Genomic DNA, 115,343 nt, shown 5'->3' on the forward strand with positions numbered 1-115,343 from the left:
AAAATAATAATTGCCGTAGGGGAGTATGATGTTTTCGGGTTGATATGGTTGTAATATTGTATCAAACCAAAATATTGATTATCATGGGTGTATTTTCAAATGTATTTCAAGAAATCGGAGATGTAATTAACGGTTTATCGGTGTCTGCAAAAGAAAAACAACAGATTCAGGCGGATATTATAGCCTTGTTATATCGCCACGAGAGTGAATTGACACGAGGCAGGCTTGAAGTCGTCGACCGGGAGGCGCAAGGAAATTGGTTGCAAAGGTCGTGGCGTCCGATCGTGATGCTTGTGTTTACCTTGGTTATTTTATTAGGAGTCTTTAATCCTTCTCCGCTTTTGTCTGAAACATCCCGTTTTTGGGACTTACTCGAAATCGGGCTGGGAGGATACGTGATCGGAAGGAGCGGGGAGAAGATTACAGGGAATTTATTCAGGAGAAAAATAAAATGATTTGATTCATTTTAGATGTATGATTTACAATTAAATGATTATTTATGTTGAGAATTGTATCGGATGTTTTGTGCGGAGAAGAAGTAAAGTATTTTTCGTGCGGTAAGTGTAAGACCCGGATGAAAGCGGTGGACACGATTGTGTTGCACGGAACCGGGGGAGCAAGTGCGATGTCGTCTGTGGTACATTTGTGTAATCCGGGGACGAAGGTGGCGGCACATACGGTCGTCGGACGGGATGGTGATTATTATCAGATGGTACCTTACGTGATTAAGGCATGGCATGCGGGTGTGAGCATGCATCAGGGAAGAGCGAATGTAAATGACTTTTCTATCGGGGTGGAGATGGATAACGGGGGACAGTTGGAACGGAAAGGAAATCGTTTCTTCTCGTCGTTCGGGCGGGAGTATATGCCTAACGAGGTGTACACGGGAATAGAGAACGGACGGGCAGTGTATTGGCATGCTTACACGGCGGAGCAAGTGGAGGCGGTTATTCGGCTATGTCGATTACTGCGGGTACATTACGGGATCAAGTATCTCGTGCGTCATTCGGATATTACTTCCCGAAAAGTGGATCCGGGACCGGCGTTTCCGTTTGAAGAGGTGAAGAAAAGAGCAGGTTTTGTATATTGAAGGAGGAAGTATGGCAAGTAGAAAGTCTTTATTTGATTGTTTCTCGGGAAAGTTGGGAAACGTGGTGTTGTACACGAGATTCGGGAAAGGATTCGTGCGAATGTGTCCGACTCGGGTGAATAATCCTCGAACGGAGTTACAAATGTTTTACAGGGCACGTTTACGGAGGGTGAACACGTTTTACAGTGCAGTGCGGCAGACTCCTTTGGCTGAAATATGGAGGGCTGCGGCACGAGAGGTGAACACGGGTGCAAACGTGTTGTTCAATAAAATGAATATCCGGGCTTTTAACGGGGAGAAAGGTATTTTCTACGACAGATTGCATTTCACGGCAGGAAGCTTGCCGTTGGCGGAGGAAATGAGAGTAAGGCGTTTGTCGGAACGAGAGGTGTTGTTGACATGGAAGAATATCGTTGTTCTGAATAAAGATCGGAAATGGGATCGGTTGTTGGTAGTAGTAATGATGGAAAACGATTTGTTTGACGTGATTTTGCCGAAGGTGCCGGGGAGTATGCGTTGGGATGAGAAAGTCGTGGTGTGTTTGCCGGAGGGGACGAAAGAGGTAAAGTATCTGTATTGTGCTTTTGTTTCCGGTAATTGGGACAAGTGTTCGGATAATCAGTTTTTAGAGATACCCGATTCGGCAGAGAGTGTCCGATAGGGAGGTTTAATGTTTCATTTAAAAAAGTAGAATTATGGTTTTATTCAGGTCATTGTTTTTTGGAGAAGTGAGGAAGTCGATTGGTAATGTGACGACTTATTCGGGAGCAAAAGGGTATAGCGTGGGCAGAACCCGGCGCATGAAGATACGTAATCCCAAAACCCCGGGACAGTTGCAACAACGGGCAAAAATGAAGGAACTGTTGCGTCTTTCTCTTTATTTTGCTCCCGCCGCGGAACTTGGTTTTCCGGGACGTACAGCCGGAACTTCCTGTTATAACGCGTTTGTGAAAGAGAACATGGGGGCGATCACTGCCACGGAGTCGGAGAGTGGGGAGGTCGTGGCTACGGTGAATTACGATCAAGTGGTTTGTGCGTCCGGTTACCTGACCTCGCTGGCGAATGTGGAGGTAACTGTGGATACGGCTGCTAAAAAAGTAAACGTGACACAGGAAGCTCAAACATATTGGTCGGCAGTGGCGAACCCGAACGATGTTTTGTACGTGGCGATGTATGAAAAAGAGAAACAGGAGATGGTTGTTACGGGCTGCCGCAACCGGAAGGAATCGGGTTCAACCAGTATCGCATTAGGAAAGAATTGGGCGGTAGAGAATCTGGTGATTTATGCTTTCATGTTGTCGAAAGACAAGCGGAAAGCATCCCGAAGTATTGTACTTCAACCGACTTCAAATGAATAAGTATGGAAGGAGTCGGTCATTTTGTCGTCGGATTGTTCTCCACGTACTGTATTAACGTTTCGTTTGTCCGCATGGGGTGTGTTTCGATAACCGATGCAATGCTTTCACATGTGGTGAGTATTGTCGGGGGTGTGTTAAGTGCCGTGGTGGTCGCGTGGTTGAGAGAGCGGTGGGGAAGGAAGAAAAGTTTGTGACGTGATGCCACGGTACTTTAGACTACTGTTATCGTGGTGGCGAGAAGTTAAGAGGGTGTCTCAAAAAAACATGAGATGCCCTCAGCTGAATTACTACTGTCTTCGGGAAACTTCAATTCTAAACTCTAAATTCTAAATTTATTTTTATCTTTGTATGATAAACAACGGAAAAGCAGTTATGGATAATATGTCACGCAAACTTCCCATCGGGATACAGACTTTTGAAAAACTTCGAGAAGGCAACCATGTTTACGTGGATAAAACGGCCTTTATTTGGAAGATCGCTTCCACGGAAACCCCTTATTTCCTAAGTCGTCCTCGCCGTTTCGGCAAAAGCCTGTTATTGTCGACTTTTGAGGCTTATTTCGAGGGGAAGAAGGAGTTGTTCGAGGGACTTGCGATTGCCGGGTTGGAGAAGGAATGGAACGAGTACCCGGTGTTGCATCTGGATTTGAACGCGGAGAAGTATGATTCTCCCCGGAAATTGAATGATATATTGAGCAATAACTTGACGCGATGGGAGGCTGAATACGGCAAGGGAGAGGACGAACCGACTCTTTCGCTTCGTTTCTCGGGCGTGATTCGCCGGGCGAGTGAACGGGCGGGACGTGGCGTGGTGGTACTGGTGGACGAGTACGACAAGCCCCTGCTGCAAACCTTGGGTAACGACGCTTTGCTGGAAGATTACCGCCAGACGTTGAAGGCATTCTACGGGGTACTGAAGAGTTCAGACCGTTATTTGCGTTTCGTGTTCCTGACGGGCGTGACGAAGTTCGCGCAAGTGAGCGTATTCAGTGACTTGAATCAATTGAACGACATCAGTATGAAACCGCAGTACGCCACGATTTGCGGCATCACGCGGCAGGAACTGGAAGCGACGTTTGCGCCGGAGCTGGAGCGGTTGGCGGAGGCGAACAGGTTGACGCGTGAGGATGCCTTGGACAAGATGGAAGCGTTGTATGACGGTTATCATTTTTGCGAGTTCTCGGAAGGGGTGTTCAACCCTTTCAGCGTATTGAACGTGTTCGACGGTTACAAGTTCAGCAATTACTGGTTCCAGACGGGTACGCCGACCTTCCTCGTCGAGTTGCTTAAGAAAAGCGATTACGACCTGCGGGTATTGCTCGACGGTCTTGAAGCACCATCTTCCTCGTTCGCCGAGTACCGGGTGGATGCCAATAACCCGATCCCGCTGATTTACCAGAGCGGGTACTTGACGATAAAGGGTTACGACGCGGAATTCGGGAATTATCTGCTGGAGTTTCCCAATGATGAGGTGCGGTACGGGTTTATGAATTTCCTCGTTCCTTTTTACACCTCGGTTCCCGACGAGGATAAGGGATTCTATATCGGTAAGTTCGTGCAGGAGCTTCGTGTGGGAAAGGTGGATGATTTCATGTCACGTTTGCAAGCCTTCTTCGCGGATTTCCCGTATGAACTCAATACCAAGACGGAGCGACACTACCAAGTAGTGTTCTACCTCGTGTTCAAGTTAATGGGGCAGTTCACGGACGCGGAGGTGAAGAGTGCCGTGGGACGGGCGGATGCCGTGGTGAAGACGCCGAAGTACATTTACGTTTTCGAGTTCAAGTTGAACGGGACAGCCGAGGAGGCTTTACAGCAAATTGACGACAAGAAATACTTGCTCCCTTACCAAGCGGACGGGCGTGAGCTGGTAAAAGTCGGCGTGGAGTTTAGCGCCGCGGAACGGAATATCGGGAAGTGGATTTATTAATTTTAGATTTATGATTTTAGATTGAGGACAACCCCTCCGGCTCCCCCCCTTACACGGTGGAAGAGACGTGATGCAGGAGTTGTTTTTCATTGAAGAAGTACATGGATAAAGAGATGCTTTTGTGGTAATAATCATTGAAGCCAAATAAACTTTAAAATGATATGATATGACGTTAAGTATAGACCAAAGCAGTTGCATAAAATGCGGAAAGTGCGTGAAGGTTTGTCCGGCGGCAATTTTTACACAGGTAAAGGTGGGTGAAGTCGTGGGGATCGAGCACGAGGAGATGTGTATCGGGTGCGGGCATTGTGTTGCGGCGTGTCCGACGGGTGCGGTGAAGCATAGTGATTTCCCAGCGGAGAAAGTGCACCCGATTGATTACACGCTGTTGCCGACCCCTGAGCAGATGATGCTTTTGTGCAAGGTGCGACGTTCGAACCGGACGATGACAAAGCAACCTGTTCCGGCGGAGATGTTGGATATGATTGCGGAGGCGGCACATCGGGCTCCCACGGCGACGAATGCGCAGAGCGTGTCGTTCACGTTGGTTACAGACCCGAAACGGGTGCGTGAAGTAAGCGAGTACACGCTTGGCATTTTTAGCGGGGTGTTGAAGAAATTGAAGAATCCGGTATTGAAACCTCTGTTGAAACCTTTGTTGAAAGGGGTTTACAGGTATGTGCCTGTTTTTGAACGTTTGCTCCGGGAAGATCGAGCCGGGAATGACCCGATACTGCGTCATGCCACGGCATTGCTTTTCATTCATACACCCGAGTCGAATCGTTTCGGGTGTGAAGATTGTAATCTGGCTTATCAGAATGCCTCGTTGATGGCGGAGAGCCTTGGCGTCAGTCAAGTGTACATGGGATTCGTGATGTCTGCCGTCAAGCAGGACAACAAGAGAGAGTTGGCGAAATCGTTGGGGATAGACGGACATATCCATGCTATCATGGCGCTGGGGATGCCTGCTTTCCGTTACCCGAATTACATCGACCGTAAAGATATAAAAGTGACGAAATTGGAATAACTTGTCTTCGCCGGTTGACGTATATCGGGTATGAATTAACGAAAACAATAAAGCTATGGACAAGTTCAACGAATTGATTAATGGTGACAAACTGGTATTGGTAGACTTTTTCGCTACTTGGTGCGGACCTTGCAAGATGATGCACCCGATACTTGAAGAGGTAAAGAAACGGTTGGGGGATAAGGTGGTTATTCTGAAGGTGGATGTGGATGTCCCGGCTAATCGTCAGCCGGTGTACCAATATCATGTTCAGTCGGTACCGACACTCATGTTGTTTAAAGGAGGACGTATGTTGTGGAATAATAGCGGTGTGGTACAGGCCGCACAGTTACAGCAAATTATAGAACAGTATATGTGACATTTAAAATAAATTGTATGAAGTATGTGATAGTCGGTGGTGTGGCGGGAGGAGCCTCTACGGCAGCCCGTTTGCGTAGACTGGATGAAAATGCTGAAATAATCCTTTTCGAGAGAGGTGAGTATATTTCTTACGCGAATTGCGGGTTACCTTATTATATCGGGGATGTGATTTACGAGCGACAAAAATTATTCGTGCAGACGCCGGAGAGTTTTGCCGCTCGTTTTAATATAGAAGCCCGGATACGTTCCGAAGTGGAGGGAATAGAACCGGGGAAAAAGGTGGTAACGGTGCGCGACTTGAATTCGGGAAAACGTTACGAGGAGTCGTATGACAAGTTGATCCTATCGCCGGGTGCGGAGCCAGTGCGTCCCCCGTTACCGGGAATCGATGGCGACGGGATATTCACCTTGCGTAATGTAAGCGATACGGATCGGGTGAAAGAGTACGTGGAAGAGCGTGACGTGAAGCGGGTAGTGATTGTCGGTGCCGGTTTTATCGGTTTGGAGATGGCGGAGAATCTGCACGAGTACGGAATTGATGTGTCGATCGTGGAAATGGCCAATCAGGTGATGACACCCGTGGATTACGAGATGGCGGCGATTGTACACCAGCATCTTAAAGCAAAGGGCGTGGGCCTTTACCTGCAAGAGGCAGTGACAGCCTTTTGGCAGACAGGGGAAGGCATGGAAGTCGTGCTGCGAAGCGGGTTGATGTTGCAAACAGACATGGTACTGCTCTCTATCGGGGTTCGTCCGGATGCCCGTTTGGCAAAAGCTGCCGGGTTGGAGATCGGGGAAACGGGAGGAATCAAGGTGAACGAGTATTTGCAGACTTCCGATCCGGATATTTACGCGGTGGGTGATGCCATAGAGTTTCCCAATCCCGTGAGCGGTCGTCCGGCTCTGGCATTTTTGGCGGGTCCCGCTAACAAACAGGGGCGAATTTGCGCGGATAACGCGGTTTACGGTAACCGGAGAAAATATAAAGGATCGATCAACACGGCTATCGCGAAGGTATTCGACCTGACGGTAGGGGCAGCGGGTTTGTCGGCAAAAATGCTCGAACGGTTGCAGATCCCTTACAGGGAAGCTATTATTCACGGGGCTTCGCATGCGGGGTATTACCCGGGGGCAATCATGATGGATATCAAGATCAATTTTTCCCCGACAGACGGGAAATTGCTGGGAGCGCAAGTGGTCGCTGCGGACGGGGCGGACAAGCGATTGGAAATGATGTCGGCAGTGATACGGGAAGGTGGTTCCGTGTACGATCTGATGGAGTTGGAACAGGCATACGCGCCCCCTTATTCTTCGGCAAAAGATCCGGTGAACATGGCGGGGTTCGTGGCAGATAATATGTTGAGCGGAAAAGTGAAGATGATTAGCTGGCGCGAGTTTCAAGCGATGGATACCGAAAGCACGCTCTTGGTCGATGTCCGTATGCCGGGAGAATTTGCGGAAGGTAGTATAGAAGGTGCCGTGAATATTCCTTTGGACGGATCGCGTGCCGAGTATCGGAATTTACCGAAAGATAAAACGATCGTGGTCTTTTGTGCTATCGGTTTACGGGGATACATTGCCGCGCGGGTATTGATGCAATTGGGATACAACGTGCTGAACTTGAACGGGGGATACCGTACTTATGCTGCGGTTACGGCAGGACAAGGTAATCCGGTTAATCTTTTTAGCGTACCGTGTTTGGGACCTGTAAACAAAAAATAAACGACTCTCCGGGATATTGAAACAATTGAATGTCTTCATTCGCTATAAAAGGAAACTAAACTAACGAATGAAGGCATGAAGCAATTTGCATTATTAATTTTGACGGTCATTATGGGTATGGCAATTAGCTGCTGTAGTGATGACGATGACAAGGAAACGATTATTCCGGCAGGGAATAAAAGTATTGATTTAACCGTTACGAGTAGAGTCGGGACGGTCATCAACGATGATCTTACCAATTACGTGGAATCGTTGAACTTGTTGACTTTTCGGAAAAATCGTCAGGGTACATACGTGTTATATCAGAGTTCCGTGTTGACGAAGGCAGAACTGAAAGTGCTTGAAGCCGGAGACGGAACAGTCACACCCGGATTCACGGCGAAGAAGAATGTGACGATAGGTAAGTTGCCCGTGGGGACTTATCAAGTGGTGGGATTGGCGAATGTTTTGAGTGAAACCGGGGAAGCATTGCCGAACGCCTCGTTGAGCGGTGTGACGATAGGTAATACGATGGAGGAAGTGGTTGCCTCCGTGTCTGACGGAACCGAGGCTCCCCGTTTTTTCTGGGGAATAACAGATCCCGTAACTTTGGGAGAGCAAATGACGGCAACGCCGACATTGACGTTGAATAGAAAAGTATCCATGTTTGTACTTACCTTGAAAGATGTACCTGAAGTCGTGTCAAAAATAACTTTGGAAACACAGAATACTTACGGGGCTTTTGATATGAGCGGACAATTTCAAGCGACTCCCGTGATCGATGTGAGCGAGAGTTCTTCTTACAATTTCTCGAGTGTTCAAGATAGCGTGATCGTGGCTTCCATCTCTCTTCCGACGGCATCTGCGGCGGCACGTTCCACGTTTTCGGTGACGTTCACTTTAGATAACGGGCAAGAGATAACGTCGCCTCTCCCGCAATATACATTGCAAGAGAATACTATTCTTCGGCTGACGGCAACGGTGAACACGGAGAAGCCGGGTGAGCAATGGAAGCTTGATCTGACTTTTGATTTGATGGTAAACGTGGAATGGAATGTGGATCAGGAACCGTCAATTGTGATTTAGTTCATAAAGTTAAAAAGGAATCGTCGGGTGACGAATGGCAATGAAAAGAACAGGGATATACGGGATTGTTATGATATTCGGGTTATTAGGTTGCGAGAGTGAATCGGATTGGGAAGGAGGAACCGGTAACACGGAAGGATTGAAGAGAGTGAGTATACAGATGGCGATAGAGGAGGGAGCGTCTTTTGAAAAGTATATTCATTCTCTTGCCGTATTCGCTTTTCAAGAGACGGGCGATTCTTTTGTTTATTATAAAAAGGTGGCGGATTTGACGGCGGAGGATATCCATAACTTGGAATCGGGAATGGCATCGGTCGCGAATTACAAAATGTTGAAAATGACTCTGCCGGCAGGATTGTATCGATTTTATTATCTGGCTAATGACCTGTTGAACGAGTACGTGGAACCACCCCGGGGTGGAAGCGTGGAGCAGGGATATTTGCCTTTTTCCCCAGTAGGGGTGGAACAGGCTTATTTCATGGGAGAAGTGGAGATGAAGCCGGGTGCTGACGAGAGTATTCCTCTGCTTGTCGTGTTAAGTCGGGTGGTAAGCCGTTTGACCGTGGTAATAACAGGTATTCCCGACCAAGTCGATTCGGTACGCTATCGGGTAGAGGGAATAACTTCCCGCGTGTTGTTGACAGAAGCAACAGCCGGCGACACGACTTCCTACACGGGGATATATTCGAGAGATATTCCCGCGTCTGCCGATACGGTGATTTCTCGTTTACTGTTATTTCCCGGCTCCGGTGCAAAGATCAGGTTTCAGTTTTTTGCCGGAACCGGGGTGGTTAAAGAAAAAACAATACCCGTTTCCGGTCTTGTTCCGAATAATGATGTTTTTATTTCCGGTCGCTGGGAGGAAACGGGAACTACCAGACTTTCCCGGATTTTCTCCACCCCTTTTTATAATAGTTTTCACTCAGGTGACTAACGATGACTCCTTTCGAGGTGCTGGCATGGACAAAATAGCCGTTCTTGAGGAATATACCGACGTGTGTTAATCCTCGCCTTTTCTTTTGGGAGAAGTTGAAGAACACGAGGTCACCGGATTTTACCCTTCGTTTCCCGATGCGTTGACAATCTTTGCTATACATGTTTGCAACCGTACGTTGCAATGATTTATGATAGACATTCTTGTACACCGCTCCCACGAAGCCCGAACAATCAGCTCCCATGCGAGTGGTTCCCCCGTAACGGTAGGGGGCGCCAAGCCAAAGACTTACTTCTTCAAACAGGGGCAGGTTGTCCCGTTTGCTCACGGTGAAGCCCAATTTACGTGATAATTGCTCTGTTTTACTTTTTTGGACGGCGAGTTGCCGCGATGAACTACAAGAGGATAGTGCCAATGCCAAAAAAAGGATGCTCCAATATAGAATCTTTTTCATCTGATTTACAACGTTTATATGCTTATTTGCCCTGCTTATTTGACAAAGATAATTAAATAGTCCGAGGTTTTTGTTATTTTCGCGTGGGTAGAGTTGTTAAAAATAGTCCTATTCATTTGAAACTTGTTATAGGCAATTAACGTTGAATCCGAGTAGTAAGATGAATTATTTGGCACATATATTTCTTTCAGGAGATAACCGGAAGATACAAATTGGAAATTTTGTCGGGGATGCGGTGAAAGGGCATGCCTATAAAAAGTTTTCCCCCGATTTCCGGAAAGGAATATTACTGCACAGGGCGATAGATGATTACACGGATCACCACCCGTTAGTGCGTGAAGCTATCGAACTGTCAAGAGGAGAATTTGGCAGGTACGCCGGGGTGATGACGGATATTTTTTTTGATTATTTCCTTGCAACGGGTTTCAGACGCTATACGGGAAAATCCTTGCGACGGTTTGCTTTCGGGTTTTACGCTTCGTTGATTGTGAATTACCGTTATTTACCGGAGCGTTTCAAAGGATTCCTGTGGCATTTTATTCTCACCAACCGTTTGGTGAAGTATGCTTCGTTAGCGGGAATCCGGCGTTCTCTGGAGATTATGGTCGAGTATAAAAATCTGGGAGTAGACCCAGATAAAGCCATTGGATTTCTCGCGGCGAACCGGGTACAGTTGCAGGGTATATTCGAACGATTTTTTCCCGATGTACAGAAAATGAGTCGAGTGAAGTTGAATGAAAATATGATTATTAACTAGATAAATAAAAAAAGAGTATGGAAGAATTATTTACAAATCCGTCTAATGTTTCTATGGATGCGTTTTTGAGCAGGATGGTAGATTTGGGGATTACCGTCGGCTCTAAAATTTTATTTGCTGTTATTGTTCTGATCGTGGGGCGTTGGCTCGTGCGGCGATTGAACAAGTTGGTGAACAAGATTCTGACCAAACGGGAAGTGGATGCTTCGTTGACTACCTTTGTAAGGAGTTTGGTGAGTATCACGTTGAACTTGTTATTGGTTATCGTGATTATTGGAATACTTGGAATTGAAACCAGTTCGTTTATCGCCCTCTTCGCTTCTGCCGGTGTTGCTGTCGGTATGGCGTTGAGCGGTACACTTCAGAACTTTGCCGGGGGTGTGATGATTTTGTTGTTTAAACCTTTCAAGGTGGGCGATTTTATTGAAGCACAAGGACAAAGCGGTACGGTGAGAGAGATACAGATTTTTAATACGATACTTACCACGGCTGATAATAAGGTGATCATTATCCCGAATGGAGGTTTGTCAACCGGCTTGATGAAGAATTACTCCAAGGAACCGACTCGTCGGGTGGATTGGGAGTTCGGTATCGCTTACGGGGATGATTACACGAAAGCGAGAGAAGTATTAGCTCGTTTATTAGATGCTGATTCCCGAGTGTTGAAAGAGCCGCCTTATTTTATAGCCTTGACTTCATTAGGCGCGAGTTCCGTGAATATCGTGGTTCGTGCTTGGGTAAATTCCGCCGACTACTGGGGTGTTTATTTCGATATGAACGAAAAAGTGTACAAGACATTTGCACAGGAGAATCTGAATATTCCTTTCCCGCAAATGGATATACATTTGCATCAATAGGTTTAATAAGGTTTGTAAAGTTCATAAGGTAAGATTCTGTTTGAAGGATTACCTTATGAACTTTTTTATTATCTTTCGCCCTCGAAATCTTGGAAGTCTTCCGGAACTTTATAAACCTTATAACATTATACACTTTATGAACTCATTAGTTTGGTTGGATTTGAATTCGTCATACGCTCATTCTTCTTTGGCTCTTCCGGTGATTCACGCGCAAGTGAAAGGAGATGAAGGGGATGTCACGTGGAGTAAGGTTTCGGCGACGATTAATTCAAACGTGGGGAGTGTGGTCGCGGAGATCGTGGAGAAGAAACCGGATATATTGGCTGCCACGGCATGGTTGTTTACTCATGAGGTGTTATTGAAGATAACTTCGCGGGTGAAAGCTCTGCTGCCGGAATGTACGATTATATTCGGCGGACCGGAGATGTTGGGTGATAACGGGGAGTATTTACGAAGATACCGTTTCGTGAGTTGCGTGTTCCGCGGGGAAGGGGAGATCGGTTTTCACGAGTGGTTGAGGGTATATGATCGTCCGGAGGATTGGTATTCGGTGACGGGACTTTGCTGGTTGGATGCCGAAGGAGTGTATCATGACGGCGGATTAGCGAGGGTGATGGAGTTTGAGCAGTTACAAGTACCGGAAACCAGTCGGTTCTTTGATTGGTCAAAGCCTTTCGTGCAGTTGGAAACGACACGGGGGTGCTTTAATACTTGCGCGTTTTGCGTGAGTGGTGCGGAGAAACCTGTGCGGGTGCTTTCCGTGGAGCGAATACGGGAGAGATTAACTGTTATCCGGGAGCATGGCATCCGGGATATACGTTTGCTCGACCGCACGTTTAACGGGAGCTCGGAACGGGCTATTCGTTTATTGCAACTGTTCCGGGAGTTTGCCCCCGCGATGCATTTTCATCTGGAGATACACCCCGCTTTGCTTTCCGATGAGGTGAAGGTGTTGTTGCGGGAGTTACCGACGGGTTTATTGCATTTGGAAGCGGGGATACAAAGTCTGCGGGAAGAAGTACTGCAAGCCTGCCGTCGAATCGGTAATTTGCAGGCGGCTTTGGATGGTTTGCGTTATTTGGCGGGATTGCCTAATCTTGTCGTGCATGCCGACTTGATAGCGGGATTGCCTTTGTATACCTTGGAACAGATGGTTGCTGACGTTCGGGTGCTGGCTTCATTCGGCACAGGTGAAATTCAATTGGAGTTGTTGAAATTGTTACCCGGCACGGTGATGCGGGAGGAGGCAGAGAGCTTGGGAATAATATATTCTCCGGATGTACCTTACGAGGTGTTGTGTACCCGGGAGATGAGCGTGGAGGATTTACGGCAAGCCCGGTTATTGTCCCGCTTGATAGACGGATTTTATAACGCCGCGGCATGGCAGGAAGTGGTGCGCCGCTTGATAGTTCATGATGAACATTTCTTGCCGGATTTCTTGTCGTGGTTGGAGAGGTTGGAACTATTGGAACAACCGTTGAGTCTGGAAAAACGGGGAGTCCTGTTATATGAATTTTGTGAAGATCGTTATCCGGCATTTTTAACGGATATTTCCGTGGCGTGGATCGTGGCGGGTATTCCTTTTGCCAAAGAACCGGGCAAACGGTTGAAACCTTGGAATAGTGAAATTCCGGGAGGCATCACGGTTGTAACGGGTGAATACACGGAAGTGATGAGGGTATATTATTTCATGGATGGGGTAAAGGAGTACTGGTTCGGTTTTGACCGGGGAAAGTCAGCATCGAAGCCTCTCTTTGTCGCTTGTCGGGGAATAGATTGAATTACAAGGTGATCCAGTTGCTTATGATTTCCTTTCCATGAGAAGTGATGATGGATTCCGGGTGATATTGGACTCCGTGGAGCGGGAGGCTTTCGTGATAAAAAGACATGATATTGCCCTCTTCGTCAACGGCGCTTATTTTCAAGCATGGAGGAAGCGTTCGCGTGTCAACAATCCAAGAGTGGTAACGTCCTACCTGCACGGGGGTGGCGATTTCATGATAAAGCGTGTCCGCGGAGTCGGTAATAAAAAGAGGACTCGCGTGCCCGTGTTTGGGATGCTCCAATTGTTGTAAGCGTGCCCCGAAACATTCGGCTATTGCCTGATGTCCAAGACATACGCCAAGTATGGAATGTGTATGTTTGCACCGGTCTATGAGAGGGAGCAGGTCGCCTGCTTCTGCCGGGATGCCGGGACCGGGCGAGAGCAGAAGTTTGTCGTAGCGGTTAAGAGCGGAAAAGTCTATGTTATCATTGTAGACAATATCGAATTGGCAATTTTCACATTCCCGTAAAATCTGAACGAGATTGTAGACAAAAGAATCGTGATTGTCAATGACTAGAACGCGTTTCATGAAGGCAATTTGTTTTTTTACTTTGCAAACTTTATAAACTCTTTCGGTTGCAAAAGTAGGAATTCGGAGCTAAATAAACTACCTTTGACCTGACAGTTTTTCGGGAGAAGCGCGTGATTCCCGGGGTTGCAATGAATTTGCAACTTGTAGTCTGTTGGTTATAAGTGTATGTTATGGCAAAAAGAAAAAATTGGTTCTCCCTGTTCTTCACGAATTATTTAGGAGTATTGAATGATAATTTCCTGAAGACATTAGCGTGCTTTATTTGTATCGCTTGGGTGGGTAAAGAGAACGAGTCAATGGTCGTCACGTTGGCATCGGCTGCATTGGTAATTCCCTATTTATTGTTTTCCCCGTTGGCGGGACGTTTGGCGAAGATATACAAGAAACGGAAAATCGTGGTATGGGCAAAGTTCGCGGAGATGTTGATCATGCTCGTGGCCGCGGCAGGGTTTCTGGCGCACTCGACATGGCTCGTGTTGGGCTCTATCCTTCTCATGGGATTGCAAAGTGCTTTATTTTCGCCTTCTAAATACGGGTTAATACGGGATATCGGGGGTGAAGAGGGTATTTCTTTCGGTTCGGGTGCAATGGAAATGTTTGCTTTCGTGGGGATTTTGACCGGAACGCTGATGGCTGCTTTCCTGTCGGAAAGCGCGGGTATTCCGGTGTTGTGTGCGATCCTTTTCGGGGTGGCGTTATTCGGTTGGTTGTCGAGTCTGACGATTCGTGCGAACGAGAGCGAACCGTTGAAAGAGAGTCACGAGACGTTGAATCCCTTGAAGTTCGTGAAAGATATGTTCTTGCGTGCGAAAGCTTTTAAAGGATTGAACCTTATCGTGGTAGGACTTGCCACATTTTGGTTTATCGGTTCCATGATACAGATGGTGCTTATCGTGTATTGCCGTTCCGATTTAGGGATGAGTGATTCGGAAACGGGTATCGTGATGTCGTTGGCGGCTATCGGTATCGGGGCGGGATGTTATCTGGCGGGAGTGTTATCCCGTCATGATGTCGAATTAGGGTTGGTGCCGTGCGGGGGGATTACCACGGGACTGATGTTGTTGGCAATTTTTATTTTTGATGCGGGGGGAGTGTTTTTTGCCATACTGGTATTCTTCGCGGCGTTTTTCAGCGGGATGTTCAAGGTTCCGTTGGATGCTTGGATTCAGGCAAACGTGAAAGGACGGGAGCTGGGGGATATGTTGGCTTATTCTAACTTGATCACATTCCTGTTTATGCTTTTTGCTTCGGGATGTTTCGGGGCGATAAATATGTTTTTTGATTCCAGAATTGTGTTTATTTTTCTTGCGGTACTGACATTCGCGATAACTTTCATCCTGTTTGTCAGAGTGACTGAAGTCCGGGAACGATTCCGTAAGTTGAGGATAGTAAAGTTTTTTTATGGTAGCAAGGTATAAAAGAGTATTGGCGGCTTTTTACCGGGGCGTGTTGAGTTCCCGTTACCGGGTACATTTGAAAGGAGCGGAATTGTTGACGGAGTCGAAGACAACATTGTTTCTGCCGAATCATCAGGCTTCGGTCGATCCGCAGATCGTGTGTTCTCAATTATTGCGTTACACGGATGTATCCCCGTTAGTGACAGAAGGGTATTTTAAGATTCCCGTTGTGGCACAGATACTTCATTTGATGGGAGCCGTGCGGGTTCCAGATCTTGAAAAAAGTCGTCGGGGCGTGGAAGTCGTGGCAGGATTGAACAAGGTCGTGGTGGACGCTTTGGCAGCAGGCAGAAACGTGTTGATTTATCCGGCGGGACAGTTGACCAACGGCGGGCTGGAGCATGTCGGCAACAAACAGGGTGCGTGGCAAGTGTGCCGCCAGTTGCCGGACGGAACGCGAGTGGTCGGTATGCGGATTCAAGGATTGTGGGGGAGTATGTGGTCTAGGGCCAAGACGGGAAAATCTCCTAATTTCTTGTGGACTTATATGAAAGCTGTCTTTTACGTGTTGGCGAATTTCATTTTTTTTGTCCCTCGTCGGGATGTGACAATAACCTTTGAAGATATCACGGGGGACGCCGTACGTTACGCGGAAGAAGGAAGACAGCCTTTTAACCGCTATCTGGAGAGTTTTTATAACGCGGAAGGAGAGGAGAAGCCGCTTTATTTGAAGCACCTCTTTTATAATTGAAAATGGAGAATTGAAAATGAACTCTTTCGTCGGTAAGCGGGGCGGAAATCATAAATCTAAAATCATAAATCTAAAATAGGATGACCGCGAATGAAATAAGAGAGCGAATGAATCTGTCGGGAGGTCGGCGGGAACCATTCTTGTTCGGGGTGGATTTCGAGTTGACAAAAGGCTTTTTTATACCTTCTCCTTTGCAACAGCAGGACATTCTTTTTGAAGTAGGAGGTGTGACCAATGTACCGGAAAGCAAGAATGTTCCGACAGGAGGATTATTCGAGCGACATCCGGTTTCCCGTGAGGAATACGAGAGGAAGTTTAATGTCGTGAGGCAAGGATTGATGAGAGGGGATTCGTTTTTACTAAATTTGACTGTTGCGACCGCTCTTGAAACGGATTGGACTTTGGAGGGGATATTTTATCGGGCACGTTCCCCGTATCGTTTGTTGGTGCCGGGTGAATTTGTCTGCTTCTCTCCCGAGATTTTCGTGCGAATCAAGGACGGGGTGATTTCATCTTTCCCGATGAAAGGAACCATTGATGCCCGTGTGCCGGATGCCGAGCGGGTGATTCTTGAAGATTACAAGGAGCATGCCGAGCATTATACCATCGTGGATTTAATCCGTAATGATTTGAATCGGGTTGCCGAGCGGGTGCGGATTCCTCGTTTCCGTTATATCGATCGTTTAGGTACAAGTAACGGGGAAATACTTCAAGTGAGTTCCGAAGTGGCGGGAGATCTGGCAGGAGATTATTTCTCCCGTTTAGGAGATATCGTGTTCGGGCTATTGCCTGCCGGTTCCATTTCCGGGGCGCCGAAACCCTCGACTCTGAATATTATCGCCCGCGCGGAAAAGGAATCCAGAGGTTATTACACGGGTGTATTCGGTTATTTTGACGGCGAAGGATTCGATTCGGCGGTAATGATCCGGTTTATCGAGCAACGGGACGGAAAGTTCTATTTCCGTAGTGGCGGGGGAATCACGATCAATAGTGACCGGGAAGCGGAATATAAAGAAGTGTTGGAAAAGGTGTATCTGCCGTTTTGTGATAATTAAATATATACGGTATGGAAAGTAGTTTCGTGGAAACAATCAGGGTGAATAACGGGCAATTTTGCCATTTGGCTTATCACGAGTGTAGGGCTAGGGCTACTTCCCTTGCTGTGTTCGGTTGTCCCTTGGAATGGGATGTTGCCGGAATGACTGTACCTGATGAGGCACGCCAAGGGGTGGTGAAGTGTCGTGTCGTGTACGATACGGTAATAAGGGACGTGACTTTCTCTCCCTATACTTTTCGGCGTATCGGTTCTTTACGGTTGATTGAAGATAACGCGATAGACTACCGTTTCAAATCAACCGATCGTGTCGCACTTGAACATGTATTTGCGCGACGGGACGGGTGTGACGATGTACTTGTCGTGCGGCAGGGGATGATAACCGACACATCATTCTCTAATATAGTGCTGGAAGATGCCACGGGGTTGTACACGCCCGATACGTTTTTACTCAATGGTACTCGGCGTCAGCGATTACTTGACGAGGGTGTCGTGCGGGAGCGTGCTGTTCCGGTGAGTGAACTTTGTCGTTATGACCGATTATACTTGATTAATGCCATGATCGGACTTGAAGACAACATATCACTTCCGTTGAGTGCGGTGAGATTCTGATATTATTCTGCCGTTGTCCGGTAATACACCCGTTTGCTGGTTTTGAATATCAATTCCATTTTATCGTAATTGACGAAAGCCTCGCTACGGAAATTCGTGAGCGGGTTGCTGGCAAACTGGATGTAATCTTCTTTTAACAAATACCATGTCCCGTTGGCTTCTCTCGTGGTATTGGCTGTGATATCGAGAATGCTGAATCTATAAGTATAGTCGGGATAAAGCGTGAACGTGAATCTCTCGGACGGTTTGATATTATTGGGAATATAGGTGATATAACTTCCGGTTAAAAGACGTGATGCCTGACATTTTGTTTCCGGGTTAAGACTGATGGCACGCGTGATAACGAGCTGCTGTCCGGGAATTTGTTCTACCTCGTCGTTGGGGGTAATATAACCATAAAATTGAGCGTATACCGGAGTCCCCTCGGGTAGATGTAATGCCTTGTATTCTTTCTCAACCTTGTAGGCCACCTCACCGAAGGTAATCGAAAGCGATTTCCCCGTGGCACAATCTTTTAGTGTTGCTTCTTTGCCTGTAAGCACGTATTCTCCGGCAAAATAGTAATCGGCAGCGGAGGTCGGCATGGCACTTAACACGGTATCCACGGATGTTGCAGGTTGCCGTGCTTCTTTTGTTTTTGCTTTATTTTTGCATCCGCAAAGGACGATGATGATAGATACGAATAATAACGCGTGTGTTTTCATTGCTTTTTTGTTTTAGAAGTAAAACGGGGAAAAAGCTTGAAAGGTTCACGTATTTAGAATTTAGATAGGGTATTTAGACCAATTTCATTTTTTCCAATAATATTGAAGCATTCATATTTTGACTGATACCGGGTTTCAACTTGTAGTCGTACACGATGTCATCATCGGTATGAGTGATCTCGAAACAACGATTGAAATAGTGCTCCGGTTGAGTATCCGCGAGCGCACCGAGTTCCAGATCATGCGTGGCAACGAGTCCGGCAATGGGAAGTGTCAGTAGTTTTTGCAGGAAACGACGGGAACCGTTGAGTTTGTCGCGGGAGTTCGTTCCTTTCAGTATCTCGTCGAGAATGATAAATGTTTTTTCTTCCCGCTCTGCCATGGTAACCAGCTTTTGCAGGCGAAGCAGTTCGGCATGAAAATAAGAGGTGCCCTTGGCAAGATCATCAACCGTGCGCATGCTGGTAAATATCGCCATCGGTTGAAACTCGAACGAGGAGGCACGTACCACCGCACCACAGCAAGCCAGCACTAGATTAACCCCGACAGCACGCAGGAATGTACTTTTACCTGCCATATTAGCCCCCGTGATGATATAGAACTCGTGAAGACGGTCAATCCCGAAATCATTTGTCACGCAACCTTCGGCGGATAGCAGGGGATGCCCGATAGCCGCACCTCGCAGGATCACGTCCGTGTTCAGCGCGGGAGTGACAAAATCCGGGTGGTTGTACTTGTAATTGGCGAGGCTGACAAGAGCGTCAAGTTCTCCCGTGGCGTTTACCCATGCCGGGATGGCTTCGGCGTATTCCCGTTTCCATGCCACGAGCCGTTTAAGTAAATGCAATTCCCTTAATAGTAGCCCGTTCAGTAATATGGCGACCAACACGTTAGTACGCTGGTCAAAACCTTCTTGAATCTTGCGCAGGGAACGGAGTGCCGTGTCCGCATTCGAGGAGGTGGAGAACAATTGCTCTCGAACGGATAGCAGTTGGCTGCTATGGCACGGGAAGTCGGCAAAATGATGGATTAACTCGTGCAAGTTGCTGAACGAACGTGTAAACTCATCCAACCGCAGGTGCGCCCGAAGCGTGCGACTCGCCGGGACATAGCAAAGAATGAGCGAGAGGCAGGAAAGCGTGAACGGGAGATTCCAAGCTATCACGGAAAAGATATTCAATATCCATGCGGAAATGGTGATTACCGGGAGAATATACAGAAACGGCGTGATCCAACGGGGCAATGATTCCCGCTCTTGTTGCCATTTTTCGATTTGTTGTATGGCGAGAGGGGATACCCGTTGACTGTTTCCCGTGGCACGAAAAGCGTGACACCAGTCCGGGTTGCCGCTTAACTCGCTTGCCGCTTGTTGCCGTGCGGTGATTTCTTTTTCTGACTTCAAGGGATTGAGCAACCACTGGCGCATCTTTTCCCTTCCGTGAGGAGTCACCGTCCGATTGACCGCTTGAAAAAGCGAGCTGTCACCGAAAAGATCGAGATCATGCGCGTAAGGATGCGTCTGATCTTTATATTCGTTTCCCGCGGGGAGGTGTTGCAGGTTTCCCGCCAGATATTCCAACTCCACTTCCGAACATTTTTTCAATTCACTCAGGAATGCGATCTTCTTCAATAATTTGGTTTCAAAAATGTTTATAACTATAAACAAGGCAATCGCTACAAAGAAAGCGTAAAGGTAAACGACAGCACTCGTGTTCGCGAACGTGTATATAAAAAAGACGGCCGAGAGGAATAGGATGATTTTTACTAGCGTGATCCTGTTCCGTTTCTGTTTGTGATTCTTCAACAGTGCGGTTACTTCTTCCAATTTGCCGTGATAGTATTGTTCAGGTTGTTGCATGACTCGTGTGCTGTTTTTCGCGAATATACGGCTAAACATGGAATTTTCATTGTTTTTTATGGTGAATCTATAGAGAACCCACTGTAAACCTACCCAAGTAATACCGTAATCCTACCTCATCTTCAGTTATGCTCCGTTTATCCTCTGAACTTCCTGTTATCTCCAATATAGAAATGCTGGAGTTAAAGCAGAGTAGCATCGGCACTATGTACTTATTACCCTAGGTCTTGGGTAGGTTTACAGTGGGTTCTCTATAGGAGTTTGTAGAGTAAAGAAGTGTATTTGGAGTATGTTAAATTTCAATTTTTCACAAGAATAGCGGTTAAGTATCTTTTGTATTTGATTACTCCATGTTTATGTCTGAATTCTAGTTTCTGGTTGACAAATTGGTTGACAAAACGGTCAAAAACACCTAAAAATAACCAAAAAGAAAAAGAGAGTCACTTTTGTAACTCTCTCTGATTCAGTGGTGCCACCAGGAATCGAACCGGGGACACAAGGATTTTCAGTCCTTTGCTCTACCAACTGAGCTATGGCACCATTTTGGAATTGCGAGTGCAAATATAGAGGTTTTATTTGAACTTGCAAGGCGTGGGATGCAAAAAGTGGAAAAATATTATTTCTGTACTTGTCGCAAACGGATGCAGAGGTATATCATCCACACGAAAATGACCATGGAGGCGTAAGGTACTGCCGGAATGAAAAGGAACCAGAGCAGGAAGCCGATGATTAGGACGTAGAGATATACGAAGATGTATTTGTTGATAATCCACGGTAATTTCTCTTTGCCGATAAAAAAGGCGGCGATGAGGTTGAGTGGATTAGCCCAAAGAGCGTTGAAGTTGGGGTACATCGTGGGATGTTTGGTGAAAAAGCAAAGGAAGACGATAAGGCAACCGATGATACCCGTGATGATAAAAAACGGGATGGCAATGGCTTTCAACAAGCGTCTGCTTCTGTATTTTTGCAGGAGCAGGATAAGTGCTAACGTGCAAACGGCAAAGACAAAAAACGGGGAAATGTACCACGGGTTATTGGGAGTCTGGTCTGGGGCTTGGTAAATCACTTTAATCGGTTCAACCAGAGGCTTGCCGTTGAAATAGGCAGAGTCCAGTCGATACATGAGGTAATCGGGCAGGAACATCTGTTCCCGGGTGGTCACGATAGAGGTTGCAGGGGAACCTAGAATGGTATGGATACCCCATTGCGTCCACTGGGAGCGGCAGAGATATTCGTCCAACATGTTCCAGAAACTCTTGGTGGAAGGTTCTGCTATCCACGTGATACTGTTGTCGGTGCTTTTCTCGACAATATCCCTCGCTCTGGTTGTACAGTTGTCGTAAAGGAAGTTATAGAGATAAGTCCGGTTTTGTGGCTGATAATTTTCCACGAGTAGATCCATGAGTCGTTGTTTCTGAATGGAGTCCAGATTCAAGATTTGCGAGTACACGCTACGTTCCTCGTAAACATAAGAGGCCATGAAGCGGTCGAAATCCGAACAGGACAATTGATAGGGAAGTAATCCTCGGGCGAACTTGAAATAGAAACCTTGCGTGTTGAAATCAAACGTGCCATAGTTGAATACGATATCCAAATTATTTGCCTTGTCAGTGACTCGGATGCCCGTGTGCCCGAAAAGAGAGTAGAGTTCATTTCCCGGTGCGCACGTGAGGATGCTGATCGTGGCATCTTTCGTTAGTTTGATTGCCGATGTGTTTCGGGCAAACATACATAGAAAAAGGATGAATAATATGAATATTTTTGTTTTCATGCTTCGGGTGTTAGTTGTGTTTTACATGGCGGATACTCGATATCGCAGAGGAACAGTGCGTTCCCGGGGACTGAAGTGCCCGCGTTGCAGCGGTTTTTGCTTTCGATGATTTGTTGGAATTGTTTCAAGTCGATCCGTTTCTGACCGATGTCTAGCAGGGTTCCCACGATAGCCCGTACCATGTTTCGCAGGAAACGGTCTGCTTTTATCGTGAAGACAAGTTGTTCGTCGGTTTCTTCCCATCCGGCTTGCATAATTCGGCAAATATTGGTTTTCACGTCCGTGTGGAGTTTCGAGAAACTGGTGAAGTCCTCGTAACGTGTAAGTAACTCGCATGCTTGATTCATTAACCGGATATCGGGTAGCGGGTGTGGAGTGTAGGCAAACGGGTAGGTGAACGGGTTCTTTGTTTTATTGATGTAATATTTGTATGTCCGCGAGAGCGCCGAGAACCGGGCATGAGCGTCCGGAAGAACGGGATAGATCTCTTTTATGGAGATGTGTTTCCCTAGGAAACGGTTAAGCTTGTCGGTCAGGGATTTCGTGTCCGCTACGGGGGTGTCGCTGTCGAAATGGGCGACAAAAAAGGATGCATGCACACCCGTGTCGGTACGTCCGGCGCCGGTTACGTTGATGTCTTGCTTTAGCAACAGGGACAAGGCTTTGTTTATCTCTTCCTGCACGGAAGGAGCGTTAGGCTGGATTTGCCAACCGTTATAACCACTTCCGTTGTAAGCTAGTTCTATAAAATACCTGTGCATATTTTTCCTTTTGAAAGTCCAAAATTAACACAATTCGGGGAGACTTGCAACCGTCGGTGTAAAGTCTTAAAATTTTAAGATGTTTATCCCGACATTATGGATTTTACGTTATATTTGTAAGTCCATAGTTTCACGGACATCGATAAACGTTGAAATGAGATGAATAGTATAGCTGAAAATTTGAAACGTATAGCCGATAGTTTGCCGGAAGGGGTAAAGCTGGTGGCTGTGTCAAAAACGAAGCCGGTAGAGGCGATAGAAGAGGCGTATAATGCCGGACAACGGGTGTTCGGGGAGAACCGGGCACAGGAGTTGGCGGAGAAGTACGAGGTGCTCCCGAAAGATATAGAATGGCATCTGATAGGACATTTACAAACCAACAAGGTGAAATACGTGGCTGGATTCGTGGCAATGATTCACGGCGTGGAAAGCTTGAAGTTGCTGGAGACGATAGACAAGGAAGCAAAAAAACACAACCGGGTGATCCCTTGTTTGTTACAATTCCATGTGGCAAAGGAGGAAACGAAGTTCGGGTTGAACATGGAAGAAGCCCGGGAGTTATTGGAAAGCGAGAGTTACGCGAACATGAAGAACGTGCGGATTGAGGGTGTGATGGGAATGGCGACTTTCACGGACGATCTGGTGCAGGTTCGGGAGGAATTTCGGCATTTAAAAAGGATATTCAATGAGTTGAAGCAACAGTATTTTGCGGATAAATCGGAATTTAAAGAGTTATCTATGGGTATGTCCGGGGATTACAAGATTGCTGTTGAAGAAGGAAGCACGATGGTGAGGGTAGGAAGTTCGATATTCGGGGCAAGGCAATACAAAGCAATTGAAAATTGAAAATGCAGAATTGAAAATGAAATGAGAGAATAACAACTTGCAACTTACCGAAGGCAAATGTAACTTGCAACTTGTAACTCGCCGAAGGCGAACAAAAATCATAAATCATAAATCTAAAATTAATTATGGCAGAATTGAAGACGAAGTACATGGGACTGGAATTACGGAGTCCGATTATTGCGGCGAGTTGCGGGTTGACTTCCGATGTTGAGAAGATGGTGGAAATGGAAGAAGCGGGCGTTGGGGCAGTCGTGTTGAAATCTATTTTCGAGGAACAGATAAACCAAGAAACGAGCGGTGTGTTTAATGCCGGGTACGGGATGAGTGATGGTTACCCGGAAGCGGAGGATTACATCAAGGCTTATATCCGTTCCAACACGATACAGAAATATGTAGAATTGGTGCGCAACGCCAAAAGTCGTTTATCGATTCCCGTTATTGCCAGCGTGAATTGTTTCAGTGGTGGTGAATGGGTTAGTTTTGCCCGTCAATTGCAGGATGCCGGGGCTGATGCTTTGGAATTGAATGTTTTTATTTTGCCTGTGAACGAGTTTACAGAGAGTGCGGAGGTGGAGAATGTATACTTTGAGATCATGAAATCGATCAAAGAACAGGTAAAGATACCCGTTGCCATCAAGATAAGTCATTATTTCACGAATTTATCGGCTTTCGTGGATAAGATGAAAGCTTACGGGGCGAATGCCACGACAATATTCAACCGTTTTTACGAACCGGATATTAATATCAATAGCTTGACAATGGGAGCGGCTTCCGTGTTCAGTACGGCGACGGAGTTGAGAACGACGTTGCGGTGGACGGGTATTCTGGCGGGTAAGGACAAGAATCTGGAGATTTCAGCTTCGACGGGAGTGCATAGCGGTGAGGCGGTCGTGAAACTGCTATTGGCGGGAGCTACCACCGTCCAATTGTGCTCCGTGCTTTACGAGAAGGGGATAAGCGTGATCGGTGAGATGAATACTTTTATCAAGACGTGGATGGAGTCCAAAGCTTTCGAGAGTATTGATGACTTCCGGGGCATGCTGTCTTACTCTTCCATCGATAATCCCGATTTATACGAGCGAGCACAGTTTATGAAATACTTTAGTAATAAATCCAATTAAATTCATGAAAAACCTATTTATCTTGTTGTTGTGTTGCGTGTGCGTGGCATGCGCGAAATATCCGGGAGTACCGGAAAAATACCATGCGTTACTGGACAAAGCTTTGGAAAAAGCGGGTGCTAATCAAACCGAGCTCGTGAAAGCTCTGAAGACTGCCGCACCCGAGATGAAAGAAGGGGTTGCTTTCCTTATTGCTTATATGCCGGAGCGTGATTTGACTTCCATGACAGGCGACGATTTGTTGTCGAACGTTCAATTGGCTTACGAGGCTCGAAATCGTTTTGCTTGGGCGAAGAGCGTGCCGGATTCAATTTTCTTGAATGACGTGTTGCCGTACGCTTCCTTGAACGAAACTCGCGAGAATTGGCGTGCCGATTTTTACAGGCGATTCGCCCCGTACGTGGAGAATTGTAAAACGTTGGACGAGGCGATTGCTGCCGTGAACAGGAATATCCGGGATGAGGTAAAGGTGGATTACAACACCGGCCGTGAAAAACCGGACCAGAGTCCGTTCGAGTCCATGCGCCAGAATATGGCTTCTTGTAGCGGGTTGTCTATTTTGTTGACGGATGCTTTCCGTTCTGTCGGGATTCCGTCGCGCATTGCCGGTACTGCCAACTGGCATGACAATCGCGGAAACCATAACTGGTGTGAGGTGTGGTTGGACGGGAAATGGTACTTCACGGAGTATTATCCCAACAAGTTGGATCGTTCATGGTTCCTTGCCGATGCCGGGAAAGCGGACCCGAATGACCGTATGCACGCTATCTGGGCTTCCTCTTTCAAACCGACCGGGGAGAGTTTCCCGCTCGTGTGGGATTTCAACATCAAGTATGTACCCGCGTTAAACGTGACTCAACGCTACCTTGATATTTACAAGCAAGTGTATAACGAGCAACTGGAAGGCGGAAATTACGTGAAGGTGAAAGTGATGATGTACAAAGACAAGCGTAATGCGCGCAAGTCGGACGACCGGGTTGCAGCCAACGTGGACATTTTCTGCGGTAAAGACCAGATCGGTGGCGGACGTACAGCCGGCCCCAGACAGGATATGAATGACGTGTTGGAGTTTGTCGTGGAAAAGAATAAAGAATACACCTTGTATTATTTCGATAAAGACGGGAAGTGGGTCGGAGAGAACGTGAAAGTGAAAGAAAAACCGGTAGAGGTGAAACTGCATCTGTAAAGAATGAAATATTCTAAATAGAAAATCCCGGAAGCGTAAACTTCCGGGATTTTTCTTGAATTATTATTTGTGTTACAATAATTGCCTTTTTTAATAAAATATCCCTATATTTGAGCGATAGGTGGTAAAGCTTTGTGCGTCGATGTTTTATTAAAATTCAAGCTATGAATCTACATGACATTTTACATGTTGCCTTGTACGAGGCGAAGCAACAGCGTAGGCAATGGGAATTTCGTTTATTTGTTTTTATTGCGGTGATTGGTATAACGTTGTACCAGTTCTTTTTGCAAGGGCAGGGCTACTGCTCGAACTGGAAGATGGTGGCTTTGCCTTGTTCCGTACCGCTGGTGAATGCTTACTTGTATAGTGTTGTGCAATCGCTGTTCGTGATTCTGATGGTTACCGATTTTCCTCGCCGGGAAAAGTTGGGCGGGGCGCTTGACCCTATTCATGCCCGCCCGATGGAGAACGGGGAATACACGTGGGGAAGGGTGTTGGGTAATATGATACTTTTCGGTGCGGTGAACCTGCTCGTGATGTTGTGCTGCGTCTTTTTCGTGAACTTGAATAGTATGGCGCCTCTCGGTATCCAATATTATATATTCTATTTCGTCACCTTGAACATCCCGTCGCTGGTCTTCGTGATGGGGTTGAGCTTGTGGTTGTCACGGGTGTTCAGGTGGCGTTACCTGACTATGGTGCTTTTGTTCTTGTGGTGTGTGGTATCTGTTATCTGGTTGCCTTATCGGTTGCACGGGATACTGGATTTCTTGGGTACGGGAGTACCTAACTTGTTCTCGGGCGTGACGGGACACGTGGGATTGTGGTATTACCTGTTGCATCGGCTGGGTTTCCTATTGCTGGGACTGGGACTTTTGGCTTATAGCGTGCGGGGCATGGAACGCCTGCCAAGTACCGTGAAGCAAGTGAGGCGTTACTCGCTCGGGGGCGTGACGCTTGTCGTGTCGGGGCTTCTTTGCGGGGGGGTGATGGCGGTAAGTTATATACCTGCCCGGAGTGCCCGTGAAAGTTACCGGGAGAGTTTCCGGAAACATTGGATCGGCATGCCTTGTCATGTCAGCAGCCACGATATTACGCTGAGGCAGAAAGGTGAGAATCTTGATGTGCGTAGTGATCTGGTGGTATGCAACCTGAATGGCAAGGAGGTGAAACAGCCGCTTCTCTTCCTGAACCCGGGATTGCGTGTGACTGCGTTGGAGGAAAACGGGCGGGCGTTGCCTTTCACTCGGGACGGGCAGGTACTTGTTATCGATCGTTCCTTGGCAAGTGGCGATACCTTGCGTTTGCGGGTGTCATATTCCGGTAGGATCGATGAACGATTTACCGATTTGCATATACCGGATGATAGTTACGAGGATAGTTTCCGGTTTGACAATTTCTTTCCCACGGGACGGCGGAGCGCTTTCGTGTCGGATGATTATCTTCTGGTGACCTCCGCTTGCGGGTGGTATCCGACGGCATTGCCTCCCGTGAACCCGGTATACCCGGTATGCAGCGGCAAGGATATGACCCGTTTTCGCTTGACCGTGGCTCATCCCCGGCAGCGGGAGTTGTTTTCCCAGGGGATCGCTTCCACCGGGGCGGATTCTTCTTATTTCCGTCCTTCCCATGTCCTGTCCGGGATTTCGCTTTGCGGGGGACAATTTGAAACGGTGGAATTGGATATTGACAGTATGAAATTTGTCGTGTCGTCTTTCGGGATTCCGGCTCCCTTGTCGGAGCATTTCGAGGCTCTCGACTTGAATGGAATCAAAGGGTACTTTGAGTACTTTTTTAAACCCGTGATGAAATTCGTCGATTTGAGTTGGTACGAGAAGGAGCAACCTTGTTATCGCTTGATAGAAACCCCACTTCCTTTTCGAACCGAGTTTAACGAGGGGCGATTGATTAGCGGGCAAATGGAGCCGGGTGTGGTATTTTTGCCGGAAAAGGAATTCGATATGAAACTTATGACGGTGTTGAATATGCCCATCGAGGAACCGGAACCGGATCTGGCATTTCTTGGTGAAGGTGTGGCGCTTCCTGAGCGAACGCCTTGGGCGGCTGGACACATGAGTATGTTATTCGGTAGTGCGGATAATCTATTTGACAATCATGAATGTAGCCATCCGATACTGCAGTTGGGTTTTGATCGGGAACGAACCGGGTTCAATCTTTGGAATATACATACGTTGTTCGCATCCCCTCGTTTGTCTGTTTATTCCGAGAAATATCCTTATGTTGGCGTGTTGATCGACAAGTTATATTCCGAGCGCAAATTTATACTCGGGCACGTGGGGATGTACGTTCCGCCGGAAGATGCCCGAAAAATCAATGCGTACGCACGGGAGCACAGTCTGGAAGAAGCCTTCCTCGAGCGGGGATTTCCGCGGGTATTGCTGGCTGGGATGATGCTGTCGAACGTTCGGGATCTCGTGAATTATCTCGGGTTGGAGGTTTCCGTGGATTCCCTTTTCAGAGCTTTGGATGACATTTATCATACCCGTTCCGGGGTGATTCATTTTCACGAATTATCGCGGGTATTGGGCGAGCGGGTTGGAGGTGATCTGGAACGGGTGTTCGAGAAATGGATCGGGGTTCGGCATGACCAATATTTTAAAGTAGCCGATATGAACAGTTATTTTTACCCGGATGATAAAGTGTATGGGCCGGGATGGATAGAGATTGAGGCGAAGGTCATGAATTGCGGAAAAGAAGGAGGCTTCGTGTACATGGATATGAGCGAGAGAGGGGAGAAAAAATATTATAGTTGTTACGTGGAGCCGGGAAAGGCGAAGGCTTTTTATATGGCACGGCGGGTGGAAAGGGCGTATGATTTGTATGGGAATTTCAACTCGGGAATGTCAATCAATCGACCTGTCGACTTTGATTTCGTGCACGGGGAAAGAAGTAAACCCGCGGGGTTGGCGGAAACCCCGGGAAGATGGGTAGATACGGATATTGCGGCATTCCTGCCTGACCCGAATGTGACCGTGGTGGACGACACGGACGAGGGGTTCTCGTTTGACGACCGGGCTAACCAGACGATCTTGCAAAAATGGTTCGGGGTTAGCCGGGAAGAAGTTTTCGGTCTTGTCGGGCGGCAAGAACTGCGCTATTGGACTCCCGTGATCAGGAACAATTACGAGGGGGATTCCCTTCGGCGGGCGTATTTCAAGAGCTTCGGCAAGGGCGATTGTTCTGCAACGTGGACTGCCCGCTTGAAAGAAAAAGGGAAATACCGGGTGATGGTTAAGACCAACTTGGAAAAAATAAGTTATGGAGAAATGGGCTTGGATTACTCCGATTTCACTTTAGCTTACACGATAAAACACGGGGATCAAGAGGAAAAGATCGACTTTAACATGGGTGAAGGGGTAGAAAACAGAACGATTGACGACTGGATGGTTCTCGGGGAATTCGATTTTCCGGCGGGGGAGGTCAGCGTGATTCTTTCGGATAAAGACGAGCGGGGACGAAAAGATATCGTGATTATGGCGGATGCCGTGAAGTGGGTGAGAATGTAGGAAGTTTGTAAAGTATATGAAGTCTATAAGGTCAATAGACCTGCGGTGCTTTGTCCACGGCTGCTCGGGTTGCCGTTAAACTCTGTCCAAAGGACACCCGTGTTTTATGGACTAATAAAAGGGACGAAAGTCCCTTTTATTAATTTTTCGGTGTCGTGGATATTACTTCCAGACTATTGGCGTTTATCGTGACATAAACTTCTTTGTTGCCTTGTTCTACCTCGAAGATGTAGACATTCGTTCCGTCGGCTCTTTCTTCATAATCGATGTCGTCGATGCGATAATTGGCGTATGCCGAGGTTTTCAGAACGTTCATCACGTTGGTGGGGACTTCACTTTGGCGAACTTCCCATGTCGTGACCACCCACTCGTTCTTGTGGTTGAATACCACGTCTTTTTTGAGACGGTTGTCGATGATTTCTATTTTCAACAGTCCTTTTTCCTGATCAATTTCCACGATGTTTGCTTGCGGGTATTTTTGTTTGATGAATTGCAGGACGGTTTGGGGCATCGTTTCCGGGAAATAGCCTTTGTTTTCTTTGTCCATTACCGTTTTCACGAGAGTACCGTTTTCAAGGTAATGTAGGTCTACTTCCTGTTCGCCGAGTTCCACCTCGATGATGTAAAGGGTTTCCATACCGTCTCTCTCGAGTTTATCCACGTCTTCCACTTTCCATTTGGCATATTCCCCGGTTTCAAAACTGTTACGGATAACGGCGGGCAGAGAGCGGAAGGATACGTCGCTTTCCGTCATCACCCATTTGCCGTTGTTGTCGAACCAAGCTTCTGCTTCCGTGAATCCGATGCGGAATTCGGCGACTTGATACGTGTTCTTCACTTCCCATTCCACTTGTTTGGCTTTCGGGTACTTGGCCTTAAATGCGTTCACGATGTTCTTGGCGGGGACGTAGCCGTCGCTTTTGCAACTGCTGAAAGCGAACATGGAGGAGAGCATGATTATTGCAGCGATAAATGTTGTTTTCATAATTTCATGTTAGTTTTTGTTTTACAATATAGCTTTTCACTCCTTTTACGTGTGATTACTTCACGATGTTTCCTTCCATGTCCACGGTTACGTAAATATCTCGGTCATTTTCTTTCTCCAATTCGAATACATACACATCGCCATTAGGTCTTTCCTCGTATTCGATGTCGTCGATTTTGTAGCCTTTATGATTTTGACTAATAGCGTTATTAATAGTGGTCATCACTTCTGTTGGAACTTCCGACTGTCTTACGTCCCATGAGGTGTACAACCATTCGTTTTGGGCGTTGAAGTGTACTTCTTTGGACTTACCCTCGTGGCGGATATCAATTTCAGTGATACCTTTCTCAACGTCTATATCCAATATCACGGCTCCCGAATAGCGGTTGTCGATAGCTGTCTTTAACGCTTCGGGGACAGTTGTCGGGTGGTGTTCATTATTGTTGTCCGTGTCTTCCACGGCCTTGAGGAGCGTGCCGTCTGCCGCGTAGTGCAGGTCAAATTCCTGTTTCCCTTGTTCTACCTCGATCACGTACACGGGTTCCATCTCCACTCGTTCGAGCATATCCACGTCGTCAATTTTCCAATCCTTGTACTCGCTTGCTTGAAATGCTGACTGTACTTCTGCCGGGAGATCGGTGTAGCGGATGTCGCTTTCGGTCATTACCCATTCTCCTTGCGCGTTGATCCAAGCCTCTCTTTCGATACCCTCGAGATAGAAGTCTGCCACGTAATGGTCATATTTCTTTTCCCACTCCACGCGTTGGGCGTTCGGGTACTTGGTGATAAATGCTTCCTGTATCTTCCCGTCTGGGGTGTAGTTGTCGTCGTTATCATCACAGCTCGTGAAAGCGAAACCTGATAATAAAAGTGCGGTAAAAAGAAAATTCTTTGTTCTCATAGCTTTTTATTTTTAATGTTCATGTATTAATTCAATTTCTGAGAACAAAGTAAAGGGGCAATTTGGGAAAGATTTGGGAAAAAAGAGAGGAATTGAAAAATTTTAGATTTTTACCGTGAAATGATGCATCCCGTCGTACGAGTAGGTGATACGGATACCATAAAGATTCGCGATGCTTTGCACGATGGCAAGTCCCAGCCCTGTGGAGTCCGGTTTCTTGTTGTCGGCTTGATAGAAGCGGGTGAAAAGGCGGGAATTATCCAAAGGTTTTCCTTCGCCACTGTTGGAAATGGTGATTTGATAAGGAAGTATGCTGACCATAATTTCGCCGTTTACCGGAGTGTGTATCATGGCATTTTTGAGCAGGTTTGTCACGAGGGTATTGGCTAAAGATTCGTTCGCGCGAATCTTGCAGATGCCCGTTTCCTCGAGGTGTACCCGGAGTTTCTTGTGTTCGTATATTTCTTGAAAATCCTCGATAAGTTCCCGAATGATCGGGTTGAGTTCTACCTCTTTCTCGTTGTGGAATTGCCCGTTTTCAATGCGGGAAAGGAACAACAGGGATTTGTTGAGTTTAATGATGCGTTCCACGTTGCGGTGAATATCGGCAATTTCTTGCAATTGTTCCTCGGTACAGTCCGGTCTTTCGGCGAAGAGTTCGAGTTTGTTGCGGCATATTGCCAACGGGGTTTGCAACTCGTGGGAGGCGTTCCCGATGAATTGCTTCTGTTGGGAATACATTTCTTCGCTCCGTAGAGTCATTTTGCGTATCGTGTCGTTTAACTGTTTGAATTCTTTGATTTTCGTGGGATTGTCCAACGGGGGATTCTTTTCCCCGAGAGTAAATGTATTGAGCCAGCGAAGCAGCTTGTAGAAAGGCGACAGGCTCCGGCGAAACACGAGCTCGGATACGAGTATAATACACACGAGAAGGGTGAAATAGAGAATGATAATCCATTGCAGGATGGCCTCGATCATGTCGTCCTGTTCCAGCGTGGAGATCATGACAGTCAACTCGTAGAATCTCTTGTCCTGTCCCCGGAATGCGGTTTTTAGTACCCGCACGGGGTCGAATTCCAGTTCTGTCTCGTAGAAGCGGGTGGAGTCGAAATAGCGTTCCCGGTAATGGATGGCTTCTTCCTCGGGTATTTCCTTGAGCATGTATTGGCTCATCAGATCGTTATGATTGTCAATGGCGGATGTATCCGTGAGTACCTGACGGATGATAAGGTTTTTATAGTTTTCAAGACTATCGTCCGTTTCATCAAGAATCTCATCGAGTATGTTAAAATAGAAAAGACAAGCCCATGTCGTGAGGATGATGATCAACACGACAGAGAGTTTGCTTATGGTATAGTGGATGAGTTTCATGCTTCCGGGGTGGTTATCAGTTTATAGCCGAAGCCGTAAACGGCTTTGATTTCCGGAATAGCTTCGGCTTGTTTCATTTTCTTGCGTAGATTTTTTACTTGGGAGTAAATAAAATCCAGACTGTCTGCCTGATCGATGTTGTCGCCCCAAACGGATTCCGCGAGAGTGGTTTTATTGATCAGGCGGTCGGGATTAGCGACAAAATAATACAAAAGGTCAAATTCTTTACGGTTCAATTTCAGTTCATTACCATCAATAAAGACGGTGTGATTGTCGGGGTAGACAATTAGATTGCCGATCTCTATTTTGATATCCCCGTCGTTTTGTTTTCTCCGGATGACGGACTTTACTCTGGCGTGGAGTTCTGCCAGATGGAAAGGTTTTGCCAGATAATCGTCTGCGCCGAGGTCTAGCCCTGTCACCTTATCTTCAATGGAGTCTTTCGCGGAAACAATGATAACGCTTTCGCGTTTGCGTAGTTTTTTCAGTTCCTCGAGGATCGACAGTCCGTTGCCACCGGGAAGCATGATGTCCAGCAGGATGCAATCATAGTCGTAATCATTGATTTTCTGCAATGCCGTGGCGTAGTCCGTGGCGGTTTCCACGATAAAACGTTCTTTTTCGAGCGATTGTGTCATCACTTCCCGTAATCCTTTTTCATCTTCGACAATCAGTATCTTCATGGCTTTCCGGTTTTAGTCTACACAAAAATAGAAAAATATTCTGGAAAGAATTAGGAATAAAGCGGTAGAACAAACGCATTTTCACGCGTTTACTCTGTGTGATGGCTTTGTCGTGTGGTTATTTATCTATTATTTGTTATATTTGTGCATGATTGTTAAAATATAGTATATGAAAAATGTATTGTGGTTTGTTTTGATATTTGCCCTGTTCGGGTGTACGGGGAAGAGAGGGAAGTTCGAGGGCGTCTTCGAGGGGGAGCCTCGTGTGAATCCGCCTTACGTGGTGGGGAATTATCCCGGTACGGAGTTTATTTTCGCTATTCCGACTTCGGGTGAGCGTCCCATGACTTGGACGGCGGAAGGGTTACCGGGGGGATTGACCTTGAATGGCGAGACTGGAATTATACGGGGTATCGTGGAGAATGCCGGGGAGTATAAGGTGAAGATTACGGCTACTAATAAGCTGGGAAGCAGGGTGAGCGAGTTGAAAATACAGATTGGCAAGGAGTTGGCGCTGACGCCGGTGATGGGGTGGAATAGTTGGAATACTTTCGGACAAGATTTGACGGAAGCCTTGGTTATCGAAACGGCAGAGGCGATGATCGCGAACGGAATGCGTGATTTAGGATATAATTACATTAATATTGACGATTTGTGGCAGTTGAAAGAGAGAGGGGCGGACGGGCATATTGTCATTGACTCGACGAAGTTTCCAAGAGGAATAAAATATGTTGCCGATTACCTGCACGAGAGAGGATTCCGTTTAGGTATCTATTCGGACGCCTCGAAATATACTTGTGCGGGCGTGTGCGGAAGTTACGGCTTCGAGGAAATAGATGCCCGTGATTTCGCCGAGTGGGGAGTGGATTTGTTGAAATATGATTATTGTGGTGCTCCGGCATCACGGGATACGGCGATTGCACGTTACCGGAAGATGGGGGAGGCTCTGCGGTCTACCGATCGTTCGATTATTTACAGTGTTTGCGAGTGGGGACGTCGTGAACCGTGGGAGTGGGCGAGAGAAGTCGGCGGGCATTATTGGCGTACAACGGAGGATATTCGTGACGCTTGGGATTTGAGAGACTCGGGAACAGGATTATACGGCATACTGGATATTATTGACAAGAACGCTAAATTGGCCGATTACGCTTTCCCGGGGGCATGGAATGACCCAGATATGTTGGTTGTCGGAATTTGCGGGAAGAGTTCGAGTATTAACTCCGGCGACGTGCAATATGGTTGTAATTTAAAAGAGTATCGTACACACATGAGTATGTGGTGTATGATGGCCGCTCCCCTGTTATGCGGGAACGATGTTCGGAATATGCCCGACTCTGTTTTAAGAATATTGACAAATCCGGAGATTATCGCGATTAATCAAGATGTGCTAGGACTGCAAGGGAGAATGATGAAGAAAGAGGGAAATTGCGAGATATGGATGAAACCGCTGGATGGCGGGCGTGTCGCTTTAGCCGTGATGAATCGGGGGGATGAACCGGAAGAGGTCGTGGTACCATTGGATTTATTGGGATTCGGGAAAGCGTTCGTGCGAGATGTCTGGTTACATCAGAACGTGGGAGAATTTGAGCAATTGAAACTCAATTTAGAACCGCACGTGACAGCCGTATTTAAGCTGGAATAGAAATGAGGGCGTGTTTCGACACGCCCTCTCGTCCATAAGGTCTAAAGTCCATAATGTCGTAAGGTCAAATGTATCGTGAGATTTGATTTATAATGATGTATATCATCGTGTTATTGAATCGTGGACTTTATAGACTTTAGGAGCCTCCGGCTCGACTTTATGGACATTATAGACTGGAGGTGTGTTTTGACACCTCCATATTATTTCAACCATTTGTCCAACCAAGCGGCGAAAGTTCGTTGCCATAAAATACCGTTCTGGCATCCGAGTACCCAGTGACATTCCTCCGGGAAATATAAATATTGTGCCGGAATGCCACGCATACGTGCGGCATTGAAAGCTCCCATACCTTGCGATGCGTCGATGCGGAAGTCTTTTTGACCGTGGATCACCAGAATCGGGGTGTCCCATTCTCCGACAAATTTGTGCGGGGAATTTTCGAAAGTACGTTGAGCCACCTTGTTTTTCTTGTCCCAAGGCGCACCGCCCATGTCCCATTGTGCGAACCACATCTCTTCGGTGTTGAAATATTGCATTTCCATGTTGAAGATACCGCAATGGGCGATAAACGCTTTGAAACGTTTGTCGTGATGTCCAGCAAGGTAGAACACGGAGTACCCTCCATAAGAGGCTCCCACGCATCCCAAACGATTCTCGTCAATATAAGGTTCTTGCTTCATCTCGTCGATGGCAGAAAGATAATCCTTGATGTTTTGTCCGGAATAGTCCCCGCTGATCTGTTCGTTCCATTCCTGACCGAATCCCGGTAAACCGCGGCGGTTAGGAGCAACGATGATATAGCCGTTGGCTGCCATCATCTGGAAGTTCCAGCGAAAACTCCAGAACTGGCTGACGGTACTTTGCGGTCCGCCCTCGCAATAAAGGATTGCCGGGTATTTCTTGTTCGGGTCGAAATGGGGAGGATAGATAATCCATGTCAACATCTCTTTGTTGTCGGTAGTTTTTATCCAACGGGATTCCACCTTACCCATGGTCAGTTGATCCAGTATCTTTTTGTTCACGAACGAGAGTTCCGTGTCCTTTCCGGTTTTCGGGTCTACTTTGTAGATTTCTGCTGGCTTGCTCATGGATACTTTGGTAGCGATCAGGTAATCGTTTACCGGGATAACGGAAGTATAGTTGTGTACGCCCTCGGTTAATTTGGTGATAACCCCGTCGTTTAACGTCAACTTGTAAATCTCGTCGGTGGCGTGGTGATCGGAAATAAAATAGAGCGTGTTATTGTCAGCCCAAGTAAGACCACCCACGTTTTGGTCGAAGTCTTTCGTGTACTCCTTTTTCTCGCCTGTTTTCAGATTCATCACGAAAAGGCGGATTTTATCAGCCTCGTATCCATCACGTTCCATACTTTCCCATGCCATGAATTCCCCGTTGGGAGAGATCACTTGGTTTTGGTCGTACCCCATCATACCTTTCGTGAGATTCTCGGTTTTCCCGGATTTCACGTTATAAAGGTATAAGTCCGTGTTTGTAGAGAAAGCGTAATCGATACCCTCTTTTTTGCGTGCCATGTAGATAACGCCTTGACCGTCTTTTGTCCATGTCAGTTGCTCGGTGCCACCCCAAGGACGAACGGGAGATTCCCATTTCTCGCCTTCCATGATGTCTTTACCGGAGGTAATCATTTGTCCCGCGATATAGTCGGCGACAAACGGGTGGGTGTACGCTTCCACCCAATCATTCCAGTGACGATAGAACTGGTCGTTGATCAAGCGGGCATTCGCTTTCGGGAGGTCCGGGTGCAAGTCGTGTACATCTTTTTCCAGTTTCACATCTTTCAAGAAAAGAAGTTTGGATTTGTCCGGGGAGAAAATATATCCCCCGATACCACCTTCCACGTTGGTCAATTGTTTGAGATTACTGCCGTCCGGGTTCATTTCCCATAATTGGACAGAACCCGATTTACTGCACATGAAGGCAATTTTACCGTCGGGAGTCCATGTTGTCCCGAATTCCTTGTAATCCGTGTCGGTTAATTGTTTGGATGTTCCGTCAGCAAGATTCATCAGGTAGACATCACTGTACGAGCGGTCTTCTTCTTTGTTGAAGTAAGTCACCTCGTACACGAGTGATTTCTGGTCGGGGGATACACTTATTCCGCCGAGTCTGCCAAATGACCATAACACTTCGGGAGTCATCACGTCGGATGCTAATTTCATATCCGGTGTTTTATAACTTGTTTTTACTGCCTCTTTCTGGCTATCGCACGACACAACAGATAGCAGGATAAGTGCAGAAAATAAACGATTTTTCATTGTATATTTCAGCTGTTTTATAGGGTTTGTAAAGTTTATAAGGTTTATAAAGTTCTTAAAGTGACGGGTGTCCTTCGGACAGTATTTAACGGTAGCTTTAGCTACCGTGGAAAAGCATCCTGTGGGGAAAAACAATTACTTTATAAACTTTATGAACCTTATGAACTTTATAACTTATTTCGTTGCCGGTTGCACACCACTCTTTATTGCTTCCACGATCTTTTGCGTGAGTTCTTCTGCCAATTCCGGGTTGTCCATGACAAGTTGTTTCACGGTTTCCCGTCCTTGTCCCAGTTTGCTTTCCCCGTAAGAGAACCAACTTCCGCTTTTTTTGATCACGTTGTATTCAACACCCATGTCAACGATTTCACCGGAACGGGAGATACCTTCCCCGTACATGATATCGAATTCCGCTTTTTTGAATGGAGGAGCTACCTTGTTTTTCACTACTTTCACGCGGGTGTGGTTACCGTAAATTTCCTCCCCGTCCTTGATCTGACCGATACGGCGGATATCCAGACGCACGGAAGCGTAGAATTTCAGAGCGTTACCTCCGGTTGTCGTTTCGGGATTACCGAACATAACACCGATTTTATCACGTAATTGGTTGATAAAAATACAACAAGTATTTGTTTTGCTAATTGTTCCCGTTAATTTACGTAGGGCTTGGGACATCAGACGGGCTTGTAATCCCATCACGCTGTCACCCATCTCTCCCTCGATTTCAGCTTTCGGGGTAAGGGCGGCAACAGAGTCAATCACGATGATATCGATAGCAGCCGAACGAATCAATTGTTCCGCTATTTCAAGGGCTTGTTCCCCGTTGTCGGGTTGTGAAATAAATAAATTATCCACGTCAACGCCCAGTTTCTCCGCGTATACCCGGTCGAAAGCGTGCTCTGCGTCGATAATAGCGGCGATACCACCCATTTTCTGTGCTTCAGCGATAGCGTGAATAGCGAGTGTTGTTTTACCTGAAGATTCGGGGCCATAGATTTCTACGACGCGTCCCTTGGGATAACCGCCTACGCCCAGAGCTCTGTCCAGTCCGATAGAACCCGAGGGGATAGCCATAACATCTTCTACGACATTATCCCCAAGTTTCATGACGCTTCCCTTCCCGAAATTCTTCTCGATCTTGTCGAGCGTGAGTTGAAGTGCTTTTAACTTGTCTTGGTTGGTTTCTGCATTTGCCATACTTGATTTATTTATGATTTTAGATTTATGATTTTTGTTCACCTTCGGCGAGTTACAAGTTGTTGTTCTCGCATTTCATTTTCAATTTTCAATTCTCAATTTTCAATTGCTCTTGGATTTGCTTCGCGTGCTCCTTCGTGTTCACTTTCGTGATGATTTTTTGAATAATACCGTTTCCGTCAATGATAAACGTGGTGCGTAATACGCCCATGTAAGTTCTGCCGTACATTTTCTTTTCTGCCCATACGCCGTAAGCTTCTAGTATCTTTTTGTCCGTGTCGGCGATAAGGTTGAACGACAAGTTGTATTTCGCTATAAATTTCTGATGAGAACTTGCCGAATCGGGGCTAACTCCTACAACCTCAAAGCCATTATCCGTGAGGGAGGAATACCCGTCGTTCAAGCTGCAAGCCTCTGCCGTGCATCCTGAAGTGTTATCTTTCGGGTAGAAATAAAGTATTAATTTTTTCCCCTTGAAATCATCCAAGGTAATTTTTTTGCCGTCTTGATTTATGCCCTCGAAATAAGGGGCTTTTTCTCCTTCTTTCAGTGTTATCATAGTTGTTTAGTTTTTTCTCGTACTTCCATACAAAAGTAGGAATATTTTGGAGAAATAAGGTAGTGTTTTGGGAATATTTGTACATTTGCGGGAGTCTAAAAAAACATTTATGGAATTCATTGAATCATATAACTTGACTGGATTAATTATCGGGATTTGTACCTTCCTGATTATCGGGTTATTTCATCCCGTGGTAGTAAAAGCGGAGTATTACTGGGGTACAAAATGTTGGTGGATATTCCTTGTATTGGGAATCGCCGGAACGCTTGCTGCCCTGTGGGTTACCAACGTGTTGTGGTCATCTTTGCTGGGTGTATTTGCCTTCTCGTCTTTCTGGACGATTAAGGAAGTTTTCGAGCAGGAAGAAAGGGTAAAGAAAGGATGGTTTCCCGCGAATCCCAATAAAAAGAGAAATTAATTTACGATAAAAAAGCCTTGGGCTGTGAGTGGAAATCTAAAATCATAAATCTAAAATCAATACATGTTAGAGCTTATAGAACAGATGAACCGGGAACGCCGGGGGACATTGATGGAAAGTTTGGGAATTGAGTTTATCGGGGTGGGAGAGAATTGGTTGGAAGCAAAGATGCCGATTGATGAACGCACGATGCGTCCGGGACAATTGTTGCACGGTGGAGCGATTATGGCATTGGTGGAAACCGTGGGAAGTGGATTAACCTATATCGGGGAAAATCTGGAAGAAAATCACGTGTTCGGAATCGAGATTAATGGCAATCATATCCGTAAAGCCCAAGGGAGTTATGTTATCGGGCGGGCTGAATTTATCCATAAGGGACAACGAACCCACGTGGTTGCCGTGAACGTGACGGATGAATTCGGGAACTTGGCTTCCGTGTGCCGTATCACGAACGTGGTATTGCCGAAGTCGTCAGATCACAAATAAAAAGTTATAATTTTTGCCGAAAAAACAAAAAATCGGAAGCTTGCCGGATGATGAGGAAAAAAATTGACATGGCACGAAAACCAAAAGAGTTTCATTGTTTGGGCTCTTCTGGTTTTCATGTTTACAAAATACCCTATTTATGTAGTTTAAAGTTTCTCTACTTCCAAAATCGATAGCCCTGTACTTTGAGCGATTATTTCAATATTCAAACCTGCTTTTTTCAAGTTTGATGCTATTTCCTTAGCTTTTTGTAACTCACCTTCCGCACGTCCTTCCATACGTCCTTCCGCGCGTCCTTCCGCACGTTCGGTAAAAATATTATCCCGCAAAATAACCACATTATCCAAATGCCGATAATACGCGTCTAACTCTTCTTTAGTCATTCTATCAAGCTTCAGACGTTCACGAACTTCGTTCAAACCGGGTGCTGTAGCAGATTCCGGAATGTTACCCGTGTTCAAATAATAAATCCATTCTTCCAACGGACTTTTCGCTATTTGATTGAAATCATTCACTCTCAAGATGTAATACTCGGGGTAAAGTTGGCTAACTGTATCCACCTTGAATGTTTGTCGCTGAAAAGGTGTTAATTCAAGTACTTCACCGGTGTGAATACCGTGAAATTCCGTTTTACCATGATAAACGATATCTTTCCCGTGTCCCAGGGAGAAATAGACTATATTCACGCTATACACTTTGCGTACCTTGTCATATCCCTCTCCCCGGTTGATATATTCGGTAACTAACTTTGACGTCCCGAACAACATACGTTGGAAGTAAGCGTATTCATTATTATTTTGTACCTCTATCAAGATAAGTTGGCCTTTGGAATCTTCAGCCAACATATCCACCCGATTATATTTATCATATTCGTCTTCCTGATTACTCTCGCTCTCCAACAATTTCTGGATAGTAATACGCTCACCCAACAACACGGTCAACAATCCTTCCAACACGGCAAAATTAGCTTTATTACGCAGCAAGCGCTTCATGGCCCAATCAAAACGGATATATCGGTTTCCTGTTTCCATATGCATTCTTTATTAGTTCTACCAACAAATATAAGTATAATTACTTTACAAACAAAAAATCACGCTTGTGCGGGGATTGCACTTCTATTGTGAATCTTCATATTCTATCAATTTGTATACACTTTATTTAGAAAATATCGGATAGACAAGATTACCATGTGAAAAAATCGATTCTATAATTTCGATGAAGAGAGCAAGAATTTGAACGAGGTGTGTTCTCGTGGTATATTATAGGTAAACCTAGGCAAGTTGGTAACATAACAGCTATATACCAAGCTGTTTGCAGGGTGATACTTCTATCATACTCCTATCATACCCCCATGAAACACCTATTAGGATAAAAAAATGTCGTGGCATAATTGTTTTTTGGTATAAGATTGTGTATATAAAACACCACGGAAATAGATTTGAATATTCCGATAAAGATAGTTCTTCTATAGTTATCAGATATTTAATGGTTGGTTTATTCCGATTTTTATAGAGGATAGTTTATATTATTTTTTAGATATAGAAAAGACCAAGTTGAAAAGTTTATGTGCTGTCAGAAAAGTTATGCTCTCTTCTTGCTTTTATTTTATAAAATTATCTTGGAAAGATAACCTTTTGAGTAAAAGTATTTAAGCGAGATTTGTCGTCAGATTCAGTTACCGAGAATTCCTCGGTAACTGAATTTTCGTCCAGTTCGTTTTCTTTGAATATATTCTTAAGATGCAGCGATATGTTGTCCGTTGAACAATCTTAAAGTTCCAGCCGTTTTATTGTTTCTTCGAGTTTGAACATTTCGTCACGCAGGCGGGCGGCTTCGAGGAAGTCCATTTCTTTGGCGGCTTTTTGCATGGCGGCTTTTGTTTTTTGCAACATCTTTTCCAGTTCGGGTTTGCTCATGTAAGCGGTAACCGGATCGGCGGCCATGTTGATATGCTCTTCTTCCACGTAAGCACGGGAAGTTTCTTTTAGCACGGATTCGGTTGTTTTGTGAATTTGGGTGGGGATGATGCCGTGTTCACGGTTGTATTCCATTTGTTTTTCCCGACGATAATTGGTTTCGTCTATGGTTGCCTGCATGGAACGGGTAATCGTGTCGGCGTACATGATGACTTTCCCGTTCAAGTTACGGGCTGCACGTCCGGAGGTTTGTATGAGTGAGCGCGTGGAGCGTAGGAATCCTTCTTTGTCGGCGTCGAGAATGGCGACAAGAGAAACTTCCGGCATATCCAATCCTTCACGGAGCAGGTTTACCCCGACAATGACATCAATAATTCCCTTGCGCAGGTTCTCGATGATTTGCACTCGTTCCAGCGTGTCCACGTCGGAGTGGATGTACTGGCATTTGATGCGAATACGGTCTAAATATTTACTCAGTTCCTCTGCCATGCGTTTGGTCAACGTGGTAACGAGAACTCTCTCTTTTATTTCTATTCGTTGCTGTATTTCGTTGACAAGATGATCTATCTGGTTTTTGCTGGGTACGACTTCGATTTCCGGATCGAGGATACCCGTGGGGCGGATAATTTGTTCGACCACGACGCCTTCGCATTTCTCGAGTTCGTAATCGGCAGGGGTAGCGCTGACGTATATCGTTTGTCCCGTGTTTGCCTCGAATTCCTCGAAAGTAAGCGGACGGTTGTCAAAAGCGGCGGGAAGCCGGAAGCCGTATTCCACGAGCGATTGTTTGCGGGAGCGGTCGCCCCCGTACATGGCTCTCACCTGTGGTAGCGTCACGTGCGATTCATCGACAACCAACAGGAAATCTTGCGGGAAGTAATCCAGTAAGCAGAATGGACGTACACCTGCGGCACGACCGTCCAGATAACGGGAATAGTTTTCGATTCCGGAACAGTATCCCAGTTCCCGAATCATTTCCAGATCGTAATTTACCCGTTCTTCCAGACGTTTGGCCTCCATGTGTTTCCCGACAGAATTAAGAAAATCGACTTGTATAGTGAGGTCGTGTCCTATGTCGTGGATGGCTTTTGCCAACGTGGCTTTGTCCGTGACGAATAAGTTTGCCGGGTAGATGTTCAATGTTTCCATTTCATCCATGGTCTTTCCGGTCTGTGGGCTGAAAGAAGTGATCCGGTCGATTTCATCATCCCAGAATTCTATCCGGTAAGCCATGCCCTCGAAAGTTTCGATGGAGGGGAATATATCCACGGTTTCACCTTTTGCCCGGAAACTTCCCCGTTTGAACTCGAGTTCGTTGTTCACGTAAAGGGCGTCTACCAGACGTCGTAATAATTGATTGCGGGCGATTTTCAGTCCCCGGCGCAGGAAGATGATATTTGCCCCGAAAGCTGTCGGGTCTGCCATACCGTACAGGCAGGAAACAGATGAAACTACGACCACATCCCGTCGTCCGGAGAGGAGGGAAGCGGTTGCCCGTAGGCGTAGTTTATCGATCTCGTCGTTAATAGCGAGGTCTTTTTCTATATAAGTGTTTGTCGTCGGAAGATAAGCTTCCGGCTGATAATAATCGTAATAGGAAACAAAATATTCGACCGCGTTTTCCGGAAAGAACGCTTTGAACTCCGAGTACAACTGTGCGGCTAATGTTTTGTTATGACTTAAAATAAGGGTAGGGCGTTGTACCTTTTCAATGACGTTCGCGATCGTGAATGTTTTCCCCGAACCCGTGACCCCCAGCAACACTTGTCCCGGGGTACCTTCTTCAAGTCCCTGTGTCAGTTGTTTTATTGCTTCCGGTTGGTCGCCGGTGGGTTGAAATTCTGAGGTAAGCTTAAACATACAATTGAAAATTGAGAATTGAAAATTGAAAATGTGAATTGAAGTGTTTGAAAGATTATTTCATTTTCAATTCTGCATTTTCAATTTTCAATTATTAAAGTTTGCTCATAAATTTCTCCGGGTTGATGATGAAACGGTCGTGGACGGCTGTTCCGATAGGGGCGGTTTCGTCCCACGCTTCGATTTCAAAGCGAATACGGCGACCGTCGACTTCGGTAATGGTGGCTTTACAGCCTACTTTTTTGCCCACGGCGGTAGCTTTCACGTGTTTGGTGTTGATTTCAATACCCACGGTATCGCTGTCAGCGTCGAGCATTCCTTCGAGGCATTTAATTGCCGTGTTTTCCATCAATCCGACCATTGCCGGGGTTGCAAATACTTCCAATTTCCCCGAACCGTAAACAGCCGCGGTATCTTTATGCTGAACTGTTATTTCCTGCGTGAACGAGTGTCCTATTTTTATTTCCATGGTGATGTAAAATTTGATTTACAAAGTTATCAAAATATATCGTATGCTATGCTTTTTTGTCGCCTACTTATTTCAGTAATTTCCTATTCCCGTCATTTTCCAGTATTTGTATTTTTTTATTTTTAGCTAAAATAAAGGCGGATAGCCACGACTACCAGTATCACGAGCAGGAAATAGCGAATGTATTTCGCTCCCCATTTCACGCTGAAGCGTACGCCGAGCCACGCACCGAGCATATTGCCGCAGGCAAGGATAAGACCTACTTTGAAGTTGACCAGATCGTTGTATATGAAGATTGCTAGAGCGATAATCGTGTAAAAGAGAACGATAAACAGTTTTATGGCATTAGCTTTCAACAGGTCGTAACCGCACCCCAGCACCAGTCCGGCAAGCAGAAAGAAACCGATACCGATTTGGATGAAGCCGCCGTAAATACCGATAAAAAAGAAGATCAGGTTTCGCAGCCACGGTTGTTTCATTTTTGCTTTATCCGCGTTGGCTTTTACCCAAGCGTCGGGATTGAGAAGCAGCATGAAGAACATGATAATCAACAGTCCGGCAATGACTTTTTTGAAGATGTCCTCGTTAATATCTACCGCTATCAAAGCCCCCACGATACTTCCGAGGGCAACGGGGAGCAGAAGTTTGTAATCGGTTTTGAAATCAAGTATTTTCTTTTGTTTGAAACTTCCGACGGAAACCACGTTTTGTAACAAAATGGCAATCCGGTTTGTCGCGTTGGCTACATTTGCCGGAAGACCGATAAAGATCAGGAAGGGCACCACCAACATGGAACCACCTCCGCCCACTGTATTGATAAACCCGGCTGCCATGCCGAGCAATATGGTGATGAGTGCTTCTGTTATTGTCATGGTGCGAAATTACATACTAATTTTAGATTTACAATTGTTAGGAGTATTTTCTCGGGTACCGGAAAAATATGGCTAAAAGGGCGGCTATTCCCATGAGGTACGGGTAATAAAGATATTGCATGATAGCGAGTGGGGTAACAGCTGCTAATCCGGCAGCCATGAGTAGTTGTGCCCCGTAGGGAATGATTCCCTGTACAAAACAGGAGAACGTGTCCAATAAACTGGCCGATTTCCGGGGATCTACGCCAAAACTGGCGGCAATATCCTTGGCAATGGGACCTGCCATGATAAGCGCTATCGTGTTGTTTGCCGTGCAGAGGTTAGCGAAGCTCACGAGCGCGGCAATACTCAATTCTGCTCCTTTTTTCGAGTTCACGCGGGTGGTCAGTTTCTGTATGATGTAGGCGATTCCCCCGTTATAGCGGATCATTTCCAGCATCCCCCCGGCAAGCAGCGTGATGATGATGAGTTCACCCATGCCGGATATCCCTGTTCCCATGGCCGCGATCCAATCCCAGAATCGGATACTTCCGGCAAGGATGCCGACTATGCCCGAGCATAAAATGCCAAGTAACAATACCAACATGACGTTCATTCCGGATAAAGCGGTCGCGAGAACCAGAATGTAGGGGATTATTTTCAACCATTCGATTTCATGGATCACGGGATGCGTGGTTATTTCCGTTCCTTGAAACAGGTAGACAAGAGCGACGAGTGCGGCTACGGGAATGACGATCAGACTGTTTACCTTGAATTTGTCTTTCATGTTGCATCCTTGTGTGCGGGTTGCCACGATGGTCGTGTCGGAGATAAAAGAAAGGTTATCCCCGAACATGGCGCCGCCAACCACGATTGCCACCATGTAGGGCAATGCTATGTCTGTTTGTGCGGCAATACCCGCGGCGACGGGAGTGAGGGCGACAATCGTGCCGACAGAGGTTCCCATCGATAGCGAGATAAAGCAGGCTGCAATGAACATTCCCGCGAGCAGCAAGTTATCCGGGAGAACGGCTAAAGCAAGATTTACCGTGGCATCGACGGCTCCAACCGCTTTGGCGGTCTGGGCGAAAGCTCCGGCAAGAATGAAAATCCACACCATAAGCATGATGTTGCTGTTTGCCGCTCCTCTACAAAATAAATCTACTCGTTTGTGTAACTTGCCTCCCGAAGATATTGCCACGGCAACCACGGATGATACGAGAAACGCTACCGTGATGGGCATCTTGTAGAAGTCTCCGATGATAATTGAAGCTACCAAGTAGATTAGTAGAAAGACAATCAGTGGTATCAGTGCGAAAAAGCGTGGTTTCGGTTCTTGGTTCATCTTTTTGATTTTTTCAAAATACTTGTTTCACTATCTCTTGTATGTTTTCCGATTTTCCCATGGTATAATAGTGGACAGCGGGAACGCCATGTGCGATCAGATCCTTGCTTTGTGTCACGCACCACTCGATACCGACTTGGTTGATTTCCTTGTTGTTTTTACAGGAGCGGATTTCTTTCACCAACTCTTGGGGAATATCAATGCTGAATGTACGGGGCAGCATCTCCAAATGTTTGAGCGTGGAGATCGGTTTTAATCCCGGAACAATCGGAACCGTGATTCCTTGCGCCCGGCATTTTTCCACGAACCGGAAGAATTTAGAGTTGTCGAAAAACATTTGAGTCACGATATAATTTGCCCCGGCATCTACTTTTCGTTTCAGGTTTTCGATATCACAGGCTTGGTTCGGCGCCTCGTAATGTTTTTCCGGGTAACCAGCCACGCCGATACAGAAATTCGTGGGAACGGAATCCGTCAAAGTATCATCAAGATATTGCCCGTGATTCATGCGGTATATCTGTTCGACTAACTCGCAACTGTATTTGTGTCCGTCTTCTTCGGGTGAGAAAAAACGCTGTCCCGGTATGGGATCTCCCCGGAGAGCCATTATGTTCTCGATGTCGAGAAAGTTCAGATCAATCAATTCGTTTTCGATTTTGTGGCGGGTAGCCCCACCGCACACGATATGCGGAACCATATCCACGTTGTATCTTCTCATGATGGCGGCTGCCAGAGCTACCGTACCCGGACGCTTCGTGACGGTAACTTTTTTAATTGTTCCGTCTGGTAATTCCCTGTATTCCAATTCATCCCGGTGGAACGTGATATTGATAAACGGGGGAGCGAGAGCGATAAGCGGCTCAATTGCCTCGTATATCTTGTTAATATCTCCCCCTTTCAGCGGTGGCACCAGCTCGAAAGAGAATACCGCTTTATCTGATTTGTTTAAGATGTCAATAACCTTCATGATTTTAGATTTTAAATTTTAGATTTTAGATTTTAGATTCCCTGCGCTTGAACCAACGCTTCAACTACCCCCTCTTTAGCTTTTATCTTATTTCAGCGTTTACACGCTGAAATATTTTGCTTCCGGGTGTGAGATCAGCATTCCGCAGAGGCTGGTTGAGGGATAGATTGAATATCCTTCTGTCAGTTGTACCCCGATTTGGGCGGGTGCATCCAATGCTTCGAAAGCGATCTTTTTTAACGCGTGATCCGGGCAAGAGGGGTAACCGAAAGCGGGACGGATGACACGCGTACCCTCGTTTATCTGCTCCTGCATCCATTCCGCGCAGGCTTCCGTCAGTCGGGCGCACAGGCTTTCCCGTAGAAGGTGCTCGAAATCACGACAGTCGTTACACTTGTGCTTGTCGGATACTTTCAGGCAGAACAAACCGACACTTCCCGTCCCTTTCTCTTTGGGGATCACGAAGTCTGCCAAAGAGATACATTCTTGCAGGTCTGCCTGTTGCCGGGGCATCGGGAAGCGGAATTTGCCGTCCAGCACGATTTCGTCGTTTTCCGAACAGGCATCGAAAAAGCGCACGATGATGGAAGCGTCAAATTCGTTGCCGGCAATGACTTTCCCCAACATATCCAGTGCTGCCTGATAAGTGCGGTCAGCCTCGTCATTCGTGTAAACGATCTCCGGGTATTTTCCTTTGAATCCCCAGAAATGGAAGAACGGGGTCCAGTCAATTCTTTCCACGAGGTCTTCGATATTAAGGTGTTTTACCAGTAAATTGTGTTCCCCGAATGTTGTCGGTTGAACGTTATCCCAATTAAAGCGTGGCGCTCTTCGGCGGGCTTCTTCAAGCGATATGTGTTTTTGTTGACGGTGGTAATAATGCGTCCGGATTTCTTCCTGCTCCCGTTTGAGTTCACGGGTATAATTTTCCCGGTCGTTCAGCAAGCGTTTTATGATTCCCACGGTACGTGAAGCATCCCCCCCGGGTACAACACAATGATCATATTTGGGTGCCAGTTTCACAGCCGTGTGCACGGATGAGGTGGTTGCACCTCCCACGATTAGCGGTACTTGCAGTTGTTCTTTCTGTAACAGTTCGCATAGATTTTCCATTTCACCCAGCGAGGGAGTGATCAATCCGCTAACCCCGACAATATCCGCCTCGTGTTCTTTAATAGCCTCGATAATCCTTTGGTTGTCTACCATGACACCAAGGTCGATCACTTCCAGATTATTACACGTTAATACAATGTTTACAATGTTTTTGCCGATGTCATGCACGTCGCCTTTTACCGTGGCAAGAATTACTCTGGGCAATCGTTTCACGTTTTGTGCCGCCGCGTTATGGCGTTCTATTTCGGGTTGCAGGATATTCACCGCTTCTTTCATCACTTTTGCCGATTTCACCACTTGCGGGAGGAACATTTTGCCGTCCCCGAAAAATTCGCCTACGCGCTCCATGCCTTTCATGAGCAGTCCCTCGATGATTTCTACCGGATTGGAATACCGGGCGAGGGCCTCTTCTATGTCCGCGGGAAGATAGTCCGTGATGCCTTTCACGAGCGCGTGTCCCAAGCGCTCTTCCAGCGGGCGGATGCGCCATTCCTCGTTTTGTACGTTTTTGTTTTCGCCCTTTACTTCTTTATATTTCTCGGCTAGGGCGATTAATGTTTCCGTGGCCTCTGGAGTGCGGTTTAAGACAACATCTTCCACTGCTTTCAGAAGTTCCGGGTTGATTTCGTCATACACTTGCAACATGGCGGGATTGACGATAGCCATATCCAGTCCCGCCCGTATCGCGTGGTACAGGAAAACGGAATGCATGGCTTCCCGCACGGTATTGTTACCGCGGAACGAGAAAGAGAGGTTGGATACTCCGCCCGATGTGCGGCAGCCTTTCAGGTTCTGTTTTATCCAGCGCACGGCTTCGATGAAGTCCACTGCATAATTGTTATGTTCGTCGATACCCGTGCCGATAGCGAGGATATTCACGTCAAAGACAATATTTTCGGGGGTAAATCCGGCGCGGGTAGTCAGTAATCGGTAAGCGCGTTGGCAGATGTCTATTTTCCGTTGGAAAGTGGTTGCTTGTCCTTCCTCGTCAAAAGCCATAACCACGACTGCTGCCCCGAGGCGTTGTATCTCTTTCGCCTTGTGCAGAAATTCTTCTTCCCCTTCTTTCAAGCTGATGGAGTTCACGATACATTTCCCTTGCGAATTTTTCAATCCTGCAAGAATGGTTTCCCATTTCGACGAATCGATCATCAAGGGTGCCTTGGCTATATCCGGTTCGTTGCTGATTATACGAATGAAGCGTTCCATTTCCGCCGTGCTGTCCAGCATGGCATCGTCCATGTTGATGTCTATGATGGACGCTCCCGCCTCGATTTGTTTGCGGGCGATGATAGCGGCTTCCGTGTAATTCTTTTCCCGTATCAGACGGGCGAATTTGGCGGAACCTGCTACGTTGGTGCGTTCCCCGATATTGATAAAATTGCTTTGCTCTTTATCAACAATTACAGTTTCCAGTCCGCTCACTTTCAACCGGTGTTCCGAAACCGGGATTTCACGGGGAGGGATGTTTTTCAACACTTCGGCGATAGCCCGAATGTGTTCGGGTGTCGTTCCGCAACATCCGCCCGCGATGTTGATTAACCCTTCTTTTGCCATATTTTGCAGGCATTGTGCCGTGAATTCGGGAGATTCGTCGTATTCGCCCATTTCGTTGGGAAGCCCGGCATTCGGGTAGATGCTGATCGCGCAAGGTATATGTGGCGCCAGCTCCCGGATGAATTGGTGTAATTCTTTTGCCCCGAACGAGCAGTTTAACCCGAAACTCACGATGGGGTAGTGGGACAAGCTGGTGAACAGTGCATCCAGTGATTGCCCTGTCAGCGTACGACCGCTTTGGTCGTTGATCGTTGCCGAGAGCATCACGGGGAGTTGTGTCCCGCGTTCCTCCTGCACTTTGGCGATAGCATACAAGGCTGCCTTGGCATTCAGGCCGTCATAAATGGTTTCCACGAGCAAGAGATCTACGCCTCCCTCGATTAGTGCGGTAACTTGGGTAGTGTAAGCCGCGACTAATGTGTCGAAGTCCACGATACGGTAGGCGGGCTGTTCCGGATCGGGGGCAAGCGTGAGAGATTTGTCCGTGGGACCGATACTTCCTGCCACGAGTATTTCGCGTTCTCGGCAGGCGGTAGCCGCTTCTTTGGCGATTCGTGCCCCTTCCCGGTTTATTCGGGTAATCCATTCCGTGCACCCGTATTCGGCTTGGGATACGGCATTGGCGTTGAACGTGTTTGTTTCTATAATATCGGCACCCGCTTCAATATAACTTTGATGCACTCGGCGAATCACGTCGGGACGGGTGATATTCAACACGTCGTTGTTGCCTTTCAAAGGGATAGGGTGCCCCGCGAATTCTTCTCCCCGGAAATCGGCTTCTGTTAATCCGAATTTTTGTAAGGCTGTCCCCGTGGCTCCGTCGAGGATGAGGATGCGTTTGTTGTCGCCTGCGGCGAGTTGCAGGTTGCAGGTTGCATTTGCCTTTGGCAAGTTACAGGTTACAGGAACTCCCGTGTCGGTGTTGTTTGGTTGTATGTCTTTGTATGTTTTCATTTCTAAATTTCTTCATTTCCAAATCTTCAAATCAAATATCCCGTGAATACCGATTTTATCGTCTTTGATACAAATAGCTCCTAGGATTTCGTCTTTTTTTCCTATCTCTTCCATGCAGGGGGCAATGTCCTCCACGGTCTGTATCCGGTTGGCGAAGGCAGTGGCGTATGTATCGGCCAAAGCACAGTCTTTGCAGATAATCATTACCGCGTCCGCTTTCCCGAAACTGAGCGATGGACCTACGGTGCCCGATGAGGTGCATATTCCCAGCGGGGCATATCCGGCGTTGATCGTGAAACCGACTTTCTCGGACAGGGGAGATTGCCCGGCGAACACGGCGATATCCATGTCTGTCCGGATGTCGGCGTATATATCTCCGCCGTTTTCCACGATAATCTCTTGTACCCCGAACTTTTCTTTGACTTCTATGCCTATTTCGCGGGCGACAGCTCCGGCAACGGCACTCATGGGACCGATGCCCGAACGGACAGCCACTTCCGCCATCTCACGGAAGATAACCGGTGCTGTCGGTTGTGCCTCGTGTGGTACCAATGCTTTCAAGTAGTCCGGATCTTGGGCTATGTAAGCGTCCATTTTCTCCCGTAACGCCCGTACACGGGTTTCCGTGAAGACGGGAATCTCCGGGTGAAACGAGGCTTTGTCAATCCCTATCCACAAATCGGTTTCCTTGAAAGCGACCGTGAAAGAATACCAGCGCTCTTCCTGTAAATGTTCCCTGTATGTACGATCTTTGTATTCCATTTGAGTTCGTAAAGTTTATAAGGTTTGTAAAGTTTATAAAGTGTCTAGTGTTATTATTTTTGCTTTCATAAGGTCTGCTAACTTTATAAACCTTATGAACTTTATAAACTTTATAAACTAATTCAGCGAATCGCTGAATTCAATCTTGAAAAGTTTCAGCGGGCAGGCTTTCAGACATAGCTTGCAGGCGATACACTTTTCCGGGTTGAATTGCAGTTTCCAGTCCGGAGCCTCAATAGTCAAGGCGTGGGAGAAACAGGCGGACGCACAGTTGCCGCAATTGATGCAACGGGTTTCGTCATACGAGATTTTGCTGGAAACGGGACTCACGGTGACTCCGTTGTCGTTCAGAAATGCGATAGCTTGTTCTATACGCAATTCGTCGGCATCCATTTCAATGAGTAAAGAGCCGGTTCTTCCGGGTTGTATTTCTCCTTTCAGTATATTTATTTTTATATCATAAATACGAATCAATTCGTATGTCAAAGGTCTGTCTGTTGCGTCGACCGGGAAGGTCAATATTACTTTTTTATTCATAACCGGAATAATTTTAGATTTTAAATTTTAGATTTTAGATTGAACTCCCTCCCCCCTTCGGGGTATTGAGCCCGGAAACCGGTCTCGAACTGGCTCTCGTTCGACAGACAACGAGCAAGCTCTCAGTCTGTTCTCTCTTACTCGCCAGTTTCCCTCTATAAACAGAGGGAGAGCTGAATTACTCACCGTCTTTGGCTAGTGTCACCAGCTCCTCCTCTGTTTATAGAGAGGTGGCTGCGAAGCAGACGGAGGAGTTCATTTTCAATTTTCAACTTTCAATTTTCAATTGTTTCAGTGCAGTTCCTGTCGGCATCGGTCGAACGGGTTCCGAGAGCAGGAAATCACCTTTTTGAATCCATGATTTCAGTATATCGGCGATTTGTCGGGCTTTTGCCAGACTGGCCACGGGGGTGGTTCTGATCTTGTGTCCGTTTACTTCTATTTCACCCGATTGGAGGGCGGCATAGTTTGTTTTTCCTAGAATTTTGTTTCCGTCCCCGTAATCCACGACGGTTGTTTCAATCTGTTCGTTACGAATGGATACCCTGCGCGCGAGGTCTTCATCCAGAATAGGGATGGGGATACCGATCCCGACAAACAGGCTTACCCCGTATTTCTCGTAGTACACGCCTCGCAGGAAGTCGGTACTCATGTTCTTCAAATCGCCGATTACCGCTATCGTGCGGGCGTTACTGGTCGGGATGCCGTATTCGTTGACTTCTTTGGTGGAGTGGAATTGTGTCCCGTTCCATGTGACGTACCCTTCCGTGCCGCAGAGGAAAATGCGGGTTCCCAATCCTATCGTGCGACATTCCGGATCATTCAACAGGGGAGAGAGTTCACCTGCCGTGCTGTACGAGGCGTTGCGCAATTTTGGAAGTAGGGTTCCCATGTAAGTGTATTTGATTTTGTCCGTGGAGTTTGTTGCCACGTTGTAGTTCTGGTACGCGTTTCTCGGGTTGTACAGGATTGCCTCGTTGATTGAGTCTTTCGTGATACGGGTTTTAATGTGTTTGCAGGGATAGCAGTCCGTTCCTTTTCCCCAAGCCTCCAAGGCGATTTCTTTTCCTGCCACGAGGTCTTCGATAACGTGCGCACCCCCGTATGCCGGGTTCTCTGGGTTGCAGTCCGTGGCACCCACGTAGGTGTCCACGGCGGCGAGTCCGCCACTGACACGTATCCCATTCAATTCGATTTTTTCCATGCGAATCGGGGGATTGGCATGACCGAAATTCAAGAATGCGCCCGATGAACACATTGCCCCGAAAGTGGCGGTTGTTACCACATCTACTTTTTCGGCGATCTCTTTCGGCGAGAGTGTTTTTGCCAATTCGGAAACTTCTTCGGCGGTCAGAACCACTGCCGTTCCCTTTTTTATCTTGTCGTTTATTTCCGCGTATGTTTTTGCCATGATATTGTCCAATTTCTTGATAAATAAATGTTTGAATAATGATTTTTTCAAGATAATTGCCTTGCAACTATCTGATTATTAGATTGTAGATGTTGTTTGTGTCATAAAAGTCATGACACAACGAGCAATCATAAATCTAAAATCAAAAAATCTAAAATGAATAAGTTCCGGGGTAAAAAAGATATTAGCGCATGCAGCGCATACACATGGACATGGCAATAGAGAGGATGAAAAGATTTCTACAATTGGCGGTGCAATAACTGCTGTTCTGGTTTGTTGTTTCTTTTTTCATTTTTCTTCAGCTTAAATTATAACTCCTGGTTCTCAGGTCAGGTTTTGGCACCTTGCAAATCTTTTGCAGGTTGTCGGAGCTTCAATGAGCCTGTTCTCTCGACTCCTCTTTATAATTCAAACAATCCTCGCAGATTGAATTGATCGGGACAAAGAAAAAAAGAATAAATGAAGAATGCAAATATTTTTCATCTTTTTTGCGATCGGAGATTCTAATTTACTGCTATAACTCTTCATTACACGTGAATAACCCCTGTTCAACCCTTGGCCTCTATCAAAAAGATTGCAATTTCATATCATTAACAGAGCATGAACGCTGGTTTACGTTCATGCTTCGAAGATGCTACGTTCATGCTCCGAACTTGGTAGCGGGAAACCATAGCCTAAGTATAGTCCGGGGGATGCCGGGTGTGAGTGAAGGGATGAAAATGCAGTGTTTCGTTTATCGCAATTTAACATTTTGCGAATTGCGAGAAATGAAACACAAACTGATATTATTACGATAAATGTGATAATTTTAAATATAAGATTTATAACGACAAATTTTCATGTATTTATATTTTGTGTTAATCAAAAATTAATTACTTTTGTGTATCAGTGAATAAAAATTTATTGATATTATTGTAAAATTAGAGAAGTGTCGCGTGTGAAAGGGAGAACAGGAGCGATTCGTGTGAGTTTTTGCGGATAGTTAATATGGATATTTACACTGTCAATGTGTTGCGAGTATGAAGAAATGTGTGTTTGTTTTTTTGATCATGATTTTAGTGGTTTATGGTTATGCACAGACGGTAACATCGACGAAGACGCTTACCGATTCGCTTCGTGTGCAGTTCGAGAAAGATGCCAAGCAAATCACGTCTGATTTTGAGGCGTATAGTAAACAGGCTCGTGAAGAGTACGCGAAATACGAGGCACAAGCAAAAGCGGATTATTTTCGTTATGTCCGTTCTATCAAAAAGGTATGGGGGGAAGATAGTGTTATTGACAACACCCGGACGGAATGGGTGGAATACAGTGATGATTATCATAGCCGTTCCATTGTCGATTTTGACAAAGGGGAGATTTTCGTGGAGATAACGCTTGACGATATCGGCGTTACGGATTCTACCGAGATAAACGCACGTTTGGCGGAGGCCATAGAACGGATGTTGAACAGCAGGGGTTCGACCTGTCCTTACCAATCTTCTGTTGACGCATCGGAAGCCTTGACGCAAAAACCTATCCTTGACGGGCTTGTTGATTTCTCCAAGTATAAATTCGATACGTCGTCAGCCTCAACGGACAGGAAACCGACATCCGCCCGTCCTGTCCCCCCGGTGCCGACCGTGAAGGGGAAAAATCTGACGGTTGATCGGAAGCAGGATTCGCTGGCACGAACTGTTGACACGGGGAAAACGATGGCACAGCGTGCTCTGGAGAAAGACAATAAAAGAAATGGTAATCCTCTCGCTAGTAAACAGGAAGAGGCTCGTGAGCGTGCCGAACAAAAAAAGCAGGAATGGTCTGGCAAAGGGGAAACGGCATCTATCGCGAAAGCTATCGCGGCGCAAAGTAAAAAAACGGTCAAGGTAACGGGAACGAACAAGGAAGCACGCCAAGTGGTGCAGGTGCAAATGAGCCTTGTTGCCGATAATCTCTCGAAAAACGCGGCTCTTTATAAAGACCTTGTAGCGGAATTTTCGCGCGTCTACCAGATTGAGGCGTCACTTATTTATGCCGTGATGGAGCAGGAATCCTGTTTCAATCCCGAGGCAACGAGTTGGGTTCCGGCTTACGGGTTGATGCAGCTTGTCCCGACGTCGGGAGGTTTTGATGCGTTTCGCTACGTGTACAAGCGCGAGTGGATTCCCACGCGGAGTTATCTTTTCAACCCGCGTAATAATATAGAATTGGGTACCGCCTATTTGCGTGTTTTGTCGAACCAGTTCGCGTCGGTTGCCAATTCCGATTGCCGCAAGTTGTGCGTGATTGCCGGGTATAATACCGGGGCGGGAAACGTGAGCAGGGCTTTCACGGGAGCAACGAACCTGAATAAAGCCATCCCGTTGATAAACGAATGCAATTATGAACAATTATACAGTCATCTCACGACTCGTCTGAGCACGAGTGAAGCCCGGAATTATGTTTCGGGGGTGACGAAACGACAGAAAAAGTATCTCAAATAAAAAATGAAATAACGATGTATTGCCCTGAATGCGGAAATAAAATAGAAGACGGGAACGTGCTTTTTTGTTCGGAATGCGGAACAAAATTGGAGAGGGACGTTCACACGATGAACAAGGATTCCATGGGTTCGTCCTCGTCTAAAGAAGCGGGTATTCATGGATTGCTCTTCACGAATCTGAATTTGCTGGCAGAAAAACTGGATGTTGACGAGCAAAGTTTAACAGCCGTGTTTGACAAATTTATCGTGGAGAAAAGGAAGTGTGGCGTTTCATACAAACTTGTCGATGCCGGTAATTATTCTTACGGGAAGAGCGGTTTTTTCGGGAAGACCAGAACGGTTAGTTTAAATGCCGACAGTTCGTTGTGGGATTATATGGACATACTGATGGATGTTCATCAACGGGAAGAAGCGGCGGGAAAGGAAGAATCACAATACCTGTTTATTATAGGAGGAAGCGATATTATTCCCATGCCGTGCGTTCGTCATTATATCCCGGATGATAGTAATGATGACAGTATCGATACGGATATACTTTACGCTTATCCCTACGGCAAGGAGATGCTTGCTTTACTTGAAAGTCAGGAGATATTCAAGTACGAACAGCTTTTTTTCGTGGGACGGTTGCCTTTCGGGGAGGATGCGTCATGTGAAGATTTACTCGATTACCTGAAGCGGGATATAGAAAATTCTCACGGTATTCCGATGATCGCGGCTTACGGGCAATGCGATCCTAACTGGAAGAATGTGTCCGTCCGCGTGGCGGGTGATCTTTTGAGCGGTAATTATTTGCGTAATTTCGACGGTCGTTTGCCGGCTGATTGTTATTATAACCGGCTTATTCTTTCTCCCATGGTTATGGAGGAGAATGTCAGCCAAGTTTTCCACGCGGGAGCTTCTTTGTATTATTATAACCTTCATGGAGGGGAAGGATTGGAGTCACGCGGTTATTTCGGAGCCATGCTTCATAAAAGCGGGGAGGGAGCTTATCCGGTCATCGAGCCGGAACACATGATGACTTGTCTGGCTCCTAATATCGTTATCAGCGAGGCTTGTTACGGGGGACGTTTTATCGGGTTGGATAGGTATCACAGTATGTTATTGGCCTCGCTCTCCGCGAACACGTTGGCTTTCGTGGGGTCGTCGCGGGTGGCTTGGGGTTCCGTGGATTCTTTGAATGCGACTCCTTCCACGGTTGCTTTGTGCGAGGCGGATATCATCGCCAGTTGCTTCATGAATGCCGTTTTGCAAGGATATACCGTGGCGCAGGCATTGTTTATCGCGCGTAGTGCTTTGTTGCAGGGAACCGATCAGGGCAGTTTATACTCGGCTTTGACGATCGTGGAATTTAATCTTTTCGGGGACCCGACTCTCTCGATGAATTTTTACAAGGGGGGAAAGTCAGAGGGCGAAAGGCTTGGGAAGAAGGCTCTGGTTCCCGAAGACGCTAAAATCGGGTGTACTGTCGAGAGAATTAAATCGGGGAATAGGAGCGGTTCCATTCTGGAACAGGTGCGCAGTGCCGTTGATGGTAATATTCTCCAAATTCACACGATGATAAATCAATACCTATACGCGAATTATGGCGTGGTACCGCGTGAGGTTGACGGGATTTTCAAGGTGCGATATAAAGACGGGCGGGAAGAATTACAGTTTAATTATGACATGGAGGCTCAAGAGGGAAAAATACCTGCCCGTTATGTCATAACGACCACTGTCGGCGGGGAAATCAAGCGTGTTTACACGGCAAAATGAAATATTTAAAATAAGATTGTAAAACGAAATATTATGAATTGTCCTAAATGTAATACAGTCCTTCGTGCGGGTGCAAAGTTTTGCACTTCTTGCGGACAGAAAATAGAGGCCTCGATGGAATGTCCTCAATGTAGTGCTCCCTTGAAACCGGAGACCAAGTTTTGTACCAAATGCGGCCATCGAATGGTTCCGGCGGAAAAAGCACCGGCTTCACCGCAACCGGAAGCGTCCGACTTGAATACGGTGAAGGGGCGTATTTATTGGAATATACAACCGGGGCAAGTTGCCCGGGTGATCAGTGAGGCGGAATTTGACTCTTATAATAAGATTCAAGGCATTATCATACCGGAAGGAACAACAGCATATATCCGGGCTAACGGGCGCACTATCGCTTCTATCAGCGGCGGTACTTATGATTTTACGGGTTCATCGGAACAAGCGATTAATAATGCGGGAAGAAATTTGCGGAAAGGATGGGAATTTATTGTCAATTTATTTAAAAGCCGCAAGCGGGAGGAGGGAGATAAGACCGGGGAGGAACTTTACCGGCAGCAGCAGAATGTGATTCAAGAAAACGCGAAGCGGGGAGCGGCTTTTTCAATTATCATTTTGTTGGACAAAGCGTTTCCGCTTCTCATCGGTTCCAAACAGCAGCAGATTGACGGGTACAAGGATTTTACCCCGATGAATATTCAGACCCGGTATCTCGATATGGAATTGGGCGTGAATGCCTATTTCAAGATTTCAGACCCGGAACGGTTTATCATTCACTATTTGACGGAGCGGCAGGTGCTGAACACGGCGTTTATCGTGGACGAGATAACCGATACCGTCCGTACGGTACTCCAAGATGCGTTGTATGACGTGGAACTCTCTTCCAATCGTATCCCGAAGGAACTTCACTCGATGTTAAAAGACAAGATTAACGCGGTTGCCGCCGAGGCGTTCTTCGGTGTGTCGGTCGTGCGTATCGTGGAGATTTCGGCGGCGAACGAGGATTTGGAGCGTTTCAGGGCGTTGAGTCGTGAATTGTATCTTTCAGAGAAAGAGTTGGATTACCTGCGTCGTTCCAATGAATTCAAGAATAGATTGTCCGATACCGTGAACGCGCAACGGTTGCATGAAGCCTCGTCCGATTTGGATTTGGACAAGCAATTGGAAGTGATCAATCATGACCGGTTGTTGCACGAAGATGAAGTGGAAAAATTCAAATATTTCCTGAAAAACGAGCGTATCGTGCGTGAGGCGCAGAATGATGACGAGCGTAACGCGGCTTTAGCGGAATTGGCCAAGACGGGCTTGATCCGTGAAGATGAAGTGTATGCGCTTCAGGATCAGTTGCAAACGAACAGCTACCAGCGGGGGATGGCATTCCAGATGATGCAACTTCGTGACGGTATCGAGTTCGAGCGTGTTCGTCTGGAAGGTGAAGCTGACAAGGCGGCAGTGATTATCAAGAAGGAACTCGAGTTGACCGGTTTACGTGACGATTATGACGACAGCCGTTTCTATAAAGAAGTTGAAAAACAGCGTACGCTTGCCGAAACTAATTTGGATTTGGAACAGCGTAGCCGTGATATGGACTATCAGGATGTCAAGCGTATGCACGATATGGAACGGGAGGATGACGATACCCAATTCCAACAGTTCATGGCGATGCAAAAGGGGGAGGAAGAAGGAAAAGAAAATCAGCGCCGGCATGAGGCGGAACTGGAACAAACGCGTTTGAAGAGTGCCGAGGAGTTGGAACGTCTGAAGTGGGAGAACTCCAAGGAACTTTCTGACGAGAAGGTGTGGGCGTTAAGCGGTGGCGATGCTGCCGTGGCGTATGCCGAGAACAGGTATAGCGCGGATGCCGAGCGGGAAGCGAGCGAACGTCTGGAAGCCCAACGGCGCGAGTTGGATGCGCGTCTGGAAGCGGAACGCGCGTCCCGTGATGCCGAGCACCGGGATAATCAGAGTCAGATGTTCGGGATGATGCGCGACATGATGGCTATGACCGGGGGTATTCAAGCCCAGAAAGCGGAGGAGCGGGATAGCCGGACACGGGAAAAGATGGAGGAAAAAGACCGTCAGTTGCGTGAACGCGATGAGCGTATTCTGCGGCAGGAGGGACGGATGGATACGGCTTACGACCGTGCGTTGGATTATAGCACCCGCGGTAACGCGCCCGCTCACCCGCGGCAGAACGCGGAGTCGGAACAGGTAGCACGGCAAGCGGGAGCGAAAACGGTTGCTTTTGTCGTGTGCCCGGAATGCGGGAAGCAGTTGGAAGCCGGAATCAAGTTTTGCGAGGATTGCGGAGCCGAGGTATAGCAAAAGAATTTCTCATTTCAAAGAGTTAAGGATATGACAATAATTCATGGAATCATAGAGTGTCGTTTGCAGCATGTCGGGTCGAAGTCGGAAGGCGTGAGAGCGGTTCTGAAAGGAGATGACGGCAGGACGTATAAACTCTATCGGGTTGGCATTTTACCTGCCGGGGATCCTTTTTTTATCCCTTATGACGGGATGCGGGTCGGGATTTCCGGAAACGCGGAGGAAGCGACAGGGAGTTTTTGTGTAACATCTATTCTATTGGATGACGGAACGGAAGTTTTTTCGCAACCGGTAGAACCTCCCGTTGCCGACGAGTCTGTTTAGTCCTATGTGCTGTACGAGTTTAAAGAAAAAAAATGAATTAAAAATACGAGATTATGAGCAAAAAGAGATATTGTCCGGAATGTGGTCAGGTAATGGAAACGGATGAACGTTTTTGTCAGGATTGCGGGGCAGAGGTACCGTGTGATCCGGATAAAGACCGTGCCGCGGCGGAGGCGGTTTTGAACGAGGTCAAGCCTTCGGACACGGAGGGATCTATCATCGGCGCGGGGGCGCGGGCAAACGTTACCGGGGGCATCAATAAAACTTCAACTACACATACTAATGTCAATACCTCCCATGTGGATAATTCCGCTACCGTCCATAATAACACGACGATAGTGATGGGAAAGGGGGAGATTGAATATTGTGAGGTATGCGGGAATCCTTTCGGGGAGAAACACGCTCGTTGTCCGAAATGCGGCAAACAGATATGTTTTGACTGTAAGGTGAAGAACAAGAATCGTTGCGTGGAGTGCGAGAAAAAGTCCGTGAACGAATACAGTGTCGCTTTTCAGCAATTGCTCTTGACGACGAACGGGAATATTGGTATTGCCGGACGGCAGATGATGAATCAGAAGGCGAGAGAGTTGGACGTGGAGGACTCGAAAGAGGCTATCGAGGAGGAGATGAATGAATTGTACAAACCGGTGGATAAGGCTGTACAACCCTTGGTTGGGGGTGCTGCAACATTCACGGGACAATCCGTTCAGCAAGCGGAAATAGCCGGAAAAGGCGTGGGAGCTTTAACCGGGGACAAACCTCTTCAGCCTCGTTCGACAAGCAAAGGGAAAAACAAGTGGCTTCCTGCGGTTGTTATCGTGTTTGTCGTGATTGGCGTTTTTTTCGTTTTTGGCAAGAAAGATAATTCTTCCAAAGAAACGGCTTCTGTTCCCCCGACGGAACAAAAACAGACGGTTTCTAAACAAGCGGCTCCGGCTGCGGAACAGAAAGCCGCACCACAGGTCACAACTCCGGCGAAAACGGAAAAAACGGCGGTAAAGGCTGAACAGCCCGTGGTGGCGAAGAAAGATGCTGATTATGATGCGGGAATGGCGGCTTATGATAAGAAGGAGGGGATTGAAGCCATTCGCCTTTTCAAGAAATCCGGCAGTGCGACGTCTTATTATATGCTGGGTAGGATTTATGAAAGCGGCTGCGGTAAAGTGGCTGCCAACGCAATGATGGCACGGCAGAATTTTAAGAAAGCTGCCGATATGGGAAATGAAGACGCGAAAGCGAAATTGAAATGAAAATAAAAAAACATATTAATAGAATTTACTAATGACTAAAATTGGCGCTATGTTAAAAATTGTTTTGAGTGTTGCCTTGTTCTGTGTTGTAGCAATTGCAGTTCAAGCTCAGGAAGTTAAGAAACCGCGTTTGTACGTGGAGTATTTCACGGAAGCGAATGGAGTATCGAAAGCGGACGGCGATAAAGTTCGTCAGGCGGTGATCGATGCCCTCAGCAAGACAAAGCGTTTCGAGTTGGTAGACCGGGATGTTGAAAGCTCTCTTAAAAAGGAAGAGGAACGCCGTTCCGACGAGAAAGCGATGGGAGATGAAAAAGCCCGTACACAAACCATGTCTGCCGCCGCCCATGATTATATCTTGAGCGGGAATGTATTGGGTTGTTCCGTGAAATCCGAACAAAAAGACGGCAAGACGATGTACACCTGTGTTTTGAATTATTCTGTCACGTTGACGGAAGTTACCACGTCAACGACTGTTGCAACCAAAGCGTTCGATCATTCACCTTCGGGGATAGGCGGTACCGTGGGTAAACTTTTGGATATGTCGGATTCGAAAGAAAAGGCAATTGCCGGTGCCGTTAATATGATTTCCAGTGATATTCAGGATTTCCTGATCAAGGAATTTCCGTTGGAAGGTACAGTTATCCCTTTGGACTATGAGGTGAAGAAGGACAAAATGGTAAAGTGTTACATTGATTTGGGGGCTGAACACGGGGTTAAGAAAGGAGATTATTTTTCCGTTTTGTCGCCCAGCGTAAGAGCCGGTCGCACGACTTACAGCGAAGTGGGGCGGTTAAGAGTGGAAGAAGTGGTAGACGGAACCATGTCGCAGTGTAAGGTGGTGCAAGGGGACAAGCGAGTGTTTGCCGCGATGGAAAGTTTTCAAGCACTGGATGAAGCGGCACAGAAGAAACAAGCTCTAAAGATTAAATCTACGGTGGCGCCTTTATTATCATTTTAATAGTCAGCTATGAAAAAAATAATTAGCCTATTTTGTGTACTATTATTCGGGGGTGTAATTTCAGTAAAGGCTCAGGATTATCTTCAGATTGTTTCTTTGGAATCGGATAACGGGACACAAGCTGTTTTTTCTTCCGCGGGGGCGGCTGAGAATAAAAAAGGGATTGAAACAGACGCTATAAAATCACTTATCTATACCTTGTTTTTTCAAGGTGTAGAAGGTGTTAATGACGGGAAACCTTTGGTTAGCAAGCCTAACGAGGCCTATACCAATTCGTTTTTTAATAATCAGGCGCGCTACGCTTCTTATGTGGCGCGTACCGAAGAGGCTGTCAAGGCCGCGAAGATTGGCGGACGTTACCAAGGGACGACGCGTGTCACGTTGCGCCTTCGCCAATTGATAAACGACGTGAGGAAGAACACGGGTTATGACCAGATGGTGGCGGAAACTCCTAAACCCCGCCTGCCTAAACCCACAATCATTGTTGTTCCTTACAAGAAGGAAGGCGAAAGTTTTCAAAGCATACTGGAGAATGACTATGATCTTCGTGTTGCCGTGGCTGCCGTGCAGAAAGGGTTTGAAGATTGTGATATTAAAACGAGGGATTTGCAGGGGACTATCGACGCGATGAAACGGCGTATGCAATACGAGGACAATGCCGGTGCGGCGGATTCCAATGATAAGCAGCTTTTGCTGTCGTCGGGTGCGGATGTGTATGTCACCGTGGATATGAAAAAGGATGTCACGGAACAGGATGCCCGCGTATCATTGATAATGAAGGCTTACGAAACGGCAAGCGGAACTATCTGGGCGTCGGAAGACGGGTGGACGAATCGTTTCCGTACCAGAGCCACGGATGTTTTGTGTTCTCATGCCGTTAAGGACAATCTTCCGAAGTTCTTGGAACAGATTGTTAAGAATTATTCTCAGCCGGCACGTGTCGTTTTGCAAATATCCATTAGCGGAAGTTCTATAAGTTCCTTGAACGATGCTTCCTGCTCTAATGGAGAGCGGATTTTGGATTTTATCCAGAATTGGTTGGATCGTAACGCTTTTGAAGGGGATTATCATATGCAGGGTATTATGGGAGAGTCGGCTATATTTGATTATGTCATGATTCCTATGCAAGACGAGAACGGTTACAAAATGACCGCGGACAAATTCGCCGGTCAACTGGGACGGCAACTCAAAGAACAGGGTGTTTCCGCCTCTTATCGTATCGAGGGCGGCACGATTTTGCTGATGCTGGATTTGTAGAGAGTAATAACAGTTAAAAGAAAAGGATTATGCGAAAGATTATTTTAAGCTTGTTGCTTTCCGTGTACGGTGTTTTTCAAGCCGGAGCGCAGGAACCCGAATGGGTAAACAAGCGTCCGACTTCGCCGGATATGTATATCGGCATAGGCATGGCATCGCTGACAGAAACCGACTACATGAAAAAGGCCACTCAAAATGCTCTGTTGGACATTGTTTCACAGATAGCGATAAAACTTGAAAATAATTCTTTTTTACATCGGGTGGATGTAGACGGGAAGTCGCGCGAGATGTTCGAGGACAAGATACACGGTTCGTTGGCGGCTTGGATAGAAGGGCAGGAGTTGAAGGATACCTACCAATCCGGACAAAAATACTACGTGTATTATGTTCTGGATAAAAACGTGTATGCCCGGAAGGCGGAGGAACGCAGGCAGCAGGCGATAAAAACGGGTATGGATTACCTGCAAAAGGGACGTGCCGCGGAAGAAGCCATGAATCTCACGCAAGCCGTCCAGCTTTACGGTAAAGGACTTGAAGCCGCGGAACCGTGGGTGTTTATGGATTTGACGACGGACGAGGGGGGAAGGTCTGTAAATGTTCCCGTTGAACTTTACAATGCCTACATGAATGTATTCAGCGGTATGGCTATTACCACGAATGTCGTTCAAGTGGAAGGGGAGGCTTTCAAGGCGGTTGCTGAGCCTATTGCCGGGTGTCTTTCAAAGAATGGCGTTGTTGTTCCCAATGTGAAGTTGAAAGCGTCGTTCGTGTCCGGTAGCGGTGCCGTGTCGCCTGCCATACAGACGGATCACACGGGGACGGCTGAATTTTACGTGACGAATATCACGTCTAAAGAAGATGTGCAGGAGTTATGCGTTTCTATTGACGAGTCGTTCACGGACGCTCTTCCTGAAGCGTATCGCCGGCTGTTACAAAATCAAACGTGGCCGGCTGCCAAGGTTTCTATTCTGTTGAAAAGTGCCCCGATCACGGCTTACTTGTATGTCAACGATAATGACTTGGAAGGATGTGAACGCCATATCAGCAGTTTATTGACCAACAATTATTTCACGCTGTCGGAAGACCCGGATGCTCCACAATGTTTTGTCGATTTGTCAACAAAAATGGAGATGGGGGAAATGGTTACCGGTGGTATTTATGATTTGAATGCGTGTTATTGTACACTCGTTCTCAAGATTTATAATAACAAGAATCAGCAGATGTTACTAAACTATTCGGTGAATCGCGTGAAAGTTCTGGTACCTATCAGTAAGTCTGCGGAAGAAACTATTTCAATGTGTGTGCGGGAAGTTATGAAACGTGTCAACCGTGAATTACCGGACCGGATTAAAAAATTAAAAATCAATTAAAATGTAAGATTATGAAACATTATGCCTTGTGGGTAATATTTTTAGTTCTGTTTTTCTCGTTAGTCGGTTGCGGCTCATCGAAGAAAGTACAGGAAACATCTCCCGTATCCACTTTTATCATGCCCGGTTCCGAATATGTCAGCGGCAACGGTGTGCTTCGCGGATGGGGTTCCGGGAAGTCCGACAGCGAGGCTTCTGCCCGGAAGAAAGCACAGATGATGGCTTCCGCTGAATTGGCCGCCATGTTGTCTAAAACCGTGGAGGCTACCGTTGAAGAATACACCACGGTGCTGTCCGAGGGGATGTCGTCCGCGTCCAAATCTTTGCTTCAGGACAAGACGAAAGTAACGGTGAAAAAGACTTTGGTGGGGGCTACTATTGTATTCGACCGTTGGACACAGGATGAGCAAACCGGACAATACACGAATTATATTGTTCTGGAACTGAAAGGAGCTGAATATTTGGATGCTCTTTACAAGGAATTAGGCAAAAATAACGAGGATTCTATTGATAAAGAATTGTTGCAACGCCTTTTCTTGAAGTCTATTGACGAAAACGCGAAAAAGTAAAATATTTCCCCTGCCCGGAGAAAAGAAGGGCAGGGGGACTATAATTCGTTCACGAGTTTATAGCCCGTGGCAAATTCATTTTGTATCGCGATGGTTTTATCTGCCTTTAGTTTTTTATTCAGCAGGCAGACATACCGGGTGAGCGATTTCTCTTTGTCGGTGGAATAAATGTTCCAGAGGGTTTCGCACATTTCTACCGTGGAGATTACTTCGTTGATACGCAAACAGAATAACCATAGTATTTTGGCTTCCATGCCTTTCAACTCTTCCTTTTTGCCGGAGATGACGAGCAGGCGATTGTTTTTGTTGAAAGTGGTGGTGGGGGACAGGTGGAAAAGTCCCTGTTCTTGTTCTTTGTTCAGACGGCGGGTTCTGGCAATGGCCTTGTCCACACGCGCCCGCACCTCGTCAACGCTGCAACCTTTGACAAGATAATCGTCAGCCCCCTCGTACAGGGCGTGATTGTGATTGGCGGAACTGAGGATAACGATGGGTACTTGATCGCCGGTTTCACGGACAAGGCGGATGAGTTCGTGCCCGTCTTTCCCCGGTAAATCCATGTCAAGCAGTAGCAGATCCCATTTTCCCGTTTCGTATAAGCGCCACGCCTCGTTACCTTCCGGGGCGACTTTCACGGAGAATCCCGCTTCTTCCAGTATTTCCGTGTATACCGCCGCCGCCGTGGCGTTGTCCTCGGCGTACAGTATTTTTATTTTTTCCTCCATTTGCTAATGTATATAGTGAATGTAGAACCTTTTCCCGGGGTACTGTTTACCGTGATTCTGCCTTTGTGGGCTTTCACCACGTTGTAGACGTAATTGAGTCCCAAGCCATATCCTTTCTTCCCGTGGGCAGGCTCTCCTTTATTGACTTGATAATATTTATTGAATATGTGTTTCTGTTGTTTTTTAGGTATTCCGACGCCGTTATCCCTGACTTCGATAACGAGGGTTCCTCTTTTCTGATAGCATATGACGGTGACGTGAGGTGCTTTACCACTGTATTTTACAGCGTTATCGAGTAGGTTCTGGATTGCTCCCAGCAGGTAGAAATGGGAAACATACGCGGTTTCCGATTCCACGAGGTAGCGCAATTGCAGTTGAAGGTCTTTTTGCCCGTGGTTCGCGAGGCGTTGTTTTTCGAGCAGGGCGAGTAATTCATCTTTTAAGTTGAATTCACTTCTGTTGATTTGAAGATGAGCGAGCCCGCTTAATGTTTTCAATAATTGTTGGGAGCCTATTTTTAAACGGTTGGCTTCTTCCTGTATAAGGTGGATTTTCTTTAAACCTTGTTCGTCTTCCGGGGCGATGGATTTTCTTTCGACAAGTTCGGCAAGCGTGGAAATACTGCTTAGCGGGGTTTTCCAGTCGTGTACTACTTGTTTTATCATTTGTTCCTGCAAGCGGGACAGGTGTTGCTGGGCGTGTGACAAGTATAGCAACCCGAACACGAGCAACAAGGTCAGAGCCACGATGGCAAGCATATCCTGCCATGATTTTTCCAGCAGGTACGCGAACGGAAAGTTGTAGTGAACAAGCAGAACTTCGCCGGGTGTGTCCGCTATCGGGTAGGCTTTAGCGTGAATCATTTTCGCTGTGTTTTCCCTGTTGCGGGAATAGTGAAAAAGTTCCAAACCACTGCTGTCTATTTGTTGAATAACAAAATGAACGGGGTAATGCGTGCTTCCGTGTAGAAGGCTGTCCAGTTGTACAAAGGTGGGGACAGGGTCGGGATGGATGTCCGATAGTGACAATGCCTTGATGTTATTGTCAATGATGGAGTCCACGTGTATTTTCCACTGTGTTTTCTCGTTCTCGTATAGTTTGATTCCGGAAAATAGCTGGTTGATCCACAACAATATGAATATTGCGGATGTGATATATCCTATTATCCTTAAATCATGCTTCATATACACCTTTATTGTGTCGTTCCAACAAGTTTACAATAAATGGCCGGTGAAAGTATGCTGTTTAGACGACGGGGTAAAAGTAATTATTTCAAGTTGATTTTGCAAGGACATGAAATTATCACTTGGCGACTTGTGCCATCCATAACTTGAATGGTTCTGCTTTAGGCGAAGGAATGGATTGTATTAACCGGAATAATTGTTCGGTATCAGCGACATCCGTCATGTGATTTTTCCCGTCAGACGAGTGTATTTTTTGGGGTTTGGACTATCCGTTAAGACAGCCACTACATCCACAATAGAGAAATACCATTCCTCTTTGTCACTATCCCATACGGTACGAACTTTCTTTTCTTCGAAAACTTTTATCGCGTTTTGTCATGATATCTTGTTTTGCACTACGTAAAGATAGCTATTTGGAATGATTTATCCTAATAATAGATTAGCAAATTCGGTTACCAAGGTAACTTTTCTTCAATTAGTACTACTGAAAATTACAATACTTTTACAATACTTTTAGACGTTTCTTTAGGATGAGGTTATCTAAGTTTGTAGCGTAATAATAACTAAAACTGAACGCGTATGATAACCTTGGAAAATATTAATAAGACGTTTTACACGAAAGAAGTAGAAACCCGGGCATTGGAAGATATTAATCTGACGGTGGAAAAGGGTGAATTTGTTGCTATCATGGGACCTTCCGGTTGCGGGAAGAGTACGATGTTGAATATCATGGGACTGTTGGATAAGCCGACGAGCGGCTGGGTGATTATTGATGATGTGCGGGCGGATTCACTGTACGACAAGGATATGGCACGGATACGAAACCAGAAGTTGGGTTTTATATTCCAAAGTTTCCATTTGATTCCCTCGTTGAATGTCTTGGATAATGTTTTATTACCCATGCTGTACCGCCGGGGAACTTCCCATTCGGAGGATAAAAAAAGGGCTTTGGAGATATTGGGTAAGGTGGAGTTGTCACATCGGTTGAAACATTTCCCCTCGCAATTGTCCGGTGGTCAGTGCCAGCGCGTGGCAATTGCAAGAGCCTTGATCGGACAACCGAAAGTAATTTTTGCCGATGAGCCGACGGGTAACCTTGACAGTAAAATGGGAGCGGAGATCATGGATATTCTGATTCGCTTGAATCAAGAGGGAACAACTATCGTGATGGTGACTCATGACGAGAAATTGGCACGGGAAACGGGACGAATCATACGTTTGTTTGATGGAAAGCTAGTGTTATGAGAAGGGTGTTTTTCTGATAAATTTTCAGTTATGGGTAAATTACGAATTTATTTTAAACCGATATGGTACAATATCATGCACCATAAGGCGTATGCCGGGTTTTGTGTGTTCGGGACGATGTTGACGTTTGTGTTTATCACGATATTGTTGCAGGTGACGAACGTGATAGTGGGGAATACGCCGCCAGCAACGAAGGCTGACCGTATCGTGAGGGTGAATGCGGGGATTTGGGATGAACGAAGAGAGGTCTTTTTTGAGCGGAAAGATGTTGAAGCCATGATGAATAATGTTGTGGGGTATGAAACGTACACTTGTTCTCATAGCCAAAATGGTAATATTATATTGAATAATAAATTACTGGATAATAGTGTGTTGTTTGTTGATGCGAAATATTGGGATGTTTTTCAATACAAGTTTATCAAGGGGCGACCGTGGAATAAGGAGGAGAGCAGACAGCCTTATGTGGTTATTAACGAGAGTTTCGCTATGAGTTATTTTGCCACAGATGATGTGATTGGTAAGGAAATAGAGTTTCAAGAGATAACGTATAAGGTGTTGGGGGTGGTTGAAGATGTATCCATGTTTGCTTATGGTGGTAATAGCCCTGTGTTGGCTCCGGAGAGTTTTAGTGACTTTTTGATGGGAAGACGGATTGTAAACATTCATGTTTTATTCCCGGAAGGGATGTCGGTGGAAGAAATGAAAAAGAGGTTGACAAACGGTTTTAATATTTGGGCAGAAATGGCATCTTGGGGGAGTAAGGCTCAGGTTCGTTATTTTTCTACGATACAAGAACTTCTGGCTGAAGATTATGGAGGGGATTTGTTGTTGGTTGGTGTTGGAGGAATCCTTTTTATTCTGTTGTGTATCCCGTTATTGAATATTGTTTTATTGAATATGGCGAACACAAGTGTTCAAATTGCGGAAATAGGTGTGAAGCGGGCTTTGGGGGCTAATCGTTTTGTGGCTTTCATGATGATATTGTCAGAGAATTTTGTTTTAGTTATAGCGGGATTGGTCGGGGGTATTATACTGGTATATCCTGTTTTGCAGTGCATGGGACTATTGTATTTAGATGAGGATGCCTTCGGAGCATTGGCTGTAATGCCTCAATTGGATTGGATGATAATTTTATTTGTTGTCGTGCCTTTGTCTATTTTGTTTTCGTTGATTGCCGGGGGGATTCCTGCTTATTTGAATGTAAAACGCCCTATTGTGGAAATGTTGAAAGGAGGTTCTTCATGTTGAAACATATATTCGTGTTATTTTTTAACCAGAGAAAAAAGTACACGGGAATTCTCGTGGGACAAATGCTTGTGTTTGTCGTGTTATTGTATTGTTTGATGGCTGTTTTCGAGGCAATTCAACGATATTATATGCCCGGTATGTTGGAAACGGATAACGTGGTTTATTTTTCTAATTTTAGACGAGGAGCAAGGGGAGTTATTGACGGAAATTATAGTGATGACGAAAAAATAAATAGTTTGTGTAAGCGTTTGGAAGCCTGTTCCATGGTGGAGGCTGTAGCTCGAACGAGATTTTTTGTTCCCTATTTGGAGGAAGAGCGAAATTATTTTTGGAGTTCTGTCAAGGTTGGAGGTAACGAGATAGATGTTGGGATTAAATGTGCGGAAGAGAAAGCGATGCTTGTTTTTCGTCCCGTTTTGGAGGAAGGACACTGGGTTGAAGAAAAGAATTTGGAGGATGGATCGATACCCGTGGTGGTAACCCGGCAATTGGTTGAGAAGGCTGGTTGGGTAAATGCTTTGGGCAAAAAGATTTATGGTTTTGGTGGTGAGTTTACAGTGGTAGGGGTGATAGCGGGATTAAAGAATCATCCTTTGTCGCAACCTCGTCCGATATTGATATTCCCTTATTCTTTTCGTTCAAATGACCGGGGGTGTTGCGTACGAGTGAAGGCGGGAGAGATGGATAATTTTCGTGATTATTTGTACCGGGAGTTTTACAAAATATTCGAGAAGGGAAAAGACGGGTTGACTGTTGTAGATCTTGAAAAACTTAAAAGAGTGCGTTTGCGTCCGGATTTTTTAATGTTGATTAGTCTGCTTGTTCCTACCGGATTTTTACTGGTATTTGCTTTCATGGGTACGTTCGGGATATTTTGGCTTTATTCCACAAAGCGGAGAAAAGAGTTCGCTTTGCGGTTGGTGGTGGGTTCTACTTCCCGAAATTTGTTCCGATTTATCATTTTAGAAAGTATTCTACTAACGATGATGGCATTGGTGCCGGGATGCATTTTGTTCTGTTGGGTGTATTCGTTTTCGACGGTGAATTTGATGGCGTTAGGGACGGCAGCCGGAGTGATGATGTTGTTCTCGGTGTTTAGTGCGTGGTGGCCTGCTTATCAAGTATCTAAGGTAAATCCGATAGAGGCGATGCGGGAAGAATAATTAAAATATGCGATTATGAATAAATTGAAGAATTATATCCAATCGGCGGTATACAGTATCATGCATAATAAGGCTTATGCTTTGTTCTGTATCATTGGTACGGCGTTTACGTTCGTGTTTGTTGCTATAGTACTACAACTCGTGTATGATGTGGCTGCTGCCAGTAAAGCTCCTTTCGTTAACGCGAAAAGGGTGATTGTGTTTAGTCGTTTCAATAATGTAAAAGGAGAGGATATAGGAGGAATCTATGCTGGAAGTACTTCTTGGTTGATGGAAAAAATAAAAAACAAGGAAGATTATTTCATGTATTATTATAGTTCGGGTGAGGTGTCGGCAAATGATATATATAAGAATTCTTATTTTGCTTTTGTAAATGGGGGATATTGGAAGATAAATCAGTTTGATTTTATTGAAGGACGGGCTTTCACGGAAGAGGAATGTCAAAACAAAGCAGCTTACGCGGTGGTGAGGGAAGATGTGGCGAATAAATTTTTTAGGAAAGGTGAAGCTATCGGGCAGAAAATGGATATTCAAGGTCGGGAATACACTGTAATTGGCGTTGTAAGTACTTATTCTGTTACTGCGATACAAGCGGATGGGATTTGGGTTCCTTATGTTTTTAATAGTTTTTCTCCGCGGGGATTCGGGTATTATGATCTGGGTGTTTTATTCCCTAGGGATATTTCTATCCAAAGTGCTAAAGAACATGTTGCCGCGGCGATCAAAGAATATTGGGATATGATTCATATCGAGGTGAATATGACGCCGGATAAGTTATATACTTTTCAAGAAGAACGAATTTATAATTTTGGTATTGATTTATATTCTTACGGGATACCCGTTGCTATTCTTTTACTGTTGATGATACCGGCAATAAATATTGTCACGTTGAATATGGCTAACGTGGATAATTATACGACAGAGATTGCTTTGAAGCGAGCTTTGGGTGCTGGTATATTCGATTCGTTCGTGCAGGTAATGACGGAGATATCCATACTGGTAATTATTGGAGCGATTTTAGGGGTGTGTCTGACGTTCCCGATAGCGGATGGGATAAGTATATTATTTTTCAATAGTGGAGAAGATGGACAGGTTTCTCTGGTCGAGAATTTGGATTTCTTCGTTGTTCTATGTGGAGTGTTTCCTCTTGCTCTGTTGTTCACGCTTTTGTCCGGCAGTATACCGGCGTATATGATAGCTAAGAGTAATATTAATATTATGTTGAAAGGAGGTTCAAAATGATACGACATATATTAAAAATACTTTGGTATAACAGGAGAAAATATACCGGGGTGTTGATTGAACAGGTGTTGATATTTATTATTTTGATGGTGAGTTTGGTGTCGTTATTTGAAGCGATTAGTAAATACAGGGAACCGGGTTTGTTAAACACGGATAACGTGATACTTTTCGGGTATATGCTACATGGTGGTGGCGGCGGACAAGGTATGAGTCGGGAGGAACAGTCGGAAGTTGCTCGTTGTATGGATGTTATTATTGAAAAAATGCGAAAAGAGCCGTTTGTAGAAGCGATAACCGAGAGTGTGGGGCTTGCTCCTTATTTGCGGTCGCACCGATATTATGTCGAAATGTATGGCGATACCGTGAGAGCGGATGGTAAGGCTGTCGGGGTTATTGTGAGATTTGCGGATAAAGCGGCAAAAAAAGTGTTCAATCTGGAGTTGGAAGAGGGAACGTGGATAATCGAAGGAACTTTAGAGGACGGTTCCTATCCGGCTATTGTCAGTCGTCAATTGATGGATAAATTAGGATGGCATGACGCGATGGGGCGGAAGTTGCAGATGGGAAACACGTTTACGGTTGTGGGTATTATTGCCGGAATAAAGCAAAGTGTGTTTGCGGATAGTCCGGAGTCAATCATTGTTCCTAAAGAGATAGTGTCGCGATATGGATACAATGAATGTTGTGCTAAAATTAAATCGGGATTTGAAGATGAATTCCACGCTTGTTTCAGTAGAGAGTTTAAGCGTATGGGGTTGGCAAATAAGGCTGTACAAACTTGTTCTAGTATGGAAGATTCAAAAATAGGCTCCATGTATGACACGGTTTCCAGCATCGTGATGCAGGTTGTTCCCACGAGTTTTTTGCTGCTTTTCGCTTTTATCGGGACTTTCGGGTTGTTTTGGTTAAATTCTAAAAAGCGGAAAGTGGAGTTTGCTTTACGTGTGGTTGTTGGTGCAACCAGAAACCGTTTGGTGAGTCTTGTTGTTTTGGAGAGTTTGATATTGAGCGTGATGGCGGCATTGCCGGGAATCTTGCTGTTCTGTTTCGTGTATGAATGGACGGCGGTACACGTGATGACCGTAGGGATAACTTTTGTTATCATGGTTTTGTTCTCGGTGTTTAGCGCGTGGTGGCCTGCTTATCAAGTATCTAAGGTAAATCCGGTAGAGGCGATGAGAGACGAGTAATTTGTAAAATGGAAATTGTATGAAGACGTTTTTGATGATAGGCTGGTTATTGTTCGTGTTGTCTGTGGCAGGGCAGCAGGAAGAAAGGGTGATTTCGCTGGAGGAAGCGATACGTTTGGCGCAAGAGCAGTCATTGGACGCGATGGTGGCGAAGAGTCAGTTGCGGGCGGCGTATTGGCAGTACAGGAATTACAAGGCGGATTTGTTACCGAACGTGAAGTTGGCGGGGACATTGCCGAGTTTCAACAGGACATTGTCGAGTTATCTGAAGGAGGACGGGACGTACAAGTATGTTTCGAGTAATTCGATTTCAGAACAGTTGTCACTGTCCGTGACGCAGAATATCCCGTTGACGGGGGGACAGTTGTCTTTGCAGTCGCAGTTGGAACGGGTGGATCAGTTGGACGGGAACAAAGAAACGGAGTACATGAGCGTGCCTTTTAACGTGGTGTTCTCGCAACCGTTGGTGACGGCGAATCCCTTGAAGTGGAGCATGAAGATCGAGCCGGAGAAGTATAAACAGGCGCGGCAACAATTCGCGGTAAGCATGGAGAGCGTGTCGGTGCAGGCTATCTCTTATTATTTTGATTTGTTGCTGGCGATGATAAACGTGAATATTGACAAGCAGAATTTGAAGAGTTCCGAGAAGCTGGTACAGATTGCCCAAGGGAAGCGGGAGCGGGGATTGATTTCCGATAATGATTTGTTGCAGTTGAAACTGAATTACTTGAACGCTTCGTCTTCCTTGATACAGACGGAACAGGCGTACGAGCAGAAGATGTTTGCCTTGCGGAACTATTTGGGGTATAACGATCGGGTGGTGATCGTGCCGGAGATACCGGGGGAGTGTCCGGAAATCGAGGTGACGTTCAAACACGTGATCGAATTGGCGAACAGGAATAATCCTTTCCGTTACGAGGTGGTTTGCCGTTTGTTGGAAGCACAGCAGCAAGTGGCGGGGGCGAAAGCCGGACGGGGTTTTCAAGCGGATATTTACGCCTCTATCGGGTTCACGGGAAGTGATAAGAACTTTAAGGACACGTACAATAACCTGCGCAACCGGGAATCGGTGAGTCTGGGAATCAGTATTCCTTTGCTGAACTGGGGAAAAGGCAGGGGACAGGTGGAACTTGCCCGTTCCCGGGAAGAGATTGCCAAGATGCAGGTGGAACAGGATATGCAGGCTTTCGAGCAAAACGTGTTGACCACGGTGAAACAGTATCAGGAGCAGAACCGGTTGAACGAGATCGTGCGTCTGGCGGATACCGTGGCACAGAAACGATACAAGACGGCGTACGAGACTTTCGTGCTAGGGCAAATCAGTGTGCTTGACTTGAACACGGCACAGACGGAGCAGGACAATGCCCGGCGCACGTATATCAGCCAATTGTATTCGTCGTGGGTGTATTTTTATAACCTGCGGAAATTGACATTGTATGATTTCGAGAAGAAAGAAGATATTATTTACCAACAAGAAAAATATTGAAGTATGGATCAGGCTATTTCTCCGGAGATGAAGAAACGACGTAAAAAGAAATTGATAATAAAAGTCGTTATTACCGTGATGGCAAGCGTGGGGATGTTTTGGTTTTTGGTGGGCGTGTTTCAGCCCAAGATACGGGGTGCGGAGGTGAATTTCGGGACAGTGGACGAGGGAGCCGTGGAGGTTTCCGTGTACGCCACGGGGAAGGTTGTGCCTTTTGCCGAGGAGATTGTGACTTCGCCGGTATCCTCGAAGGTATTGGAGGTGTACAAGAAATCGGGTGACCGGGTGGAGAAGGGGGAACCGTTGTTGCAGTTGGATCTGGAAACGATCCGGACGGATTATGAAACCAAAAAGGAGTCGCTGGAGATGCAGTTGAGCAAATTGGATTTGCAACGAAAAACGATAGCGAGTGATTTGGCGGAGATGAAGATGCAAATTGATATCGACGAGATGATGTTGAAACGTACGTTGGTGGCGTTGAATAACGAGCGCTATCTGGATAGTATCGGGGCGAGCACTCAAGAGAAAGTGAGGGAGGCGGAGTTGAATTACACGGTGAAGCAGATGCAGCAGGAGCAACTGAAGCGCAAGTTCGAGAACAAGCAAAGTGCCTCTCGATCGGAAATCCGGTCGTTGGAATTGGATTACAAGATAGCCAAAAAGAATATTGACTTGTTGTACAAAACGTTGGGTGAAGCGCAGGTACTGGCACCACGTTCTGCCACGTTGACGTGGATTAACGATCAAGTAGGTTCTTCCGTGTCACAGGGAAGCAATCTGGCGATATTATCCGATTTGTCGAGTTTTAAAGTGGAAGGGGAGATTGCCGATAGTTATGCGGATAAGATTACCACGGGTAACCGGGTGAACGTGGTGATCGGGAGCGAGAAACTTGCCGGGACAGTCGGGAATGTCACTCCCTCGGTGAATAACGGGATTATCAAGTTTGTCGTGTTCCTGACGGAGCATAGCAACACCCGTTTGCGTTCCGGGCTGAAAGTGGATGTGCATGTTACCCACGCCATGAAAGACGACGTGTTACGAATCCCGACGGGAGCTTATTACATGGGTAAAGGCGATTACGATATGTGGGTAGTGAACGGCGACCGTGCCGAGAAACGAAAAGTCGTGCTGGGCGAGAGTGGTTTTGAACACGTGGAGGTCGTGCAGGGACTGACTTCGGGAGAGAAAGTGATATTGTCGGATATGGGAAGGTACCGGGATAAGGAGGTGCTGTATATAAAATGATCGCCCGCGGCAGTTACGGGTTTTATCTAAGTATATTTCGGCAAAATACTTATTTTACCGAAATATACTTAGATAAAAATGAGTTTTTTTTGAAATATGTTTCGGTAAATTGAATAGATAGTTGTAATTTTGTGGGGAAAATATCGTATAAATTCAATTTAATATGGAAAAGACACTTATTCGTCAGAATCCACAATGGAGCAATATAGATTTCAAAGATTTGTGTAATAGAGATATTATGGCGAATCTATTGAAAAAAAAGAATCTGCGTCACGTGCAAATCCTAACAGGGGTTCGTCGTTGTGGTAAATCTACGATTTTCAAGTTGTTAATAAATGATTTATTGGCTACAGGAATAGAAGGTAAGGAAATTTTAGTACTGAATCTGGATGATCCTCAATTTATTCCTTTTTGGGATAGTTCATCCAAACTTTTTAGTGTGATAGAAAATGCCGAGAAGTTGACGGGTATTAAGGTTAAATATCTGTTTTTAGATGAGGTGCAACACATACAGGATTGGGAACTTTTTGTGAAAAGTGTTTATGATAGTAATTTGTTTACTAAAATATATATAACCGGTTCTAATTCTAATTTATTGCAGAATCGCTTTTCTGCTTTACTATCAGGTCGCTATTTTGAGAATGAAGTACGTCCGTTTTCTCTTTCTGAAGTACTTCGGGCAAAAGGATTTTCTACTTTGCTTGATTGCTATCATAACACACCGGATGTCTTGCGTATTGTAGATAGTGTTTTATTGTATGGTAGTTTTCCGGAAATTGTGTTGAGTGATGTCGATGAGAATATCAAGTTGGAATTATTGAAAAGTTATTTTGATTCCATTGTGCAGAAAGATTGTATTATCTATAATAATATTCGCGATACTTATTTGTTTTATCGCCTTGTCAACTATTTGTTACAATACGTGGGTAATCGTTTTTCAATACCCACGGTAGCTAAAGCGTTGAAAAGTAACGAAAATACAATTTTGACTTATTTGAACTACCTGTGTGATAGTTATATTTGTTCGGATGTGCGTAATTTTTCCTATTCATTGAAAGAAACGAATCGTTCGCAGCATAAATGTTATTGTATTGATAATGGGTTAATTGTGGCTAACGTGTTTCGTTATTCACCGCAGAGTGGGAATGCCTTGGAAAACTTGGTCTATAATGAGTTGAAAAACAAGGGGTATGAAAACATATCGTTTGATAATAGTAAGACGGAATGTGACTTTATAGCATACAAAGATGGTGAAGCACATTGTTTTCAAGTATGTTATGAATTAAATGAAATGAATAGCATGAGGGAATTAAAAGGTTTTGTGACTGATGTGGTTTCATTGAAATCAAAGACACTGATTACGTATAATCAAAAAGACACTTGTGACGATATAAAGGTTGTTCCTATCTGGGAATGGGTTATTAGTGGAAGTTAAAAGTGAATAGCTAAAAACTAAAGGTTAGAATACACTTGTAGTTTTTAGCTATTATTTTCAGTTCATCAGATAATCTTGAATCCAAGAGTCAAGTTCCATGATTTCGGGGCTTTGATGCCGTCACCGAATTTCTTTAAACCGAATTCGTAGTCGATATCGAAAGTAACTTTCCATACATCTACACCGGCGCCGACTTTACCGTTCCACATCATCTTGTCGGTGTCAAACATATCTTTTTTAAGTTTTTTTGTTGTGAAAGAGGCTACCGGACCAACGAATCCGCGAAGTTTGAAGATCGGGAGTTCCAGTATATGGTAACCGACCATAACCGGAATGTCAATAGAGCTGTATTTGAATTTCCCGATATTTCCGGCGGTAACTTTACTTTCCTTGTGAGCGAAGTTTAAAGCCGGTTCCAGATAAATACTTCCGAAATTGATTCTGGCAAAGGCACCGATCATGTATCCGCCGTGGGATTCTACTTTGTACTCTTTTGCTTTGATTTTCGCATCGTTCCAACCGCCGTGGATACCCAGACTGATAGGGAGGGATTGAGCCATGGTAGTTAAACCGATAAGGCTGAAGAACGCTAAAATTACAATCTTTTTCATACTGTTCTTTTTTGTGTGATTAAATAAATTGTTGCTATTTATATTCTATCCGTTTAAATTCCGAGAGGATGATGCCGGTGGCAACGCCCACGTTCAGGGATTCCGTCGAATAGGGGCTGTGTGCAAAGCTGGGGATTGTTATTTTTCGGGTAACAAACCTTTCTATTTCGGGACTGATACCGTTCCCCTCGTTTCCCATGACGATAAATCCTTTCGTTCGAAGTTCAGTCCGGTAGATGTTTTCTCCTTCCAGAAACGCCCCGTAACAGGGGAAATTCTGATCCACGAATCGCGGGATAAATTCAACAAGATCCAAGTAGAACACGTTCACCCTGAAAATTGCACCCATACTCGCTTGAACGGATTTCGGGTTAAAAATGTTCGCACAATCATGGTCACAAAACACGTGCCTAACTCCAAACCAATCACTCAAGCGGAGAATCGTGCCGAGATTACCGGGATCTTGAATACCGTTGAGCACGATGCTAAGCTCATTTTTTATTTCTTCCGGCGAGTGTTCTTTGACCGGAATCTGTGCCAAAGCGATTACTTCGGGGAGGGATTTGAAGTTGGAAACTCGTCCCATTTCAATTTCGTTGACTTCTATCGTGTTGTATGACTGTGCTTTTTGCCTGTTGCGTTCAATCCACGAGGGACGGGCGATCAAGGTGTCAACCTTCATGTCGGAAAGGAATAATTCCTGCACGAGTTTTTCACCCTCTATTTTGAACAAATTATATTTTTCCCTGAATTTCTTTTTTTCAAGGTTTTGGATTATATTTGTTAAGTGTTTACTAAGCATACTTTTCAAGTTTGCTGATTAGAATTAAAACACAAACATAGTATTTTTTTGAGATTTTTGAGCATGCGTGGAGCGTACAAGATAAGTTTTATTCTTTTTATATTCTACTTCCTGTATTCGTGTTCCCCGACGAAGTATGTCGGGAAGGATGAGTATTTGTTGGATCACGTGAAGGTGAAAGTGGATGATTACAAGCTGAATAGGAGTGATGTGAGGCGGAGTATACGACAAAAACCGAACACCCGGATTCTGGGTACCGTGCGGTTCCATTTGGGGCTTTATAATTTAAGCGGACGGAACGAAAAAAAGAAATTTAATCAATGGTTGCGTCGTATCGGGGAGGCTCCCGTGATTTACGATCCCTTTTTAACGAAACGGAGTGTCGAGCAAATAGAATTATTCCTTCACAATAAAGGATTCTATCAAGCGGAAGTGCATGATACGGTGTATTACAAGAAGAAAAGGGCGAACGTGGAGTATAAGGTGAAAGTCGGTCCCGTGACCTCGATCGAGAGTATAAAATTTGATGCCCCCGAAGGACGGCCGGAAAATCGGATCGCGGAAGAAAGCGGTTTAATGGCGAATTACCGGAGAGACACGGTGAACACGCTGTTGGAGAAAAATGCACCTTTGGATTTGGACGTGCTGGACGACGAGCGGGAAAGGATCACGAAAGCGCTTCGGGAAAAAGGGTACTTCAACTTCTCGAAGAATTTTATTCGTTTTATGGCAGACACGTCGACTGTGAAAAAAGAGAATATGGCAAAAGTCTTCGTGCGTATTGTCGAGAATGCCGTGGACAGTAATGCCTACAAGCGTTATTTCGTGCGGAATATCAGCGTCAACTTTGACTATGATCCTCTCGTGAGCGCGGAACAGGTTGCTGCGACCTATAATTCATTGGTGTATAACGGGTACACGATATTGTACAAGGATAAGTTGAAAATCAAGCCGAAGATGATTATCGAGACGATACAGTTGCAGCGAATGGAATTGTACGATGCGCAACGGGTGATTGATACTTACGTGCGTTTACAGGCGTTGAATCTTTTCAAGCTGGTGAATATCGACTTCAAAGAGGTGGAATCCGACGGGGAGGTGAAAGCGTTGGATTGCACGATACAGTTGTCCCCCGTGAAAAGACAGTCATATAACGTGTTCTTGGAAGGAACTCATAATTCGGGTAACTTGGGAGTCGGGGGAAACTTCACGTATAACCACCGTAACGTGTTTCGGGCGGGCGAGAATATCTCTGCCAGCGTGTGGGGAAGCCTGCGTAAGGAGCAAGTGAACGGGGAGGGAAAATTATTTAATACCACGGAGATCGGGGCGGAATTGAAACTCGTGACGCCGCAGTTCTGGATGCCTTTCTTGCGGATGAAAGATTTCCGTCGGAATTATGCCCCGAAGACGTCGATATCTTTCTCTTACAGTTATGAATACACGCCTTATTATACCCGTTCGATTGCCAACGCCCGGTTCGGTTACTTGTGGCGGAAAGCGGATAAGAAATGGCGGTATAATTTTGATTTGATCGATTTGAATTACGTGTTGATGAAGGATGTCGACAAGAGTTTTATTGACGGGCTGAAAAATGAGTATATCAAGAATGCCTACACGGACCACATGATTCTTTCGGCCGTGTTCTCCGCGACCTTTACCGATCAGCTTCTGAACGCGAAAGCAATGAATTATAATTATTTCCGGGTGAACGTGGAAACTTCCGGTAACGTGTTGAACGCGATAGATCGCCTTTCCGGCGGCAAGAAGACAGGTGAGAGTCTGGACGAGAAATATTATAAGTTGTTGGGTGTACGGTACGCGCAATTTGTCAAATCGGATGCCGAATACCGTTACAATTGGTATATCAACCGGGCGAACTCCCTCGTCGGGCGTTTCTTTGTCGGTTGCGGTTACCCGTACGGGAACATGAAAGTGTTGCCTTTCGAGGAGGCCTTTTACGGGGGAGGGGCTAACGATATGCGGGCTTGGCAGGCTCGGACACTGGGACCGGGGTCATATCTGGCAACGGAAAAGTACCCGAATAGCGTGGGGGATTTCAAGTTGGCAGCCAATATCGAGTATCGTTTCAAATTACTTTGGCTACTGGAGGGTGCTTTGTTCCTCGATGCCGGAAACGTGTGGAATATCAACCCGAAAGAAACCCGTCACGGTGCAAAATTGAATTACAATTTCTTCAACCAGATAGCGATAGGTACGGGAGCCGGATTACGATTGAACGCTAATTTCTTCCTTCTGCGTTTCGACTTGGGTATAAAACTGAAAGATCCCGCGCTCCCCGCCGGACAGCGTTTCGTGTTGTTTAACTCGGGCGGAGGTTTCCGTCGTTCGGTATTTAATGTGGCAATCGGGTATCCGTTCTAGCAGGGTAAAAGCGTTTTAACGTATTTGCCCTGTGGCGTTTGGTAAATTTGTAAATTATACCGATATTTGACAGATAACTTTTATCTTTTAGTTTTTAACTTTTAATTTAATATATCTCTTGGTGACACAGATCGTTGTATATTTATCGTTGTTGTTGCAGATCGTGGCGATGGGATTTGCAATCAGTTTATTTAAGCGGACAAAATTCAACGCGGCGTGGATATTGATTTCCACGGGCTTTTTTCTTATGGCGATTTACCGGGCGATAGAGTTGGTGCCGTCCATGCACCGGGGAGAATCGGAAGAGTTATACCAGACGAAAGTATGGCTGTCGTTCGTGATTTCCTTGGCATTTGCCATCGGGGCATTTTATATACGGAAAGTATTTCAATTCCTGCGGCGTTTGGACGGGATACGGAGTGAAACGGAGAAAAGGGTTTTGTCGGCAGTGATCCGCACGGAGGAACAGGAAAGGCAACGATTTGCCAAAGAATTGCATGACGGTCTGGGACCGTTGCTGAGCGTGATAAAAATGCTGCTTTCCGGTTTTGACCATAGTAATACCCCGGAGGTAAACGAGAAGATCAAGGGAAACTTGAAACTGGCAGTAGACGAGGCCATCGTGGGAGTCCGGGAGATATCCGCGAATATCAGTCCGCACATATTGAACAATTTCGGGCTAAAGGATGCCGTGGGGTCATTTATCAAGAAATTGCGTCCGGCCGAAGGTATCGAGATAACTTTTGAAACAAATGTAGAGAATCGCCGTTTCGCTTATAACGTCGAGGTTATCATGTATCGTGTGGTTTGCGAATTGCTCAATAACACGCTGCGCCATGCCGAAGCGAGTAAAATCAGTATTGACCTGCAATTGCAAAATGATATCCTATACCTCGAATACGAGGATAACGGCATGGGATTTGACGTGAAACTGGCGGAAAGTGACGGGGGAATGGGATTGAGTAATATGCAATATCGTCTGAACTCCGGTAACGGGGATATCAAGATATTGAGCGAGCGGGGAAAGGGAATGATTGCCCGGGCTTTTATAAAATGTAAGTAGTTGTTTGAATATGGATAAATTGAGAATATATCTGGTCGACGACCACAAGTTATTTCGCGAGGGATTGAAGCTGTTGCTCTCGACGCAGGATTTCGTGCGACATATCTACGAGGCTTCGAACGGTCGGGAGTTTATCGAGAATCTCTCGTTCGTGGATTGTGACGTGGTACTCATGGATATCGAGATGCCGGGAATGAACGGGATCGAGGCGACGGTCGAGGCGATGAAGATGAAGCCCGGCTTGAAAATTATCGTGCTTTCCATGTACGGGGACGAGCAATATTATTACAAGATGATCGACGCGGGAGCGAAAGGATTTTTGTTGAAAAATTCCGGTATTGATAAAGTGGTAACGGCGATTCAAAAGGTGGCGGAAGGGGAGAGTTTCTTCTCGGAAGAGTTGTTGGTGAATATCTTGAATAATATGCGGGATAATAAAAATGACGTGCCGGAAGTGGTGGATAATGACATTTCGGAACGGGAATTGGAAATATTGTACCACGTTTGCCGCGGGCTTTCCAACCAAGAGATTGCCGACGAGTTGTTTATCAGTAAACGAACGGTGGATAAACACCGTGCCAATCTGCTAAGCAAGACGGGATGTCGCAATACTGCCGCGTTAGTTATGTACGCCATAAAGAACAACATAATAGAGATCTGAAAGCTACAAGATAAATCATTAAATTTAAAATTAGTTGATGAATGGAATGATTTTCGCCGCCGGATTAGGCACACGGCTAAGACCGTTGACGGATGACCGCCCGAAGGCTTTGGTGGAATTGAACGGGAAAGCCTTGTTGGAACGGGTGATCGGGAGAATGAAAGAAGTGAAGGTCGAGCGTTTGGTGATAAACATTCATCATTTTGCCGATCAGATAAAGGTCTTTCTACGCGAGCATGAGAATTTCGGAATGGATATCGTTCTGTCCGAAGAGCGGGAAAGATTGCTTGATACGGGGGGAGGAGTTCTGAAAGCCCGTGATTTATTTCTTCCTGACACTCCGGTGCTGATACACAACGTGGACATATTAACCGATCTGGATTTGAATGCTTTGATTCGGCAGCACGAGGAACACGACGCGTATGCCACGTTAGTGGTGAAGCCTTGTCTGGCAGATCGGGTGTTAAAGTTTAATGGCGGTATATTGAAAGGTTGGGAGAACAAGCGGACTGGAGAACAGAAAATCGTGGACGACGGTTTTTATAGGGCGAAAGAATACAACTATTGCGGGATACAGGTGCTTAGTCCCGAATATTTACATAACATGATCCATGGGGATGTTTTCTCTATCATCGACGAACATCTGGCACAAGCAAAGAATCATCCTATCGAACTTTTTCAACATGACGGACTTGCCTTTGACCTCGGAACTCCGGAGGCGATAAAAGAGGCAAACGGGATGATTTACGATTTATGATTTACGATTTCGGATTGAAAAAAAGATATAGCCTCGTGTGGTTGAAATCTAAAATCGTAAATCTAAAATCATTTAAATGCTTCTGCTTCCCGGTATCAGTTTGATGTGATTCGTGTCCTCGAAGAATTTGAAATACATGTATAGCTTGTAATTAAAATCGAAGCCGTAGTTTTTATTCATACTATAATCGATATAACTGTTTATCCTCGGATCGCCCATGGCATAGCGCCTGTTCCATTCGATGGAGTATTGCAGATTCATGCTTTGATAATATTCGTTGCTGTGTTGGTTTGCGACGGATTGGTGAGTTGCCAGCCAATAGTCGAACCCGGAATCGAAAACGATTAATTCATATTGCGCGGAGTCTTTGATAGCGCAACGTCCCTTCTTGTTTTGGGTAATGTCTTTCTGTGAGGCACACGAGCAAAAGAAGGCAAGCACGAGAAGAAATCCGAATGTTCTCATAATCATTGTTTTTATGTGTTTATAAGTGCAGTCCAAGTTACGAAAAAAAACGGAGAAAAACAAAAATCATGACATGATCCATGTATCGCCCTCTCGTCCATAAGGTCTGAATGTCCATAATGTCATAAGGTCAAATCTATCGGAATGTTTTGTTTATGATGCTGTATATCATTGTGTTATTGCGTCGTGAACTTTATGGACTTTAGGAGCCGGAGGCTCGACTTTATAGACATTACAGACAGGAGGTGTGTTTGACACACCTCCTTTTTTTATTTCACGGCTATCGTTTCGATCTCCACCATAGCGCCCATGGGAAGTGCTTTCACGGCGAACGCGGCACGTGCCGGGCAGTCACTCTTGTAGAATTGCGCGTATACTTCGTTCATTTCAGCGAAATAAGACATATCACCGAGTAAACAAGTTGATTTAACCACGTTGTCGAAAGTGTATCCGGCTTCTTCGAGGATATAACCGATGTTCTTCAAACATTGTTCGGTTTGCTCTTTCACGCCACCTTCCGCGAATTTACCGGTGTTCACGTCAATAGGAAGTTGTCCGCTGATATAGAGCGTTCCATTGGCTTCAATAGCTTGACTGTAAGGCCCGATTGCTTTCGGTGCTTTCGGTGAATTGATAACTTTTTTCATAATGACTTTTATTTTATTGATTTAAAAATATAATTCTATTTCCTCGACGCAAATATAACGAAAATCACCTTGTTATTTTTCTACCACGTGTAAAAATAAAAAACTGAAAGCCGGAAAAATATATCCCCGGCTTTCAGTTTTTAACTATTAACTTTTCTCGTTAATAGTTGTTCTTCTTTTCTTCAAAGTATGCTTGCGGATGAGCACATGCCGGGCATGCTTTCGGGGCGGTCTTGCCTTTATGCACGTAACCGCAGTTACGGCATTGCCACAGGATTTCTTCATCTCTCTCGAATACTTTTCCTTCTTCAACGCGAGCGAGTAAAGTTCTGTAACGAGCCTCGTGTTCAGCCTCTACTTTCGCGATATTGCGGAATACGGCAGCGATAGCGGTAAATCCTTCTTCTTCGGCTACTTTGGCAAATTCAGGGTAAAGGTCTGCCCATTCTTCGTTTTCACCTTCGGCGGCAGCTTTCAGGTTTTCAGCGGTAGTTCCGATAATTCCCGCGGGGTAAGACGCCGTGATTTCAACCATTCCGCCTTCCAAGAACTTGAAGAATCTCTTGGCGTGTTCTTTTTCTTGTTCCGCGGTTTCCATGAATACTCCGGCGATTTGCTCGAAGCCTTCTTTTTTAGCCACGCTTGCAAAGAAAGTGTAACGACTTCTGGCTTGTGATTCACCAGCAAATGATTTCAATAAGTTCTGTTCTGTTTTTGTTCCTTTAATACTCATAGTCTTATATATTAGCTGTTGTTGTATTTTCGCATTACAATATTACTACAATTTGAGGAAGCAAACAAATATTTATTTTTTATATAGTTATAGAAATTAACGATGAGTTTATAAACCCAAGTAATCCGCCGTTTCCACCATCATTGCCTCAAAATCGTGTGCCACACCTTTCACGATGACTCTTTTCCAGTTGAAAATCATCGAGTTGGTTTGGCTGATTTGTTGGCTTTCGCTGTAATAGTGTTCCCCGCGGGCGTAACGGTACAGACCTTGCGCGTCGGCTTCCGGCGTGTGGCGTAAAGAACTGTCGTTCGGGTCGGTATCTTGATCCCCTAATGCCACGATCAAGTTGGAGCCGAATAAATGTGTTAGGGTAGACAGATCGGAGAAACCGGAGTTTTTCAACCCGTAAGGGTACTCTATTCTCGTGTCGGGCACCGTGTACCAACCGGAATTTGCCGCTATGGCTTTGTTCAGGTGCGTGTTTTGTTTGAAAGTGATGAAACGATGCACGAATTGAGCTCCCGCGGAATGACCGAACATGTTGTATTGCACGGATTGATTGCCCGTTTCTGATTTCACGTGATCGAAAATGGCTTCAATCACCGAGTATGACCATTGTTCTTCCGGAAGTGCCTTGTTGTTCTTGAACATATTTCCCTCTATGTATTCGCTCGTGGAATAATGATTCTGGGGAAATTCCAAGGCAATGGCAATTACTTTCCGGTCTTTGAAATGTTTCACCCAAGCATCCAGATAGTCATTGGCATTTCTGGACGTCCCCGGCAAAATAAACACGATCGGCATTGCCTTGATATCGCCTTCCGGGATGTAGAAATGTAAATTTATCGGTTTGTCCTTCAACGGTTCGTAGCCCGTGTAGGTCACGATTCCCCGTCCTGTCCCCAGTTGATTCAGAATGGGATCGTCCACGTCGCTTTTCCATTCACAGCTAATGAGTGTAAAGCCGAAAAGCAACAGTAATATAGATATTCTTAAATTCATAAAGCGTTTCTGATTATTATTTGTGATTTAGAAGATGATTTGTAACGATAATTCTGCGCTTAATTTCTCGTTTGAAGTTTTCAGGTTCGGGTTTTTCCAGTAACTGAAAGAGCCTTGACACATCAAGCGGTTGTCAATGAAATATTTGGCAACACTCACGGCGTATTCATCGGTTTCAAGTAATACGGATTTAGCGGTTTCCTTAAATTCCGGTTTTACTTTGCTGTAACGGGCGTCGAATGCCCAGCTGTTTTTCAAGATATAACCCACTTGTACGTTGTACCCGTTTCCGATGCTCAAGTAGTTGGCAATCTCTTCCGGCTGGAGGGGAAGATCACCCGTTGATTTGGTGTAAATACCTTTCAAGTCGGTAGCCGAGGAGTTCACGTATTCGGCCATCACGCTCAGGCCTTGCCATTTAAATAACAAGTCGGCTGCAATCTTGCGGAGTGCCGGGAATCGTGTATCCCCGTCCTTGTCGTAGAGGATAAAATCACCATGGCCTTCACCCGCGCTGTTGCTTGCCCCGTCATTGTAGCTCATGGCTCCACCGATCAATAATTTCGGGGTGGCTTCCCGCGCGAAGTCTGCACCCACGCCGTCGTTGCCCGGTTTGAATTCACCGAGGGGAAGTACGTCCAGACGTCCCCCGTATTTTAAACCGCCCATGTCCGCGTCAACAGAACTGGAGCCGAACGAGTTTCTCCCGTCGCCTGTGGTGATGGCGATAGAGGGTTTCAAGCCTACATTCCCGATATGGAATCTGCTTTCGAAGAAAAGTCCGAGTTCACGTCCCGTACCCGAAAAATATTGACTCACGATGCTCCGTTCCGCCATGCTCAATCCTTTCTCGTGCATCATCATCTCCCGGTTGTTGGTGAATGTCTGTTTCTGTCCGGCGGTAATCGTGAGGTAGTCTTTATAATTGTAGGCTGCCCATGCGTCCATCAACGGGTTGGAATCCGCAAAATTGACTTCCAGCATAAAAGTGAACTTGTTGTATAAAGCGCCTCCTTTAAACCCGAAGAAAGCGTTCTTCACGCCGAAAACCGATTCGTCCTCGCCGTCTTTCTGGTTGCGGTAAGCCCCGTAAACTTGAATAAATCCGTTCAAGTTGAAGTGGTACTCGCCATTGTTTAAATTGATATCCAATCCTTTACCCAATTCAAATTTGGCCGTGTTTTTATTATCTTGTGCAACAACTGCGGTTGCTGATAATAATGTTATGATAGCTATAAATAATGTTTTCATATTGCTGTAATTCCCTTATTTTTCACTGTTCATTTTCCGGTAGACCGGTAATTCCTCTCCTTGTTTTGTTTCGTAAACCTGGTAATTGATAAAACCGTTCGGTGCTTCCGGTTCGAGTACCGATGCCGCCACGTTACCGTTCTTCTGATTCATGGGAATCACGAACGATCCGGTGGGGAAGGTCACGGTTTTGGCGGCGACACTTGTTTTCACTTTCACGGGATAGAATTTCTCGAATAACGAGTATTCCGCTTTGTGCGACTCTACCGTGTATGCTTCCACCTCGACGGTTGCCGGGGCGGTTAGGGTTTCGACCGTTACCCCCAGTTGTTTCAGTTTTTGAGCAATCTCTGGGTGGGAAGCGGTAATATAATAGGCTTCCGGGCGTTTCCGGGTGAGGGTAGGGGTGGACTCCAACGACAGGTTGGCGTTTACTTCCAGTTCCACGATTTCATTCGTGTTCATGCTGATGAACGGAAGCACGTAATTATCTACCGTTTTGGCTTTACTGGTGACCACGATATCGTTTTTAGAGCGGGCAGCCTCCGCCGTGATATTCATTACCTCGTCGAAGTTGTCATATGCCGTTTTCAAGTACGATTCGGCTAGCGTGAAAGCGGTGTTGATTCTGCGTTTCAAGGATGTCTTACCGATTTTCACGCCTCGTAATTCCATTAATATAGCCACGGAATTACCCAGAGAGAAAGCGTTGGCTGTTGAACGGGGATTGATACCGCCCACGTTGAATACCACTTCCCCGAATTTCTTCGAGGTCGTGAAATAGTCGTGATGGCGAAGTCCCTTGGAGTCAAGTGCTTCACGAGCGTTTCCGACGAATTTGCCCGCCGTGAGGTTGCGCAACTCTTCGGGCACGTTGAGGTTGCCCGTGTAGAGGAACATGGCGTCGAACGAGTTGGTGATGTTATCCGTGCTGATTAGCGTGTAGTCGGCACGTAGAGGTTGGAACTCGTGGAAGTCGATCACGACTTGCGGGTTGTAGTTGTTGTAAAATGCCCGTAGAACCACGGCTTCCGGTGTAGCGAGTTTGCTTTGATCCCGGTTCAGGTCCAGCGTGTTGGCGGTTACCCGTTCCAGATGACTGCCCCCGTCGATATTGACCATGGGGATGATCGTGATTTCCAGACGTTGCAACAGGTATGCCAGTTCCGGATCGTTCAACAGGCGTTCCATCGTGTAGAGCATGCTCTCCGTGCTGCCCGGTTCATCGCCGTGTACCCGTCCGAGGAATAATACTCTCATCTTGGTATTTTTGGTCTTCCCGGAAATGGTGACGGCGGGGATCTCTTTACCTTTCTGTGTTTTCCCGATAAAATTCAGCGTCGCTTTGTCGGGATGTCGCGTAACGAGTTGACGGATGTATGTCATCATTTCGTTGTATGTCGTGAATTTCCGTCCTTTCTGGAACCACGGTGTCTGAATATCCATCTCGGGGTCAGGGAAGAATTTTTTGGCAACCTTGGCAGGTTGTTGTGCCCAAAGTGAACCGACCTGCACGAGAATCAATAATGTCAATAAGTATCTTATCATCGTATTCATCTTTTGCTGTTATTAGAATGAGAACTGGATCATAGCTTGAAAGAGCGTTTCGTTGCCCTTGGTCACGACACTGTTCACGTTTTTACTACCCGGTTCGGCATCCACGAATACGACGGAAGCCTGTACTTTCACGGCGTATGATTTCGTCAGGTATTTGCCGAGTCCGATTTCGTAAAAGTTGTTCCGGTTGAAGTATAGTTCGTTATGCAGGAACGAATCTTTTGCCGGATCGAAATGCGTGTACCGGGCATCGATCGACAGGCGGCAGGGGAACATATACCCGGCTTGGATATTGTACCCGGAACCCAGCATCATGCGTCCCTTCACGTATTTTTCCATATCTCCGCTGAAATCGGTCGAGGTTGTTCCGTCGTTTCTCACCCGTTGCGTGATTTCACTTGGCACGTGCGCCCATGTTTTCACGAACTCGCCCAGCATGGAGAATCCCATGTATTTGAAATGGAAGTCTGCCACGAATTTGATGTAATCCGGTAATGCTTCTTTGTTCTCGTCGTTCAAGTAGAGGATAGAACCGCTTTCCCGACCTCTCCGGTCACTGATGCCGACATTGTAACTGAATGCCGTACCGATGGAAAGTTTCGGGACTACTTCTCTTACCATGTCCCCGCCACGGCTCTCCCCGTAAGCCCGGAATAGCCCGAAAGGCAGGTAATTGACACGAGCCCCGTATTTGAATCCCCCGTGACGGCGGGTAAAGGTGGCGCTACCATCGCCGTCCGTGATGGCAATCGAGGGACGGATGTAACCCGTGTGTCCGACACGGAAAGAACCGTCCACGAAAATACCCACTTCCCGGATGGAACCGAAATAAGAGGATAGTTTACTGCGGTCGACCAATTGTAGCGTGTTTGAAGTCATTCCCAATTCCCGGTTATCCGTCGGGGTGGACTTTTGTCCGAAAGTCAAGGTTAGTCCTTTCACGGGTTTGTAAGAAATAAAGGCATCCAGTAGCATCCCGCTTAATTCGCCGTCGCCGCCATTGGCTTGAGCGAAGTCTGTCTGTAAACGGTAGCCGATTTTACCACCCCAAGCGTCACCGGATAAGCGAAGACGTAAACGTCGCATCCGGAAACGGGAATAGAATTTATCGTCACCCTCGTATTTGCGGGTTTCAAAGGAAGTTTGAATAAATCCCCGTAGGTTGATGTTGTATCCCCCGTCCGGTGCGGAGAACGTGATTCCGTCACCCGGACGGTATTTATTCACGATGATTTTAGCTGCATCGGAATCTGCCGTTACGGCTTCCGAGTCGTCGTCTTCCGTTTCGTTCTCTTGGGAGAGAGCGGGAAAACAGAACCCCAGCATAAACAGCATAAATATGAACTTATATTTTTTCATCTTTTCGTTTCAAGTTAAAGCGTTTCGAAATTCCCAACCTTTACCAACTGTCCCCGGCGCATCCATTCCACACCACCCGCGATCACGCCTTGCAGGTTCAGTTCGTTGTCGAATAAACAGAAATCGGCGTCACAATCCGGGGCTACGCGTCCCTTCGTGCGCAAGGTCATGTTCTTTGCCGGATTGGTCGTTACCGGGCGGAGAGCCTCTTCTAACGGTAGTCCACCTTCTTTCACCAGTTTCTGCACTTGTTGCAGGTTCAAGTGCAAGGGGGCTTTGTAGAACACGAGTTCGCCCGTTTCCGGATCTTTCTTGCTCATTCCCGCGTTGCCGTCGCTGCTGAAAGTCATGCGGTCGATAGGTACTCCTTTTTCCAGACCGTGCAACAGAATCTTGTAGGGTTCATCGTATTTGGTGCCTCCCGTGGTGATATCAATCATTCCTCCCAGAAGGGCAAACTTGACGGCTTCCTCGAATAAGGCTGCCGTTCTGCCCACGTGAGTGGGAGAGATGTGTTTTACCAGCGTGGGATATTCCCGTGCGATTTCCAACAGGAGTTGCATACGGGAAGGTAACGCTCCCAAGTGGATATGTAAAACTCCTCCCTTGCCGGAAGTCAGACCACCTGTGTGTACTTGATTGATCAGGCGCAGTAGCTCCTCCTTGGTCGGGAATGAACACCGTTCATCGCTAATGGCTACCTTGCAACCGATGATTTTGTCAATAAACAACATATCCTCTGCCACGCTGTTCATGATCGTTTTCGGGGGTACGGCGAAATAACTCGTGAGCATATATGCCCCGATACCGTACTGTTCCAGTGACTTGCATTTGGCGTAGAGAGTGGTCAATTCTTTCGTGATACCGTCGGTACCCAGCAGACCTACTACCGTGGTGGTTCCACAGCGAATCAGTTCGCTCGGTTGTACTTCGGGGGTGATGGAGAAATAACCGCTTTTGCCGCCTGCACCGATAATATGCATGTGTTGATCGATAAAACCGGGGGTCACGATCATGCCCCCGGCATCGATCTCCGAGTGGCTCACACTCGTCAACTCGATCTTCTCATCCACCATGATTATTTTCCCGTTACACACGAGAAGATCTTTTATCCCCAGTTTTTCCGGGGCGTATATATTCGCGTTTCTTATAATTGTAATATTCATACCTTATCCGATTAAGAAGTGATATGCCAGCATGACTATCATGGTAACCGATAGCGGAATCAGGTTCCGGCGGGCAAGGTCGAAGGACGATACCCCGGCGATTTCCGATATGGCGATGATAACCCCGGCGATAGGTGATGCCGCGCGCCCCATGCTGGAGGCAAGCTGCATCGGTAATATCATGTTCACCCCATCCAATCCTACTTTGGTTGCGATGGAAGGAACCAGCGGTCCGAACGAGAAAAATGATGCGTTACCGCTGCCCATCAACATGGAAGCTGCGAAGATGAGCAGTGTCATCAATATGGCTATGGCTGCCCCGGAGAACCCGATGTGCTGCGAGAGCATCACCAGCGAATCGATAAAGCCGAGGCTGATCAATCCTCTGGAGAAGACTTCGGCGGCCACGATCAACGTGATCACGCTGGCGAAGACTTTTCCCATGCCGTCCCAGAACGTTTTGATGGAAGCGAATACATTCTTGAGGTTCTTTTGCCGGATCAGCTCGAAGATGATAGCGATAAAGAATGACATGAACATCGCTGTCGTCGTGTCGAGTTCTACCGAGAAGTTGAACAATTGAATGTATTTCGAGAACACGATCAACAGGATCAACGGCAATACCGGAAGAATGGCGTAAATCAGAGGTACATCTACCTTGAAATCTTCCCGTTTGGGTTCTTCGGGTTGTTTGTGCAACGCGTCTTTCCTGTCGTAATACCGGTTACTGAAGTAATACACTACCATGAGCAGTATCGTCATAGGGATGGTCAGCGGCATCTGGTGTTCGATAAAGTACATCACGTTATTCATCCCCACGAGTTCCGATGCTCTGGCTGTATTTGCCGAGGCGGGCCCCATGTCGAATACCGTGCATGCCGAGATTACCGATACGGCAGACAGTTTGCTGACACCCAGACTCACGAGAACCGGGTAGATGGAAGCTACCAGCAGTAGTCCCAGCCCCGTCGCCGAGGGAGTGCAGATAAACAGCAGTTGCCCGATAGGTATCACCAGTGATGCGGCGAGATAGGGGTACTTCCGGAAAATAGACAGCGGCTGCATGGAAACGTACACGAGGGCATCGCTTGCCTTGATGTGCTTCATGTAAGCCACGAATCCTCCGATGGTCATAATCATCAATCCCACTCCCGCACCTTTCTCGCTGAAAATCTCCTGTATCACTTTGAAGAGATCGAACTCTTTCAGTCCGGTAGCGTTCTTCAGTTCGGGAATATCGAACCCCAGCAGCAATGCTAAGGTCAACATCGCCAAACCGCTGAAAAGCAGTACCGCCTGTGCGTGATACTTCTTGAACAGCCAGTAGGCAGTCAGGGCAATGAATTGAATTGAAATAAGTGCTCCTATGTAAATCATGGTGTTATTTTTTGATACTGTCGATGACCGTGTTCTTATTGCCTTCGGCTGCAACATTGTCGTAAACTTCAGAGGAAACGACAAAGGGAACTCCCGGGTTTTTACTTAAGTCAATGACAGTCAATTTCGTGTTTTTACTTAAATCCAAGTCATTCAATAAATGACCGCTTAATAAAATGGTGGTTAATACTGTGTTCTGTGTTAAGTCGAGATTGGAAAGTTTGCTGTTTTCCGGGGCATCTTTACTTGAACTAGCCCCGTAACGCAGGTATTCTAACTTCGTATTTTTGGTTAAATCCAAACTGCCGATCCAGTTAGCGTTCAAATCCAGATAAGTGAGGTTCACGAGTTTTGTGATATCTAAAGAGGTAACTTGATTGGAAACCAGTTTCAACGAGGTGATTCCCGTGAAATATTCGATACCGCTCAAGTCGGTTAATTTGGTTTCTGCCGTTTCAAGTCCGGCCTCCGTGAGTTCGGTAATAGCGCTTTTGCTTTTGGTCAGATCCAGTTCTCCCGTGTAGGCGGCGGCTTTTGTCTTGTCAATTTTATACGTTCCGTTTTCTTCTGCCACGATACCCTGATCTTTTAAACGGTAGTGTAAAAATTCGCCGAAGGCTTTATCCGGAATCATGTAGTAATCCCCTTCTCCCGGGGTTTCTGGTTCTTTGCTCGGCTGTAATCCGGTCGCCGTATTCAATCTGTCGTACACTTCTTGCGGTATGTACAAAGTATTGCTGTTACCTTTAAAGTTTACTCCCCGTAGTTTCGTGTTCTGTGACAGGTCGATACTTTCCAACTCGTGATTTGTCATGGATATCGTGTCTAATTCCACGTTGTGAGTAAGATCAATCTCGATAAGTTTGCTGTTTTCCGGGGCAGATGCGCTGCTACTGGCGTTATATAAAAGTGTTTTTAATTTCGTGTTTTGCGACAAATCCAACGAACCTATCCAGTTGTTGTTCAAATTCAATAAGGTTAGATTCACAGACTTGCTCAAATTGATGGATGTCAACTCGTTTGACGTGAGGATTAATGACGTGGCTCCCGGAAAATACTGGATGCCGTCCAAGTCTTTGATTTTCTCTTTAGCTGTCGTCAGTCCGGCTGTTTCCAGTTTCGTCATGGAACTGTTACTCTTGTTGAGGTTGATCTCTCCCGTGTAGCCTTGGGATTCAACCGTGTCGATCACGTAGGAGATAACGGCGTTCCCGCTCTCGTTGGATACTTGGGAATAAACTCCGCTAACCTTCAGGTATTTTAGATATTCCCCGAAAGCATTGTCTTTGATGGCATAGAGATTCGTCCAGTCACCGGGGCCTGTTTCTGTTAATGACACGTCATCCGTCGTGCACGCTTGAAAGGCGAACAACATCGAAATAAGTGCAATGAATAAATTCTTTGTTTTCATGGTGGATTAAAATTTATAATTAAAGATTTTGCTTCATTTTACTGCAACAAATTTATCTTGGAGGGATAAACAGAACAGTAAATAATCCACTAACGAAACCATTAATTACTACTTTTCTCTGATTAATTATGCTGTTTTCGAGGCAAAAATACGTTTTCTCCACAAAATTCGGAGAATGCCCGGACGAAATTAAGATTTTAATAGTAGCTTTGAAATTCATAAACGATTTATGATTTGTCATGAGAAATTTTTATTGGATTTTTATATTGTCTTTGGGGGTTTGTGCCTGTTCCGGGAAGAAAGTTCCGGAAGGGTTTATTTACCCCTTGGGCGATCTGTTGTTCAATAAAGAGAATATTGCTTTAGGTACGACTTATGTCGGGCGGGAGTACACGGATACCGTCATGGTATATAACCCCAAGAGTAAGGCTGTCCGATTGGAAGGCTTTAATAGTTTCCCTGAGTTGACTTGTCGGAAAATAGGAGGGAGCGTTCAAGACTGGCGTTTGGGAGGATATGATATCGCTTCCGGTGAGATAGATACTTTGATTATCACTTTCCGACCGGAAAATGAAATGTTGTTGGGTGAATATTATAATGTTCTCCGTTTTTTGGTTGATGGAGAAGTGGATTATTCTTTCGGCGTTGTTGCCGAAGCTGAAGTAAAGGAGAATTTTAACGAGTGGAGCGAGGAAGAAAAAGCCAAAGCTCCCCGAATAGAGGTTGATTCTTTGGAATATGATTTCGGAACGCTAAAGGAAGGTGAAGAAAAATCGATCATCATCCCTATTCGTAACACAGGCAGCGGTAGCCTTCTGCTCCGCAAAATCGAAACCACCTGCGGTTGTACCGCCGTCGTCCCCGGGCAACGTGTCATTCTCCCCGGCAAATCCACCCAACTTGACGTCGTTTTCCACTCCGCCGGAAGAATCGGCAAACAACGCAAACAAATTACGCTCTACTGCAACGATCCCCGCCGCCCCATCCTCCAATTCATAATCAAAGGTGAAGTGCGCAGGGCAAACGCGTCAAAACGCTTTTCGCCCTTTTAGTTAAAAGTTTATAAAGTCTATAAAGTTCATAAGGTTTATGGACCCTAGCGGGCGCTTTGTCCACGGCAGCATGGCTGCCGGTAAACCTTGTCCGAAGGACGCCCGTTACTTTATGAACTTTATAAACTTTAGGAGCTGAAAGCTCAACTTTATGAACCGGGCGAAAAGCGTTTTGACGCGTTTGCCCTAGTGAAGTGCGGGAGTGAGTTGGATTGTTAAATTATTTTTCGTATCTTTGCAGAACAAACAATCGAGTTCATATTGTATCTTTTAGAGCTGTGCTTTGCTCTGTCGTATTCAGGCAGGTCTTTTCATCGTCAAAATTGACTTCAAAATCAACTTATTTGTTTTAAATTTTTAATTAGACAGAGCTAGCTGTAAAGTAGCAGATATTTTATGACATTTAGAGAATTGAATATTTCGGAGCCGATATTGAAGGCTTTGGTAAATAAGAAATATGAAACGCCGACTCCCATTCAGGAACAGGCGATACCGGTCGCATTGGAGGGGCGTGATTTATTAGGTTTGGCACAAACGGGAACGGGTAAAACCGCAGCGTTCGCTATTCCCATTATTCAACAGCTTGATCAACAGATGCCCAAGAACCGGAAAAGGGAGATTCAGGCATTAATCCTTACCCCGACACGAGAATTGGCAATCCAGATAGATGAGTGTTTTCGTGATTATGCCAAATACACGAGTGTACGCCACACGGTAATATTCGGGGGAGTAAATCAACGATCACAAGTAGAACAACTTCAATCCGGGGTGGATGTTCTGGTGGCAACGCCGGGGCGTTTGCTGGATTTGATTAATCAAAAATACATTTCCCTTAGCCATATCCGTCACTTCGTCTTGGATGAAGTAGACCGGATGCTCGATATGGGTTTTGTACACGATATAAAACGATTGTTGCCTATGCTACCGAAACAAAAGCAGTGTCTTTTCTTTTCGGCAACCATGCCCGTGACAATTGCTAACCTATCCAAATCAATTCTGTACAAACCCGTTAGAATAGAGGTGGCACCCGTGTCGTCGGTCGTCGATACCATCCACCAGAGATTGTATTTCGTGGAAAAATCTCAAAAGAGCAAATTGCTTGTCGAGATTCTGGCAAAGGAAAAGAAAAAGACGGTTTTGGTCTTTTCAAGAACCAAACACGGGGCGGATAGAATTGCCCGGGTGCTGAACAAGCAGGGCATAGGCTGTGAGGCTATTCATGGTGATAAGACTCAAAACGCCAGGCAGCGTGCACTCTCGAATTTTAAATCGGGTAAAACTCGCGTGATTATTGCCACGGACATTGCCGCGAGGGGAATAGATATTGCCAATCTGGAGATTGTGATTAATTACGATTTGCCTGATATGGCGGAAACTTACGTGCACCGGATCGGACGTACCGGGCGTGCCGGGAATAGCGGGACTGCTCTGACGTTCTGTTCACAGGAAGAAAGTATCATGCTTAAAAATATACAGAAACTGACAGGAAAAGAATTGAACGCGGTATCTGTCTCCGCGTAAATATAACTATAATAATTTATAAATGCCTATGGCGATATCGTTTAGTAAAAGAGAATTAGAAAAGAAGAAACAGAGTAAGAAACTGGAAAAACAGAAACGCAAAGAGGAGCGTAAAGCAAATGCCGGTAACGGATCTTTTGAGGATATGATCGCTTATGTCGATGAAAATGGTCTTATTACCGATACCCCTCCTGATATGAATAACAAACAGGAGATTAATATAGAAGACATTGCTGTCTCTACATTAAAGAAAGAGGAAACCGAAGAAACCGTGTTGAGAGGTCGGGTGGAATATTTTAACGAGGACAGGGGATTCGGTTTTATCAAGGATGTCAATAGTACGGAAAAATATTTTTTCTATATTACCAGCGTCCAAAACCCTATTGTTGAAGGAAATATGGTTACTTTTGAGTTGGAACGCGGTCGTAAAGGCATGAATGCCGTGAGAATCGCTCTTGCAAGTTAAAGGATAACCCATTATCAATAATTAAATACCTAAATGATGAACATCTATGTATCCAATTTAAGCTATAGCACGACGAGTGAAAGCTTACAAGAATTATTTTCAGCGTATGGTAGTGTAACTTCTGCCTACATTATTACAGACCGCGAAACTAAAAGGTCACGTGGTTTCGGGTTTGTTGAAATGGCGAATGAGCCGGAGGCTCAAGAGGCTATTGCTAAATTGAATGAAACGGAATTTGAAGGAAAGACAATTAGCGTAACCGTTGCACGTCCCCGTGTTGAAAGAAGCGGCGGGAACAATCGGAGATATTAAAAAACAAGAAAGGGGTAAAAGTCATTTTAGCTTCTTCCCGTCTACGCCGTACCCCCTCTATAAACAGAGGGGGAGCTTGGTTACTCGCCGTTTTTGGAAAGATTCACCAGATCCTCCTCTGTTTATAGAGGAGGTGGCTGCGAAGCAGACGGAGGAGTTTTTGAAGAAAAGGGGTTTTTACCCCTTTCTTGTTTTTAATTCATATCCTCTTTTCCCATCTTCAGGAAACGCCATACCTCTCAGGAATCCAACCATTCGGTTGCCGGGGTGTAAGTGTAATGTTCCAGTTTTTCCAGTAACAAGTTGACTTTGTCTATCAATGTTCTGCTATTTTTCAACAACAAACTCATGTTTTCATCTGTCATACTTTTTTCTTTCATATCTTTTGTTTTTTAATTTGTACATACAATATTACTGCTTAAATAAAAAAAGTTAATAGAGTATTTCGTGTGAAATCTCCGGTAAAATTGTCGTTTATTTATATCTTTGTTTTTGCTAAAATAAAGGAACGATATGGAGTTACGGACTGCAAATGTTACGAGGTATATCATGCCCTTGCGTGAAGGCGGCTCTTTGCCGGCATTGGCGGAAGCGGATGATGAATTCAAATACGTGGTGAAATTCCGGGGTGCAGGTCACGGGGCAAAAGCTTTGATCGCTGAACTGATCGGGGGAGAGGTGGCTCGTGCTTTGGGATTACGGGTGCCCGAGATCGTGTTTCTTCAACTGGACGAAGCATTCGGGCAGGCGGAAGGCGACGAGGAGATACAGGATTTGCTGAAAGCGAGCCGGGGATTAAACTTGGGGCTTCATTTCTTGTCGGGGGCATTAGGGTTCGAGCCCACGGTGAATATAATTGATCCCGAATTGGCATCGAAAATTGTTTGGTTGGATGCCTTGCTCACGAATATCGACCGCACGATACGAAATACCAATTTGTTGATGTGGCACAAGGAACTTTGGTTGATAGACCACGGTTCATCACTTTATTTTCATTACTCGTGGGTGAATTGGGAAAAACACGTCTTGAGTCCTTTCGGGCAGGTAAAAGATCATGTCTTGTTGCCTCGGGCGAGCCGGTTGGTGGAAGTGGATGCCGGACTGAAAGCCTTGCTCACGCCGGAAAAAATACGGGAGATTGTCCATTTGATTCCCGACGAATGGTTGAATTGGGAAGATTTCGGCGTATTGCCTTCGGAGATTAAAGATACTTACGTGCGTTTCCTCGTGGAGCGGGTAGCACATTCGGAAATATTTATAAAAGAAGCTCAACATGCCAGAGAAATACTTGTATGAATATGCGGTCATCCGGGTTGTGCCCCGGGTGGAACGGGAAGAATTTGTGAACGTGGGAATCATTTTGTTTTCCAAACGGAAAAAATACCTCAAGGCAAAATATATCCTGCACGAGGATAAATTGAGAACGCTTTTTCCGGAGGCGGAGGTTGAGGTGATAGAAAATAATCTGCGTGTTTTCGATCGTATCTGTTCCGGTGCGAAAGAGGGCGGTCCTATTGCCGAATTTGAAATTCCCGAACGTTTCCGTTGGCTTACCGCCGTCCGGAGTACTTCAATACAGACCTCCCGTCCTCATCCCGGTTTCTCTGCCGACCTTGACGTGACGTTCGAGAAACTGTTTCGGGAATTAGTGTTGTGATTTTTGTTATAAAAATGCAAACAAATTTGTTTGCATTTTCGTATCTTTGTAAAAAGAATTATGGTGCATAAAATTGACATATTAAAAGGAATTCATCCGGGAAAGATCATTAGCCGAGATTTAAAAAAGAAAAATCTCAGCCAGCGTTCTTTCGCTGCTTCTATTGGTGTTCATAGTCAAACTCTTAATGCTATAATTAACGGGCGGCGGCAACTGACAATTGAATTATCTCTTAAGATAGAACAGGCATTGGGATACGAAGATGGATTCTTATATGCTCTTCAGGCGTATTATTTAGTAATAGAATTTAAGAATAAGGAATTAAGTCGGTCTGTATCTGGAATTCCCAATATCCGAAAGTCTTTGTTTTGGGACGTAGATTTTGATTCGATAGACTGGGGTAAATACAAAAAAGCCGTAATACAAAGGGTTTTAGAACGAGGAAATAAAGCAGAGAAGAAAGAAATAGCACGTTTCTATAATATAGACGTTACTGAACTTGAAAGTTACAAATCGAACAATTATTATCGGATTACTAAAACGAAACATTCTAATGACAGTATTACATTATGAAACGGTAAAACCATATTTGAAGGAAATTCTTGATATGCTGATGGCGGAAGAATTGTTTAACCCGTTTCGTTTAGTTGGTGGAACTAATCTCAGTTTGCGATTTGGTCATCGTATTTCAGAAGATATTGATTTATTCACAGATGTAGAATACGGTAGTCTAAATTACCGGAATTTTGAATCTTATCTTCGTGCTAGATTTCCATATTATGAATCCACGGATACAACTTCAGTAGTGGGAAATGGCAGATCATATTATATAGGGTTGTCTGCTGATAATTATATAAAACTTGATCTGATGTACACGGATTCTTTTATAAATGAGATTGAAATCATTGACAATATACGTATGGCTAGCCTAAGTGATATTATTGCGATGAAAATGAATGTGGTGTCTCGCGGTGGACGAAAAAAGGATTTTTGGGATTTACATCTTTTGCTTGCTAGATTTCCACTATCTGAAATGTTTGCTTTTCATGAGAAAAGGCATCCGTGGGAACATGAGCCCAAAGAGTTGTTACGATTGTTCACTGATTTTAGTGTTGCGGATGAATTTCCTGATCCTATATGTTTGCTTGGTAAAAATTGGGATGATATAAAACTTGACCTAATTGAGATTGCTGATGAATATGTGGAAAAATAAGGTTCTCATGTATTCTTTAATGGTTTTGATTTTAGTATAAACTTGTCATTGTTTTGCAAATCCACTTGTTAAAAGTGGATTTGCAAGAAATGCAGATTGTTTAATACGTGTTCTTCGTTAAAATTTCTTCGCTTCCAATGTAGCCTCGATGTCCGTTTTGCTGAAAAATACTTTGCCTCCTAAACGCCGGAAGGGGAGAATATTTTTGTTACAATAAACTTGTAATGTTCGGGGGCATATTTTCAGAATGCGACAGACATCGTTGCCGTCCAGCCATTCTGTAGTTGGGGCTATCGTTTGTTGGTCCACTCGGTTGAGCAATATTTCCACTTGGTTCAATAACGTGTGGTTACATTCCAGTAACACGTGGAGTTGATACTCGATGTCAATATATTTTTCCATAATATTGTAGATTTGTGGTTAGTGAAAAGGAAGGGAAGTTATTTTTTTCTCTGTTCTCGTTGCTCCGCATAATCGAGGTACTGCTCCCGCAGTTTGTCCACGTATTTAAGCGGGTTGTAACGCCCGAGAGATTGGTGTATCCTATCTTCGAAATTATTGGCGCATTTCCGGTTCATCATGGCCGAGAAGTATCCCGCGAAAGCCTTTTTCGTGACACCGGGAGTGATGCCTTTCACCGCACCGGAATGCCATAGGAAATTGATTAATTCGTTCAAGTCTATTTCGGTACCTTCAAGCATGAAATCGGATGGACGGAAAGAGGTCGTGCCGAGCAGGCTGGCTTTAGTTCTTTCGAAAGACTCTCGTTGCAAGGTGAGAAACCGGTCAAGATATTTCCGGTGGTCATTTGACAAATCCTGTAAAGACACGAGCTCGTTTCCTTTGGTGATTAATAAATTCAAGTCTATTTCGACTTTATAGGCTTAACATTCCTTGTCAAACGCCGGGAAAACAAGGATTATTTTTGTGAAGGGGTAGAGGAGGGCATTAGTGAAAGTGCCCTCCTGACACACAACGATGGTTTATTTAACGATGATGGTGAAACAATCATTTACGTCTTTCGAGTACCCCTCGTTCGAGAAATTTAAGGAGATCACGTAACGTCCGACGGGAATATCATGTTCAATAGGAACCTCGAATATTCCATTACCTCTAACAGTTAGGCAATCCGCTAATTTATTAGCATCGCCATTCGTTGTTTTGATTTCTTTCACGGTAACATAAATCTGTTGAGTTCCTTGAATGCCTTCGATAGGTACGCTTACCCATGGTTGTTTCCACTTTAACCGATAATAATCTTCTCCTTCTCCTCCCATACCTTCATAAGTAGGTTCGATTCCCCATTCGAGAATTTCTTCAGGTGGTATCCCCATGTTGATTAAATCGTAATATTCCGGGTTCGACCAAATACCCCAACTTGGAGGTGTAATATCTAAATCTTTTTTTACAATCATTGAATCGGTTTCATAACTGGCATTTTCTGTCAATAAATAGCCTATGGTTACATCTTGACACCCGACTCCAAGCCAAGTAACCATGGCAATAATCGTCAATATAATTATATTCTTCATAGTTTTAATTTTTTAATACCTCCATTATATTCTTCCCAAATCGTAATTATAATTCAATGCATGAACTACTCCATTCAGAGGTTGAATGTCTGGGGTGGCGAGAGGAACCATTGTTGCTTTTGTAAAAGAATAAATGTACATGGTCTCGGGACCTAAATCAGGAACTCCGCCATAAGCCGATTTATCTCGATAAATTCGTAAATGACTGCCGCCTAAAGTTTCAACATCCGTTCCTCCGTCTTGTAATTCGTCGTCAATCATATAGTCTACATTACGGTATGCAAAGTCGGCTTTCAAGTATTTTTTGTTCAACACGTGGCGTAGCACGATTGCTTTACAATCCTTTATACTCATCTCGTCCACTGATTCCATACCGTTATTCCATAAATGTCGTAATATAGTGTAACTCGGGGGAGCAAAGAAAGTAATCTCTTTGTAATTCGAGTCTTTTCCCTCGAACATATCGGTTAATCCTGCCCGTTCTATCAATTTTACGGTTAATTCCCAGTTATATGTATCTTTTCGTAAATACTCCATGATAGAACAATCATGATAAGGGCTGGAAACCCCGCTGTCATACCAATCTTGTGCGGTACAAGAAGACAGGAAGATTGCGGCACTAATACAAACAAATATATTATATATTTTTTTCATAAACTTCAATTTAATAGATTTACGTTGTTCCATTTACATTCTTCGTTGCCAATATATATTTTGCCTTAACAAGGGGTTATCCCAAAAATTTGAACTTTGAAGGGCACCAAAGAATACACCGTCAATAATATCTTGGGCGCTTACGTTACGAAAACCGCCATATAATTCCGTTTTGTAGTATTCATTGCGTAACACGTCAAACCAACGTCCACCCTCTATCAGGAATTCTTTTTCCCGTTCTTTAAATATTGTATAACGCAAGTTACCGCCATACTCGGATGCATCATATAATTTTGCTTTTGCACGAGTCCGGATAGTGTTCAGGTCGTCTATCGCACCTTGCAGGTAACTGCCACCTAATCTAGCCCGGCATTCAGCTCTCAATAGAATAATATCGGCTAATCGCCACCAGATTTTATTAGCGTCGAAATTGATAAATTCTCCGCCGCCCGCACCTCCGTCCGTGGAAACATAGGCTTTACGGTGTTTGTAAGGGTAAGCGTATCCGCCTGTTATATCAATATCCACGGAATCACGCATATATTCATACCGATAAAACCAAGCATCTCGTCTTAAATCGTCTTTGGAGAACATTTTTTCAACGGTTTCATTCGTGATTCGGAATCTCATGTATTGTATATTAGCCATCGTTGCCCCCGTAACCACTGGATAGCCTTGATAAAATACTGCCATATCGGTTGAAGCTAGACGTTGATCCCATTTTGTCTGAGCCAATTCATCCCAATAATTTCGGAAAATACTCTCGAAAACACTCTCCTTTGAACCACCCATGAAGGTTGTTTCACACATGTCTTCCGGGGTATCCGCTAGTTTATAAATATCTTCCCGCTTGATGATGTCCGTGCAAGCTTGTTCCGCTATTTTCCACAGTTCCTGTTCATCATAATTTCGGTCTTCCGGTTTTGCCATGTATTTACAACCAGCTTTCCACGCGCACAAATGGGCTAACAAGGCATTTGCCGCACCTTTGCATGGACGGGCACGATGAGTTACAGCATTGCCGTTTGCGTCCGTTAATTTGTCCCATTCGGGGAGAAGTTGTACCGCTTCTTTAGCTAATTCAATGGCGTAATCTATTACTTTTATCCAAGAGGTTTGCCCTTGTGGGGTGGTTTCCACTTCGTCACGAATCAAGACGCAATCTCCGCATAGACGAACGATATGCAAGTAAGCAAATGCTTTAAAGAAGTAGATTTGTCCCCTGTAAAAATTGCGTCTTTCTTTTGGCATGTCAATTTTATCAATATAAGGTAATGGTACATTAGCGTATGAGATTACACGATAAAACCAATCCCAATCTACAATATACATAAAGGGTTCATGTTCTTGTAATAGTGACGATGAACCTTCTTCAATGTAATCCGAATATTCTCCATTGGGGGCAAGGTCTTGACCAACGCATTCATTGCGTACAGAGGCTTCCGCACCCATTACGCCAATCTCTAGTTCTCGTTCTGTTTCAAAAACATTCATGAATGTGACAGAGTTTTCCGGGCTCATGTCCAAGGAATCCACGCAAGCCGTGCAATTCAATAAAAATGTGAAGAGGAATAAATAATATATGTGTTTCATGGTTTAGAATTTTATCGTTAAACCTAAAGTAAACTTGCGAGCCAATGGATAGGGTAATGCTCCATTGTTTCCATCTATTCCGGAGCGAATATCCACCGTTTCCGGTTCTATACCGGAATAGTTTGTCCACGTGAACAAGTTTTCTCCACTGGCAAAGAAACGTAATTCTGAAAGCCCACAACGTTTGATCCAATTTTGGGGGAGCGAATAGCCTAAAGTTACGGTCTTTAGCTTTAACCAGTTTACTTTTTCTACGTCATCCTTAACGCTACCCCAGTTGTGGTCAGCATTTCCTTGCCACATGGGGAAATCTGATTTATCTCCGTTTTTTTCCCAGAAAGTTACTTTATTTAAATTCATTGCGATAGCGGGGTATTCACCGGGCATGCCCAAACATCTTTTAGATATATAATTTATCATATGTCGTCCTAATTGATAGGATATCAGCATATTCAAATCAAAATTTTTCCAACGTACTTCATTCACAATTCCTCCGCTTATCTCGGGTAAGGCACTGCCACAATATACTCGGTCTTCAAAACCGATTTGTCCGTCACCGTTCACATCAATGAACTTGTAATCCCCGGGTTTGAAATAAGTACTATTACCTTCATCTCCTCCTAGATAATGACTTACACCAACAGAATTATAGAACACGGGTATTTCATCTTGTGAATTTATATAGCCGTCTGTTTTAGGTAAATAAATTCCGTTTAAAGCTTTTCCTATAATTCGTTCGGCTCCGTCATCTTTTCCGTTCGTGGATTTTTTGAAGCGATTCCAGTTTTTGGCAGCGTTGATAGAAATTTTCCAATACAGCTCGGGACGTCGGAATATCTCGTAACGAACCATTAGTTCTATACCTTCGTTTGAAATTGTTTTTGCATTTTGCCATTGGGAATCATATCGTTGATAAGAGCCTGTGGGTAAATTGATTCTATCAAGTAATTTGTCTGTAAGCCGATAATAATAATCAACCGTAAATCCTAAGCGATAGTCAAAAAAATCCAAGTCAGTCCCAAAATCATATTGGTCGGTTTCTTCCCAACTCAATTTATCATTATATAGTCCTCCAAACCATTGGGGACGAATCATTCCGTTACCCATGTAAGGAATATCCGTGACAAAGATTCCTAATGCTAAATAGTTTTGTGCGAAATGCATACCAGAACGTCCCCAACTTGCACGTATTTTACCGAAAGAGAACCATGCTAAGTGTTCTTTTATCCAGTTTTCTTCAGAAAAATTCCATCCTGCTGCGATAGAGGGGAAAGTTCCCCAACGGTTGTTTTTTCCAAATGTGGAACTTCCGTCCCTGCGAATGCTAAATGAAAGTAGATATTTATCTCGAAAACCGTATTCCAAACGGGCAAAATAAGAGAGTAAACATTTTTCTTGCATGTCGGATTGATAATTTTTGAAAGCGATTGGACGAGATTCGCCACCTCCCCAATCTTCATACCCGATATCCGGCATTCCATCCGGGGCATAATATATTTTATCACTTGGTGAATTTTGGGCGTATCCTCCGTTGTATTCCTCTTGATCATACTGGTAAGAGAAACCGGCTACAAAGTCAACATGATGGTCTTCATGAATTACTTTTTTGTATGTCAATAAATTTTCATTTAGAACCATGAGATTTATCCCCGTTTCCCCGATGCTTTTAGAATAACCGGAATAGCTTAAATTTGCCGGTTGGAAATAGTTTCGACGGTCAATGACATAATCAGCAGCCAAGGAAGAAGAAATATTCAATCCCTCTATGATTTCGTAACCTAATTTCATGTTCGTTCTTAAGCGTACGGAACGATTGTTTTCTTTTGTACCTTTGTATGCGTTTAGGGCTTGCTCCCACACGATGGAACCTTCTCCTGGCAATAAGGATGATAATTGATAGGGTTCTCCCGGGACTGTTTCTATTGGGACTGCATTTTCCGAATAAGCTAAATTTTCAGAAGCATTTGAACTTGCCCGTTTTTTTCGTGTGATAGAAGCGTTAAAACGTAAATCTACAGTCAATTTTTTTACCGGATTCACATTTAAATTGGCATTTAGATCAATTCTCCGGTATCCTGTGCCCTTATAAATACCTGTTTCATCGTATAAACCTAATCCGATGGCGTAAGTTGTTCTCGTTGTACCTCCATACGTTTGAATGTTTGCATTTGTAATTTTACCTGTTTCAAAATACATTTTGAAAAAATTCGTGGAATTGTTGTAAAAAGGATTTAAACTATCTTGAAACATCGTGCCATTTCCTGTTCCCCAATATTCCGTGTTTGGAATCCAATTTTTGTCTAATGTGGCTCCTTGTGTATTGTGTTCGTATTGTTCCTTTAAAGAAGTCGGGTATTTCCAGCGATTGGTTTCTTTATCTAAATATGCACGATAATACTTTCTATTGGCAGCCAAACGAAAGGCTCGTTCTGCTCGTCCTGACGTTAAATCGGGATAACGTGGCAGAATGCTCCATGATTGGGAAAAATTGACAGAAAATGTAGCATCTTGATCTTTCAATCCTTTTTTCGTGGTAACAATAATTACTCCGTTTGCTGCACGTGAACCATAAATTGCCGCAGAGGAAGCATCTTTTAATACTTGAATTGATTCGATCATATCCGGGTTTAAATCAGCCAATAAGTTTGCTCCCGTGATAGGTGAAGTAAAAGAGTTTAACGGCATCCCGTCCACCACCCATAAAGGATTGGAAAAACGACGTTTTTGTTCGACATCTAATGAGTTGTAACCTCGGATTGTGACTGCAATATCGCCTCCTCCCGGTGCTCCGGAGATATTGGTTATATCCATACCGGCTACCCGTCCTTGTAATAGGTTAGCAATACTTGATGTCGGAATTCCTTTTATTTCATCAGCCTTTATCGTTGACACTGCGCCTGTCATTTTTCTTTTCGTGGTATTTCCATAGGCAACAACGACAGTTTCGTCCAACATTTGTATGTCTTCCTCTAGGGTGATGCGGAGGGTATCTGTTTTTTCCGTGAAGTTGATGACTTGTGTTTTGAAACCCACGAAAGAAAATTCTAAAGAGCCTTTGGTTGTTGGAAGTTGTAAAGAAAACCAACCTTTATTGTTTGTTGCTGTTCCAATGCTCGTGTTAGCTAGTTTTATAGTTACTCCCGGCATCGGTTCTTTTTTCTTGTCATAAACCCAACCTTTTAACGTGATAGATTTTTTTTCGTCCTGTGTATTGGCTTTGAGTTTGATAACAATAGCGTTATTTAGAACGACGTATTCCAAGTTCGTGTTCTCCAAGCATTTTTGTAGAATCTTTTCTATGTCTACATCGGTTTCATTAAGCGTGATGCCTTTCACGGGTGCAATGTCCGTATCATTGTACATGAAGGTGAAGTGGCTTTGTTGCTTTAACTCCCAGATTACCTCTTCCAAGGTGGCATTTTTCTTCTTGATCGTGACGGTTTGCGCGTTCGCCCCGGCAAAGGTTTGTATCACGAAACACGTGAGTAATAGTAATGTCAATTTCATACATCTAATCATTTTTCGCGTATTTCCCCCGGAGGGAAAAACGCTTTTCCATCTTTTTTTCATAACTTTGTTCAGTTAATTAATGACTAATTAATTCCTAGGATCGGGAAATGTTGGAGCAGGCCCCGATCCTTTTCTTATTATCGGGTTTGAACGGTAATCGTGTTTGCCTTCCGGACGGCAAGCACTTTCCCGCTCTCGTTGATAATTTCCAGTAAGTTGTCGATTTCTTCGTATTTATCCAGATTTGCCGAAATTTTTATCTCTTTCGCTTCCGGGTTGGTGTAGAAGATTGTCATCCCGTACCAACGAGCCACCTCGTTCATCACGTCTTCCAAACGTTGGTTGCGGAAGACAAACATCCCTTTCACCCATCCCGTGTATAAGTCCGTGTCCACTTTTTGGACGGAAGTTTCTCCGGTTATCCTATCCAGACGGAATTGCTCCGAGGGTTTCAACAACACTTTCGATTTGTCGGTGTAAGCCCAAACGGAACCTTCCACCAGCGTGGTATGCACGATGTCTTCGGTGGGATAAGATTTTACATTGAAACACGTTCCCGTCACTTGTACTTTCATGCCCTTCGTGTTTACTATGAAAGGCCATCCTTCGGCATGCACGACTTGGAAGAATCCTTCTCCTTCGAGAAACACCTCTCGCGGTTTCCCTTCCTCGAATTGTTCGGGAAAGCGTAATTTCGATTCGCAGTTCAACCATATTCGCGTCCCGTCGGTAAGTGTCACTCCATAGTCTGTTCCTGCCGGGATTTGTATCGTGTGGTAGGAAGGAAGTATTATCTGTGAATCCCGAACCTGTTGATGTTGTGAACCTGCCGGGCTATTGGTTTGATAGGCAAGTAAATTCGAGGTGTCGTTCACGATCTGTGTACCTTGAGGTGTTTCCAAGTGAATCTCCGTTTGAGTCAGATCGTAGACTTGTCCCGATGCGGTTGTCAATATGGCACCTTGTTTGCCCTTGTGTACTTCTTTTGCCACTTGAATCGTTTTCTGTTTTGTAAAATGCTGTTTTAGCATCAATCCTCCCGCCACGCTCAGCAACACGCCCGTGCATGCAACCACGGATAGCCACGCTCTCCTTCCAACCCGGTGTTGCCGTATCGTTCGACTCCTTTGTGAAGTCATATTCTTTTCTTGTACCTTTTGCCGGAACTTCTTCCACTCCTCGCTCACCACGATCTGCCGCCCGTACTCCTCGCGTAAAAACGCCTCTCGATTCAAGATTACCTCCTCGAACAATTCTTTGTTCTCTTTGATAAGTAGCCACTCTATAAACTTTTCGTCCAACAACTTCTCCGGCTCCCTCAAATGAGAAAGAATAAATTCTATTCTATCGTATTTTTCGTCCATTTTTAGCTTTTTTCTTCTTGTTTTCTTATATCACAGATTCATCTCGAAAATGGGTGAGAAAAAAATGAACTTTTTTTAATTTTTTTTCGTCGAACTTATCCCCGGGAATTTGAAACATGACCTAATACTTTTATTTACACCAATCTAACGCAATAAAAAAAGAGGGCGTATTTCCCGTTTGCTTTCCCGTTCGCCCTCTTAACAAATTCGAATTGTCGCACAAATGTAATAAATTATTTCAATATTAGAATAAAATGCGTGATTTTGAAATGTTTTTTTGGTGGGAATATGATTTTGAATTGAAATTTCGGGATGTGAATTTTTCTGATAGTTGTAGACTCGTTAATGGATTAGGAAGATTTGGCTATTTCCTTTATTATTCGATTAAAATCATTTTTCGTGGAAAAATGTGGTGTTTATATTTTTTTGTATATATTTGTAAAACAGTGATGATGTATTAAGGTATGTTTATTTTATTTCAAAAGTAGCATGAATAGAGAGGATTATTTATCTCAGATGAAGGCACTTGAGGATATTATTATTGATGCTCGTTCGCAACAAGATACTTTGAGGCAGCAGTATATAGATGCCAATAAGAAGTTTGATGTAAATGAGAGGATCAGGATAATTACTCCCGGTTTTAGAAGAGTTACTCCGGATGAACAAGGAAGAACGCGTATTCCCGAAGATGTGAGGTATGCTTATGTGGAAGGATACACGATAGACAGTCAGGGGAAAATAACGTATTTACTGGCGAAGGAGACAACGACTCATCGGAAAGCGGTAGCAAAGACTTCTTACACGGAGTTTGATATTCTTGAAAAGATAGATCCGGAAGCACTTCCGGTTTTGTAAAAGAGGGGAATATCCCGGTGCATAAAAAAAAGAGCGATAAGTGAAAAACTTACCGCTCTCGGTATGTTATGCGGTTAATGTCCGCTTCGTTGGCGTTTCTTTTCCATCGCGATACTGATTATGAATGGGATGGAGAAGAATACCACGGTTCCTATGACGACAAGTCCGGTATACATTGCCGGGCTGCCGACAGGTAGTTGGGATGGTGGGAAGAAGGTGACAGCGAAGGAGAATAGTACTGCAAGAAAGCCTATGCCCGCTATAAGCCACATTCCCAGATTTCCTCCCGGTACCCGGTAACTACGGGGAAGGTCGGGTTGCGTGTACCTCAGCTTAATGCCGGAGGCGTACATCATCATGTACATAAGTAAGTACAATCCGATCGTGAGGGCGCTCAACAGGAAGAATGCAACGCTGACGTCGTCCATGATCATGTAAAGTGAAGATAGAACGGAAACGATACATCCTTGTATGATAAGGATGTTAATTTGTATCCCGTTTTTATTGGTTTTCTTCAGTAAATCGGGAAGTTGTCCGTCTTTTGCTGTCCAGAGTAGACCGCGGCTGGGGCCGGATATCCATGACATAACTCCGGCGAGAGCCCCGAAAGCGACAAGGAGTCCCATCACGTTGGATAGCCAGCCGACATGGTAATGGTCGAACAATTGTTGGAAGGTGGTAAATAATCCCGATTGAAGGTTTATCTGGTCATAAGGGGTGACGATTGCCACTGCCAAAGCTCCTAGGGTAAACAACGCGAAAGAGATCAACGCCGCGAGGAACATGGCGGCCGGGAATTGTTTTTGAGGGTTTTGTAATTCTTGGGCGTGTACGGCGTGTACTTCAACTCCGGCAAAAAGAAGTAATATTCCTGCAAGGAAAGCGATATCGCTCATTCCTGTGATGTGAGGGAACAGACGGGGATGCACGTGATGTGCGGCGTCTATATTTACAACTTCCGAAACGGTGGCCGGCACGTGTTCCAGAGCTATCGGGTTTTTATCAACCACCCAGATGATAGCCATAACGATGACGACGATTCCGGGTAATACCGTTCCGATCAAGAAGCCTTGGCTGGTGAGCTTGGATACGGTGGAAGTCCCCTTGAGGGTTACCCACGTGGCAAACCAGTACATGATGATAGAGAATAATCCGACAAACATTCCGTTCTGTGCCAGATCGGGTTTGCCTATCATGTACGCGATGGATGCGGCGGCAAAACCGAGGACGGTAGGATACCAAACCACGTTCTGTATCCATTGCAGGAAGATAGCGGCAAATCCCATCCGTTGGTTGAAAGCTTCTTTTACCCACGTGTAGACGCCTCCTCCTTTGGAGGCGAAAGCACTACCTAATTCCGCTCCAACAAGGGCGGCGGGAATAAGAAACAGGAAGGTGGCAAAGAATATATAGAAGAACATGGTAAGTTCTTCTTGTGCCATCATTGGTAAACCTCGCAGGCTGATTACCGCAGCGGCGGTCATTAGCGCGAGTTGAGTTGTAGTGATGTTCTTAGTTGGTTTAGTCATAACGAAAAATTTAAAATGAGATATGTTTTCCTCCGTTTTTATTTAATATTTTTCGTTGTAACGTGGAGAGAAGAAGATTTGTTATGTAAATTTCTAATAATTTGATTATCGTTGATAGCCCTCCGGTGTGCTATCGTTGCGCAAAGAGTCTTCGTGAACGAGAAGAAGTAATAGCAGAGAAGAGGGAAACTCATCACGTAATATATTTAATCCGGTGGTTACGTGTGTTTTAACGGTGTTGACCGAGATGTTAAGTTCTTCCGCTATTTCTTTATATTTTTTGCATTCTATAAAGCATAATTTCATCACCCGCGAGCAACGTTCCGGAAGTTGGTCTATTCGTTTTATGATACGGTTGATGAGTTCATCCCGATCGGAAGGCTCGGATAGGGTGTATACCGGTTCCTCGACAAGTGCCTGTTGTGCGTGAGCGTCCTCTACTTTCCGGTGTGCCAAGTAATTGATTGCCCTGTTGCGGGTAAGGCTGAACAGGTAAGGCAGGATAGGACGGGAAAAGTCTATTTCTTCCCGGTGACTCCACAAGCTGAGAAATACGTCATGAACGATATCTTTCGAGGCGTCCGGATCGTTCACGAAAGTAGTAGCGTGGGTACATAACGTTGCAAAGTGCTGTTTGAAGATATCTTCAAACCCGGTACACATCGATTCTTTGTTTTTCACGCGTTCCATAATCCAACTTTGATTGTTGCAAAGGTAGGAAAATTTATTAATTTTGGCATTCAAATTTCAATATATGGAATGGTTGAATAGTTTATTTGTAGAACACTCTGTTATTCAGGCGGTAATCGTGATATCGCTGGTTTCGGCAGTGGGATTGGCTTTAGGGAAAATCAGTATCTGGGGAGTATCGTTAGGGGTGACGTTCGTGTTCTTTGCCGGTATTATGGCAGGCCATTTCGGTCTCACGATTGATCCGCAGATGTTGAATTACGCCGAGAGTTTCGGGTTGATTATTTTCGTGTACGCTCTCGGTTTGCAGGTGGGACCCGGTTTTTTCTCGTCATTGGGAAAGGGCGGTTTGAAGTTGAATATACTGGCAATGGTCGTGGTGGCTCTCGGGGTAATGCTGACTTTGGGTTTTCATTGGACGACGGGGGTATCTTTGCCGGACATGGTAGGTATTCTCAGCGGTGCGGTGACAAATACCCCGGCGTTGGGAGCGGCACAACAGACGTTGAAGCAGATGGGAGATCCGACGATGGCTCCTTCCGATATAGCGTTGGGATGTGCGGTGGCTTATCCGTTGGGGGTAGTCGGGGTGATTCTTGCCGTGATTTTCGTGCGTAAACTTTTTGCCTCGAATATCTTTTTCAAGAAATCGAATGATGATAAGCATAAGAAGACGATTGTTGTGGGGTTGAACGTGAGCAATCCCGGCGTGGAGGGCAAGACAATTAAAGATATAGCGCGAATGGCGTCGAAGAGATTCGTGATTTCCCGTTTGTGGCGTGACGGGAAGGTAGTCATTCCGGCTTCCGACACGGTAGTGCAGCTTGGCGATCGTTTGCTGGTTATTATCACGGAGAGTGATGTTGACGCTTTGTCGGGAATGATTGGTGAGCGGGACACGACGGATTGGAATCAGGAGGATATCGACTGGAATGCCGTGGATAACCAACTCGTGTCGCATCGTATCGTGATTACACGTCCCGATATTAACGGGAAGCGGTTGGGGACATTGCGCCTACGGAACGAGTTCGGGATTAACGTGACTCGTATTTACCGAGCGGGAATCGTGCTTTTGCCGACACCTGATCTTGTCTTGCAGTTGGGCGACCGTTTGAATGTGGTTGGTGAGGAGGCTGCTATTGCCCGGGTGGGGGAAGCTGTGGGTGATGCCGTGAAAGACCTTGACGAACCTAATCTTGTGGCGGTGTTTATCGGTATGGTATTCGGTTTGTTGCTCGGTTCAATACCTTTGGCTATTCCCGGTATCAGTTTTCCGGTGAAGTTGGGATTGGCGGGAGGTCCGATTATAATGGGTATTCTGGTCGGTGCTTTCGGTCCTCGGATACATATGATTACTTACACGACGATTAGTGCGAACTTGATGTTGCGGGCTTTGGGACTTTCGATGTATCTCGCTTGTCTTGGGCTGGATGCCGGTACGCATTTCTTCGAAACGGTTTTTCGTCCGGAAGGAGCGTTGTGGGTGGCTCTCGGTTTTGCTATCACGGTGGTTCCTGTCGTGCTTGTGGCGGCTGTGGCAATCAAGTGGATGAAGATTGATTTCGGTTCGGTGGCGGGAATGTTGTGCGGGAGTATGTCTAATCCGATGGCGTTGAATTATGTCAACACGACCGTGGATAATGATTCTCCTTCCGTGGCATACGCGACAGTTTACCCGTTGACGATGTTCGTACGGGTAATTCTGGCGCAGGTGATTTTGATGTTGTTTCTTTGAGTGTAGGCTTGTGAACTTTTATTTTCAGAGGCAGAAGTCGCTTTTTTCCCATTCAATGGAGCATCCTGTGATTGGGACGGCGCCTTTGTCAGTGATATCGAGCAGTTCATCTTCCATTTCATAGTAAGCGAAGCCGGCTCCTATGACTAGCTTTTTGTAGATTTCGTTTATGTCGATAGCTTTCGGCACGAGTTTTCCTTGCCTTATGGATACAGGGGTGAGT

The 115,343-nt window shown here is 45.4% G+C and carries 103 protein-coding genes, 1 tRNA gene, 2 pseudogenes and 1 riboswitch (1 of these 107 cut by a window edge); of the genes and pseudogenes, 56 read left to right on the forward strand and 50 right to left on the reverse strand.

The features are described 5' to 3' along the window. Positions 1-83 precede the first annotated feature (83 nt). The 11 genes and pseudogenes from ACK8P8_RS06350 (at position 84) to ACK8P8_RS06400 (ending at position 9,485) form a co-directional block, all read left to right on the forward strand. Positions 84-455, forward strand: a complete 372-nt coding sequence (locus ACK8P8_RS06350; protein ID WP_099292138.1) for a 3TM-type holin — start codon at positions 84-86, stop codon at positions 453-455. Positions 456-499: 44 nt separating this feature from the next. Further along, positions 500-1,090, forward strand: coding sequence for an N-acetylmuramoyl-L-alanine amidase (locus tag ACK8P8_RS06355; protein WP_369860695.1), 591 nt, complete (start codon positions 500-502; stop codon positions 1,088-1,090). Positions 1,091-1,100: 10 nt separating this feature from the next. After that, positions 1,101-1,751, forward strand: coding sequence for a DUF6266 family protein (locus ACK8P8_RS06360; RefSeq protein WP_369860694.1), 651 nt, complete (start codon positions 1,101-1,103; stop codon positions 1,749-1,751). 34 nt (positions 1,752-1,785) lie between these two features. After that, positions 1,786-2,448 carry a DUF6266 family protein gene (locus tag ACK8P8_RS06365; protein WP_369860693.1) on the forward strand — a complete coding sequence of 221 codons (663 nt, stop codon included), beginning with the start codon at positions 1,786-1,788 and terminating at the stop codon, positions 2,446-2,448. Positions 2,449-2,450: 2 nt separating this feature from the next. Next, the gene (locus ACK8P8_RS06370; protein ID WP_369860692.1) at positions 2,451-2,642 is read left to right on the forward strand and encodes a hypothetical protein; all 192 of its coding nucleotides are present in this window, start codon (positions 2,451-2,453) and stop codon (positions 2,640-2,642) included. A gap of 178 nt (positions 2,643-2,820) precedes the next feature. After that, positions 2,821-4,377 (forward strand): PD-(D/E)XK nuclease domain-containing ATP-binding protein, encoded by a 1,557-nt coding sequence (locus ACK8P8_RS06375; protein WP_099294495.1) that lies wholly within the window; start codon positions 2,821-2,823, stop codon positions 4,375-4,377. A 166-nt stretch (positions 4,378-4,543) separates the two neighbouring features. Continuing rightward, positions 4,544-5,404, forward strand: coding sequence for a nitroreductase family protein (locus ACK8P8_RS06380; protein ID WP_369860691.1), 861 nt, complete (start codon positions 4,544-4,546; stop codon positions 5,402-5,404). A gap of 55 nt (positions 5,405-5,459) precedes the next feature. Continuing rightward, positions 5,460-5,762 (forward strand): thioredoxin, encoded by a 303-nt coding sequence (gene trxA, locus ACK8P8_RS06385; protein WP_292271296.1) that lies wholly within the window; start codon positions 5,460-5,462, stop codon positions 5,760-5,762. Positions 5,763-5,779: 17 nt separating this feature from the next. Further along, a pseudogene (locus tag ACK8P8_RS06390) lies at positions 5,780-7,438 on the forward strand (FAD-dependent oxidoreductase); the annotation flags it as partial. A 123-nt stretch (positions 7,439-7,561) separates the two neighbouring features. After that, positions 7,562-8,551, forward strand: a complete 990-nt coding sequence (locus tag ACK8P8_RS06395; RefSeq protein ID WP_369860690.1) for a FimB/Mfa2 family fimbrial subunit — start codon at positions 7,562-7,564, stop codon at positions 8,549-8,551. A 34-nt stretch (positions 8,552-8,585) separates the two neighbouring features. After that, entirely contained in the window at positions 8,586-9,485 is a 900-nt protein-coding gene (locus ACK8P8_RS06400; protein WP_369860689.1) for a FimB/Mfa2 family fimbrial subunit, read from the forward strand. Here ACK8P8_RS06400 and ACK8P8_RS06405 read toward each other — a convergent pair. Further along, positions 9,424-9,939: a C40 family peptidase gene (locus tag ACK8P8_RS06405; RefSeq protein WP_369860688.1), complete on the reverse strand. Its 516-nt coding sequence runs from the start codon at positions 9,937-9,939 to the stop codon at positions 9,424-9,426. The two genes, ACK8P8_RS06400 and ACK8P8_RS06405, sit on opposite strands and share 62 nt — an antisense overlap. A gap of 160 nt (positions 9,940-10,099) precedes the next feature. On the opposite strand from ACK8P8_RS06405, the gene ACK8P8_RS06410 reads away from it, so the two are divergent. The 3 genes from ACK8P8_RS06410 (at position 10,100) to ACK8P8_RS06420 (ending at position 13,333) form a co-directional block, all read left to right on the forward strand. After that, complete coding sequence (locus ACK8P8_RS06410; RefSeq protein ID WP_369860687.1) at positions 10,100-10,696, forward strand: acyl carrier protein phosphodiesterase; 597 nt, start codon at positions 10,100-10,102, stop codon at positions 10,694-10,696. Positions 10,697-10,713: 17 nt separating this feature from the next. Continuing rightward, positions 10,714-11,553 carry a mechanosensitive ion channel family protein gene (locus tag ACK8P8_RS06415; protein WP_227217839.1) on the forward strand — a complete coding sequence of 280 codons (840 nt, stop codon included), beginning with the start codon at positions 10,714-10,716 and terminating at the stop codon, positions 11,551-11,553. A 136-nt stretch (positions 11,554-11,689) separates the two neighbouring features. Continuing rightward, positions 11,690-13,333 (forward strand): B12-binding domain-containing radical SAM protein, encoded by a 1,644-nt coding sequence (locus ACK8P8_RS06420; RefSeq protein WP_369860686.1) that lies wholly within the window; start codon positions 11,690-11,692, stop codon positions 13,331-13,333. Position 13,334: 1 nt separating this feature from the next. Here the strand turns inward: ACK8P8_RS06420 and ACK8P8_RS06425 are convergent, their stop codons facing one another. Continuing rightward, positions 13,335-13,907: an anthranilate synthase component II gene (locus ACK8P8_RS06425; protein WP_186975178.1), complete on the reverse strand. Its 573-nt coding sequence runs from the start codon at positions 13,905-13,907 to the stop codon at positions 13,335-13,337. Positions 13,908-14,080: 173 nt separating this feature from the next. On the opposite strand from ACK8P8_RS06425, the gene ACK8P8_RS06430 reads away from it, so the two are divergent. From ACK8P8_RS06430 to ACK8P8_RS06445, 4 genes are all read left to right on the forward strand, one after another. Further along, entirely contained in the window at positions 14,081-15,328 is a 1,248-nt protein-coding gene (locus ACK8P8_RS06430; RefSeq protein ID WP_369860685.1) for an MFS transporter, read from the forward strand. Further along, positions 15,312-16,058: a lysophospholipid acyltransferase family protein gene (locus ACK8P8_RS06435; protein ID WP_369860683.1), complete on the forward strand. Its 747-nt coding sequence runs from the start codon at positions 15,312-15,314 to the stop codon at positions 16,056-16,058. The genes ACK8P8_RS06430 and ACK8P8_RS06435 overlap by 17 nt, the downstream gene beginning before the upstream one ends. A gap of 80 nt (positions 16,059-16,138) precedes the next feature. Further along, the gene (locus tag ACK8P8_RS06440; protein WP_369860682.1) at positions 16,139-17,113 is read left to right on the forward strand and encodes an aminodeoxychorismate synthase component I; all 975 of its coding nucleotides are present in this window, start codon (positions 16,139-16,141) and stop codon (positions 17,111-17,113) included. Between the two features lie 11 nt (positions 17,114-17,124). Beyond that, positions 17,125-17,724 carry an aminotransferase class IV gene (locus ACK8P8_RS06445; protein WP_369860681.1) on the forward strand — a complete coding sequence of 200 codons (600 nt, stop codon included), beginning with the start codon at positions 17,125-17,127 and terminating at the stop codon, positions 17,722-17,724. A 2-nt stretch (positions 17,725-17,726) separates the two neighbouring features. On the opposite strand, the gene ACK8P8_RS06450 is transcribed toward ACK8P8_RS06445, so the two are convergent. The 5 genes from ACK8P8_RS06450 to truA form a co-directional block, all read right to left on the reverse strand. Then, positions 17,727-18,428 carry a hypothetical protein gene (locus ACK8P8_RS06450; RefSeq protein WP_369860680.1) on the reverse strand — a complete coding sequence of 234 codons (702 nt, stop codon included), beginning with the start codon at positions 18,426-18,428 and terminating at the stop codon, positions 17,727-17,729. A 73-nt stretch (positions 18,429-18,501) separates the two neighbouring features. Next, complete coding sequence (locus ACK8P8_RS06455) at positions 18,502-20,325, reverse strand: MutS-related protein (RefSeq protein WP_369860679.1); 1,824 nt, start codon at positions 20,323-20,325, stop codon at positions 18,502-18,504. A gap of 428 nt (positions 20,326-20,753) precedes the next feature. Further along, positions 20,754-20,826: transfer RNA gene (locus ACK8P8_RS06460), tRNA-Phe, on the reverse strand. Positions 20,827-20,902: 76 nt separating this feature from the next. After that, on the reverse strand, positions 20,903-22,057 hold the full coding sequence (locus ACK8P8_RS06465; RefSeq protein WP_099292157.1) for an Lnb N-terminal periplasmic domain-containing protein: 1,155 nt from the start codon (positions 22,055-22,057) through the stop codon (positions 20,903-20,905). After that, complete coding sequence (gene truA, locus ACK8P8_RS06470; RefSeq protein ID WP_369860678.1) at positions 22,054-22,818, reverse strand: tRNA pseudouridine(38-40) synthase TruA; 765 nt, start codon at positions 22,816-22,818, stop codon at positions 22,054-22,056. Before truA ends, ACK8P8_RS06465 begins: the two co-directional genes overlap by 4 nt. A 159-nt stretch (positions 22,819-22,977) precedes the next feature. Here truA and ACK8P8_RS06475 point away from each other — a divergent pair, with 159 nt between their 5' ends. The 4 genes from ACK8P8_RS06475 to ACK8P8_RS06490 all read left to right on the forward strand — a co-directional run bounded on the left by ACK8P8_RS06475 (position 22,978) and on the right by ACK8P8_RS06490 (position 29,498). Further along, a complete protein-coding gene (locus tag ACK8P8_RS06475) occupies positions 22,978-23,664 on the forward strand; it encodes a YggS family pyridoxal phosphate-dependent enzyme (RefSeq protein WP_227217848.1) in 687 nt (228 codons plus the stop codon). Positions 23,665-23,789: 125 nt separating this feature from the next. Beyond that, positions 23,790-24,785: a dihydroorotate dehydrogenase-like protein gene (locus ACK8P8_RS06480; RefSeq protein WP_186975186.1), complete on the forward strand. Its 996-nt coding sequence runs from the start codon at positions 23,790-23,792 to the stop codon at positions 24,783-24,785. 4 nt (positions 24,786-24,789) lie between these two features. Next, on the forward strand, positions 24,790-25,971 hold the full coding sequence (locus tag ACK8P8_RS06485; protein ID WP_410025624.1) for a transglutaminase-like domain-containing protein: 1,182 nt from the start codon (positions 24,790-24,792) through the stop codon (positions 25,969-25,971). A 164-nt stretch (positions 25,972-26,135) separates the two neighbouring features. Continuing rightward, entirely contained in the window at positions 26,136-29,498 is a 3,363-nt protein-coding gene (locus ACK8P8_RS06490; RefSeq protein WP_369860676.1) for a hypothetical protein, read from the forward strand. A 139-nt stretch (positions 29,499-29,637) separates the two neighbouring features. Here the strand turns inward: ACK8P8_RS06490 and ACK8P8_RS06495 are convergent, their stop codons facing one another. The 4 genes from ACK8P8_RS06495 to ACK8P8_RS06510 form a co-directional block, all read right to left on the reverse strand. Next, complete coding sequence (locus ACK8P8_RS06495) at positions 29,638-30,483, reverse strand: PepSY-like domain-containing protein (RefSeq protein ID WP_099292163.1); 846 nt, start codon at positions 30,481-30,483, stop codon at positions 29,638-29,640. A gap of 55 nt (positions 30,484-30,538) precedes the next feature. Next, positions 30,539-31,384 carry a PepSY-like domain-containing protein gene (locus ACK8P8_RS06500; protein WP_369860675.1) on the reverse strand — a complete coding sequence of 282 codons (846 nt, stop codon included), beginning with the start codon at positions 31,382-31,384 and terminating at the stop codon, positions 30,539-30,541. A 102-nt stretch (positions 31,385-31,486) separates the two neighbouring features. After that, positions 31,487-32,755 (reverse strand): sensor histidine kinase, encoded by a 1,269-nt coding sequence (locus ACK8P8_RS06505; protein ID WP_099292165.1) that lies wholly within the window; start codon positions 32,753-32,755, stop codon positions 31,487-31,489. Next, positions 32,752-33,438 (reverse strand): response regulator transcription factor, encoded by a 687-nt coding sequence (locus ACK8P8_RS06510; RefSeq protein ID WP_099292166.1) that lies wholly within the window; start codon positions 33,436-33,438, stop codon positions 32,752-32,754. The genes ACK8P8_RS06505 and ACK8P8_RS06510 overlap by 4 nt, the downstream gene beginning before the upstream one ends. 169 nt (positions 33,439-33,607) lie before the next feature. Between ACK8P8_RS06510 and ACK8P8_RS06515 the strand changes: the two genes are divergently transcribed. Continuing rightward, the gene (locus tag ACK8P8_RS06515) at positions 33,608-35,080 is read left to right on the forward strand and encodes a putative Ig domain-containing protein (RefSeq protein ID WP_369860674.1); all 1,473 of its coding nucleotides are present in this window, start codon (positions 33,608-33,610) and stop codon (positions 35,078-35,080) included. Between the two features lie 200 nt (positions 35,081-35,280). On the opposite strand, the gene dpp5 is transcribed toward ACK8P8_RS06515, so the two are convergent. The 3 genes from dpp5 to bcp form a co-directional block, all read right to left on the reverse strand. After that, the gene (gene dpp5 / locus ACK8P8_RS06520; RefSeq protein ID WP_369860673.1) at positions 35,281-37,356 is read right to left on the reverse strand and encodes a dipeptidyl-peptidase Dpp5; all 2,076 of its coding nucleotides are present in this window, start codon (positions 37,354-37,356) and stop codon (positions 35,281-35,283) included. A 174-nt stretch (positions 37,357-37,530) separates the two neighbouring features. Then, positions 37,531-38,553: a recombinase RecA gene (recA, locus tag ACK8P8_RS06525; RefSeq protein ID WP_099292175.1), complete on the reverse strand. Its 1,023-nt coding sequence runs from the start codon at positions 38,551-38,553 to the stop codon at positions 37,531-37,533. A gap of 88 nt (positions 38,554-38,641) precedes the next feature. Beyond that, positions 38,642-39,112, reverse strand: coding sequence for a thioredoxin-dependent thiol peroxidase (gene bcp / locus ACK8P8_RS06530; protein WP_369860672.1), 471 nt, complete (start codon positions 39,110-39,112; stop codon positions 38,642-38,644). A 109-nt stretch (positions 39,113-39,221) separates the two neighbouring features. On the opposite strand from bcp, the gene ACK8P8_RS06535 reads away from it, so the two are divergent. Continuing rightward, positions 39,222-39,530, forward strand: coding sequence for a DUF4491 family protein (locus ACK8P8_RS06535; RefSeq protein ID WP_186975195.1), 309 nt, complete (start codon positions 39,222-39,224; stop codon positions 39,528-39,530). 63 nt (positions 39,531-39,593) lie between these two features. Next, entirely contained in the window at positions 39,594-40,016 is a 423-nt protein-coding gene (locus tag ACK8P8_RS06540) for a PaaI family thioesterase (RefSeq protein WP_099292178.1), read from the forward strand. Between the two features lie 146 nt (positions 40,017-40,162). Here the strand turns inward: ACK8P8_RS06540 and ACK8P8_RS06545 are convergent, their stop codons facing one another. The 10 genes from ACK8P8_RS06545 to ACK8P8_RS06590 form a co-directional block, all read right to left on the reverse strand. Then, positions 40,163-41,047 carry an Rpn family recombination-promoting nuclease/putative transposase gene (locus ACK8P8_RS06545; protein WP_099292179.1) on the reverse strand — a complete coding sequence of 295 codons (885 nt, stop codon included), beginning with the start codon at positions 41,045-41,047 and terminating at the stop codon, positions 40,163-40,165. Between the two features lie 738 nt (positions 41,048-41,785). After that, positions 41,786-43,792, reverse strand: coding sequence for an excinuclease ABC subunit UvrB (gene uvrB, locus ACK8P8_RS06550; RefSeq protein ID WP_099292180.1), 2,007 nt, complete (start codon positions 43,790-43,792; stop codon positions 41,786-41,788). A gap of 94 nt (positions 43,793-43,886) precedes the next feature. Then, complete coding sequence (locus tag ACK8P8_RS06555; protein WP_292271161.1) at positions 43,887-44,261, reverse strand: thioesterase family protein; 375 nt, start codon at positions 44,259-44,261, stop codon at positions 43,887-43,889. Positions 44,262-44,383: 122 nt separating this feature from the next. Next, entirely contained in the window at positions 44,384-45,133 is a 750-nt protein-coding gene (locus ACK8P8_RS06560) for a sulfite exporter TauE/SafE family protein (RefSeq protein ID WP_369860671.1), read from the reverse strand. 37 nt (positions 45,134-45,170) lie between these two features. Next, positions 45,171-46,457: a Na+/H+ antiporter NhaC family protein gene (locus tag ACK8P8_RS06565; RefSeq protein ID WP_369860670.1), complete on the reverse strand. Its 1,287-nt coding sequence runs from the start codon at positions 46,455-46,457 to the stop codon at positions 45,171-45,173. A 13-nt stretch (positions 46,458-46,470) separates the two neighbouring features. Next, positions 46,471-47,424, reverse strand: coding sequence for a methylenetetrahydrofolate reductase [NAD(P)H] (gene metF, locus ACK8P8_RS06570; RefSeq protein ID WP_099292184.1), 954 nt, complete (start codon positions 47,422-47,424; stop codon positions 46,471-46,473). Positions 47,425-47,523: 99 nt separating this feature from the next. Then, a complete protein-coding gene (gene metH, locus ACK8P8_RS06575; protein ID WP_410025626.1) occupies positions 47,524-51,048 on the reverse strand; it encodes a methionine synthase in 3,525 nt (1,174 codons plus the stop codon). 12 nt (positions 51,049-51,060) lie between these two features. After that, positions 51,061-51,810: a UPF0280 family protein gene (locus ACK8P8_RS06580; protein ID WP_410025627.1), complete on the reverse strand. Its 750-nt coding sequence runs from the start codon at positions 51,808-51,810 to the stop codon at positions 51,061-51,063. Positions 51,811-51,927: 117 nt separating this feature from the next. Continuing rightward, positions 51,928-52,347, reverse strand: coding sequence for an NIL domain-containing protein (locus ACK8P8_RS06585; RefSeq protein WP_099292186.1), 420 nt, complete (start codon positions 52,345-52,347; stop codon positions 51,928-51,930). 268 nt (positions 52,348-52,615) lie between these two features. Then, positions 52,616-53,758 carry a homocysteine biosynthesis protein gene (locus tag ACK8P8_RS06590; protein WP_099294503.1) on the reverse strand — a complete coding sequence of 381 codons (1,143 nt, stop codon included), beginning with the start codon at positions 53,756-53,758 and terminating at the stop codon, positions 52,616-52,618. A gap of 305 nt (positions 53,759-54,063) precedes the next feature. Then, a riboswitch (SAM riboswitch) is annotated at positions 54,064-54,168 on the reverse strand. 609 nt (positions 54,169-54,777) lie between these two features. On the opposite strand from ACK8P8_RS06590, the gene ACK8P8_RS06595 reads away from it, so the two are divergent. From ACK8P8_RS06595 to ACK8P8_RS06635, 9 genes are read left to right on the forward strand one after another with little or no spacing between them, the layout of a single operon-like run. Beyond that, entirely contained in the window at positions 54,778-56,217 is a 1,440-nt protein-coding gene (locus tag ACK8P8_RS06595; RefSeq protein WP_410025629.1) for a murein transglycosylase domain-containing protein, read from the forward strand. A 14-nt stretch (positions 56,218-56,231) separates the two neighbouring features. Next, entirely contained in the window at positions 56,232-57,971 is a 1,740-nt protein-coding gene (locus ACK8P8_RS06600; protein WP_410025630.1) for a C25 family cysteine peptidase, read from the forward strand. 33 nt (positions 57,972-58,004) lie between these two features. Further along, complete coding sequence (locus ACK8P8_RS06605) at positions 58,005-60,287, forward strand: double zinc ribbon domain-containing protein (protein ID WP_410025631.1); 2,283 nt, start codon at positions 58,005-58,007, stop codon at positions 60,285-60,287. Positions 60,288-60,320: 33 nt separating this feature from the next. Continuing rightward, positions 60,321-60,614 (forward strand): hypothetical protein, encoded by a 294-nt coding sequence (locus ACK8P8_RS06610; protein ID WP_186975205.1) that lies wholly within the window; start codon positions 60,321-60,323, stop codon positions 60,612-60,614. Between the two features lie 53 nt (positions 60,615-60,667). Then, complete coding sequence (locus tag ACK8P8_RS06615; RefSeq protein ID WP_227214561.1) at positions 60,668-61,864, forward strand: SEL1-like repeat protein; 1,197 nt, start codon at positions 60,668-60,670, stop codon at positions 61,862-61,864. A gap of 49 nt (positions 61,865-61,913) precedes the next feature. Further along, complete coding sequence (locus ACK8P8_RS06620) at positions 61,914-62,825, forward strand: LpoB-related protein (protein WP_176555053.1); 912 nt, start codon at positions 61,914-61,916, stop codon at positions 62,823-62,825. 9 nt (positions 62,826-62,834) lie between these two features. Further along, positions 62,835-64,082 carry a DUF6175 family protein gene (locus tag ACK8P8_RS06625; RefSeq protein WP_186975208.1) on the forward strand — a complete coding sequence of 416 codons (1,248 nt, stop codon included), beginning with the start codon at positions 62,835-62,837 and terminating at the stop codon, positions 64,080-64,082. Positions 64,083-64,111: 29 nt separating this feature from the next. Then, the gene (locus tag ACK8P8_RS06630) at positions 64,112-65,452 is read left to right on the forward strand and encodes an LPP20 family lipoprotein (RefSeq protein ID WP_410025632.1); all 1,341 of its coding nucleotides are present in this window, start codon (positions 64,112-64,114) and stop codon (positions 65,450-65,452) included. 11 nt (positions 65,453-65,463) lie between these two features. Then, the gene (locus tag ACK8P8_RS06635; protein ID WP_186975210.1) at positions 65,464-66,021 is read left to right on the forward strand and encodes a hypothetical protein; all 558 of its coding nucleotides are present in this window, start codon (positions 65,464-65,466) and stop codon (positions 66,019-66,021) included. A gap of 38 nt (positions 66,022-66,059) precedes the next feature. Here ACK8P8_RS06635 and ACK8P8_RS06640 read toward each other — a convergent pair whose 3' ends face one another. The 3 genes and pseudogenes from ACK8P8_RS06640 to ACK8P8_RS06650 all read right to left on the reverse strand — a co-directional run. Then, the gene (locus tag ACK8P8_RS06640; protein ID WP_410025634.1) at positions 66,060-66,746 is read right to left on the reverse strand and encodes a response regulator transcription factor; all 687 of its coding nucleotides are present in this window, start codon (positions 66,744-66,746) and stop codon (positions 66,060-66,062) included. Then, a complete protein-coding gene (locus tag ACK8P8_RS06645) occupies positions 66,731-67,930 on the reverse strand; it encodes a sensor histidine kinase (RefSeq protein ID WP_369860660.1) in 1,200 nt (399 codons plus the stop codon). Before ACK8P8_RS06645 ends, ACK8P8_RS06640 begins: the two co-directional genes overlap by 16 nt. Before the next feature lie 124 nt (positions 67,931-68,054). Continuing rightward, positions 68,055-68,296, reverse strand: a pseudogene (locus ACK8P8_RS06650) (BRO family protein); the annotation flags it as partial. Between the two features lie 213 nt (positions 68,297-68,509). Here ACK8P8_RS06650 and ACK8P8_RS06655 point away from each other — a divergent pair. The 8 genes from ACK8P8_RS06655 to ACK8P8_RS06690 all read left to right on the forward strand — a co-directional run bounded on the left by ACK8P8_RS06655 (position 68,510) and on the right by ACK8P8_RS06690 (position 78,187). Then, on the forward strand, positions 68,510-69,175 hold the full coding sequence (locus ACK8P8_RS06655; protein WP_410025635.1) for an ABC transporter ATP-binding protein: 666 nt from the start codon (positions 68,510-68,512) through the stop codon (positions 69,173-69,175). Positions 69,176-69,205: 30 nt separating this feature from the next. After that, positions 69,206-70,423, forward strand: a complete 1,218-nt coding sequence (locus ACK8P8_RS06660) for an ABC transporter permease (protein ID WP_410025637.1) — start codon at positions 69,206-69,208, stop codon at positions 70,421-70,423. Then, positions 70,417-71,586, forward strand: coding sequence for an ABC transporter permease (locus ACK8P8_RS06665; RefSeq protein WP_410025638.1), 1,170 nt, complete (start codon positions 70,417-70,419; stop codon positions 71,584-71,586). The genes ACK8P8_RS06660 and ACK8P8_RS06665 overlap by 7 nt, the downstream gene beginning before the upstream one ends. A gap of 15 nt (positions 71,587-71,601) precedes the next feature. Beyond that, on the forward strand, positions 71,602-72,828 hold the full coding sequence (locus ACK8P8_RS06670; RefSeq protein ID WP_410025639.1) for an ABC transporter permease: 1,227 nt from the start codon (positions 71,602-71,604) through the stop codon (positions 72,826-72,828). After that, positions 72,825-74,018, forward strand: a complete 1,194-nt coding sequence (locus ACK8P8_RS06675) for an ABC transporter permease (protein ID WP_410025640.1) — start codon at positions 72,825-72,827, stop codon at positions 74,016-74,018. The genes ACK8P8_RS06670 and ACK8P8_RS06675 overlap by 4 nt, the downstream gene beginning before the upstream one ends. Positions 74,019-74,037: 19 nt before the next feature. Next, positions 74,038-75,504, forward strand: coding sequence for a TolC family protein (locus ACK8P8_RS06680; protein ID WP_410025641.1), 1,467 nt, complete (start codon positions 74,038-74,040; stop codon positions 75,502-75,504). Between the two features lie 3 nt (positions 75,505-75,507). Beyond that, positions 75,508-76,752, forward strand: a complete 1,245-nt coding sequence (locus tag ACK8P8_RS06685) for an efflux RND transporter periplasmic adaptor subunit (RefSeq protein ID WP_186975220.1) — start codon at positions 75,508-75,510, stop codon at positions 76,750-76,752. A 163-nt stretch (positions 76,753-76,915) separates the two neighbouring features. After that, positions 76,916-78,187: an ATP-binding protein gene (locus ACK8P8_RS06690; RefSeq protein ID WP_410025642.1), complete on the forward strand. Its 1,272-nt coding sequence runs from the start codon at positions 76,916-76,918 to the stop codon at positions 78,185-78,187. 65 nt (positions 78,188-78,252) lie between these two features. Here ACK8P8_RS06690 and ACK8P8_RS06695 read toward each other — a convergent pair whose 3' ends face one another. Both ACK8P8_RS06695 and ACK8P8_RS06700 read right to left on the reverse strand, forming a co-directional pair. Continuing rightward, positions 78,253-78,798 (reverse strand): porin family protein, encoded by a 546-nt coding sequence (locus tag ACK8P8_RS06695; protein ID WP_292271354.1) that lies wholly within the window; start codon positions 78,796-78,798, stop codon positions 78,253-78,255. Positions 78,799-78,832: 34 nt separating this feature from the next. Continuing rightward, complete coding sequence (locus tag ACK8P8_RS06700) at positions 78,833-79,600, reverse strand: RNA methyltransferase (protein ID WP_369860650.1); 768 nt, start codon at positions 79,598-79,600, stop codon at positions 78,833-78,835. Between the two features lie 48 nt (positions 79,601-79,648). On the opposite strand from ACK8P8_RS06700, the gene tamL reads away from it, so the two are divergent. The 4 genes from tamL (at position 79,649) to ACK8P8_RS06720 (ending at position 84,466) form a co-directional block, all read left to right on the forward strand. Then, a complete protein-coding gene (gene tamL, locus ACK8P8_RS06705) occupies positions 79,649-81,985 on the forward strand; it encodes a translocation and assembly module lipoprotein TamL (RefSeq protein WP_255302013.1) in 2,337 nt (778 codons plus the stop codon). Between the two features lie 121 nt (positions 81,986-82,106). Further along, positions 82,107-83,048 (forward strand): sensor histidine kinase, encoded by a 942-nt coding sequence (locus ACK8P8_RS06710; RefSeq protein ID WP_369860649.1) that lies wholly within the window; start codon positions 82,107-82,109, stop codon positions 83,046-83,048. A 10-nt stretch (positions 83,049-83,058) separates the two neighbouring features. Then, positions 83,059-83,709: a response regulator transcription factor gene (locus ACK8P8_RS06715; protein ID WP_369860648.1), complete on the forward strand. Its 651-nt coding sequence runs from the start codon at positions 83,059-83,061 to the stop codon at positions 83,707-83,709. Positions 83,710-83,746: 37 nt separating this feature from the next. After that, positions 83,747-84,466, forward strand: coding sequence for a sugar phosphate nucleotidyltransferase (locus ACK8P8_RS06720; RefSeq protein WP_369860647.1), 720 nt, complete (start codon positions 83,747-83,749; stop codon positions 84,464-84,466). A 72-nt stretch (positions 84,467-84,538) separates the two neighbouring features. On the opposite strand, the gene ACK8P8_RS06725 is transcribed toward ACK8P8_RS06720, so the two are convergent. The 10 genes from ACK8P8_RS06725 to ACK8P8_RS06770 form a co-directional block, all read right to left on the reverse strand. Next, positions 84,539-84,931 (reverse strand): DUF6146 family protein, encoded by a 393-nt coding sequence (locus ACK8P8_RS06725; protein ID WP_099292201.1) that lies wholly within the window; start codon positions 84,929-84,931, stop codon positions 84,539-84,541. 269 nt (positions 84,932-85,200) lie between these two features. Continuing rightward, the gene (locus ACK8P8_RS06730; RefSeq protein ID WP_099292202.1) at positions 85,201-85,578 is read right to left on the reverse strand and encodes a RidA family protein; all 378 of its coding nucleotides are present in this window, start codon (positions 85,576-85,578) and stop codon (positions 85,201-85,203) included. Between the two features lie 160 nt (positions 85,579-85,738). Next, positions 85,739-86,311 carry a rubrerythrin gene (rbr, locus tag ACK8P8_RS06735; protein WP_018336532.1) on the reverse strand — a complete coding sequence of 191 codons (573 nt, stop codon included), beginning with the start codon at positions 86,309-86,311 and terminating at the stop codon, positions 85,739-85,741. Between the two features lie 108 nt (positions 86,312-86,419). Beyond that, a complete protein-coding gene (locus ACK8P8_RS06740; RefSeq protein ID WP_369860646.1) occupies positions 86,420-87,316 on the reverse strand; it encodes a hypothetical protein in 897 nt (298 codons plus the stop codon). Between the two features lie 27 nt (positions 87,317-87,343). Then, complete coding sequence (locus ACK8P8_RS06745) at positions 87,344-88,567, reverse strand: putative porin (RefSeq protein ID WP_369860645.1); 1,224 nt, start codon at positions 88,565-88,567, stop codon at positions 87,344-87,346. 15 nt (positions 88,568-88,582) lie between these two features. Beyond that, positions 88,583-90,124 carry a M14 family zinc carboxypeptidase gene (locus tag ACK8P8_RS06750; protein WP_410025645.1) on the reverse strand — a complete coding sequence of 514 codons (1,542 nt, stop codon included), beginning with the start codon at positions 90,122-90,124 and terminating at the stop codon, positions 88,583-88,585. Between the two features lie 12 nt (positions 90,125-90,136). Further along, complete coding sequence (locus ACK8P8_RS06755) at positions 90,137-91,483, reverse strand: porin (protein WP_099292206.1); 1,347 nt, start codon at positions 91,481-91,483, stop codon at positions 90,137-90,139. Positions 91,484-91,497: 14 nt separating this feature from the next. Further along, the gene (gene iadA / locus ACK8P8_RS06760) at positions 91,498-92,649 is read right to left on the reverse strand and encodes a beta-aspartyl-peptidase (protein ID WP_369860643.1); all 1,152 of its coding nucleotides are present in this window, start codon (positions 92,647-92,649) and stop codon (positions 91,498-91,500) included. Between the two features lie 3 nt (positions 92,650-92,652). Then, on the reverse strand, positions 92,653-94,026 hold the full coding sequence (gene dcuC / locus ACK8P8_RS06765; protein ID WP_099292208.1) for a C4-dicarboxylate transporter DcuC: 1,374 nt from the start codon (positions 94,024-94,026) through the stop codon (positions 92,653-92,655). Positions 94,027-94,030: 4 nt separating this feature from the next. Continuing rightward, positions 94,031-95,437 carry a leucine-rich repeat domain-containing protein gene (locus ACK8P8_RS06770; protein ID WP_369860642.1) on the reverse strand — a complete coding sequence of 469 codons (1,407 nt, stop codon included), beginning with the start codon at positions 95,435-95,437 and terminating at the stop codon, positions 94,031-94,033. A 239-nt stretch (positions 95,438-95,676) separates the two neighbouring features. Between ACK8P8_RS06770 and ACK8P8_RS06775 the strand changes: the two genes are divergently transcribed. The 4 genes from ACK8P8_RS06775 (at position 95,677) to rbp (ending at position 98,788) form a co-directional block, all read left to right on the forward strand. Further along, the gene (locus tag ACK8P8_RS06775; RefSeq protein WP_292271042.1) at positions 95,677-96,489 is read left to right on the forward strand and encodes a DUF1573 domain-containing protein; all 813 of its coding nucleotides are present in this window, start codon (positions 95,677-95,679) and stop codon (positions 96,487-96,489) included. Between the two features lie 396 nt (positions 96,490-96,885). Beyond that, positions 96,886-98,010 carry a DEAD/DEAH box helicase gene (locus ACK8P8_RS06780; RefSeq protein ID WP_099292212.1) on the forward strand — a complete coding sequence of 375 codons (1,125 nt, stop codon included), beginning with the start codon at positions 96,886-96,888 and terminating at the stop codon, positions 98,008-98,010. A 22-nt stretch (positions 98,011-98,032) separates the two neighbouring features. Continuing rightward, on the forward strand, positions 98,033-98,476 hold the full coding sequence (locus tag ACK8P8_RS06785) for a cold-shock protein (protein WP_176555055.1): 444 nt from the start codon (positions 98,033-98,035) through the stop codon (positions 98,474-98,476). A 36-nt stretch (positions 98,477-98,512) separates the two neighbouring features. Then, positions 98,513-98,788: an RNA-binding regulator gene (gene rbp, locus ACK8P8_RS06790; RefSeq protein WP_099292214.1), complete on the forward strand. Its 276-nt coding sequence runs from the start codon at positions 98,513-98,515 to the stop codon at positions 98,786-98,788. Between the two features lie 239 nt (positions 98,789-99,027). Here the strand turns inward: rbp and ACK8P8_RS06795 are convergent, their stop codons facing one another. Further along, entirely contained in the window at positions 99,028-99,168 is a 141-nt protein-coding gene (locus tag ACK8P8_RS06795; protein ID WP_176555056.1) for a hypothetical protein, read from the reverse strand. Positions 99,169-99,301: 133 nt separating this feature from the next. Between ACK8P8_RS06795 and ACK8P8_RS06800 the strand changes: the two genes are divergently transcribed. The 4 genes from ACK8P8_RS06800 to ACK8P8_RS06815 are packed head-to-tail and all read left to right on the forward strand — an operon-like array spanning position 99,302 to position 101,658. Continuing rightward, entirely contained in the window at positions 99,302-100,084 is a 783-nt protein-coding gene (locus ACK8P8_RS06800; RefSeq protein WP_369860641.1) for a HipA family kinase, read from the forward strand. Beyond that, positions 100,062-100,445: a DUF3037 domain-containing protein gene (locus ACK8P8_RS06805; protein ID WP_227214582.1), complete on the forward strand. Its 384-nt coding sequence runs from the start codon at positions 100,062-100,064 to the stop codon at positions 100,443-100,445. The genes ACK8P8_RS06800 and ACK8P8_RS06805 overlap by 23 nt, the downstream gene beginning before the upstream one ends. Before the next feature lie 60 nt (positions 100,446-100,505). Continuing rightward, a complete protein-coding gene (locus ACK8P8_RS06810; RefSeq protein WP_099292217.1) occupies positions 100,506-101,018 on the forward strand; it encodes a HigA family addiction module antitoxin in 513 nt (170 codons plus the stop codon). Next, the gene (locus tag ACK8P8_RS06815; protein WP_099292218.1) at positions 100,999-101,658 is read left to right on the forward strand and encodes a nucleotidyl transferase AbiEii/AbiGii toxin family protein; all 660 of its coding nucleotides are present in this window, start codon (positions 100,999-101,001) and stop codon (positions 101,656-101,658) included. Before ACK8P8_RS06810 ends, ACK8P8_RS06815 begins: the two co-directional genes overlap by 20 nt. A gap of 117 nt (positions 101,659-101,775) precedes the next feature. Here ACK8P8_RS06815 and ACK8P8_RS06820 read toward each other — a convergent pair whose 3' ends face one another. From ACK8P8_RS06820 to ACK8P8_RS06850, 7 genes are all read right to left on the reverse strand, one after another. Next, positions 101,776-102,060 carry a helix-turn-helix domain-containing protein gene (locus ACK8P8_RS06820; protein ID WP_303179789.1) on the reverse strand — a complete coding sequence of 95 codons (285 nt, stop codon included), beginning with the start codon at positions 102,058-102,060 and terminating at the stop codon, positions 101,776-101,778. Between the two features lie 38 nt (positions 102,061-102,098). After that, positions 102,099-102,521, reverse strand: coding sequence for a hypothetical protein (locus ACK8P8_RS06825; RefSeq protein WP_099292220.1), 423 nt, complete (start codon positions 102,519-102,521; stop codon positions 102,099-102,101). Between the two features lie 120 nt (positions 102,522-102,641). Continuing rightward, a complete protein-coding gene (locus tag ACK8P8_RS06830; RefSeq protein ID WP_099292221.1) occupies positions 102,642-103,190 on the reverse strand; it encodes a hypothetical protein in 549 nt (182 codons plus the stop codon). 24 nt (positions 103,191-103,214) lie between these two features. After that, positions 103,215-103,844, reverse strand: coding sequence for a fasciclin domain-containing protein (locus tag ACK8P8_RS06835; RefSeq protein ID WP_186975237.1), 630 nt, complete (start codon positions 103,842-103,844; stop codon positions 103,215-103,217). A 33-nt stretch (positions 103,845-103,877) separates the two neighbouring features. Then, positions 103,878-105,437, reverse strand: a complete 1,560-nt coding sequence (locus ACK8P8_RS06840; RefSeq protein ID WP_186975238.1) for a RagB/SusD family nutrient uptake outer membrane protein — start codon at positions 105,435-105,437, stop codon at positions 103,878-103,880. A gap of 3 nt (positions 105,438-105,440) precedes the next feature. Then, entirely contained in the window at positions 105,441-108,848 is a 3,408-nt protein-coding gene (locus tag ACK8P8_RS06845; protein WP_410025655.1) for a SusC/RagA family TonB-linked outer membrane protein, read from the reverse strand. A gap of 236 nt (positions 108,849-109,084) precedes the next feature. Beyond that, positions 109,085-110,311, reverse strand: a complete 1,227-nt coding sequence (locus ACK8P8_RS06850) for a FecR family protein (RefSeq protein WP_099292223.1) — start codon at positions 110,309-110,311, stop codon at positions 109,085-109,087. Between the two features lie 489 nt (positions 110,312-110,800). Between ACK8P8_RS06850 and ACK8P8_RS06855 the strand changes: the two genes are divergently transcribed. Next, positions 110,801-111,166, forward strand: a complete 366-nt coding sequence (locus tag ACK8P8_RS06855; RefSeq protein ID WP_099292225.1) for a hypothetical protein — start codon at positions 110,801-110,803, stop codon at positions 111,164-111,166. 74 nt (positions 111,167-111,240) lie between these two features. Here ACK8P8_RS06855 and ACK8P8_RS06860 read toward each other — a convergent pair whose 3' ends face one another. Further along, positions 111,241-112,695 (reverse strand): amino acid permease, encoded by a 1,455-nt coding sequence (locus ACK8P8_RS06860; RefSeq protein ID WP_186975240.1) that lies wholly within the window; start codon positions 112,693-112,695, stop codon positions 111,241-111,243. A 105-nt stretch (positions 112,696-112,800) separates the two neighbouring features. Next, positions 112,801-113,385: an RNA polymerase sigma-70 factor gene (locus tag ACK8P8_RS06865; RefSeq protein WP_186975241.1), complete on the reverse strand. Its 585-nt coding sequence runs from the start codon at positions 113,383-113,385 to the stop codon at positions 112,801-112,803. A gap of 64 nt (positions 113,386-113,449) precedes the next feature. Between ACK8P8_RS06865 and ACK8P8_RS06870 the strand changes: the two genes are divergently transcribed. Continuing rightward, positions 113,450-115,120: a putative transporter gene (locus ACK8P8_RS06870; RefSeq protein WP_227214588.1), complete on the forward strand. Its 1,671-nt coding sequence runs from the start codon at positions 113,450-113,452 to the stop codon at positions 115,118-115,120. A gap of 24 nt (positions 115,121-115,144) precedes the next feature. Here ACK8P8_RS06870 and ACK8P8_RS06875 read toward each other — a convergent pair whose 3' ends face one another. Beyond that, positions 115,145-115,343 carry the 3' end of a hypothetical protein gene (locus ACK8P8_RS06875; RefSeq protein WP_186975243.1) on the reverse strand. Its footprint extends 350 nt past the window's final position, so 199 of the gene's 549 nt are visible here — the last part of the coding sequence; its start codon lies beyond the right edge, outside the window — the gene reads right to left on this strand; its stop codon occupies positions 115,145-115,147.

The organism is Butyricimonas muris, assembly GCF_046365375.1.
Classification (GTDB): domain Bacteria; phylum Bacteroidota; class Bacteroidia; order Bacteroidales; family Marinifilaceae; genus Butyricimonas; species Butyricimonas muris.

Bases quoted from the DNA above. Each gene is read 5' to 3' on its own strand.
- ACK8P8_RS06505 (WP_099292165.1), bottom strand. From the start codon at position 32,755: ATGAAACTCATCCACTATACCATAAGCAAACTCTCTGTCGTGTTGATC.
- ACK8P8_RS06590 (WP_099294503.1), bottom strand. From the start codon at position 53,758: ATGGCAAAAACATACGCGGAAATAAACGACAAGATAAAAAAGGGAACG.
- ACK8P8_RS06730 (WP_099292202.1), bottom strand. From the start codon at position 85,578: ATGAAAAAAGTTATCAATTCACCGAAAGCACCGAAAGCAATCGGGCCT.
- dcuC (WP_099292208.1), bottom strand. From the start codon at position 94,026: ATGATTTACATAGGAGCACTTATTTCAATTCAATTCATTGCCCTGACT.
- ACK8P8_RS06370 (WP_369860692.1), top strand. From the start codon at position 2,451: ATGGAAGGAGTCGGTCATTTTGTCGTCGGATTGTTCTCCACGTACTGT.
- ACK8P8_RS06680 (WP_410025641.1), top strand. From the start codon at position 74,038: ATGAAGACGTTTTTGATGATAGGCTGGTTATTGTTCGTGTTGTCTGTG.
- ACK8P8_RS06405 (WP_369860688.1), bottom strand. From the start codon at position 9,939: ATGAAAAAGATTCTATATTGGAGCATCCTTTTTTTGGCATTGGCACTA.
- ACK8P8_RS06395 (WP_369860690.1), top strand. From the start codon at position 7,562: ATGAAGCAATTTGCATTATTAATTTTGACGGTCATTATGGGTATGGCA.
- ACK8P8_RS06670 (WP_410025639.1), top strand. From the start codon at position 71,602: ATGAATAAATTGAAGAATTATATCCAATCGGCGGTATACAGTATCATG.
- ACK8P8_RS06480 (WP_186975186.1), top strand. From the start codon at position 23,790: ATGGCAGAATTGAAGACGAAGTACATGGGACTGGAATTACGGAGTCCG.
- ACK8P8_RS06795 (WP_176555056.1), bottom strand. From the start codon at position 99,168: ATGAAAGAAAAAAGTATGACAGATGAAAACATGAGTTTGTTGTTGAAA.
- uvrB (WP_099292180.1), bottom strand. From the start codon at position 43,792: ATGTTTAAGCTTACCTCAGAATTTCAACCCACCGGCGACCAACCGGAA.
- ACK8P8_RS06365 (WP_369860693.1), top strand. From the start codon at position 1,786: ATGGTTTTATTCAGGTCATTGTTTTTTGGAGAAGTGAGGAAGTCGATT.
- ACK8P8_RS06725 (WP_099292201.1), bottom strand. From the start codon at position 84,931: ATGAGAACATTCGGATTTCTTCTCGTGCTTGCCTTCTTTTGCTCGTGT.
- metF (WP_099292184.1), bottom strand. From the start codon at position 47,424: ATGAAGGTTATTGACATCTTAAACAAATCAGATAAAGCGGTATTCTCT.
- ACK8P8_RS06540 (WP_099292178.1), top strand. From the start codon at position 39,594: ATGTTAGAGCTTATAGAACAGATGAACCGGGAACGCCGGGGGACATTG.
- ACK8P8_RS06605 (WP_410025631.1), top strand. From the start codon at position 58,005: ATGAATTGTCCTAAATGTAATACAGTCCTTCGTGCGGGTGCAAAGTTT.
- ACK8P8_RS06350 (WP_099292138.1), top strand. From the start codon at position 84: ATGGGTGTATTTTCAAATGTATTTCAAGAAATCGGAGATGTAATTAAC.
- ACK8P8_RS06545 (WP_099292179.1), bottom strand. From the start codon at position 41,047: ATGGAAACAGGAAACCGATATATCCGTTTTGATTGGGCCATGAAGCGC.
- ACK8P8_RS06375 (WP_099294495.1), top strand. From the start codon at position 2,821: ATGGATAATATGTCACGCAAACTTCCCATCGGGATACAGACTTTTGAA.
- ACK8P8_RS06500 (WP_369860675.1), bottom strand. From the start codon at position 31,384: ATGAGAACAAAGAATTTTCTTTTTACCGCACTTTTATTATCAGGTTTC.
- bcp (WP_369860672.1), bottom strand. From the start codon at position 39,112: ATGATAACACTGAAAGAAGGAGAAAAAGCCCCTTATTTCGAGGGCATA.
- ACK8P8_RS06610 (WP_186975205.1), top strand. From the start codon at position 60,321: ATGACAATAATTCATGGAATCATAGAGTGTCGTTTGCAGCATGTCGGG.
- ACK8P8_RS06860 (WP_186975240.1), bottom strand. From the start codon at position 112,695: ATGACTAAACCAACTAAGAACATCACTACAACTCAACTCGCGCTAATG.
- ACK8P8_RS06490 (WP_369860676.1), top strand. From the start codon at position 26,136: ATGAATCTACATGACATTTTACATGTTGCCTTGTACGAGGCGAAGCAA.
- ACK8P8_RS06720 (WP_369860647.1), top strand. From the start codon at position 83,747: ATGAATGGAATGATTTTCGCCGCCGGATTAGGCACACGGCTAAGACCG.
- ACK8P8_RS06400 (WP_369860689.1), top strand. From the start codon at position 8,586: ATGGCAATGAAAAGAACAGGGATATACGGGATTGTTATGATATTCGGG.
- ACK8P8_RS06625 (WP_186975208.1), top strand. From the start codon at position 62,835: ATGAAAAAAATAATTAGCCTATTTTGTGTACTATTATTCGGGGGTGTA.
- ACK8P8_RS06775 (WP_292271042.1), top strand. From the start codon at position 95,677: ATGAGAAATTTTTATTGGATTTTTATATTGTCTTTGGGGGTTTGTGCC.
- ACK8P8_RS06830 (WP_099292221.1), bottom strand. From the start codon at position 103,190: ATGAAGAATATAATTATATTGACGATTATTGCCATGGTTACTTGGCTT.
- ACK8P8_RS06640 (WP_410025634.1), bottom strand. From the start codon at position 66,746: ATGGAGGAAAAAATAAAAATACTGTACGCCGAGGACAACGCCACGGCG.
- ACK8P8_RS06855 (WP_099292225.1), top strand. From the start codon at position 110,801: ATGAATAGAGAGGATTATTTATCTCAGATGAAGGCACTTGAGGATATT.
- ACK8P8_RS06755 (WP_099292206.1), bottom strand. From the start codon at position 91,483: ATGAAAAAATATAAGTTCATATTTATGCTGTTTATGCTGGGGTTCTGT.
- ACK8P8_RS06495 (WP_099292163.1), bottom strand. From the start codon at position 30,483: ATGAAAACAACATTTATCGCTGCAATAATCATGCTCTCCTCCATGTTC.
- ACK8P8_RS06420 (WP_369860686.1), top strand. From the start codon at position 11,690: ATGAACTCATTAGTTTGGTTGGATTTGAATTCGTCATACGCTCATTCT.
- truA (WP_369860678.1), bottom strand. From the start codon at position 22,818: ATGCACAGGTATTTTATAGAACTAGCTTACAACGGAAGTGGTTATAAC.
- ACK8P8_RS06425 (WP_186975178.1), bottom strand. From the start codon at position 13,907: ATGAAACGCGTTCTAGTCATTGACAATCACGATTCTTTTGTCTACAAT.
- ACK8P8_RS06635 (WP_186975210.1), top strand. From the start codon at position 65,464: ATGAAACATTATGCCTTGTGGGTAATATTTTTAGTTCTGTTTTTCTCG.
- ACK8P8_RS06475 (WP_227217848.1), top strand. From the start codon at position 22,978: ATGAATAGTATAGCTGAAAATTTGAAACGTATAGCCGATAGTTTGCCG.
- ACK8P8_RS06685 (WP_186975220.1), top strand. From the start codon at position 75,508: ATGGATCAGGCTATTTCTCCGGAGATGAAGAAACGACGTAAAAAGAAA.
- ACK8P8_RS06850 (WP_099292223.1), bottom strand. From the start codon at position 110,311: ATGGACGAAAAATACGATAGAATAGAATTTATTCTTTCTCATTTGAGG.
- ACK8P8_RS06660 (WP_410025637.1), top strand. From the start codon at position 69,206: ATGGGTAAATTACGAATTTATTTTAAACCGATATGGTACAATATCATG.
- metH (WP_410025626.1), bottom strand. From the start codon at position 51,048: ATGAAAACATACAAAGACATACAACCAAACAACACCGACACGGGAGTT.
- ACK8P8_RS06690 (WP_410025642.1), top strand. From the start codon at position 76,916: ATGGAAAAGACACTTATTCGTCAGAATCCACAATGGAGCAATATAGAT.
- ACK8P8_RS06415 (WP_227217839.1), top strand. From the start codon at position 10,714: ATGGAAGAATTATTTACAAATCCGTCTAATGTTTCTATGGATGCGTTT.
- ACK8P8_RS06455 (WP_369860679.1), bottom strand. From the start codon at position 20,325: ATGTTTAGCCGTATATTCGCGAAAAACAGCACACGAGTCATGCAACAA.
- ACK8P8_RS06805 (WP_227214582.1), top strand. From the start codon at position 100,062: ATGCCAGAGAAATACTTGTATGAATATGCGGTCATCCGGGTTGTGCCC.
- ACK8P8_RS06675 (WP_410025640.1), top strand. From the start codon at position 72,825: ATGATACGACATATATTAAAAATACTTTGGTATAACAGGAGAAAATAT.
- ACK8P8_RS06565 (WP_369860670.1), bottom strand. From the start codon at position 46,457: ATGAACCAAGAACCGAAACCACGCTTTTTCGCACTGATACCACTGATT.
- ACK8P8_RS06770 (WP_369860642.1), bottom strand. From the start codon at position 95,437: ATGAAAACAAAGAATTTATTCATTGCACTTATTTCGATGTTGTTCGCC.
- ACK8P8_RS06840 (WP_186975238.1), bottom strand. From the start codon at position 105,437: ATGAAACACATATATTATTTATTCCTCTTCACATTTTTATTGAATTGC.
- ACK8P8_RS06535 (WP_186975195.1), top strand. From the start codon at position 39,222: ATGGAATTCATTGAATCATATAACTTGACTGGATTAATTATCGGGATT.
- ACK8P8_RS06695 (WP_292271354.1), bottom strand. From the start codon at position 78,798: ATGAAAAAGATTGTAATTTTAGCGTTCTTCAGCCTTATCGGTTTAACT.
- ACK8P8_RS06360 (WP_369860694.1), top strand. From the start codon at position 1,101: ATGGCAAGTAGAAAGTCTTTATTTGATTGTTTCTCGGGAAAGTTGGGA.
- ACK8P8_RS06740 (WP_369860646.1), bottom strand. From the start codon at position 87,316: ATGAATTTAAGAATATCTATATTACTGTTGCTTTTCGGCTTTACACTC.
- ACK8P8_RS06450 (WP_369860680.1), bottom strand. From the start codon at position 18,428: ATGAAAACACACGCGTTATTATTCGTATCTATCATCATCGTCCTTTGC.
- ACK8P8_RS06380 (WP_369860691.1), top strand. From the start codon at position 4,544: ATGACGTTAAGTATAGACCAAAGCAGTTGCATAAAATGCGGAAAGTGC.
- ACK8P8_RS06665 (WP_410025638.1), top strand. From the start codon at position 70,417: ATGTTGAAACATATATTCGTGTTATTTTTTAACCAGAGAAAAAAGTAC.
- ACK8P8_RS06510 (WP_099292166.1), bottom strand. From the start codon at position 33,438: ATGAAGATACTGATTGTCGAAGATGAAAAAGGATTACGGGAAGTGATG.
- ACK8P8_RS06445 (WP_369860681.1), top strand. From the start codon at position 17,125: ATGGAAAGTAGTTTCGTGGAAACAATCAGGGTGAATAACGGGCAATTT.
- ACK8P8_RS06655 (WP_410025635.1), top strand. From the start codon at position 68,510: ATGATAACCTTGGAAAATATTAATAAGACGTTTTACACGAAAGAAGTA.
- ACK8P8_RS06645 (WP_369860660.1), bottom strand. From the start codon at position 67,930: ATGAAGCATGATTTAAGGATAATAGGATATATCACATCCGCAATATTC.
- ACK8P8_RS06700 (WP_369860650.1), bottom strand. From the start codon at position 79,600: ATGCTTAGTAAACACTTAACAAATATAATCCAAAACCTTGAAAAAAAG.
- ACK8P8_RS06810 (WP_099292217.1), top strand. From the start codon at position 100,506: ATGGTGCATAAAATTGACATATTAAAAGGAATTCATCCGGGAAAGATC.
- ACK8P8_RS06580 (WP_410025627.1), bottom strand. From the start codon at position 51,810: ATGGAATACAAAGATCGTACATACAGGGAACATTTACAGGAAGAGCGC.
- ACK8P8_RS06585 (WP_099292186.1), bottom strand. From the start codon at position 52,347: ATGAATAAAAAAGTAATATTGACCTTCCCGGTCGACGCAACAGACAGA.
- ACK8P8_RS06630 (WP_410025632.1), top strand. From the start codon at position 64,112: ATGCGAAAGATTATTTTAAGCTTGTTGCTTTCCGTGTACGGTGTTTTT.
- ACK8P8_RS06600 (WP_410025630.1), top strand. From the start codon at position 56,232: ATGTATTGCCCTGAATGCGGAAATAAAATAGAAGACGGGAACGTGCTT.
- ACK8P8_RS06870 (WP_227214588.1), top strand. From the start codon at position 113,450: ATGGAATGGTTGAATAGTTTATTTGTAGAACACTCTGTTATTCAGGCG.
- ACK8P8_RS06750 (WP_410025645.1), bottom strand. From the start codon at position 90,124: ATGAATACGATGATAAGATACTTATTGACATTATTGATTCTCGTGCAG.
- ACK8P8_RS06835 (WP_186975237.1), bottom strand. From the start codon at position 103,844: ATGAAAAAAATATATAATATATTTGTTTGTATTAGTGCCGCAATCTTC.
- ACK8P8_RS06800 (WP_369860641.1), top strand. From the start codon at position 99,302: ATGGAGTTACGGACTGCAAATGTTACGAGGTATATCATGCCCTTGCGT.
- rbp (WP_099292214.1), top strand. From the start codon at position 98,513: ATGAACATCTATGTATCCAATTTAAGCTATAGCACGACGAGTGAAAGC.
- recA (WP_099292175.1), bottom strand. From the start codon at position 38,553: ATGGCAAATGCAGAAACCAACCAAGACAAGTTAAAAGCACTTCAACTC.
- trxA (WP_292271296.1), top strand. From the start codon at position 5,460: ATGGACAAGTTCAACGAATTGATTAATGGTGACAAACTGGTATTGGTA.
- ACK8P8_RS06745 (WP_369860645.1), bottom strand. From the start codon at position 88,567: ATGAAAACATTATTTATAGCTATCATAACATTATTATCAGCAACCGCA.
- ACK8P8_RS06485 (WP_410025624.1), top strand. From the start codon at position 24,790: ATGAAAAACCTATTTATCTTGTTGTTGTGTTGCGTGTGCGTGGCATGC.
- ACK8P8_RS06465 (WP_099292157.1), bottom strand. From the start codon at position 22,057: ATGAAAACAAAAATATTCATATTATTCATCCTTTTTCTATGTATGTTT.
- ACK8P8_RS06355 (WP_369860695.1), top strand. From the start codon at position 500: ATGTTGAGAATTGTATCGGATGTTTTGTGCGGAGAAGAAGTAAAGTAT.
- ACK8P8_RS06785 (WP_176555055.1), top strand. From the start codon at position 98,033: ATGCCTATGGCGATATCGTTTAGTAAAAGAGAATTAGAAAAGAAGAAA.
- ACK8P8_RS06595 (WP_410025629.1), top strand. From the start codon at position 54,778: ATGAAGAAATGTGTGTTTGTTTTTTTGATCATGATTTTAGTGGTTTAT.
- ACK8P8_RS06555 (WP_292271161.1), bottom strand. From the start codon at position 44,261: ATGGAAATAAAAATAGGACACTCGTTCACGCAGGAAATAACAGTTCAG.
- iadA (WP_369860643.1), bottom strand. From the start codon at position 92,649: ATGAATATTACAATTATAAGAAACGCGAATATATACGCCCCGGAAAAA.
- ACK8P8_RS06440 (WP_369860682.1), top strand. From the start codon at position 16,139: ATGACCGCGAATGAAATAAGAGAGCGAATGAATCTGTCGGGAGGTCGG.
- ACK8P8_RS06820 (WP_303179789.1), bottom strand. From the start codon at position 102,060: ATGGAAAAATATATTGACATCGAGTATCAACTCCACGTGTTACTGGAA.
- ACK8P8_RS06620 (WP_176555053.1), top strand. From the start codon at position 61,914: ATGTTAAAAATTGTTTTGAGTGTTGCCTTGTTCTGTGTTGTAGCAATT.
- rbr (WP_018336532.1), bottom strand. From the start codon at position 86,311: ATGAGTATTAAAGGAACAAAAACAGAACAGAACTTATTGAAATCATTT.
- ACK8P8_RS06515 (WP_369860674.1), top strand. From the start codon at position 33,608: ATGAAAAATGTATTGTGGTTTGTTTTGATATTTGCCCTGTTCGGGTGT.
- ACK8P8_RS06615 (WP_227214561.1), top strand. From the start codon at position 60,668: ATGAGCAAAAAGAGATATTGTCCGGAATGTGGTCAGGTAATGGAAACG.
- ACK8P8_RS06780 (WP_099292212.1), top strand. From the start codon at position 96,886: ATGACATTTAGAGAATTGAATATTTCGGAGCCGATATTGAAGGCTTTG.
- ACK8P8_RS06410 (WP_369860687.1), top strand. From the start codon at position 10,100: ATGAATTATTTGGCACATATATTTCTTTCAGGAGATAACCGGAAGATA.
- ACK8P8_RS06430 (WP_369860685.1), top strand. From the start codon at position 14,081: ATGGCAAAAAGAAAAAATTGGTTCTCCCTGTTCTTCACGAATTATTTA.
- dpp5 (WP_369860673.1), bottom strand. From the start codon at position 37,356: ATGAAAAATCGTTTATTTTCTGCACTTATCCTGCTATCTGTTGTGTCG.
- ACK8P8_RS06865 (WP_186975241.1), bottom strand. From the start codon at position 113,385: ATGGAACGCGTGAAAAACAAAGAATCGATGTGTACCGGGTTTGAAGAT.
- ACK8P8_RS06560 (WP_369860671.1), bottom strand. From the start codon at position 45,133: ATGACAATAACAGAAGCACTCATCACCATATTGCTCGGCATGGCAGCC.
- ACK8P8_RS06715 (WP_369860648.1), top strand. From the start codon at position 83,059: ATGGATAAATTGAGAATATATCTGGTCGACGACCACAAGTTATTTCGC.
- ACK8P8_RS06435 (WP_369860683.1), top strand. From the start codon at position 15,312: ATGGTAGCAAGGTATAAAAGAGTATTGGCGGCTTTTTACCGGGGCGTG.
- ACK8P8_RS06815 (WP_099292218.1), top strand. From the start codon at position 100,999: ATGACAGTATTACATTATGAAACGGTAAAACCATATTTGAAGGAAATT.